Source organism: Streptomyces sp. NPDC052042, from assembly GCF_044548345.1.
GTDB lineage: Bacteria > Actinomycetota > Actinomycetes > Streptomycetales > Streptomycetaceae > Streptomyces.
Genome location: NZ_JBIUBU010000015.1, coordinates 114,414 through 195,819, shown reverse-complemented (window position 1 = coordinate 195,819; position 81,406 = coordinate 114,414). Strand labels below are relative to the sequence as shown.

Below are 81,406 nucleotides of genomic sequence, written 5' to 3'. Positions count from 1 at the left end.
CGTCAAGTCATCCGAGAAACGCCGGTCACCCGTCGCATCCGGCACATACTTCACACAGACAACGATCCTCAAGCTCACGCCGGCTCTCCTACCTGGGTGTGCGGTTCGTGGAAACGACGATATGGCACTCAGTACCCTCTGTAAAGGAACGCGGTGCCAAAATGGGGTTTTCGGTGCTACGTTCCCCGCATGACTGACGCACGCAGACCGGCGAAGAAGGCCCCGATGCGGGAGGTGCTCGCGGAGGCGGCCTTCCAGCTCTTCCTTGAGCGGGGCTTCGAGCAGACCACGGTGGACGACATCGTGGCCCGGGCCGGGGTCGGGCGCCGGTCGTTCTTCCGGTACTTCCCCTCCAAGGAGGACGCGGTCTTCCCGGACCACGAGCGGTGCCTCGCCGACATGACCGCGTTCCTCGCGGCGGTGGGCGACGCGGACCCGGTCGACGCGGTGTGCGACGCGGCCCGGCTCGTGCTGCGCATGTACGCCGCCAACCCCGAGTTCTCCGTCCAGCGCTACCGGCTCACCCGAGAGGTGCCGGGGCTGCGGACCTATGAGCTGTCCGTGGTGCGCCGGTACGAGCAGACGCTCGCCGGCTATCTGCGCGGCCGCTACGGCGGCGCGCCGGACGGTGCGCTCCGCGCCGAGGTGATCGCGGCCTCCGTGGTCGCGGCACACAACAACGGGCTGCGCACCTGGCTGCGTTCGGGCGGCGAGGGGGACGCGGAGTCCGCGGTGGACCACGCCCTCGGGCTTGTGCGGAGGGTCTGGGGGAGCGCGGAGGCCGCAGGCGGGTCGGCGCCCTCGGCCGACGGGGACGTGGTGGTGATGGTCGCCGCGCGGAACGCGCCGATGTGGCGTGTGGTCCAGCAGATCGAGTCCGTCATCGGCCAGGAATGACGCCGGAAGTCGCCGTTTTGGCACTGAGTGCCTTTACGATTCGGCACTGAGTGCCCTATGGTGCGGACGCGCCGACCAGCGGCACGTACGGCGCATCGGAGCCGAGCACAGGGGGTCGACCGTGTCCCAGTCGTTGCATGACACCGTGCAGGCGGAGCGTGAAGAAGCCGGCCTGCCCTACCACCGCTGCAGTTGGTGCGGCACGGCCTCGTTCCGGAGGCTGCTGTGCCCGGTGTGCGCGTCGAGCGATCTGAAGCGCGAACACAGCGCCGGCGTGGGCGTCGTGGTGAGGTCCGACGTCGTGCATCGCTACACGGAGGCGGCACGCAACGAGTCGCTCGTGCGGCTTCCCGAGGGTTTCGTGTTCCGTTGCCGTGTCGTGGGAGCGGCGCCGCACCTGGTGGCGGTCGGTGCGCAGGTGCGCCCGCTGGCCGGGGGCGATCCGGACGCCGGTGAAGTGGTCTTCGAGCTCTGCGAGCCGCCGAGGAACGACGACTGGCTCTGAGCGCCCGGCTCCGAGTGCCGGCGTTGTGCGTTCGGTGCCGTGTGCCGTGTGCCGTGTGCCGTGTGCCGTGTGCCGTGTGCCGGGCGCTGTGCGTCCAGTGCTGTGTGTCCGGTTCTGTGTGTCCGACGTCACGTGGGTGGGGTTCTCCGGACACCGAGCAGCCACCTTCCCGCCATGATCGGTTCATCGACTTCCCCGGGGGCCGTGATTGGGTGGGGGCATGACTGATGAACTTCTCGTCGGAATCACCAAAACCGCGGGAATCTCCGAAACCTCCGGAATTGCCGGGCGCGCCGACGGCACCGGACCCGCCGTCCGGCCGGCCGACGTCGAGGAGGCGGTGCGCGCGGCTGCCGCCGCCGAGATCATGCCCCGCCACCGGCAGCTCGCCGCGCACGAGATCGTCGAGAAGAACGGCCCGCACGACCTGGTCACCGTCGCCGACCGCCTGGCCGAGGAACATCTCACCGCCTCGCTGTCCCAGCTCCTGCCCGGCTCGGTGGTGGTCGGGGAAGAGGCGGTCCATGCCGATCCGGCGGTGTACGACGCGCTGAGCGACGACGCGCCGGTGTGGATCGTCGACCCGGTCGACGGCACCCGCCAGTTCGTACGCGGCGAACCGGGATTCTGCACCCTGGTCGCGCTCGCCCACCGTGGGAAGCTCCTCGCCTCCTGGACCTACGCCCCGGCCCTCGACGAGATGGCCGTCGCCGTCCGCGGCCGGGGCGCCACGTTGAACGGCGAGCCGATGCGCTCCGCCGCGACCGTGCCCGGCCCCCTTCTCCAGGTGGCCACCTCGCATCCCGACTACACCACCGACGCGCAGAAGCGGTCCCTGCTGGGCCTGCGCACGGACGGCATCGACGCCCGCCCCTGCGGCTCGGCCGGCCTCGAATACCTCGCCGTCGCACGCGGCGCGCTCGACGCGGTCGCTTTCACCTGGGAGTACGCCTGGGACCACGCGGCCGGTCTGCTGCTCGTCGCCGAGGCGGGCGGTGCCCAGGCCACGCTCTCCGGGGCTCCGTTCCGTATCGCGGGAGGCAACGACCTGCCCTTCACCGCGGGCCGTGACGGAGCGACCGTCGACCGTGTCCTGCGCGCGCTGCGCGAAGGAGCCTGACCGCCCGCCGTGCCGTGCGTCGCGGCCGGGCGGCGGTTTCGTGCGACCGGGCCCACCGTCGGCCCAGGTCCCCGGCCACCGGCCTGAGACCTGCGCGGGTGCGCCGCGGCGGCAGGCGCCCGGATGCCCGGCGAAGTCCGGGCGAGACGTACCACGGGCCCGGCTGCCGTCCGGGGAGATCGCCCGGACCGGGCGGTGGGACGAGTCGGGCGGTGGGACGAGTCGGGCGGCCATGGCCGCGATCCGGGCACGAGATGGGGGCCGCCCGTGCCGCCGGCCCCCGCTGAGCAGGAGAGTTCGGCGTCTCCATCGCGCGGACCCCACCCCCGCCCGCTCCGGCGGAGCCACGCAATATCCTGGGTGTTGCTGGCCGTCGGCTGACGAAGGAGTCCGAAGGTGCCGTCGATGCTCGATGCCGTCGTCGTGGGGGCGGGACCCAATGGACTGACTGCCGCGGCCGAACTGGCCCGGCGCGGTTTCGCCGTGGAGGTCTTCGAAGCGGCCGAGACGGTCGGCGGCGGTGCCCGCACGGAAGAACTCACCTTGCCGGGCTTCCGCCACGACCCCTGTTCCGCCGTTCATCCGCTGGGCATCGGTTCCCCCGCGTTCGCCGACATGCCGCTCGCCCGGCACGGTCTGGAGTGGCTCCAGCCGGAGCTGGCGCTGGCCCACCCGTTCCCGGACGGCTCGGCGGCGGTGCTCACCGGATCGGTGGGGGAGAGCGCCATGTCGCTCGGCGCCCAGGACGCGGGCGCGTACCGCAGACTCGTGGCCCCGTTCCTCGGGCACTGGGACACCCTCGCCGAGGACATGCTGCGCGCCCCGTGGGACGGGCTGCCGCGCGACCCGTACCGCTGGGTGCGCTTCGGACTCGACGCGCTCCAGCCGGCGACGCTGCTCTCCCGCCGCTTCCGGGGCGCGAAGGCGCGCGGGATGCTAGCCGGGCTCGCCGCCCATGCCATCGCGCCCGTCAGCGGCGTGGCCACCGGTGGAATCGCCCTGCTCTTCGCCGTGGCCGCACACGAGAAGGGCTGGCCGGTGCCGCGCGGCGGATCGCAGGCCATCTCCGACGCCCTCGCCTCATACGTCCGCGAACAGGGCGGCACGATCCGCACCGGTACGGAGGTCAGGCGACTCGACGAACTCCCGCCCGCCCGTGCGTACGTCTTCGACACCTCGCCCACCGCCCTTGCCCGCATCGCGGGGCTGGGCCGCGCCTACAGCGGCTATCGGTACGGCGCGTCCTGCTTCAAGATCGATTACGCCCTGTCGGGGCCGGTCCCGTGGACCGCGCCGGAGGCGCGCAGGGCCGGGACGGTCCATATCGGTCCCACCGCCGGTGAGATCGACGCCGCGTTGAGCGCCGCGGTGGCGGGCCTCGACCCCAGTGTGCCTTTCCTGATCACCGCGCAGCCCAGTCTGATCGACCCTTCCCGCGCGCCCGAGGGCCGGCACGTCTTCTGGGCGTACGGTCATGTCCCGGCCGGCTGGGAGGGCGACGCGACCGAGGTGATCGAGCGTCAACTGGAGCGCTTCGCGCCCGGTTTCCGTGATCTGGTGCTGGCCAGGGCGGTGGCCGGTCCGCCTCGGATCGCGGCGCGCAACGCCAACTACGTGGACGGCGACATCGCGTGCGGTGCGTTCGCCGGTCTCCAGACGGTGATCCGGCCCAAACTCGCACGGGTCCCGTACGCGACGGCGCATCCGGCGGTCTTCCTGTGCTCCTCGGCCACCCCGCCCGGCCCGGGTGTGCACGGCATGTCCGGCCACCACGCGGCGAAGGCGGTGTGGAGGCGGCTGCGCGCGATGTCCTGAGGGTTCGTCGACGGGCCGGCCGCTTCGCGCGGCTCGCCCGTTCGGCGCACCGCTCGCGACGTCGCCGCGCGGATGGAGACCGTGTCCCGTGCTCGCGTCGCCCGCCGGTGCCGGTGAAGACGCGGCATCATGGCCGTATGAGCACACCCGGACCCCAGGCCGTCACCGTCACTCTGGTGCGGGGTGACATCACTCGGCAGTCCGTCGACGTCATCGTCAACGCGGCGAATTCCTCGTTGCTCGGCGGAGGTGGGGTCGACGGAGCGATCCACCGGCGCGGCGGACCCGAAATCCTGGCCGCCTGCCGTGAGTTGCGGGCTTCGCGGTACGGGAAGGGGCTGCCCACCGGCCGGGCCGTGGCCACGACCGCGGGGAGGCTGGATGCCCGGTGGGTGGTGCACACCGTGGGACCGGTGTGGAGCGGGGCCGAGGACCGGTCGGAGCTCCTTGCCTCCTGCTATCGGGAATCACTCCGCGCGGCGGCGGAACTGGGGGCGCGGACGGTGGCGTTTCCCGCCATCTCGACGGGGGTCTACCGGTGGCCCATGGACGACGGAGCGCGCATCGCCGTCCGAACGGTCCTGGCGCAGGCCGTCGCGCCGGTCGAAGAGGTGCGGTTCGTGTTGTTCGACGCGCGCGCGTACGCCGCGTTCGAGGAGGCTCTGGCGGCGCACGGCTGACCGTGTGCGTCACGCCCATGCCGTGGTGCGGCAGCCACCGCGTGGCTTCGGCGGAACGGGGACGTGCCCGCCGGGCCACGCGGTGCGCGGTCATCTGTGGGGTAAGGACTGTCCCGTGCTCCCCGGCGGGTGCGCGACGCCGGCTGCGGCGCCTCGCCGCGTTGTCGGAACGTCCGCGGGCATGTCCGGCCGCGTACGCGACGGCGTTCAGGAAACGGGGTCGAGGAACGAGTCGAAGGGGGCGGGAAGCCGCTTCCACGCCTCGGGCCCCGCCGCGTACTCGGCGTCCGTGAGGAGGCAGGAGTCAAGTAGCCGGACCACTCCGTCGCGGTCCAGGGCCGGTGAGGTGAAGACGAGGTGCTGGCAGCGGTCGCCGTGCTCGGGGTGCCAGTCGAGCGCCGCCGCGGCCCTGCGCATCGGCGGCACCAGGTCCCAGGCGGCGTCCGGCAACGACGCCAGCCATGGGCCGGCGGACTCCACGCAGAGCGCTCCGCCCGCCGCGTCCCAGGCCAGAAGGGTGTCGGGCCGGTCGGCGAGCCAGAAGCGGCCCCGGCTGCGTGCCGCCGCGCAGCACAGGTCCTCCAGCGCCTCGTACAGCCGCTCGGGGTGGAACGGGCGGTGGCGGTGCCAGACCAGTGTGGCGACGCCGGCCTCGTCCGCCTCCTGCGGCAGCAGCGCGCAGGCGGGGTGCTGGGCGGCGCCGGCCGACTCCACGTCGAAGCCGTCGAGGACCAGACGCGCCAGTTCCACGGAGTCGGCCGGTACATGACGGGCCGTCGGGTTGAGTTGGGAGAGGAGCGCGCGGTCCGCGTCGTCGGCGGCCTCGTTGGCGACGAGGGCGAGCACGGGCGCGTACTCCACTTGACGTGCCCAGGTGTCGCCCACGGTCCGCCGGTCGCGTGCGGCCGCGGCGAGTCCCGCCTCGGCCAGATCGTCACCGCTCCCGAGATACGGCAGCACGAGCGCGGGGTCGACGGCGGTGATGACGTTGGTGAGTTCGAGCACGTCACCACCGTGCGCGGAGACGACCTCGGCCATCGTGCGGGGCTCGACGGAGTCCCACAGCTCGACGACGGCGGTCCCGGACGGATCGCCGTCCGCCAGCCGTAGCAGCTCGGGAACCAGGTCCTCGCGCAGCGCGCAGCAGGCGCAGTCGTCGACGAGCGGGGTCTTTGTGCGGGAGAGCACGCCGGAGGCGTCCCGCACGATGCGCAGCACCGACCCGTGAGCGGCCTCGGCCAGGTCGTGGTGCAGGGCGACACTGCCGGGGACGGTACGCAGCAGCCGTTCCACGACCTCCCCGCGGGCGTCGGCGTGGAGACCGCCGACGATGACGACGGACAGCCGCGCTCCTCGCCGCGTGGGTTCATTCCGCATCAGTTCACCTCGCGTCGGCCGTACCGGCGCTCGAACCGTTCGACGCGGCCGGCGGTGTCCAGCACGCGGGCGGTCCCTGTGTAGAAGGGGTGGCTCGCGGAGGAGATCTCGACGTCGACCACGGGGTAGGTGTTGCCGTCCTCCCACACGACCGTCCTGTCGCTGGTCGCGGTGGAACGGGTGAGGAAGGCCGAGCCTGCCGCCTTGTCGCGGAAGACGACAGGGCCGTACGGGGGGTGGATGCCTGGCTTCATGACGGGGTCCTTCGGGGCGGGAGGGGGGCGGTCAGCGTTCTTCGCGGAAGTCGACGTGCTTGCGGACGACCGGGTCGTACTTGCGCAGGACCAGGCGCTCGGGGTCGTTGCGGCGGTTCTTGCGGGTGACGTAGGTGTGGCCGGTCCCCGCGGTGGAGCGGAGCCGGACGAGGGGGCGCAGTTCGTTGCGAGCCATGCCGCTACTATATGGCAATGATTTCCATTTCCAACATGCGGTTCGCCGCAGGGACGAGGAGGGCCATGTCCGCCCATTGCCAACTGTCCGGAGCCCGGCCGGGCTTCGGCAACCACATCTCCCACTCGCACCGGCGCACCTCGCGGCGCTTCGATCCCAACATCCAGCGCAAGCGGTACTGGCTGCCGAGCGAGGGGCGGAACATCCGGCTGACGCTCAGCGCGAGGGCGATCAGGACCGTCGATGCCATCGGCATCGAAGCGGCCGTCGCCCGTATCCGGGCCAGGGGGGAGAAGGTCTGATGGCGAAGAAGAGCAAGATCGCGCGAAACGAGAAGCGCAAGGCGGTCGTCGAGCGGTACGCCACGCGCCGCGCCGAGCTGAAGGCGGTCCTGCGGCGGCCGACCAGCACCGACGCCGAACGCCGCGCGGCGGCGGACGAACTCCGGCGTCAGCCACGTGACGCGAGCGCCACCCGGGTGCGGAACCGTGACGCGGTGGACGGCCGGCCGCGTGGGCATCTGCGGAAGTTCGGGCTGTCCCGGGTGCGCGTGCGCGAGCAGGCCCATGCCGGACTGCTGCCGGGAGTCACCAAGTCCTCCTGGTGAGAGGGGGTCCCGGCACCAGCCGTGAGCACCGGGGTGCGAGGCCGGGCCTCGCGCCTTCGGAGCCGCACCGAACCGGGCCGGCGCGACCGGAACCACGCTGGGCGGCCCGGCGGGGAGCCTGCTCGGTGGCGCCGGGGTGCCGGGACCGGCACTCTCATCGTGAGCATCGCCCGCGCCCCGCGCCCCGCGCCCCGCGCCCCGTGCCCCGTGCCCCGTGCCCCGTGCCGCTGCGTGGGGCATGGGGCGGAACGGGCCGGGCGTCCGTCGTCGGTACGACCCGGCCCGATGGGCCGGCATGGGACGCGAACAGAGGGGAGCGGCGGGGCTGAGAGTGAGGGGCGGGGAGGGGAGAGGGGGAGACCGGGCGGTGGAGAGTTGCTGGCAGCGTGAGGTCGATGTCGGATTCTCGCCAGCCCGGGGGCAGCCGGTGGCCCATGCTGGAGGCATGCACACCGACACCGAGCGCTGCGTGCGGGCGGTCCAGTCGAAGGACGCCCGCTTCGACGGCTGGTTCTTCACGGCGGTCCTCACCACCCGGATCTACTGCCGCCCCAGCTGCCCCGTCGTGCCGCCCAAGGTCGAGAACATGACCTTCTACCCCAGCGCCGCCGCCTGCCAGCAGGCCGGATTCCGGGCCTGCAAGCGGTGTCGGCCGGACACCAGTCCCGGCTCACCGGAATGGAACGCCCGCGCCGACTCCGTCGCCCGTGCCATGCGCCTCATCCGGGACGGCGTCGTCGACCGCGAGGGCGTCCCCGGCCTCGCCGCCAGACTCGGCTACTCCGCACGGCAGATCGAGCGCCAGCTGCTCGCCGAGCTGGGCGCCGGACCGCTCGCCCTGGCCCGCGCCCAACGCGCCCAGACCGCGCGCCTGCTCATCGAGACCACCACGCTCCCCATGGCCGAGGTCGCGTTCGCCGCCGGGTTCTCCTCCATCCGCACCTTCAACGACACCGTGCGCGAGGTCTTCGCGCTCGCTCCGGGCGACCTGCGCAACCGAGCCGCCCGGTCCACGGCACCGACGCCCGCTCCAGGCGTGATCGCGCTGCGCCTGCCACACCGGACGCCGCTCAACCCCTCCAACCTCTTCGGCCACCTCGCCGCCACCGCGGTCCCCGGTGTCGAGGAATGGCGCGACGGCGCCTACCGCCGCACGCTCGCCCTTCCGTACGGGCATGGCAGCGTCACCCTCACTCCGCGCTCCCACCACGTCGACTGCCGGCTCTTCCTCACCGACCTCCGTGACCTCACCCTCGCCATCAGCCGCTGCCGCTGGCTGCTCGACCTGGACGCCGACCCGGTGGCCGTCGACGACCGGCTGCGCACCGACCCGCTGCTCGCCCCCCTGGTCGACGCGGGCCCGGGACGACGGGTGCCGCGCACCGTCGACGGCGCGGAGTTCGCCGTGCGGGCCGTGCTCGGCCAGCAGGTCTCGACCGCCGCCGCACGCACCCACGCCGCCCGCCTCGTCACCGCGCACGGTGTACCCGTCGACGACCCGGAGGGCGGCGGCCTCACCCATCTCTTCCCGGCCGCGGACGCGCTCGCCGGGCTCGACCCCGAACGGCTCGCCCTGCCCCGCAGCCGCCGCACCACACTCACCACACTGGTCGGCGCGCTCGCCGATGGGACGCTCCGGCTCGGTCCCGACAGCGACTGGGAGAAGGCACGGACCGAGCTGGCCGCCCTGCCCGGCTTCGGCCCCTGGACCGTCGAGGTGGTCGCGATGCGTGCGCTCGGCGACCCGGACGCCTTCCTCCCCACCGACCTCGGCATCCGCCGAGCCGCCGCGGAACTCGGCCTCCCGTCCACGCCCGCCGCCCTCACCGCTCGCGCTGCGGCCTGGCGGCCCTGGCGGGCGTACGCGGTCCAGTACCTCTGGACCGTCGACGACCACCCCATCAACCATCTGCCCGTATGAACCAGTTGGGACGATCCACCATGACGACCTCGACGTCCGCACCCGCGACTCCCCGGCGGCTCCGGACAACCGGCCACCGGCGGCACACCGTCGTCGACAGCCCCTACGGCCCGCTGACGCTCGTCGCCACCGACGGCGTCCTGTCGGGCCTCTACATGATCGGGCAACGCCACCGCCCGCCCGAGGAGACCTTCGGCGAGCCCGACCCGCGCCCCTTCACGGAGGCCGTCCGCCAGCTCGACGCCTACTTCGCCGGTGAACTGCGCGAGTTCGACCTGCCGTTGTGCCTGGACGGCACCCCGTTCCAGCGCAGCGTCTGGGCGCAGCTCCAGCTGATCCCGTACGGCGAGACGCGTTCGTACGGCGAACTGGCCACCAGCCTCGGAAAGCCGGGCGCCTCCCGCGCGGTGGGCCTGGCCAACGGCAAGAACCCGGTGGGCATCATCGTCCCCTGCCACCGTGTCGTCGGCGCCTCCGGCAGCCTCACCGGCTACGGCGGCGGACTCGACCGCAAGCAGCGGTTGCTCGCCTTCGAGAAGGGCGGACGGGGCGACACCCCGGACCTCTCCCTGTTCTGACGTGGCCCGGGTCTCCGACGCGGTCCGGGCCCTGACGCCGTGCCGGCGGACGGATCGACGGTGGGCGGATCGGCGGGGGCGGGGCGTCGGTGGGCGGGGCGGGCTCGGACCGGGCACGATCCGGTTGGCGCCGGGCCGGCCCGGCGCCTCGCCGGTGGGGGCCGGATCCATGCCGGGAACGGGCCCCGGGGCCGCGCCCCCCGGAACGATTCCGCTCGGGCCGCCCCGGGGGCGCTCCCGCCCCGCCCCCCGGGGGGGCGTACGGACCGGACACGGCGTGTGAGATCAACCGGTGAAGATCTCCACCACGGTCCAGATCGCCAGCCCCAACATGCAGAGTCCGCCGATCCGCTGAACCGTCCCGAGCGGCACCCGCTTCGCGATGAACTGCCCCGCGAGCAGCGCCAGCGCCGAGACCGACATCAGCGCGGCCGCCGAACCGATCGCCGTGGACCATGTGCCGTCGCTCGCGGCGAGGTTGGCCGTGGTGATCTGCGTCAGGTCGCCCCATTCGCTGATGAAGACCGCCATGAACGCCGTCGAGTAGACCGGCCAGAACCCGGTCACCGTCTTGGTACCGTCCTCGTCCTCGTCGTCGCCGCCTCCGGAGCGCAGCAGCATGAACGCGCCGAGCGCGAACAAGGACGCCGAGACGATCTTGACGATCCAGTCCGGCAGCAGCCCGATCAGGCTGCCCGCCCCGACGGCGATGGCGACGTGCACGATGAACGCGGTCGACGTGCCGAACCAGACGTACAGCGGGCGCATGCGGGTGCCCATGGCGAGGGACGCGAACATCGTCTTGTCGGGCAGCTCGGCGAGAAAGATCAGCCCGAAGGCGGTGATGATCGCCAGGGGGTCGAGGTGCATTCCGGGTGGCTTTCTGTGAGAGCCGGGCCCCGGGCCTTCGCGAAGCGCCACTGGGGCTGTCCGGAGGACCACTCGGCCCGGCACGACGTCGACACCCGCGGGGTGCGGGCGCGTCATACCTGACCGAAGGTCTCGCCCGCCCATGACACCTTCACGGGCCCGGCCACCGGGAACCCGAAGGTTCCAGTGTGTCGACGACCGGTTCGCGGGGCTACTCCCCTTCGCAACCGCCCACACTACCCCACCGCTCACCGAGGGAGCGCAGGTGTGCGATCCGGTGCGGGGCCGGTACAGTCCGCGGTGATCATCAGTCCTTTGCCGATCGTCCCGGCCGTCCTCGGGAGCGTCCCCGCATGAGCCGTCGCACGCCCAGGCCCGCCCCCGCCCGGGGCGCCTCCCGGCCCACCGTCAGCGTCTGCCGCGGCTGCTGCTGCGGAACGCCGAAGATCCCCGGTGTGGACCACGCCGGTCAGCTCGCCGAACTGCGCCGGACGCTCGCCGGTGTGGCCGTGGTCCGCGCCGTGGACTGCCTGGACGCCTGCGAGCAGGCCAACGTCGTCGTCGTGCAGCCCTCGGCGCAGGGCCGTGCGGTCGGCGGACGACCGGTCTGGCTCGGGCTCGTCAACGACCCGGACGCCGTGACGGACATAGCCGCCTGGGCCGAGGCGGGCGGGCCGGGGCTGGCGGACCTCCCCGGGATCCTCGATCTCTACACGTTCCGCCCCTCCCGCCGCGTCCGGCAGGAACAGGAGGAACGGGCGGAACGCGAGGACTGAGCGACGCGCTCCGGCCGGGTCACGTCCTCGCGGCCGGTCCGAGCACGGTCGCCGTCGTAGCAAGCGCAGGGGGCGCATCCGCGGTTTCGGCCAACATCGGGCGCATCACTCACATCGGCCACAGCGGCCGCTCAGCTCAGGGACCCCGTTTCCGCTCCCCGCCCTCGTCGCCGTCCGCGCTCGGGGCCGGGGCGGCCGTCAGCCGCCTCAGCAGCGTGGGAAGGGCCGTTCCGATCGGCTCGCGAATGGTCTGGTCGGCCAGTTCGTCGTACGGCGTGGGCTCGGCGTTCATCACGATCAGCCGAGCCCCGTGCTCCACCGCGATCCCTGCCAGCGAGGCGGCGGGCTGCACCTGGAGCGTCGTCCCGACCGCGATGAACACCTCGCACGCCTTGGCGATCGCCATCGCATCGCTCAGGACCACGGGGTCGAGCCGTTCGCCGAACATGATCGTGGCCGACTTCAGAATGCCGCCGCAGTTCCCGCACGGCGGATCGGCCTCGCCCGCCTCGACCCGCGTCAGGGCCTCGGCCATGGGGGAGCGGGCGTGGCAGCGGGTACAGGCCACCTCACGTGCCGTTCCGTGCAGTTCCAGAACCTTTCGAGCGGGGAGACCGGCCAACTGGTGCAGCCCATCGACGTTCTGCGTGATCACCCGCACCGGGACGCCGGAGCGCTCCAGCTCCGCCACCGCCCGGTGGGCCGCGTTGGGTCGCGCGTTCCAGGTCGCACTGGCGCGGCGCATCTGCCAGGAACGCCTGCGGATCTCCGGATCGTTCATGTAGCAGTCGTAGGTGACGAGCTTCTCGGCCTCCGGGTCCTTGCGCCAGAGCCCGTTGGGCCCGCGGTAGTCGGGAATGCCGGAATCCGTGGAAATACCGGCGCCGCTGAGGATCGCGACGAGAGTCATGGTCACGAGCGTACGTAGCGCCGGGCGACATGCGCGAGGGCGTTTCGCCCGGTGCGGAACGAGACGGGGCAGGGCCGGATGGGGCCGGACCGGGCGGACGGGGCCGCGCCTCGGACGGGGGGCTGCGCGGTGTCGGATCGCGCCGGACAAGGGGAGGAGGGGGGAGATGGACGGGCCGCCGGGGGACGGGGGGGTTGTGTCCGGCCCCCCCAACTCAGGCCCCCAACGGCCCGCGGGCGCCGTCGCGACGGCGCCCGCCCCGGCGGGTCAGGCCCCGGGGGTCACGGGACTGAACGGCGACGGGGTCCGGCCGGTCCAGGTGTTCAGCACCGCGCGGGCGGTCTGCTTGGTGACCCCGCCGTCCTGGACGGTGCCGCTCCGCACCACGTAGAACCGTCCGTCGTCGAGCGAGACCAGTCCGTACTGCCCGTACTGGTCCGGTGCCGGCCATCCGTACGTACCGGTCGCCGTGTCGTGGGCGCCCTCGCGCAGCAAGGGGAGGAGCAGCCCGCGTTCCGGGGTCCGCTGCCCCCGGACGAGCCCGCGCACCGGCTTCTTCGCACCGTCCAGCGCGAAGACCGAGTAGTTCGGGAAGCCGGGTTTGGTGCCCCGGTAGACGGCCATCAGCCAGTTGCCGCTGTGTCCGTCGTACTCCAGGTTCTGCACGCCGTACGTGGTGTTCCCGGTGTACGCGAAGAACTTGCCGTCGACGCGGGCGGGGCCGCTGGTGTGCGGGGCGGACTCGGTCAGGGGGCGCTCGTACTTCCGCCACCGAGTCACGTCGTACTGGAGGAGCACCTGGTGGTCGTTGTCCGTGCGGTCCCGGTTGGCGTACACGCCGTACGCGACCGTCAGCCTCCGCTCGCCGTGCTTGCCGCGCCCGTCACCGAACGCCGGGCCGAAGGCGACGCCGTCGATGCCGCTGCAGCCGTAGCGGTGGTCGGGGGTGTCGGCCGTGTCGCCGTCGAACACGCCGTCTCCGTTCATGTCGGCGGTGAAGTCCTTCACGACCTCCTTCAGATGGACGGTCGAGACGACACCCGTGGACTGGGCATCCATGTTCATGCGGGTGATGCGGTCCACGTCGAGGATCGCGATGTAGAAGGACTTCGCCTTCTTGTACTCCAGTGAGCCGTAGACCCGGCCGTCCTTCTCGTTGAAGTCCAGATCGCCGAGATGGCCGGTGAAACCGGTGACCGAGCCGACCGGATTGCCCTTGAGGTCGGTCTTGACCAGCAGATTGGTCATCGAGAAGTACATGAAACCCTTGCGGCGGTCGATGGCCGCGCCCTGGACATGGCCCGAGCGCCAGGCACCGCCGTCGACCGACGGCGGCGCCGCGCGATGGGGGGCCGGGGCGGGCACCGGCCGCGCGGCCGAGGTCGACGCCGTGGCGACGACCGCCGTACAGGCGAACACCGCGACGACTGCTGCCGTGAACCCACCGAACCGATCCGTGCGCTTGCGCATGACCCCTCCCCTGTCGTGGAGTTCGGATGATGCAGGCCGAGCGTGCACTGCGGACGACAAGCGCGTGAATTCACGCTTCCGAGAGCGGCGGACCGGCTTACCAGCTGACGGATGATCAGGAAAACGGCCGCCACGGCGGTCCCGGTTCATGTGCGGCGGACGGGTCATTCGCGGCGCAGTCGTGCCTTGGGGGACGTGCGCCCCGGTGGTTCCGCAGGCTCAGGTGGCACCGTGGCCCTCCCGCAGGCCCGGCTGATTCCGTGGGTCCTGGCCGTCCCACAGGCCCGGGGGATTCCGTAGGGCGCAGCAGCCCAGCAGCCCAGCAGCCCAGCAGTCCAGCAGTCCAGCAGTCCAGCAGTCCAGCAGGCCGGCAGGCCGGCAGGCCGGGGGAGCCCGGAGGCGTCGACGACTCCGGAGGACCGGTCGATCCCGCACCCCGTCGCCCCGGGTCCAGGCGTCCATCGGGCCGGACCGGCTCTGCCCGCCGGACCGGCCCTGCCGACCGCTCGGGTCAGCCGGTCACCGGACGGCCGTCCTCCAGTTCTGCCGTGCCGCTCCCCGAGTCGAGCACCTCCAGCGCCGCCCTCAGACGCAGCGCGAGGCCGCCCGGCAGATAACGGTCGAGCTCGCCGCGCTCGACGAGATCCCAGGACAGCAGCTCCTCCTCCTGGAGCCGGATCTCCTTCAGCTCCGCATCGCCGAGCACCCCGCCGTCGTAGAGGTACGCGGCGATGGGCGGACGCCCCGGACCGCGCGCCCAGTCGACCGCGAGCAGCCGTCCCGGCGGCAGATCGAGCCCGATCTCCTCGGCCGTCTCGCGCCGCGCGGCCTGCCGGGGACTCTCACCCTCGTCGGACTCGACGGTTCCGCCGGGCAGCGCCCAGCCGTCGCGGTAGTTCGGCTCGACGAGCATGATCCGGCCGCGGGCATCGCGGAACACCGTGGCCGCGGCGGCCAGCACCCGGGGCAGCCCCGCGATGTAGGTGGCGTAGTCAGTGGTGGTCACGCGGGGCAGCGTAATCGGACCCCACGGACGCGCGACGGCCCTGGGCAGCGGGGATGCGCTGCGGATAGGGTCGGGGCGGCGCGACTGCCTGTTCGAAAGCAAGGGGTTCAAGGTGGCGGACGGAGCAGTGATGGAGACCGCGGACGTGCTCGTCGCGGCGGACAAGTTCAAGGGATCGCTCACGGCCGCGCAGGTCGCTGAGCGGGTGACGGCCGGGCTGCGGCGCGTCGTCCCAGGGGTACGGGTTGAGGCACTTCCGGTGGCGGACGGCGGCGACGGCACGGTGGCGGCGGCGGTGGCCGCCGGGTTCGAGCGCCGCGAGGCGCGGGTGACCGGGCCGCTCGGGGAGCCGGTGACGGCGGCGTACGCGCTGCGCGGCACCACCGCCGTGGTGGAGATGGCCGAGGCGTCGGGCCTCCAGCACCTCCCCGAGGGAGTGTTCGCCCCGCTCACGGCCACCACGTACGGCTCGGGCGAACTGCTGGCGGCGGCGCTCGACGCGGGTGCCCGCACGATCGTGTTCGGCGTGGGCGGCAGTGCGACCACGGACGGCGGCGCGGGCATGCTGGCCGCGCTCGGCGCCCGCTTCCTGAAGGCGGACGGCGAGCCTGTCGGACCTGGTGGCGGCGGTCTCGCCGATCTCGCCGAGGCGGATCTGTCCGGCCTCGACCCGCGCATGGCCGATGTGGATCTGATCCTCGCCAGCGATGTGGACAATCCGCTGACCGGCCCCAAGGGCGCTCCCGAGGTCTACGGTCGGCAGAAGGGCGCCACCGACGAGGACATCGCGGTCCTCGATGCCGCGCTGGACCACTACGCGTCCGTCCTCGGCCCCGACCACGCCCTGCGGCCCGGGGCGGGCGCGGCGGGCGGCATCGGTTACGGGGCGCTGGTCGCCCTCGGCGCGCGGTTCCGGCCCGGTATCGAGGTCATGCTCGACGTCCTGGGCTTCGCCCCCGCGCTGGCACGGGCCACACTGGTTATCACCGGTGAGGGCTCGCTCGACGAGCAGACCCTGCACGGCAAGGCCCCGGCGGGCGTGGCCGCGGCGGCCCGCGCGGCGGGCGTCGAGGTCGTGGCGGTCTGTGGCCGGCTCGCCCTGACGCCCGAGGCGCTGACCGGCGCGGGAATCAGCCGTGCGTACGCGCTGGCGGACCTGGAACCGGACCCCGCCGTCTCCATGGCCCAGGCAGGGCCGCTGCTGGAACGGGCTGCCGAGGCGATCGCCCGCGACTTCCTGCGGTAACCCGGTTCCGTATCCGCGGCGCCGACGGCCCGTGCCCGTAGTCGTCCGTACCGAGGGTGGCCGCGCCGGTGGCCCGTGCCCGCGGCGGTCGGCCCGCACCCATGGCGCCTGTGCCACGCCGGGCCCCGGCCCCCCTCGGGTCAGCCGGGGGCCGGCGCTGTGTCCTGACCGTCCCCGATGTCCGTGCCGGACCGCTCGGCGCCCGCGTCCGCACCCGTCCCGACGGAGCCCCTGCCCGTCGGTGGACGGTCCGTGTCGCTCTGCGCGACGTCCGCGTCCGTCTGCCGGCCATCGCCGAGCAGATCCGCCAGGCACCGCAGCTCCACCGGAAGGTCGCGGCGCCACGCCATCGTGACGAACGGGGCGAGAATGATCATGCCGCCGTCCAGGTGGGGTCTGACCGACACCTGGACCATCGTGCCCCGCCGGTTCGGACTGAGCCGGAACTCCAGTTCCGGTGAGTGCCGGCCCAGCGGGGTCCACATCCGCGCGCCACGGAAGGCCAGATACTCCACGGGTGTGCTCGCGGTGCAGGTGAGGCGGTGCGCCCGCCGCCTGCCCGGGAACTTGCAGAGGTATTCGTCGCCGAGTTCCGTGGCGACGGGGCCGTCGAGCACCTGGTCTATGCTCGACGACCACACGGCCAGGTTCCGTGGATCCCGGAGGTACGAGAAGATCTCCTCCGCGGGGCGGGACACATGGACATGCGCAGACACACGGGGCATGGCTCCACCTCTTACGGCGCCCGGCCGCCCCACCTTCGGCCTCCGGGCGCCCTCGTCGCGGTGCCGTTCGCCCATCAGCCTGCTTCTCGTTCCGGGTACGCGCACGCCTCGCACGGCCGATGGAGTGATTCCTGGGCCTCGGACCGCCGCCGTGCCGAAGGGCTTCCCACGAAGTCGTCCGGTCCTCTGGTATGAGCGAGCGGCGTCTGCCGGGTGCGAGCAGTGCCCGGGGCGCGTACGCGGCGTCCGGGTGTTCCCGCGCGGGCGGCGCCGAGCCGCCCCGTACACACGGGTGCGCGGGGCGGCGTACCCGGCCCCTCCCGGTCCGCCGAGCGGGACCGGGAGGGGCCGGGCGGCGTCCCGAGGCCCGCGAGGTTGCCGCTCCCTTCCGGCCGCCGCACGCTGGACGTGTGGCTGTTCCAGCACCCTCCCCGGCCGAGCAGGGCGGCTGGGCCGTCCGGACCCCGGGCCCGATCGGCACCGGCCCGCTGGAGCGTGTGCGGCGTGCCGAACCCGTGCCCGGCCCGGGGGAGCTGCTGCTGGACGTGGAGGCGTGCGGGGTCTGCCGTACGGACCTCCACCTGGCCGAGGGCGACCTTCCACCGCACCGTCCGGGCACCGTCCCCGGGCACGAGATCGTCGGCCGGGTTTCGGCGGTCGGCGACGGCGTCCGCCGGTTCCGGGTCGGTGACCGGGTGGGCGGGGCATGGCTGCGCGGTACGTGCGGAAGCTGCCGGTACTGCCGGGCCGGGCGGGAGAACCTCTGCCCGCGATCCGTCTACACCGGCTGGGATGCGGACGGCGGCTTCGCCACGACCACGGTGGTGCCCGAGGACTTCGCCTACATACTTCCCGACGACCAGGACGCCGCCCATCTCGCCCCACTACTCTGCGCCGGCATCATCGGATACCGCTCCCTGCGGCGCAGCGCGCTCCCGGAGGGCGGTCGTCTCGGCATCTACGGCTTCGGCGCGTCGGCCCACCTCGCGGCCCAGGTGGCGCTCGCCGAGGGTGCCACCGTCCATGTGCTGACCCGCTCGGCGAGCGCCCGCGCACTCGCGCTGGAGCTGGGCGCGGCCTCGGCGGGCGGCGCGTACGACCGGCCGCCGGAACCGCTGGACTCGGCGATCCTGTTCGCACCCGTCGGGGACCTGGTGCCGGTGGCGCTGGAGGCCCTGGACAGATCGGGGACGCTCGCGGTCGCCGGTATCCATCTGTCGGACGTTCCCGTGCTGAACTACCAGCGCCATCTCTTCCAGGAACGCGACCTGCGCAGTGTCACCTCCAACACCCGTGAGGACGGGCGGGAGTTCCTCGCCCTGGCCCGGCGCATCGGCATCCGGGTCACCGTGAGCCCCTATCCGCTGAGCCGGGCCGACCAGGCCCTGGCCGACCTGGCCGCCGACCGGGTGCACGGGGCCGCCGTGCTCGTGCCCGGCTGACGCGCCCGTCGCGCCGTCCCCCGCCGTTCCGGTGGGTGCGGTCGGGGCGCGTACATCTCCCGAGCACACGAGAGGGCCCCGGATGCTTCCCTTGGATTCAAGGGGTCCTCGCAACTCCCACAGATCGCGGATGTTGCGAAGACCGTGAGAACCCAAGCCCGCATCCGGGGCCCTCTCGCGCGTCGGTGCCCTCCCGCTACGGCAGCTGGGCGGCCCGCGCCTCGCGCCGGTTGTCCCGGAAGGTGTTCACCCGCCGGGCCGTCGCGAAGAGCGGAATGACCGCACCCAGAACCACCTGGAGGGCACAGCCGGTCTGGAGGAGCAGCTGTCCGCCGGGGGCGTCGAGCGCCCACGCGGCCAGCAGACCCATTGCGGAGATGATCCAGCTGAGCATCGCCACCGCGAGAATGCCCCGCGGCTTCGGGTACTCGACCCGGCTGACCATCAGCCACGCCACCCCGACGATCGCGAGCAGCGTCGGCACGAAGGGCAGCTCCAGGAGCACGATCGAGACGACCGTGAGCGCTCCGAAGGGGCTCGGCATGCCCTGGAACATGCCGTCCTTCATGGTCACGCAGGAGAATCTGGCGAGTCTGAGCACCACCGCCAGCAGCACCACGATCGCCGCCAGCGCGGACACCCGCTGGTGTGCGTCGTCGGCGACCATGCCGTACACCAGGACGAAGTACGCCGGGGCGAGCCCGAAGCTGATCAGGTCCGAGAGATTGTCCAGCTCGGCCCCCATCGGCGAGGAACGCAGCTTGCGCGCCACGAGTCCGTCGCAGAGGTCGAACACCGCCGCCAGCAGCATCAGGATCACGGCCGTGGCCGCGGAGTGCCGCGCCATGCCGCTCTCGTCGCCGCCCGTGAGGTGCGGGATGAGGATCCCGGTGGTGGTGAAGTACACCGCCATGAAGCCGCAGGTGGCGTTGCCCAGGGTGAGAGTGTCCGCTATCGAAAGCCGCAGAGAGAGCGGCATGTCCTCGCCGACGTCCTCCTCGGACTCCGAGTCCTGCGCCCAGTCGGTCCGTGAGTCGGGATCAATCACGGTCAATTCGAGTCACCCCCGCGGTAGTGGCCTGGCCGACCTCGACCGCGACCTCGACACCCTCCGGAAGATACAGGTCGACCCGGGAGCCGAAACGGATCAGCCCGATGCGTTCGCCCTGCTCCACCTTCGTACCCTGCGGCACGTAGGGGACGATGCGACGCGCGACCGCGCCCGCGATCTGCACCATCTCGATGTCGCCGAGCTCGGTGTCGAAGTGCCAGACCACGCGCTCGTTGTTCTCGCTCTCCTTATTGAAAGCGGGAACGAACCCACCGGGGACATGCTCGACGGAGGTCACGGTGCCGGCCAGGGGCGCACGGTTCACGTGGACGTTCAGCGGGCTCATGAAGATCGCGACGCGGGTGCGCCCGTCCTTCCACGGCATGATGCTCTGCACCACGCCGTCGGCCGGGGAGATGACCCGACCCTGCGTGATCTCGCGCTCGGGGTCCCGGAAGAACCACAGCATGCCCGCCGCGAGCGCGGTGGTGGGCACGGCCACCGCGGCCCAGCGCCCGGACTTGCGGGCCCGGGTGAGGCTGAGCGCCGCGGTGGCGACGGTGGGAATGAGCCACGGCGAAGCTCCGCGTGCAAGGCGGACACCGCCGCGCGGTGCAGAGGTTTGGCTGTCGGGCATGGAAGACCTTCGTAGCGGATGATGCCGCGCTGGCAACGGGGGACGGCGGCTTTCCGGCGATGTTATCGGTTGCGAGCCGTAACTGGGCAAGCCAGCAGCCGAGTCGGACGGTGGGAAGGCACCGGTTGAGGATGACAGGGTGTGATCTTCTTCGCGGCCAAATCGCCTTGAAAGGGACAATTAACCCTGGAATCGGTACTCCTCAAGGAGCCGGCGCCCAATGATCATTTTCTGGATCTCGGCGGTACCTTCGCCGATCAGCAGCATCGGGGCCTCCCGGTAGAGGCGCTCGATCTCGTACTCCTTGGAGAAGCCGTAGCCGCCATGGATCCGGAAGGCGTCCTCGACGACTTCCTTGCAGTACTCGGAGGCGAGGTACTTCGCCATCCCTGCCTCCAGGTCGTTTCGCTCCCCGGAGTCCTTTTTGCGTGCCGCATTCACCATCATGGCATGGGCGGCTTCCACCTTGGTGGCCATTTCGGCCAGCTTGAACTGGATCGCCTGATGCTGGGCGATCGGTTTTCCGAAGGTCTGGCGCTGCTGGGCATACGAAACACCCAGCTCGAAAGCACGCTGTGCGACACCGCAGCCACGCGCGGCCACATTCACCCGGCCGACCTCGACTCCGTCCATCATTTGGTAAAAGCCCCGGCCGGTGGCGCCACCCAGAACCCGGTTGGCCGGAATTCGCAGCCCGTCCATGATGAGTTCGGTGGTGTCCACGCCCTTGTAGCCCATTTTGTCGATTTTGCCGGGAATGGTGAGTCCCGGGCGCACCTCCCCGAAGCCCGGCTCCTTCTCGACCAGGAACGTCGTCATCGACTTGTGCGGGGCGGTGCCCTCGGGGTGGCCCTCGTCACTCCGGCACAGCACGGCCACGAGCGAGGACGTGCCGCCGTTCGTCAGCCACATCTTCTGGCCGTCCAGAACGTACTCCTCCCCGTCCCTGACGGCCTTGGAAGCGATCGCCGAGACGTCCGAGCCGAGCCCCGGTTCGGACATCGAGAACGCGCCTCTGACCTCGCCCAGGGCCATCCGGGGGAGAAAGGTGTCCTTCTGTTCCTGGGTGCCGTGCTGCTTGAGCATGTACGCCACGATGAAATGGGTGTTGATGATGCCCGACACGCTCATCCAGCCGCGGGCGATCTCCTCCACGCACAGCGCATAGGTGAGCAGCGACTCGCCCAGCCCCCCGTACTCCTCGGGGATCATCAGCCCGAACAGGCCGAGTTCCTTGAGCCCCTCGACGATGTCGGTCGGATATTCGTCGCGGTGTTCCAGGGCGGTCGCGACCGGAATGATCTCCTTGTCGACGAAGTCCCGGACGGTGGAGACGATTTCCTGCTGGACCTCGGTGAGACCGGCGGTCTGGGCGAGTCGCGTCATGGCTACTTCTCCGCGTTCTTCTGCGAGGGATTCGGGGAGGACTTCTGCGGGGCCGGGAGCGGCTCGGGGCGGCCGGGCTGCTCTCCGCCGCGCTCCTTGATGTACGTCTCGGTGGGAACCATCACCTTGCGGCGGAACACGCAGACCAGCGTCCCGTCCTGCTTGTAGCCCCTGGTCTCCACGTACACGATTCCGCGGTCGCTGCGGGACTTCGACGGGGTCTTGTCGAGAACGGTCGTCTCGCCGTAGATCGTGTCGCCGTGGAAGGTCGGCGCGACATGCTTCAGCGACTCGATCTCCAGATTGGCGATCGCCTTTCCGGAGACGTCCGGAACGGACATCCCGAGCAGCAGCGAGTAGACGTAATTGCCGACGACGACGTTCTTCCCGAAATCCGTCGTCCGCTCCGCGTAATTGCTGTCCATGTGCAGCGGGTGATGATTCATGGTCAGCAGGCAGAAGAGGTGGTCGTCGTACTCGGTGACCGTCTTTCCGGGCCAGTGCTTGTAGACCGCGCCGACCTCGAACTCCTCGAAGGTGCGTCCGAACTGCATGTCAGGCCTCCGGAGCCTCGAACTCGGAGGTGCGCCGCAGACCGGCCGCGCGCCCCTTGCCGGCGATGACCAGGGCCATCTTGCGGCTCGCCTCGTCGATCATCTCGTCGCCGAGCATCGCCGAACCCTTCTTGCCGCCCTCCTCGGAGGTGCACCACTCGTATGCGTCGAGGATCAGCTCGGCGTGGTCATAGTCCTCCTGCGACGGCGAGAACACCTCGTTGGCCGCCTCGACCTGCCCCGGGTGGAGCACCCACTTGCCGTCGAAGCCCAGCGCCGCGGCCCGGCCCGCGACCTCGCGGTACGCGTCCACGTCCCGGATCTGAAGGAAGGGGCCGTCGATCGCCTGGAGGTCGTGCGCGCGGGCCGCCATCAGGATGCGCATCAGGATGTAGTGGTACGCGTCCGCGTCGTACCCGGGCGGCTGCTGGCCGACGACCAGGGTCTTCATGTTGATCGACGCCATGAAGTCGGCCGGGCCGAAGATCAGGGTCTCCAGGCGGGGCGAGGCGGCGGCGATCTCGTCGATGTTCACCAGGCCCCTGGCGTTCTCGATCTGCGCCTCGATGCCGATCCGCCCGACCTCGAGGCCCATCGTCTTCTCGATCTGGGTCAGCAGCAGGTCCAGGGCGACGACCTGCTGGGCGTCCTGGACCTTCGGCAGCATGACGCAGTCGAGGTTCTGGCCGGCGCCCTCGACGACCGTGACGACGTCGCGGTACGTCCAGTGGGTGGTCCAGTCGTTGACCCGTACGACACGGGTTTTGCCCGTCCAGTCGCCCTTGTTCAGCGCGTCGACGATGGTGTGCCGGGCGCCCTCCTTGGCGAGCGGCGCGCAGGCGTCCTCCAGGTCCAGGAAGACCTGGTCGGCCGGAAGGCCCTGGGCCTTCTCCAGGAATCGCGGGTTCGAGCCGGGCACGGCCAGGCACGAGCGGCGCGGACGCAGACGGTTGACGGCGGTCATGCGGGTACCTCCAGAGGGTCGAGCTTGTTCGCTTTCCGGATCTCGTCGACGATACGACCGATGATCTCCGTGATGCCGAAGTCCTTCGGGGTGAAGACGGCGGCGACTCCGGCCCCGAGCAGGGCCGAGGCGTCGGCGGGCGGGATGATTCCACCCGCGATGACCGGGATGTCCGAGGCGCCGGCCTCGCGCAGCCGGGTCAGCACGTCCGGGACGAGCTCCGCGTGCGAACCGGAGAGGATCGACAGGCCGACGCAGTGCACGTCCTCGGAGAGGGCCGCCGAGACGATCTGCTCGGGCGTCAGCCTGATCCCCTGGTAGACCACTTCGAATCCGGCGTCACGCGCCCGTACGGCGATCTGCTCGGCGCCGTTGGAGTGCCCGTCCAGACCCGGCTTGCCGACCAGCAGCCGTAGCCGCCCGGCCCCCAGGTCGGCCGCGGTGCGGGCGACCTTCTCCCGGACCAGGGCGAGCGGAGTCCCGGCCTCCGCGGTCACCGCGACGGGCGCCGACGAGACGCCCGTCGGTGCCCGGAACTCGCCGAAGACATCGCGCAGCGCCCAGGCCCACTCCCCGGTGGTGACGCCCGCGCGGGCGCACTCCAGGGTCGCCGCCATCAGGTTCTCGCTGCCCGCGGCGGCCTTCTTCAGCGCGGCCAGCGCGTCGGCGGCGCGCGCCCCGTCACGGTTCTCGCGCCACGCGTGCAGGGCGGCCACCACCCGCGCCTCGTTGGCCGGGTCGACCGTCATGATCGCGCCGTCGAGATCCGCGGTGAGCGGGTTGGGTTCCGTGGCCTCGTGGATGTTGACGCCGACGATCTTCTCCTCGCCGCTCTCGATCCTGGCCCGGCGGGCGGCGTGCGAGGTGACCAGCTCGGACTTCAGATAGCCGGACTCGACGGCCGCCATCGCGCCGCCCATCTTCTCGATCCGGTCCATCTCGGCCAGCGCCTCCGTGACCAGTTCGTCCACCTTGGCCTCGACGACGTGCGACCCGGCGAAGATGTCCTCGTACTCCAGCAGATCGCTCTCGTGCGCCAGTACCTGCTGGATGCGCAGCGACCACTGCTGGTCCCAGGGGCGGGGCAGCCCCAGCGCCTCGTTCCAGGCGGGAAGCTGGACGGCCCGGGCTCGGGCGTCCTTGGACAGGGTGACGGCCAGCATCTCCAGGACGATCCGCTGGACGTTGTTCTCCGGCTGCGCCTCGGTCAGCCCCAGCGAGTTGACCTGGACGCCGTAGCGGAATCGCCGCTGCTTGGCGTTCTCCACGCCGTACCGCTCGCGGGTGACGCGGTCCCAGATGCGGCCGAAGGCGCGCATCTTGCACATCTCCTCGATGAAGCGGACACCCGCGTTCACGAAGAAGGAGATCCGCGCGACCACATCGCCGAACTTCTCCTCGGGTACCTGGCCCGAGTCCCGTACGGCGTCCAGTACCGCGATCGCCGTCGACATGGCGTACGCGATCTCCTGGACCGGGGTGGCCCCCGCCTCCTGGAGGTGGTAACTGCAGATGTTGATCGGGTTCCACTTCGGGATGTGGTTGACCGCGTACGCGATCATGTCGGTGGTCAGCCGCAGCGAGGGAACGGGCGGGAAGACGTGTGTTCCGCGCGAGAGGTACTCCTTCACGATGTCGTTCTGCGTGGTGCCCTGGAGCCCGGTGACATCGGCGCCCTGTTCCTCCGCGACCACCTGGTAGAGCGCCAGCAGCCACATCGCGGTGGCGTTGATCGTCATCGAGGTGTTCATCCGCTCCAGGGGGATGTCCTGGAACAGCCGCCGCATGTCACCGAGGTGAGACACGGGAACACCGACCCGGCCGACCTCGCCGCGGGCGAGGACGTGGTCGGGGTCGTAGCCGGTCTGCGTCGGCAGGTCGAAGGCGACCGACAGGCCGGTCTGGCCCTTGGCGAGGTTGCGCCGGTAGAGCTCGTTGGACGCCTCGGCGGTGGAGTGGCCGGCGTACGTCCGCATGAGCCAGGGGCGGTCCTTCTGGCATTCGTTCATCGCGGGACCTCAGACATTCCGGCGGGGCTCGACGGTCCGTTCCGCCGAGGCGTCACGGCCGGGCCTGTCGGTCCGTTCCGCCGAGGCGTCACGGCCGGGCCGGTCGGTCCGTTCCGCCGAGGCGTCACGGAACAGGCCGATGGCGTCGATGTGCTTCTCGCGGAGCTCGTGGTCGCGCACGCCCAGGCCCTCGCGGGGGGCGAGCGCCAGCACGCCGACCTTGCCCTGGTGGCGGTTGCGGTGGACGTCGTAGGCGGCCTGCCCGGTCTGGTCCAGGGGGTAGACCTTGGAGAGCGTCGGGTGGATCTTGCCCTTGGCGACGAGGCGGTTGGCCTCCCACGCCTCGCGGTAGTTGGCGAAGTGGGAGCCAACGATCCGCTTCAGCGACATCCACAGGTAGCGGTTGTCGTACTCGTGCTGGTAACCGGAGGTGGAGGCGCAGGTGACGATCGTGCCGCCCTTGCGGGTCACGTAGACGGAGGCGCCGAAGGTCTCGCGGCCGGGGTGTTCGAACACGATGTCCACGTCCTCGCCGCCGGTGAGTTCGCGGATGCGCTTGCCGAAACGCTTCCACTCCTTCGGGTCCTGGGTGTGCTCGTCCTTCCAGAACCGGTAACCCTCGGCGTTGCGGTCGATGATCGCCTCGGCGCCCATCCTGCGGCAGATGTCGGCCTTCTGTTCGCTGGAGACGACGCAGATCGGATTGGCGCCGCCCGCCAGGGCGAACTGTGTGGCGTACGAGCCGAGTCCGCCGCTGGCGCCCCAGATGAGCACGTTGTCGCCCTGCTTCATGCCCGCGCCGTTGCGCGAGACGAGCTGCCGGTAGGCGGTGGAGTTGACCAGACCGGGGGCCGCAGCCTCCTCCCAGGTGAGGTGGGCCGGCTTGGGCATCAGCTGGTTGGACTTGACGAGCGCGATCTCGGCCAGGCCGCCGAAGTTGGTCTCGAAGCCCCAGATGCGCTGTTCCGGGTCGAGCATCGTGTCGTTGTGCCCGTCCGAGGATTCCAGTTCGACGGAGAGGCAGTGTGCGACGACCTCGTCGCCCGGCCGCCAGGCGTTGACGCCGGGGCCGGCGCGCAGGACGACGCCGGCGAGGTCGGAGCCGATGATGTGGTACGGCAGGTCGTGGCGCCGGGTGAGCTCGCTGAGCCGGCCGTAGCGCTCCAGGAAGCCGAACGTGGGCAGCGGTTCGAAGATCGAGGTCCAGACGGAGTTGTAGTTCACCGAGCTGGCCATGACGGCGACCAGGGCCTCGCCGGGCCCGAGTTCGGGCACCGGCACCTCGTCCAGGTGGAGCGAGTGGCGGGGGTCCTTGTCGCGGGTGGCGAGCCCGGCGAACATCTCCGTCTCGTCCTTGTGCACGGTCACCGCGCGGTACGACTCGGGGATGGGCAGGGCCGCGAATTCGGCGGCCCGGTCCGCGGCGGAACCGCCTGACGATTCCGTCCGCGCTTGGATCGCGTCCAGGATTTCCTTCACGGTGTGCCTCCGGCGGATGGGTCGCCCAGGGGACGCCGGAACGTCCCCTGAGCTGAGGGGGAGCTGAGGTGGAGGTGGTGCCGTCGGTTCGGCCGGTGGTGCTGGGCCTGCTCTGTGGAGCAGAAGGCTGTGCCTGTGACGCAGGCGTCCGGGCGCGCGGACGAGGAGCCCGCTGGGACAGTCGGCGTACGCGAGGTCCCGGTACGCCGACCGCCCGGACAACTTCAACGTATGGCACTCCGTGACAGGTCGCAAGGCACTCGGTGCCAAGAATTTCTCTCACTTGTCATCCGCCGGGCACGCATGAGCGCAATGGGGGGTGTTTCGTGCGGGTATGCCCGGCGGATGATCGATCAGCGAGTGCGATAGAGGCGCTGGCGAGCGCGGTACGCGGTGGAGGCCCTAACGAGCGCGGTACAGGTACGGAGTCGTGGTGCTCAGGGCCATGAATCCGAGGCGCTCGAGGATCGGGCGGCTCTGGGTGGAGGCGTCGACCTGGAGGAGGTCGTAGCCGCGTTCCGCCGCGATCCGGGCGCGGTGGGCGACCAGCGCCCGGTAGATGCCCCTGCCACGCCACTGAGGGGCCGTACCGCCGCCCCACAGCCCGGCGAAGCGGGTGTCCGGGTACATCTCCATCCGGGCCGCGCTCACCGGCTCGTCGCCCGCCATGGCGAGGACGGCGGCGAAACGGTCCGGGCCCTCGGCCAGCCCGGCCAGCACACGGTGCCGCAGCTGCGCGCCGTCCGAGCCGAACGCCCGCCCATGGGCGCGGACCATCAGCTCCACGTCGTCCGCGTCCCGCACCGGGCGCAGCCGGACCCCCTCCGGAAGCTCCACCGCCGTCGGAAGGTCCGCGACCGGGGCGACCATCAGGGTCTCCGGATCCTCCGCCTCGAAACCGGCCGCGAGCAACCGCTCCGCCAGGTCCGCCGGCCGGTCGTGCGCGTACAGCTTCCACTCGAACTCGTCGTAGCCGGACGCCGCGCAGTGCGCCACCTGCGCGGCGATCGCGGCGTCCGCCCGCCGGGCGTCGAGGTCCGGGGCCGACCAGACGACGCTGCCCCAGCCTTCGGCTGTGTCGCTCATCCGTACGACGTCACCGGTGCGCTCGACCCGGACGCCGGGGCCGTCGGGGCGGGCGTGCTCCCGCATCTCCCGGTCGAAAAGGGCAAGAATTGCATCACAATCATGATTCATCCGCACACCACACCACCGGACCGAGGGAGCGGCAACCGAAATTCGGCGGGGCGGAGGGCGGGCCCCGGCCGGACAGGCACCGCCCCGGGGCCCCACCGGTCCGGCGGGCCTTCTCAGTGGTCCTGGAGCGCCTGCTGGATCGTGCGCATCACCTCGTCGAGCGGCGCGTCCGTCCGCGCCACCGCGACCAGCACCTCGCTCTCGGAGGACACGGTGGCGGCGGGCTGCTTCGCCGGTTCGCCGCCGGAGACCCGGCCCGCCCCGATGCCGGTGCCGAACGTCCTGCGGACGATCGCGAAGGCGTGGTCGAGCTGGGCCTCCACGTCGCCTTCGCCGCCCGCTCGCAGCCAGCGCCGCAGCACATGGTTGTGCGCGGTGACGACCGCGGACGCCGCGACCTCGGCGAGCAGCGGGTCGTCGTTGCCGGCCTCGTGGTCGCGCTCGTCGAAGTGGCCCAGCAGATAACGCGTGAACAGCCGCTCGTAGCGGGCCACCGAGGCGATCTCGGCCTCGCGCAGGGTGGGAACCTCACGGGTCAGCTTGTAACGGGCCACGGAGACCGCGGGCTTGGCCGCGTACATCTTCATGACCTCTTTGATGCCGCGGCAGACGGTGTCGAGCGGATGCTCGTGCGCGGGGGCGGCGTTGAGGACGGCCTCGGCCCTGACGAGCGTGTCGTCGTGGTCCGGGAAGATGGCCTCTTCCTTGGAGCGGAAATGGCGGAAGAAGGTGCGCCGGGCGACTCCCGCGGCGCCCGCGATCTCGTCGACCGTCGTGGCCTCGTACCCCTTCGTCGCGAAGAGTTCCATCGCCGCGGCGGCCAGTTCTCGGCGCATTTTGAGCCGTTGGGCAGCGGCGCGACCGCCGGTTGGGCTTTCCTGCGGGTCGGACACGGCGGAGGCACGGGGGGACCTGGCGGGCTGGGACATGGTGTGAACGTACTGCATCGACGCGGGGGAGGGCGTCCGCGGGGGCGGGCCGCCCGGCGGATCGCGCGGGGGCGGGCCGCCCCGAGGGTCGAGCAGCCCGCCCCACCCGGCCCCCGCCACCGGGGGCGGCTCAGCGCCGGGCATATTCGCGGAAGCCGCGCCCCGTCTTGCGGCCGAGGCAGCCCGCGGCCACCAGGTGTTCGAGCAGCGGTGCCGGGGCCAGTCCCGGCTCGCGGAACTCTTCGTGCAGCACCTTTTCGATGGCGAGCGACACGTCGAGGCCGACGACGTCCAGAAGCTCGAACGGGCCCATCGGGTAGCCGCCGCCCAGTTTCATCGCGGCGTCGATGTCGTCGAGGGTCGCGTAGTGCTCCCCGACCATCTTGATCGCGTTGTTCAGGTACGGGAACAGCAGCGCGTTGACGATGAACCCGGCCCGGTCCCCGCAGTCCACCGCGTGCTTGCCGATCATGCCGCACACCTCGTGGACGGTGGCGCGGACGTCGTCCGCGGTGAGCACCGTGCGGACGACCTCGATCAGCTTCATGGCCGGCGCCGGGTTGAAGAAGTGCATGCCGACGACGTCCTGCGGACGCGAGGTGGCCCGCGCGATCGCCACGACCGGCAGCGAGGAGGTGGTGGTGGCGAGCACCGCTCCCGGCCTGCACACCTTGTCCAGTGTGCGGAAGAGCTGCTGCTTGACCATCAGGTCCTCGGCCACGGCCTCGACCGCGAGATCGACCTCGGCGAGGGCGTCGGGCGAGCCCGCCGGGGTGATCCGGGCCAGTGCCTCGTCCCGGGCCTCGGCGGTCAGCCGCCCCTTGGCCACGGAACGCTCCAGCGACTTGGCGATCCGGGTCTTGGCCGCGTCCGCCTTCTCCTGCCCGCGGGCGACGAGCACCACGTCGTGTCCGGCCTTCGCGAAGACCTCGGCGATCCCCGAGGCCATCGTGCCCGAGCCCGCGACGCCCACCGAACGCACCGGCCTTCCCTCGACCCGTGATGCGTCCTTGCGCGGGGTCAGGGCGTCCGGCACCACGGTCCGCCCGCCGGGCTCCGCGTACGTGTAGAAGCCACGACCCGCCTTGCGACCGGTCAGCCCCGCCTCGCTGAGCTGCCGGAGGATCGGTGCCGGGGCGTGCAACCGGTCGTGCGACGAGGCGTACATGGCCTCCAGGACCGTGCGTGCGGTGTCGATCCCGATCAGGTCGAGCAGGGCGAGCGGCCCCATCGGCAGTCCGCAGCCCAGCCTCATCGCCGCGTCGATGTCCTCGCGGGAGGCGTAGTTCGCCTCGTACATGGCCGCGGCCTGGTTGAGGTAGCCGAACAGCAGCCCGTCCGCGACGAAGCCCGGCCGGTCGCCGACCGCGACCGGCTCCTTGCCCAGGCTGCGGGCGAGCGCGGTGACCGCCTCGACGGCCGGGGGCGCTGTCAGCACCGAGGAGACCACCTCGACCAGCTTCATCGCCGGGGCCGGGTTGAAGAAGTGCAGCCCCAGCACCCGCTCGGGGTGCAGCGACTCGGCGGCCAGCCGCGTCACGGACAGGGCGTTGGTCCCGGTGGCCAGGATCGCGGTCGGGGAGACGATCGCGTCGAGATCCCGGAACACCTGCTGCTTGATCTCGTACGACTCCGGAACGACCTCGATCACCAGCTCCGCGTCCGCGGCGGCGCGCAGGTCGTCGTGGGTGCGGAACCGGGCGAGGACCCGGCTCCGTTCGCGCTCCGTGATCCGGCCGTGCCGCACGGCGCGCTCGGTCGCGGCCTCCAGTGAGGCGACGGCCCGACGGGCCGCCCTCTCGTCGATGTCGATACCGATGACCTCGTGACCGGCGCGGGCGAGGACCTCGGCGATGCCGGTCCCCATGGTGCCGAGGCCGACGACGGCGATGGTGGTGAGCGAGGTGTCCATCAGGGGACTCCAGAGGGTGAGTGACGACTGTGAGTACGCGCGAAGCGCACGGGAGAAGCCGGCGCGGAGCATGCGCGCGGAGGAGAACCGGCGCGAGGCGCACCGAACTTGTGCGCCGTGGTACACGGTTCGGGGGCGACGGGCGCGCCCGGACCGGAAGGGCGACGGACTCTGTCCCGGAGTCGCGTCTCACGAAGCTGCCGAACCGACGAGCACTCCGGACGGCTGCGTCACCAGGCCGCCGGAGCAGGCGGGATCGTGTCCCGCTCATATGAGATTAACTCGCCGGTAACGAGCGCGCTAGACCTGGGTCGTCGTGCATCACGTCACATGTTTCGGGCCCCTCGATACCCAGAGTGCCCGCCGATACGCTGAACGTCATGGACGAGGAGTACCGGTCGCTGACGGACCGGCTGGCCGACGAGGCGCGAGCGGCGGGGGAGACACCGGCGTTTCAGCACCTGCTCGCCGCCGAGGACGAGGGGGAACTGGCCCGCGTCCTCGTGCAGCGTGAACGCCCCCTCTGGGCGCGGGAGATGGCCGCGTTCCGGCTCGGCTGCGCCGGGGACCGGCGGGCGTTCGAAACGCTGGTCCTGCTGCTCAACCACCGCGATCCGGAGCGTTGCGTCTGCGCGGCCCACGCCCTGGCGCGGCTCGGCGATCCCCGCACCCCCCGGGCGGCGGCGGCCCTCGCGACCAACGCCCTGCGCACCGCGTACGCCCTCCACCCGGTACGGCTGCTCACCGCGCTCCGTGCTCCGGAGTCCGTGCCCGCGCTGATGGCCACGCTGGAGCGCCTGCTGGCCCCCGGCGATCCGCACTGGCGGGTGGCGTTGGCCTGTGTGGAGGGGCTGGGGCGGCTGGGGGACGAACGGGCCCGCCCGCTCCTGGAGGCGGCCCTGCCGCACCCTCGGCTCGCCGGCGCCGCGCGCGAGGCGCTGGGCCGGCTGCGGGCGGACTGAGCGCCGGGGGGCCGGATGCGCGGGCGGGCCCGGGGCGAGCGGGGGTGCGGGGCGCGGGCGCGCACGCAGCTCGGCGGGGCCGTGGGGCGTGCGGGCGGTCCCGGCGCGTCGGGTCGGGACCGCCCGCACACCCGGTGCAGGGCGGCCCCGCCCGCACGTCCGGCGTATGGCCGCCCCCGGGCCGGGGCGGCGCCGGCCCGGGGTCTCGCCGATCAGCCGCGGAAGCCGAGGAGCCGGTGCAGGACGCCGCCCCTGGCCTCGGTGCCGGGGAGCCGGGTCGCCTTCGCCGCCCGGCTGGCCGACGGCGTCGGATCGGGGGACTTGGCGCAGACCGCGTCCGCCTCCGATCCGCCGGTCCTGCCGCGCGGGACGGTGCCCTTGGCCAGGTAGTCGGCCAGGTAGGTGTCCAGGCAGTCGTTGTCGCTCAAGGTGATGCCGTGGTTGCCGCCGCCCTGCTCGACGACCAGGCTGGAACCGTGCAGCCTGCGACGCATGGCCGCACCGCCCTGGTAAGGCGTCGCCGCGTCGTCCGTCGCCTGGAAGATCAGCACCGGCGGAAGGCTCCCGTTGGACACCTCCACCGGCCGCAGCGGCTCCACCGGCCAGTCGGCGCACGGCGCATTGTACCAGGTGTTGTTCCAGGTGAAGAAGGGGGCCTTCGCCTGGACGCGCCAGCCGTCGTCGCGCCAGGTTTTCCAGTCGCGGGGCCACGGGGTGTCGCGGCACTGCACGGCCGAGTAGACCGCGTACCCGTTGTCGCCCTCCGCGTCGAGCGCACCGAACCTCTGGTACGCCGTCACGAGAGCGTTCTCGTTGCGGTCGTGCGTGTAGGCGGCGAACGCCTCGGCCAGGCGCGGCCAGTAGCCGTTGTAGTAGCCGCCCGGCAGGAACGTGTCCTCCAGCTCGCTCGTCCCGACCTTCCCGCCCGCGGGGTGCTTCGCGACCGCGCGGCGCATCGCGTACCAGGCGCGTTCCACCCGCGCCGGATCAACGCCCAGGCCGTACGCGCTGTCGTGCTTCGCCACCCAGGCGGCGAACGCCTTGTGGCGGGCGTCGAACGCGTAGTTCTGGGCGATGTTGGCCTCGTACCAGACGCCCTCGGGGTCGACGTTCGAGTCCAGCACCATGCGCCGCACCCGCTCCGGGAACAGCTTGGCGTACACGGCGCCGAGGTAGGTCCCGTACGAGTAGCCGAAGTAGTTGAGGCTGCGGGCGCCGGTCGCCCTGCGGATCACGTCGAGGTCCTTGGCGGTGCTGACCGTGTCCATGTGGGGCAGCAGGTCCGGGTACTTCTCGCCGCACGCCTTCGCGAAGGAGGCGGTGCGGTTCCGGTTGGCCTGCTCGACCCCGGGCGCCTGCGGCACCGAGTCGGGTCGCGGCGGGCCGAAGAACCCGGGCACGCAGTTCAGCGCCGGTCTGCTCCTCCCGACGCCACGCGGATCGAAGCCGATCACGTCGTACTGAGCGGCCACCGACTTCGGCAGCGACGAGGCGACGAAACCGGCCATCGACAGGCCGCTGCCCCCGGGGCCGCCCGGATTGACGAGCAGGGGGCCCTGGAAGGTCTTCGCGGTGTGCGGGATCCGGGACAGGGCCAGCGTGATGTGCCGGCCCGACGGGTCGTCATGGTTCAGCGGCGTGCGGACCGTGGCGCACTGCAGCCGCGGGTACGCGTCGGTTCCGCAGTCGGTCCAGCGGAGCGGGGCGGTGGCGGGACGGGGCTCGGCGTCGGCGGCCGCCGGGGACGGGGTCGCGGTCACCAGGCCGGCGACCGTCGCTCCCACGGCGACGAGGATTCCTGAACGTTTCGTCATATGGCCTCCCGGGGTGGGGAACACGGGGACGCGGCTGTGCGTGGCACGGTCCTCGCCGCATGCTCCCCGCATTCGCGCCCGGAAGGACACGTTATGGAAAGAGTTGACCCGTTTGCCCTGTGAGGGGGTCTCTGGTAGGGGCGTTGTGAAGCCGCTCGCTCAGAGCAGCGTCAACTGGGTCGGCCCGGCGGCTTCGGGCCGCGCCGTGTCCCTCCGGCGCACGGGAAGCCGGCGGGCCGTCCCGCGGTGCGACGGCCCGATGCCGAAGTCGGCGGCCAGCTCGTGGACGTGGCGCGTGATGCGCCGCTGGTACCACTTGGGCGCGTACGGGCCCTCCGCGTACAGCCGTTCGTACCGTCGTACCAGATGCGGGTGGTGCTCGCCGAGCCAGCGCATGTACCACTCCCGCGCGCCGGGCCGCAGATGGAGCACGAGCGGGGTCACGGACGTCGCCCCGGCGGCGGCGATCGCCCGGACCGTGGCGCGCAGTTGGTCCGGATGGTCGCCGAGGAAGGGGATGACGGGCGCCATCAGCACCCCGCAATCGATGCCGATCCCGCTCAGGGCGCGCACGACGTCCAGGCGGCGCGCGGGGGAGGGGGTGCCGGGCTCCACGGTGCGCCACAGCCCCTCGTCGACGAAGCCGACCGACACGGAGATGCCGACGTCGGTGACCTCGGCCGCCTGCCGCAGCAGATCGAGGTCGCGCAGGATCAGCGTTCCCTTGGTCAGGATCGAGAACGGGTTCGCGTGGTCGCGCAGGGTCGAGATGATGCCCGGCATCAGCCGGTACCGGCCCTCCGCCCGCTGGTAGCAGTCGACATTGGTCCCCATCGCGATGTGCGCTCCGTGCCAGCGGCCGGACGCCAGGTGCGTGCGCAGCAGTTCCGGGGCGTTGGTCTTGACGACGATCTGGGAGTCGAAGCCGATGCCCGTGTCCAGATCCAGGTAGCCGTGGGTCTTGCGGGCGAAGCAGTACACGCAGGCGTGGGTGCAGCCGCGGTACGGGTTGACCGTCCATTCGAACGGCATGCGCGATGCGCCGGGCACTCGGTTCACGATCGAGCGGGCCCGGATCTCGTGGAAGGTGATCCCCCGGAACTCCGGGGTGTCGAACGTGCGCGTGGTCACCGCGTCCGCGGCGAAGAGCGCGCTGTTCCCGGTCGCGGCGGGGTTCTCGACCAGATGGTTCCAGCGCATGGGCGCCTCCTCGGTAGCACTGGTCGAGAGAATAGAACATTTGTTCCCTTGATCGTTTTCTCCCCTTCGTCCGAGAGTGCGTGCGCCCCGGAAACGATCGGGAACCGGGCGGGTCACGGCCGGACTCCGAACAGCGACCACCCGGGAGGCGGCCCCGATTTTGAGCGGCGCGTCGAAGGTGGTTGGCTCGGCACACCCCGAAATCCGAGTGCTGGAGGAACAGCCATGGCGCAGGTCGAGGCCACCACGGAACGAGTCATCGCGGCGGACGCGGACACGGTGTTCGACGCGCTGGCCGACTACGAGCAGACCCGGGGCAGGGTGCTGCCCGGACAGTTCAGCGAGTACGAGGTGCGTGAGGGCGGTGACGGCGAGGGCACCCTCGTGCACTGGAAGCTCCAGGCCACGAGCAAGCGGGTGCGTGACTGCCTGATGGAGGTCACCGAGCCCAGCGACGGCCGGCTCGTGGAGAAGGACCGCAACTCCTCGATGGTCACCACCTGGACGGTCACCCCGGCCGGCGAGGGCCGTTCGAAGGCCGTCGTGACGACGGTCTGGAAGGGGGCCGGAGGCATCGGCGGATTCTTCGAGCGGACCTTCGCCCCCAAGGGCCTCGCGCGGATCTACGACGAACTGCTGCGCAATCTCGCCACCGAAGTCGAGAAGTAGCCCCTCGGCCCGTTCGGCCCACCTCACCGGTTCGAGTGGTTCTCCGGTCCCGGCGGTGGTGCGCCGCAGCGCCTCCCACCGGGGATGAAGCCCCCGGTGCGCCGTCAGCGCCCCCTCGCCGCCGGTTGCCCTCCCTCGTCGCGCGATGCGAGAAAGGTCGGCGCAGACGCGACGAGGGGAGCGGCACGTGGTGGGCGGGAGCACTCTGCTGGGGGACGAACAGGGCGGTACGGGGGTGACCGTACCGGCGGCCGCCGCGACCGCCGATACGCCTTCCCCGCCTCCGCCCCAGGCCACGCCGGAGCCGGATCCCGAGGCGGCGGAGCGGGCCGCCGTCCCGGCCGGCTTACCGGAGATCGGTCCCCGTCGCATCCGGCTGATCTTCCTCGGGCTGATGCTGACGCTGCTGCTCGCGGCGCTCGACCAGATGATCGTCGCCACCGCGCTGCCGAAGATCGTCGGAGAGCTGCACGGCCTGGAGAAGATGTCCTGGGCCGTCACCGCGTACCTTCTCGCCTCCACCATCGGACTGCCGCTCTACGGGAAGCTCGGCGACCTCTTCGGCCGCAAGAGCGTCTTCCAGTTCGCGATCGTCGTCTTCGTCATCGGCTCCGCGCTGGCCGGCTGGTCCCGCACCATGGACGAGCTCATCGCCTTCCGCGCCGTCCAGGGCATCGGCGGCGGAGGACTCATGATCGGGGTCCAGGCCATCATCGCGGACGTCGTGCCGCCCCGGGAACGCGGCAGGTTCATGGGGCTCATCGGGGCCGCCTTCGGACTCGCCTCCGTAGCCGGACCGCTGCTCGGCGGCTTCTTCACCGACCACGCCTCCTGGCGCTGGTGCTTCTACATCAACGTGCCGTTCGGCCTGATCACCCTGGCCGTCATCACCATCGTGCTGAAACTGCCCCGGCCTGCCGTCCGCCCGCGCCTCGACGTCCTCGGCGCGCTGCTGCTGGCCGCCGCGTCGACCTGTCTGGTGCTGCTGACCACCTGGGGCGGCACGGAGTATGCCTGGGGGTCGGCGGCCATCCTCGGGCTCGGCGCCGGTGCCGTCGCGGCGACGCTGCTCTTCCTCGTCGTCGAGCGGCGGGCGGCCGAACCGATCATTCCGCTGCGGCTGTTCCGCGATTCGATCTTCAACGTCACCGCGCTCGTCGGCGCCGTCGTCGGCGTCGCGCTGTTCGGTGCCGCCAGCTACCTGCCGACCTTCCTGCAAATGGTCGACGGCGCCACGGCCACCGAGTCCGGACTGCTCATGCTCCCGATGATGGGCGGTGTCGTCGTGGCGTCCGTCGTCTCCGGCCAGATGATCTCCCGTACCGGCCGCTACCGCGCCCACCCCATCGTCGGAGCCGCCGTCTCCGCCGTGGGGATGTGGCTGCTCTCCCGGCTCGACACCGACACCCCGCTGCTCGAACACGGCATCGCGCAGGCCGTGCTCGGCGCCGGGATCGGCCTGCTCATGCCGGTGCTGGTGCTCGCCGTGCAGAACTCCGTACGGCCCGCCGACCTCGGCGCCGCCACCAGCGCCAACAACTACTTCCGGCAGATCGGCGGCAGCGTCGGCGCGGCCGTCTTCGGCACGCTCTTCGCAGGCCGCCTCTCCGACGCGCTGGCCGTCCGCCTGCCGCCCGACGCGGATCTGCCCGACCCCGAATCGATCACGCCGCAGCTGGTCCACGCCATGGAACCCGCGTTGCGCGACGCCTACATCCAGGCATACGCCGACGCGATGCCGCGGATTTTCCTCTACCTCGTGCCGGTGCTCGTGCTCGGCCTGATCCTCGCCTTATTCCTCAAGGAGAAACCGCTGGTGTCCCACAACAGTCCCGAAACCGCAACCCCGCCGACCGCCGAGACCGCCGCGGTCCCCGCCGCCCGCACCCCCGTCCCCGCCGCGTCCCCGGCCGTGTACCTGTCTGGCGTACCGGTGTGCGGCAGCGTCCAGCACCCGGACGGTACGAAGGTCCCGCGCGCCGCGCTCACCCTCATCGACGTCCAGGGCCGGCAGGTCGGACGGGGCGCGAGCGGTGACGACGGGCGCTATGCGCTGAGCGTGCCCGGCGCGGGCAGCTATGTCCTGATCGCCGCGGCCGGAGGCCACCAGCCGCAGGCCGTCAGCGTCACCGTGGGTGAACGGCCCGTCGATCTCGATGTGGTGCTCGGCGGTGCGGGACGGCTCGCCGGGACCGTCGTCACCGCCGACGGCCTTCCGGTGCGCGATGCGGCCGTCACCCTCACCGATGTGCGCGGCGAGGTGGTCGCCTCCACCCGCAGCGGACGCGAGGGCGGCTTTGTGATCAAGGAGCTGGTGGCCGGCGAGTACACCCTGGCCGCCAGCGCCCCCGCTTTCCGGCCCGCCGCGCTGCCGGTGAGCGTGCAGGCCGCCAGGGAGACGCGGCAGGACATCGAACTCGCCGGAGGAGCGGTGCTGCGCGGGGTCGTACGGGCGAGCGGCGGCAGGCTCGTCGAGGATGCCCGGGTCACCCTGCTGGACGCGGCGGGCAACGTCGTCGACACGCTCACCACCGGGCCGGACGGGTCGTTCCGGTTCGTGGACCTGTCCACGGGTGAGTACACGGTGATCGCGGCCGGGTATCCGCCGGTGGCCACGGTCCTCCAGGTCGCGGGTGGCGGGCGCACCGAACGCGATCTCCAACTGGGGCACGAGGACTGAGCGTTGGCCGGGTGACGGGCCGGAGACCGACGCGACGGCCGCCGTACGGGCCGACGGCCGGCAACGGCGGCCGTCGGCGGCTGACTTCGCGGGCGGGGCAGGCGATCCGGTACGCCGGTGCCGCATGCCGACGGCGGCCCGGGGCGTTCTGGGCCCGTTCCCGTGGCCTCGCCCCGGCCGCCCCGCCCTCCGGCCGCTCGCCTCGGCGTCTTCCTCGGCCGTCTTCCTCGGCCGTCAACCGTCCGTCTCGGACGGGAACACCGCGGCGTATGCCGCCTGGAAGAGGGCGGTGACCTCCGCGCCGCTGAGTCCCTGGGACCGCGCTTCGTCCATCCACGCGGCCAGCGGCGCCCGCAGCGGGGAGCCGGGGATCTCCTGTGCCGGGCCCAGGGACCGGGTGATGAAGGTGCCCGCCCCCTGCCTCACCTCGGCGAGCCCCGCGCGCTCCAGCTCGCGGTACGCCTTGAGGGTCGTGTTCGGGTTGACCTTGGTGTCCGCCGCGACCTGCGCGGCCGTCGGCAACCGGTCACCCGCTTCCAGAGCGCCCATCCGCAGTGCCTGTTCGACCTGCCGCACGATCTGGAGGTACGTGGCCACTCCGCTGCGTCGGTCGATGCGGAACACGACCACCGTCTTCACCTCCTCTGGACTGCCGAAACCATACGCACCCGTGACGGCACGTCACCGCAGGGGGCTCCGCGACACCCGCCACACCGTGAGCACGGTGAGTGCCGCGGTGGCGGCGAGCAGGATGCCCGCCCCGGTCCACTGCATCGCCGGCATCTGGCCGAAGTCGAGGTACTTGATGACATCGTTGACGATCCCGTGCTTCTCCATGCAGGCGTCCGTCGCCGCGTCCGTCGGCGCGGCACACGTCCCCCAGCCGTAGAGGCGGCCGTCGGCGGAACCGATCCAGCGGTCCAGTTCGTACGGATCGTCCAGCTGCCCGTCTGTGCCGCCGCCGTACGGGTAGCTGAGCATCCTCGACGGCGCGAGGTGGGCGCGCAGCTCTCCCCAGACGATCTGGAAGGCCACGGAGAAGCCGAATGTGACCGCCATCGCCGGGATGATCCGGCGCACCAGCATGCCGATGGTGATCCCGGCGGCGGTGAGGAAGAGGCACATGGCGGGAAGCACCGGGCCGGTGTGGTCGAAGATGTTCCCCTCGTACCACCGGTCCGAGAACATCGCGCGGTACGGCTTCCACCACCAGGTGAAGAACACCGAGAGCACCGCACCGGCCAGCAGCGCCGTCGTGTAGCACCAGGCGAGCTTGGCCGTGAGCCACCGGCGGCGGGAAACGGACTGGGTGGTGACCAGTTGCAGGGTGCCGCGCTCCTGGTCGCCCGCGATCAGCGGGGCGCCGAGGAAGACGCCGAGGAGGAACGGCAGCATGCCCAGGGCGGTGATGGTGAGGTTGATGCTCTCCGAACCGGGTACCGGCATCGGCGGTTCCTTGTCCGGCCAGCCGAGCGTTTCGAGGACTCCGGCCAGGCGATTGCGCTGGTAGACGATCCAGGCCGAGCCGAGCACGACCGCGGCGGCCACGGTGAGCAGCGCTGCCCGGTGCTGGCGCACGACGAGCCAGTTCAGCCCACCCAGCAGTCGGCGTCCGGGCTCCCGGGCGGCCGTCCGGGACGTGTCGGTCAGGGTGGTGTTCATGAGGTGGGGGTTCCTTCGGCCTCGTGACGGGCGCCGGGTGTGTACAGGGGAGGCACGTCCGGCGAGCGCAGATGTGCCAGCAGCACTTCCTCCAGGCTGGGCCCGGTGACGGCCCATTCGGGGTGCAACGGGCCGTTCGGCCGTATCAGCGCCTGGAACTGCCGCCCCTGGGAACGGAGTTCGACGACGGTGTGCGGGGCCAGCGAGGCGAGCGGGTCCCCGTCGGTGACGAGTCCCGTCACCAGTGCGTGGGCCGGGATGAGCTCGTCGGCGTCACCCGCCAGCCGGACCCGGCCCCCGGCGAGAACCAGCAGGTAGTCGCACATGTCCTCCAGTTCGGACAGCAGATGCGAGGACATCACGACGGTGATGCCGCGCTCGACGGCCTCCGCCATCAGCAGGGAGCTCAGGTCGTGGCGGGCCAGCGGGTCCAGATCGGCCATCGGCTCGTCCAGCATCAGCAGATCGGGCCGCTTGCCGAAGGCGAGCGCGAACGCGACGCGGGTGTGCTGGCCGCCTGAGAGCGTGCCGATCCGGGCGTCCATCGGTACCCGGCCCGACTGGACGATCCGCTCGGCCGAGGCCGTGTCCCAGTTGGGGTTGAGCTCGGCGCCCATACGCAGCGTCTCCGCCACGGTGAACCCCTTGAAGAGCGGTTTGTCCTGACCGAGGAACGCGGTCCTCGGCCTCATCGCTTCATCGCCCGCGGGGGAGCCGAAGAGGCGCAGCTCGCCCTCCGTCGGCTCTATCTGCTGGGTGGCGAGTCCCAGCAGCGTGCTCTTCCCCGCCCCGTTGGGGCCGACGAGCCCGCAGATGCGGCCGGCCGGCAGCCGGAACGAGCAGTCGCGCAGCGCCCAGCCGCGGCGATAGCGCTTCCCCAGGCCGCGGGCTTCCATGGCCCCGGCGCCGGGCGAGCCGCCCGGGGCGAATGCGTCCGTCATGCACATCCCCTTAATTCCACTAGTCAATTAATGGAATCATGGTCTTGGTGAAGGGGGGTGTCAAGGCGGGCCTGGAAGCCCCCCGACGTGCACGGGGTGCCCGGATGCGCGGAGCGGCGCGTGGGCGTAGGCGGGAGCCGGTGGGAGCGCGGACGAGTCCGCCGGCCCATGGGGCCGCGGGGACTCTTCGGAGGACTGGACCACTGAACGTTGATGTGCCTCTGGTCCGGCGCTTCCTCGGCGCGTAGCGTGAGCCCGCATGAAGATCTTGATCAGCGCGGACATGGAGGGCGCCACCGGTGTGACCTGGCCTGCCGATGTGCTGCCCGGAACGCCCCAGTGGGAGCGGTGCCGCGCCATGTTCACCTCCGACGTGAACGCGGCGGTGCTCGGCTTCTACGACGGCGGTGCCGACGAGGTGCTCGTCAACGAGGCCCACTGGTCGATGCGCAACCTCCTGCTGGAGCGGCTCGACGACCGGGTGCAGATGCTCACCGGCAGGCACAAGTCCCTCTCCATGGTGGAGGGCGTCCAGCACGGGGACGTCGACGGCATCGCCTTCGTCGGCTACCACACCGGTGCCGGGGCTGAGGGCGTCCTGGCCCACACCTACCTGGCGAACTCGGTCACCGGAGTGTGGCTCAACGGCGCCAGGGCGAGCGAGGGGCTGCTCAACGCCCATGTCGTGGCCGAGTACGGCGTTCCCGTCGTCCTGGTCACCGGGGACGATCTGACCTGCGTGGACGCGCAGGGCTACGCGCCCGCAGCACGCAAGGTCGCGGTGAAGGACTACGTGTCGCGGTACGCGGCCGTGTGCCGTACACCGGCCCGTACCGCCGCCGACATCCGTGCCGCCGCCCAGGAGGCGACCGCGCTGGCCGTGCGCCACACCCCGGTGGAGGGTGGCCCCTTCACCGTCGAGCTGGAATTCGACGCCGAGCACCTGGCGGGCGCGGCCACCGTCGTCCCCGGCGTGGCGGCGAGCGGCGAGCGACGTGTCGCCTACACCAGCGCGACGATGTACGAAGGCATTCGCACGTTCAAGGCGGTGACCACGATCGTGTCGTCCGCCGTGGAGGAACAGTATGGCTGAGCAGTCCCGCCCCCAGGAGACCGTCGACGAGCGGGCGCTCGACGAGGTGGTGGCGTTCACTTCCGAACTGATCCGGATCGACACCACCAACCGCGGCGGCGGAGACTGCCGCGAACGTCCGGCCGCCGAGTACGTCGCGCAGCGGCTGGCGGAGGCCGGCCCGGAACCCGTCCTGCTGGAACGCACCCCGGGGCGCACCAACGTGGTCGCCCGGATCGAGGGCACCGACCCCTCCGCCGACGCCCTCCTCGTCCACGGCCATCTCGACGTGGTCCCCGCCGAGGCCGCCGACTGGACCGTGCACCCCTTCTCCGGCGAGATCCGCGACGGCGTGGTCTGGGGGCGCGGAGCCATCGACATGAAGAACATGGACGCGATGGTCCTGGCCGTCGTCCGGGCCTGGGCGCGGACCGGGGTGCGGCCCCGCCGCGACATCGTGATCGCGTACACCGCCGACGAGGAGGCCAGCGCCGAGGACGGCTCGGGCTTCCTCGCCGACCGCCACGCCGGACTCTTCGAAGGGTGCACGGAGGGCATCAGCGAATCGGGGGCCTTCACCTTCCACGCCACCCCGGACCTGGCGCTCTATCCGATCGCCGCCGGTGAGCGAGGTACCGCCTGGCTGAAGCTCACCGCGCACGGCCGGGCCGGGCACGGCTCCAAGGTCAACAGGTCCAACGCGGTCACCGCGCTGTCCGCGGCCGTCGCCCGCATCGGCGCGCACCAATGGCCCGTCCGGCTCACCCCCACCGTGCGCGCCGCGCTCACCGAGATCGCCGCGCTGCACGGCATCCGTCCCGACCTCGACGCCCCCGGCTTCGACGTGGACGAACTGCTCGGCAGGCTCGGACCGGCCGCCGCCCTCGTCGAACCGACCGTCCGCAACAGCTCCAACCCGACGATGCTGGAGGCCGGTTACAAGGTCAATGTGATCCCCGGCCAGGCCGTCGCCTACATCGACGGGCGGATGCTCCCCGGCGGCGAGGACGAGTTCCACGCCACGATGGACCGGCTGACCGGGCCCGACGTCGACTGGGAGTTCCACCACCGAGAGGTGCCGCTCCAGGCCCCGGCCGACTCCTCGACCTTCGCGAAGCTTCGCGCCGCCGTCGAGCGCTTCGACCCGGACGGGCATGTCGTTCCGTACTGCATGTCGGGCGGCACCGACGCCAAGCAGTTCTCCCGGCTCGGCATCACCGGCTACGGATTTTCGCCGCTGAAGCTGCCCGTCGGCTTCGACTACCAGGCGCTCTTCCACGGCGTCGACGAACGCGTCCCGATCGAGGCGCTGCACTTCGGCGTCCGGGTCCTCGACCACTACCTGCGTACCGCCTGACCCGCCACCACCGCCCGACCCATTACCAGGGGGATGTGAACATGCTGCCCACCGCGGCCCACGGAACATGGCCGTCACCGATCGACGCCGCCCTCGTCGCCTCCCGCGACGGACGCCCGGACCACGTCGGCACCGTCGGCGACGAGGTGTGGTGGACGGAGCCGCGCCCCGCCGAGGAGGGCCGCCGCGCCCTGGTCCGCCGCCGCGCGGACGGGACGACCGGCAGCGTGCTGCCCGCCCCGTGGAACGTACGGAGCCGGGTCGTCGAGTACGGCGGACAGCCCTGGGCCGGGGCCGTCCGCGCCGAGGGCGGACCGCTGGTCGTCTTCGTCGACTTCGCCGACCAGCGGCTGTACGCGTACGCCCCCGACGAACCCGGCGGGCCCCGGCCGCTCACCCCGGTCTCCGCCGTGGGCGGCGGGCTGCGCTGGGTCGACCCGGCCGTCCACCTCGACCGGGGCGAGGTGTGGTGCGTGCTGGAGGAGTTCACCGGCGAGGCGCCCACCGACCTGCGCCGGGTCGTCGCCGCCGTCCCGCTGGACGGATCGGCGGCCGAGGATCGCACGGCGATCCGTGAACTCACCGACGACCGCCACCGGTTCGTCACCGGGGCGAAGCTCTCGCCCGACGGGCGGCGGGCGGCCTGGATCGCCTGGGACCACCCGCGCATGCCGTGGGACGGCACGGAGGTGATGCTCGCCGACGTCACCGAGGACGGCAGGTTCCGAGACGTCCGGAGCTTCGCGGGCGGCCCCGAGGAGTCGATCCCGCAGATCGAGTGGGACGCCGACGGAGCACTGCTGTTCGCCGGTGACCGCAGCGGCTGGTGGAACCTGTACCGCGCCGACCCGGACGGGGGCGTCGAACCGCTGTGCGCCCGGGAGGAGGAATTCGCCGGCCCGCTCTGGACGATCGGCTGCCGCTGGTTCCGGCCGCTGGACAACGGCCTCGTCGCCACCGTGCACGGCAGGGGCACCATGACCCTCGGCATCCTCGACCCCCGGACCGGCGAACTCACCGACGTCGCCGGGTCCTGGACCGCGTGGGCCGGCCGGCTCGCCACGCACGGCAGCCGGGTCATCGGCATCGCCGCGAGCCCGTCCAGCACCTGCGAGGTCGTGGAGCTGGACACGGCGACTGGCCGTGCCCGCGTCATCGGCAGCCCCCATGAGGACGCCGTCGATCCCGCCTACTACCCCCGGCCCGAGAACCGCACCTTCACCGGCCCCGACGGCCGGGAGATCCACGCCCACATCCACCCGCCGCGCAGTCCCGGGCACACCGGCCCGGACGGCGAACTGCCGCCGTACGTCATCTGGGCGCACGGCGGCCCGACCGGGCACGCCGCACTCGTGCTCGACCTGGAGATCGCGTACTTCACCTCCCGCGGCATCGGGGTCGCCGAGGTCAACTACGGCGGCTCCACCGGCTACGGCAGGGAGTACCGCAACCGGCTGCGCGAACAGTGGGGCGTCGTCGACGTCGAGGACTGCGCGGCCGTCGCCGAAGCCCTGGCCGACGAGGGCACGGCCGATCCCCGCCGCCTCGCCATCCGCGGCGGCAGCGCGGGCGGCTGGACCACCGCCGCCTCCCTCACCGGCACCGACGTCTACGCCTGCGGCACGATCATCTACCCCGTCCTCGACCTGACCGGCTGGGGCACGGGCGAGACCCATGACTTCGAGTCGCAGTACCTGGAGTCCCTGGTCGGCCCGATCGCCGAGGTCCCCGAACGCTACCGGGAACGGTCCCCGCTCAGCCGCACCGAACGGCTGAACACGCCCTTCCTCCTGCTCCAGGGACTCGCCGACCCGATCTGCCCGCCCGTCCAGTGCGAACGGTTCCTGGCCGCGGTCGAAGGACGCGGCGTTCCGCACGCCTACCTCGCCTTCGAGGGGGAGGGCCACGGATTCCGCCGCGCCGACACCATGATCCGTGCCCTGGAGGCCGAACTCTCCCTGTACGCACAGACGTTCGGCTTTGATTGCCCGGATGTGCCGGCTCTTGGGCTGAAGCGGTGACCCGCGCAGGACCGGTCCCCGTGCCGCGGATGCCCGCCCCGCTGATCCGCCCCGCCCGACTGCGCCCCGGTGCCGGGATCGCCGTCGTGTCACCGAGCGGGCCCGTCCCCGGCGACCGCCTGGACGCCGGGCTCGACATCCTGCGCCGCTGGGGCCTCGAACCCGTCGAGGCACCCCATGCGCGCGCCGTCCACCCGGAGTTGGAGTACCTGGCGGGAACGGACGAGGCGCGGGCGCGAGACCTTCAGGAGGCGTGGTGCGATCCCGCCGTCGACGCGGTGATCTGCGCCCGCGGCGGGTACGGCGCGCACCGCGTGGTCGACCTGGTCGACTGGGCCGCGATGCGCGCCGCCGGGCCCAAGGTGTTCATCGGCTACAGCGACATCACCGTGCTCCACGAGGCGTTCGCCCGGCACCTGGGGCTCGCCACCCTGCACGGTCCGATGGTGGGCACTGAGACCTTCCTCAAGGACCCGGACACCCAGGAATCCCTGCGGGCCACCCTGTTCGAGCCCGAGTCGGTGCGGACTCTCGGGCTGCCCGGCGCGCGGGCACTGGTGCCCGGCCGGGCGCGCGGCGTGACCTTCGGCGGCTGCGTCAGCCTGCTCGCCGCCGGCATCGGCACCCCGCACGCCCGGATCTCCGCCCGGGGCGGGCTGCTGGTGATCGAGGACACCACCGAGGACCCGTACAGCATCGACCGCGTCCTCACCCAACTGCTGCGCGCCGGAGCACTCGACGGCATCACCGGGGTGGCCTGCGGTTCGTGGGCCGAGTGCGGACCCTACGAGCGGGTGCGGGCCGTGCTCGCGGACCGGCTCGGCCCCCTGGGCGTGCCCGTCGTCGAGGAACTGGGCTTCGGACACGGGCCGACGGCGCTGACGATTCCGCTCGGTGTGCCGGCCGTGCTGGACGCGCCCGCCGACGGTGGCCCGGCGACGCTCACCACCGAGGTACCCGCCCTGGCCTGAGCTCCATGCCCCCGGTGCCGTGCGCCCTTGCGGCCACAGCGTCGGCCAAGGAGCGCGCCGGACCGCTGTTTCGACGCGGTCCGGCGCGCCCTTCGAGGAGGCGGTGAGGGCGGTCGCCGCGTGCCGGACCGACGGGCACCCCCTAACCTGGCCGGATGCCTGAGACCCAAGCGGAGGCCGACTGTCTGGCCGAGGGACGCCGGGTGGCGATCCGCCCCTACCGGCACGCGGACGCCGAAGAGTTCATCGCCCGTGCGGGGGAGAGCCGGGACCTGCATCGTCCCTGGCTCTTCCCGCCCCTCGACGCCGACGCGTACGCCGTGTACGCCGGTCGGCTGATCGAGGACCCCACGAAGGCGGGTTTCCTGGTCTGCCGACGCGCACGCGGGCAGGGAAGCGGTTGCGGCGCGATCGCCGGATTCATCAACATCAACAACATCGTGCGCGGTGGCTTTCGCTGCGGCGCGCTCGGGTACGGCGCCTTCGCCCACGCCGCGGGCCGCGGTCTGATGGGCGAGGGGCTGGAACTGGTCCTGGACCACGCCTTCGGGCCGCTCGGGCTGCACCGCCTGGAAGCCAACATCCAGCCCGGCAACGAGGCGTCGCTGGCCCTCGTCCGACGGGCCGGTTTCCGTCTCGAAGGGTTCTCGCCCGACTTCCTCCTGATCGACGGGGCCTGGCGCGACCACGAGCGGTGGGCGCTCACGGCCGAGATGCCGAGGCGCGCGACGGGCTGACCGGACGCCCGCCCCGCACCGGTCTTTGCCGGCCCTGCCCCCTGCTGTCGGCCCGCCCCTTCCCGGTCTCTCCCGCCGACCGGTCCCACTCCACCGGCCGCATCCGGGTTGGGGAAGTCTTTGCCCATGGCCGGATCGGAGCGCCGCCCCCGCCCGCGAAGCCGTATTCCACGGCCGCGCGGCGCGGAGCTTCGTACAGGAAAGGGAAAGCGTCGGCCGAAAGTGGCAGGGAGCGCGCCCGCCGACGCGGCGTTCGTGTTGACCGCGGGCGATCGCAGGCGGAGCCTCGTCGTATAGCTGCCTCATGCAACTGGTTCACGACCGGTTCTGCCGGGCCCTCGCCCCCGGCACGCCGCCGCACCGGGGCGAACCGTGGGTACGACCGCTTCCGGCCGGGACCGAATCGGAAGGACGCGTATGTGTGGCATAGCCGGCTGGGTCTCCTTCGACCGCGACCTGCGGGGAACCGAGGACACCGCGGTGCTCGACGCGATGACGGAGACCATGGCCTGCCGGGGCCCGGACGACCGGGGGACCTGGACCGCCGAGCACGCGGGGCTCGGGCACCGCAGGCTGGCGATCATCGACCTGCCGGGCGGACGCCAGCCCATGTCCGTCCCCACACCCGACGGGGACGTCGCCCTCGTCTACTCCGGCGAGGCGTACAACTTCACCGAACTCCGCGGCGAACTGACCACACGCGGTCACCGCTTCACCACCGACTCGGACACCGAGGTCGTGCTGCACGGCTACCTGGAGTGGGGCGAGGCCGTCGCCGAACGGCTCAACGGCATGTACGCCTTCGCCGTCTGGGACGGCCGCCACGACAAGCTCGTCATGATCCGCGACCGGATGGGCGTCAAGCCGTTCTACTACTGGCCGACGTCCGACGGAGTGCTCTTCGGCTCGGAGCCCAAGGCCGTACTCGCCAACCCGCTGGCCCGGCCCCGGGTGACCGCCGACGGGCTCCGTGAGCTGTTCAGCCTCGTCAAGACCCCCGGTCACGCCGTGTGGGACGGCATGTACGAGGTCGAGCCCGGCACGACCGTCACCGTGGACCGCGACGGTCCGCGCCGGCACGTCTACTGGCGGCTGGAGACCCGCCCGCACCCCGACGACCGGGACACCACGATCGTCACCGTGCGCTCGCTGCTCGACGACATCGTGAGCCGCCAGCTGGTCTCCGACGTACCCCGCTGCGTCCTGCTCTCCGGGGGGCTCGACTCGTCCGCCGTCACCGCGCTCGCCGCGCGGCGGCTCGCCGAGAGCGGGGAGAAGGTCCGCACCTTCGCGGTCGACTTCGTCGGACGGACCGAGAACTTCGTCGCCGACGAACTGCGCACCACACCCGACACCCCGTTCGTGCACGACGTGGCCCGGCGGTCGGGCACCCTCCACCGCGACATCGTGCTCGACCCGGACACCCTCGCGGACCCCGAGGCACGCGCCCGGGTGATCCGGGCCCGGGACCTCCCCATGGGGCTCGGGGACATGGACACCTCGCTCTCCCTGCTCTTCCGGGCCATCCGCGAGCACTCGACCGTCGCGCTGTCCGGCGAGTCCGCCGACGAGGTCTTCGGCGGCTACCTCCAGTTCTTCGACGAGGAGGCACGCCGGGCCGACACCTTCCCCTGGCTGGTCCGCTACTCCGAGCAGTTCGGTGAGGACGCGGACATGCTCCGGGACGACGTGCACCAGGCCCTCGACCTGCGGTCGTACATCCGCGAAAGCTATGAATCCGCCGTCGCGGGCATCGAACGACTCGTCGGCGAGAGCGACTTCGAGTACCGCATGCGCCGGATCTGCCACCTCCACCTGACCCGGTTCGTCCGCGTCCTGCTCGACCGGAAGGACCGGGCCAGCATGGCGGTCGGCCTGGAGGTCCGAGTGCCGTTCTGCGACCACCGGCTCGTCGAGTACGTCTACAACACGCCCTGGGCGCTGAAATCCTTCGACGGCCGGGAGAAGAGCCTGCTGCGCGAGGCCGTCGCGGACGTGCTGCCCCGATCGGTGTACGAGCGGACCAAGAGCCCCTATCCGTCGACGCAGGACCCGAAATACGCCCGCGCCCTCCAGGAGCACGCCCGCGACCTGCTCGCCCGCCCGGACCACCGGGTCTTCGGGCTCATCGACCGCGACCGGCTGCGGAAGGCGGCCGACGAACACTCCGATCCGCAGGTCACCGGTGCGTCCCGGCGAGGGCTGGAACGCACCCTGGACCTCGCGATGTGGCTGGACATGTACCGGCCCGAGGTGGAGCTCGGCTGAGCCCTCAGACGGCGGCGGGCCGCGCGGCGGTCGCCGCGCTCGTCCGCCGGCCCTTGTGGTTGATCTTCATGGTGTCCATGTCCGTGGCGGTGGAACGGAGTTCGCCGTGGCCGCACCCCAGCTCTCCGAGCAGGGTCTCGGCCCGGTCCTCGGCGATCGCGGATGCCATCTCCTCGCCGTCAGCGGCGTTGGACACCACGACGAAGCGGAAGCTGAAGTGCTTGAGCCCCCGGTCGTAGGAGAGCGAGCCCTCCTCGGTGAACCGCATCGCGCTGATCCCGTGCTCGTCGACCTCCGACAGGAGTCGGGTGCGTGCCTCTTCCGTCAGGCCCTGCCAGGTGCCGCGCACGATCACTCGGTAGGTGTGCTGGGTGCTCATCGTGACTCCCACTCCGCGTTCCGTAGCTGAGGGCTTCCGCTTGCGAGGAGCTTCCACGCCCAGGCCGTGCCCGTCCGCGGACCGCTTCCGCCCGTGAACGGCCAGCGTACGGAGACCGGGGCACGGTACGCACGCAATTACGCGGGCCGACTCCGGGAAGCACGCCGCCGTCGACCGCGACCGCGCCGGACCGTCACGCGACACCAACGAGGACCGGGCCCCGTACGCGTGCGGCGGTCCGGTGAGCGGGCTTTGGCCCGATGACCGCGCAGACCCCGCGGGGCCGCGTACGGGCCCGGTCGGCGGGCCGCCTCCGGCGTCCACGGACCGGGGCGGCGCCGCTCAGGGGGACAGCTGCCGGTCGACGTACTCGAAGACGGAGCCGTCCGGATGCACGGCGATCAGATTGCGGCCCACCGGGGTGGCCACCGGACCCGCGAGGACGCGGGCGCCGACCCGGGTGAGCGCGGTATGGGCCGCGTCGACGTCCTTGACCGCGATCGTCGCCGTGACCTTGCGCAGGATCTCCAACTCCGCCTCCGGCCCGCTCATCAGGAGAAAGCAGCCGATCGCGGCGACCGAGACCCCACCACGCTCGAAGCGCAGCGCGGAACTGTCCGTGAGCTCCTCGTAGAAGGCCACCGCGGCCTCCAGGTCGTCGACGCAGATGCGGAGTGTGGTTCCCAGAATGTCCATGCGGGACAGGGTAGTTGCCGGATTTCAGGCCCGGCAGAGGATCTCGCCGTGCGGGACCATGAACCAGGCGTCGTCCCGCGCTCCCCACGCACGCCAGGCTGCGGCGATCGCGGCCAGTTCCCCGGCATCGGCATGACCGCCCGTCACGGCCGACCTCGCGTAGTCCGAATCGACCGTGCGGTCCGCCCACAGCCCGCTCCACCAGGCGCGGCTCTCCGGGGTGGCGAAGCACCAGGCGGCGGCGGTCGGGGCGATGTCGGTGAAACCGGCCCGCCGGGCCCACGAGAGCAGACGGCGGCCCGCGTCCGGCTCGCCGCCGTTGGCCCGGGCGACCCGGCCGTACACATCCAGCCAGCTGTCCAGGCCCGGGACCTCTGGGTACCAGGTCATCGCCGCGTAGTCGCTGTCGCGGGCCGCGACGATGCCGCCGGGCCGGCAGACCCGGCGCATCTCGCTCAGGGCGCGCACCGGGTCGGCCACGTGCTGGAGCACCTGATGGGCGTGGACGACATCGAAGGAGTCGTCGGGAAAGTCCAGGGCCTCCACATCACCGGTCGCGAACTCGATGCCATCCAGGCCGCGTTCGGACGCCACCTCGGCCGCCCGGGCCAGGACCTCCCGGCTGGTGTCGACGGCGGTCACCCGGCCGGGGGCGACCAGCGCGGCGAGGTCCGCGGTGATGGTGCCGGGCCCGCAGCCGACGTCCAGGACGGACATGCCGGGACGGAGTTCGCCGATGAGGTACGCCGCGGAATTCGCGGCCGTACGCCACCGGTGCGAGCGCAGGACGGACTCGTGGTGGCCGTGCGTGTAGACGGCGGGCCTCTCCGGCGTGGCCATGCGTGGCTCCTTGCTCGGGGCGCGGGGCGGGGCGCGCCGGGTGTCGGGTGCCGGGCCCGGACAAGGGCCGCACCGGCCGGTAGCAACCGGCCGGAGGCGGCACCCCGATGACGACACCGTACGCGCCTGCGTCGCATTCTGAGACGTCTGTCTTGCCATATGGGCAGCTGTCGCATCGGTCGGCGTCGACCGGCCGGGGCGACGCGGCGACGGGCGGCGGCCGTCCGGACCGCGCTTCCCCCGATCGGCCGCCCACCACCGAGCCCCCGCGCCGGACCGCCGGGCCGTCCCCGACGGGCTCCGCCGTCCGTTCGCGGGGCTTCGCGTGTGTGCCGTTCGGGCGTCCGCCGACAATGTCGCGTGCGGGACGCGTGCGGCCCCGCTTACGCTGTGGTCCAGATTCCGGCCCGTGGCCGGACTCTCCGTAACGAACCCACGATCCGTCAGGCCGGACGCGCGGGGCCGGCGGACCTCGGGCCCGCGGCGCCGCGGGCCTCCGGCGCGGATCGGACTCCACAAGGGGCAGACATGAGTTCCGCGCGCCTGGACGTGGCCGTATCCGAACAAGCCGAACTGGGCGAGGGCCCGACCTGGGACCCGGTCACCGGCCGGCTGATCTGGGTCGACATCCTCGCTGCCCGTGTGCACACCTTCGACCCGGTGAGCGGCCGCCGTACGGTGCGGACCACCGAGCAGCACGTCGGCGCGGCCAAACCGCGGGTGGGTGGGGGGCTCGTGGTCAACCTGCGCGACGGCGTCGGTCTGTACGACCCGGACGGCGCCTTCCGCTGGCTGGTTCACGATCCCGAGCCCGGACGCCGGGGCAACGACGCGGCGGTCGCACCCGATGGAGCGCTGTGGGCGGGCACCATGCGCTACGAGGAGAGCGAGATCGGCGGCAGCCTCGCCCGCGTCGCCCCCGACGGCGGGGTCACCTCGGTGCTGCCCGTGGTGGCGTGCAGCAACGGCATCGGCTGGAGCCCGGACGAGCGGCTGATGTACTACGTCGACACCCCCACGCGCCGCGTCGACGTCTTCGACTTCGACGGTGAACACGCCGTGAACCGGCGGCCGTTCGCCGTGATCGAGGAAGGCGCCGGATTCCCCGACGGGCTGACCGTCGACGCCGACGGAGCCGTCTGGGTCGCGCTGTGGGACGGCGCGGCGGTGCGCCGCTACACCCCCGACGGTTACCTGGACCGGGTCGTCGAGCTGCCGGTCCAGCGTCCGACGGCCTGTACCTTCGGCGGTACGGACCTGCGCGACCTCTACATCTCCACGGCCCGCGTCGGGCTGGACTCCCCGCATCCGCTGTCCGGCTCGCTGCTGGTGCTGCCGGGCGCGGGGCACGGTATGCCGGGGACGCCCTTCGCCGGCTGACACCGGACCCGGCCCGGGGCCCCGGCGTCTCCGGCTCCCGGCCGACGGGCTCCATCGGGCGGGGACCGTCGAACCCTCGTATAAAGGCCCTGAGCGTGACAGACGCCGGGGCAACGGCGACGGCGCGGCGAAGGAGACCCGGATGGCGCGGGAGCGGACCGAGCACACTCAGGACGCGGGGCACCACGCGCGGGGCACGGGGCCCCAAGGGCGGGCCGGCCGGATGGGGCCCGCGGGGCGCGGCGGCGGACACTCCGTGCGGGAGGGCCACGGCCCCGTCCGGTACGGGCCGCCCGCCCCCGACCCCGGCCTTCCCGTCCTGCCCGAACTGGCCGGGGTGCTCGCCGCCGCGGCCGGGTGCGGTGCCCCCGAGCCGACCGGTGGCGGGAGCGCCCTTCGCCGGGCCGCCACCTCCTACTGGTCCCGGCACGGCCTGCACGGCGGACCGGAGCACGTCGCCGCCGCGCCGGGTGCCTCGTCGCTGCTGCTCGCGCTCATCGCCGCGCACGGCGGCGACGTCCTGATCCCGCGTCCGTGCCCCGCCACCTGGATCCCGCAGGCCCGGTTGCTGGACAGCCCCGCCTACCAGGTGCCGACGCCCGCCGAGTGCGGCGGCGTTCCCGACCCGTACGCGCTGCTGGAGACCATTCGCAGAGTGCGCGCCGAGGGCGGCAGGCCCCGGTTGCTGCTGCTCTCCGTCGCCGACGACCCGACCGCCACCGTGGCCCCGCCGGAACTCGTGCGCGAGGCATGCGAGGCGGCGGTCGCCGAAGGGCTGCACATCGTCAGCGACGAGACCTGGCGCGACACCCTGCACCGGCCGCAGGACACGGTCCTGCTCAGCCCGGCCGAGATGTGCCCGGACGACGTCACGGTCGTCTGCGATCTGGCCGGGGCGCTGACCCCGTCGGCCTGGCCGGTCGCGATCGCCCGGTTCCCGGACACCGTGCGCGGGGCGGCCTGCCACGCCCGTGCGCTCGACGTCCTCACCGCGCTCGGCGCGCTCGTCGCGGTCCCCGTGGCCGTGGCCGCCGCCCATGCGCTGCGCGGGCCGGACCCGGTCCTGGACCGGGTCCGGCGGTCCGCCGCGCTCCACGCGTGGGTCTCGGCGGCGGCCTACCACGCGGTCCTCGCGGCGGGCGCGCTCGCCAGGCCCCCACAGGCGGGACGCCATCTCTACGCCGACCTGGGGCCCCTGAGATCCCGGCTGGCCGACCGGGGCGTCACCGACTCGCTGGAGCTGGAGGAGTATCTGACGGAACGTCTGGGGACGTCCGCGCCCGGTGGTCACCGGTTCGGCGACGATCTGGGGGCCCTGCGGGTACGGCTGGGGACCGAGGCGCTGATCGGGACGACCCCGGAACAGCGGCTGGAGTCGCTCGCCGCCGAACGGCCACTGGACCTGCCGCATGTGCGCGGCGCCCTGAACCGGTTCCAAGCGGCCCTCGCGGACCTCCGCTGACGGAATCCCGCGGAAGGCGCTGCGAAAACTCCGCGGAGCCCGCCCACCGACCGCACCCGGCGGACCCGACGCCGACGCAGCCCGCTCGGACCCGGGCCGGCCGCGCCCGCTCGGACCGGCGCCGACCGGACCGGCCCGGTTGCGTGCCGAGTGGACCCGCTCCGACCCGGATGCGTGCGGAAGCTCGCCGACGGGCCCTTCCCGAGGCCCATCGACGGACCCGGACGGCGACTCGGCCCGCTCAGTGGCCGAATCGGGCCCGCATCCTGCGCCACACCGCCGGACCACCGCTGACCAGCAGCGTCAGTCCCACCGCCACCACCAATCCTTGCCACGGCTCGGGGAACAGCGAGCCGCCGAGCACGCCGATCAGCTGGTACGCCGCGGCCCAGGCCAGGCAGGCCGGCACGTCGCCGCGGGCGAACCGGTGCAACGGCATCCGGCTCAGCAGGCAGGCCAGCATCACGGGAATCCGCCCCGCGGGAATCAGCCGGGACAGCACGAGGACCATCGCCCCGTTCTCGTCCAGCTTGCGCCGCGCCTGCTCCAGCCGTTCCGGGGCGGCCTGGTCCTTGATGGTCCGGAGCCACCTCGAGCCGTTCCTCGACCGCACTCCGCGCCGGCCGAGCCAGTACAGGCAGACATCGCCGACGAACGCGGCCGTCGAGGCCACCGCGAAGACCACCAGGAGCGCGAACGGCGACGACTGGTGCAGCGCCACCACCGTTGCTGAACTGACCAGCGCACCCGTCGGTACCACCGGCACCAGCGATCCCAGCGTCACCAAGAGAAACAGGGAGGGGTAGCCCACCGCCTGCTGCGTCGACTCCGGGGGAAGCTGCCGCACGACCTCCTGTATCACCTGGCGGCCTCCGGCCGCACGCGCTCGCCGTGCGACAGCCGGTGCGTCGCCACCTCCGGCGCCAGCAGCGCCGCCTTGCGGACGAACTCGTCACCCGGGGAGTGGAACTCGTGCGGCCGGACGCCGTCCAGCCCGATCGGCCAGTACGTGCCGTAGTGCACGGGCACGGCGGCCCGGGGAGCCAGCCGGGTCAGGGCCTGCGCCGCCCGCGCCGCGTCCAGATGGCCCTGGCCCAGGTAGGGGCCCCAGCCGCCCACCGGCAGCAGCGCCACGTCCACCGGTCCGACGATCCGGGCCATGTCGTCGAAGAGCCCCGTGTCGCCCGCGAAGTACGTCCGGGCCTCGCCCTCGATCACGTAACCCAGTGCGGGGCAGCGGTGCCGTCCCATGGGCAGGCGCCTGCCGTCGTGCAGCGAGGGGACCGCGCGGACGCGTATCCCGTCCGTCCCGCCGAACCGGACCTCGTCACCCGGGGCCACCTCGGTGATCCGCAGTCGGCGTGCCGAGCAGACCCGCCGGAGCCCCGGCACGGTGCGCGTCGTACCCACCGGCACCACCAGGTGGCCGCCCGCCGCGAGCCGGGCCAGCGACGGCAGGTGCAGGTGGTCGGAGTGGAGATGCGAGACGAGCACGACATCGGCGACCGCTGCCTCCGGACCGGGCAGCTCGCCGCGGCGCCGGCGCAGATGGGCCAGGCGCTGCACGAACAGCGGATCGGTGAGCACACGTACCCCGGAGTCCTCGATCGTGCAGGTGGCATGGCCCCACCAGGTGACTTCCACCGGCACGCGGCACCTCCTCGTTCCCCGGACTTCCTCTTCGGCTCCGGCATCCGAGCCTACGGGCTGTCCCGCAACACCGTCGCCGGACCGGGTGGGCCGGGCTCCCGTCGGTGGACGCGACCTCCCCGCACCGGCCGAGGTGTCCTCCGCGCACCTGGGCCGACGCGTTCTTCGTACGGCCTCGCCGTACGGAGGAGCGCACCGCGTCCTCGGGCTTATGCCACGGCGTACCCCGGTGCCACCTTCATGCTCTCTCCTCGCTCCGTGCGCCCTCGTCGCCACTTTGCTCCGGCGCGCGCGGGCGCACCGCCGTGTCGCGCGGTGTCGCGCGCTCTTCCCGTCCCGACATGCGCCTTTTTGTGTGGGGACAGGAGCGGTAGGGTCGCGCGTACGTCCGGTCCACGCCCGGCGCATGCCGCCGTTCGCCCGTGCGAGGCGGGGCGCGCGATGTGTGTGGTGCCTCGACGTCGCGGGGCGGCGGGACACGCTCGTACGGGATGTGCGCGGACGACCGCGACGACGCGGCGCGTGCCGGGCGTCGCGCGGATCAGGATTTGTCGGACACGGCCCAGCACGGGGGGACGGCCTTGGGGGACGCAGTGGACGTACGGGTGGCGGTCATCGCCAGTCTCACACCGCTCGAAGAACTCGACAGCGACCCGTTCCTGGTGGACACCCGCGGCCAGCACGACATGTGCGCCCGCTGGGCCGCCGACAAGGGATACGTCGTCACCCGCCAGCTCCGCTTCTACCGGTTGCGCCCCGACCACCACGCCCTGTGGACCGATGTCGAGAGCGGCGACGTCGAGGGGTTCGTCGCCGCCAACGACCGGGTGCTGGAACGCGCCCTCACGTCGGTTCCGGAGTTCGCCGCGGAGTGCGCGCGGCGGGGTGTGCGCCTGGAGATCGCCGGGCTGGACGAGCCGCCGTACAACGCCAGGACGAAGGCGAGCGTGCACCGCAGGCTCTCCATGCCCACCGCCGGCTACGACGGCCGCTGAAGCCTCTCTCCGCCGCCGGCCCCGTTCGGCGCGTGGACCCGCCCCCGACGGTTGGGCCGCCGCGCTGTGAAAGGCTGAGGGACAGGGCCCGGAACGGCGGGGTCCGGATGTGAGGTGGGTAGGGCGTGGGTGACGGGCGATGGCGAGCGGCCGGCAGTGCCCTGATGCGCGTGGTCGTGGTGTGGACGGTCTCGACGCTCACGATGCTGGTGCTCGCCGGGATACTGCCGGACTTCCGGCTCCAGTCGCCCGACGGCGACAGCATCACCAAGACCGCGTTCACCGCGGCCTGGGGCGCCGGGGCGTTCGGACTGCTTTCCGCACTCGTCTGGCCGGTCCTGGTACGGGCACTGCTGGTCGTGCCCGCGCTCGTCCTCGGACTGCTCGTCTTCTTCCTGAACGGCTCGCTGCTGCTGCTCGCCCTGCGGCTCATACCGGACGGCCGCGGCGCGGCCGACCCACAGACGGCGGTCGTCGTCGCGGCCGTGATGTCCGCGGTCGCCTCGGCCACGTCCACGGCGCTCGCCGTCCGCGACGACGACGCCTACCGGAGGCGCCTGTCCCGGCTCGCCGACCGCCGACGCCGCCGCAGCGGGGCCGACCACGGCCGCTGCGGCCCGCCGGGCATGGTCTTCATCCAACTCGACGGCGTCGGCCACGACCTGCTCGCCAGGGCGGCGGACGCCGATCTGATGCCGACCGTCGCGCGGTGGCTGGCGGACGACGGGGGCCACCGGCTCGCCCCCTGGCGCACCGACTGGTCCAGCCAGACGGGTGCCAGCCAGCTCGGCATCCTGCACGGCACCAACCACGACGTCCCCGCCTTCCGCTGGTACGAGAAGGAGACCGGTGACGTCATGGTCTCCAGCCGGCCCGCGAGCGCCCTCGAACTCCAGCGCAGGGCCATCGCCCGCACCCGGGACGGAGGGCTGCTCGCGGTCGACGGCGCCAGCTGCGGCAACCTCTTCAGCGGCGGCGCCGACCAGCTGGCACTCGTCCTGTCCATGGCGGCCCGGCGCGGCAGGGGGCGCCGTTCCCGGGCGGGGTACTTCGCCTACTTCTCCGATCCGGCCAACGCCGTGCGCACGGCGTTGTCGTTCGTCGCGGAGGTCTGCCGCGAGATCGGCCAGTCGACCCGGGCCCGCATCCGGAAGGAGACGCCGCGGATCAGGCGCGGCGGGCTCTACCCCTTCATCCGGGCCTTCGCGACCGTCGTCGAACGCGATGTGGTGGTCGCCGCCGTCATCGGGGACATGTTCGCCGGACGCACCGCCGTCTACGCCGACCTCGTCGCGTACGACGAGGTGGCGCACCACTCCGGGCCGCACAGCCGTGACGCGGAGAAGCTGCTCGCGCGGCTGGACCGGTCGCTCGCGCTGATCGCCAAGGTCGCCGAACACACCCCGCGCCGGTACCGGATCGTGCTGCTCTCCGACCACGGCCAGAGCCCCGGGGAGACCTTCGCGGGGGCGTACGGGCTGACCCTCAAGGACCTGGTGCGGGCGGGCTGCGGTCTGCCCGTGTCCCGGCGGGCGCAGCGCACCCGCAGCGGCTCGGAGGCGCGTGACGCGGTACGGATCGCCCTGCACCGGCGCCCGGCCGAGGAGGGGGAGGCGGAGCACCGCGCCGAGCCGTCCGACCCGGTCGTCCTCGCGTCCGGCAACCTCGGTCTGGTCTCCTTCCCCGACATCGAGGGACGCGCCTCGCGCGAACAACTCGACCGGAGCCGCCCGGCGCTGCTGGGCACCCTCGCCAACCACCCCGGCATCGGTTTCCTGCTGGTCCGCAGCGAGCGCCACGGATCGGTCGTGCTGGGCGGCGCGGGCGCCGAGATCCCGGTGTCGGAACTGCGCGACGGGGAGGGGCCGCTGGCCCCGTTCGGCCCCGGCGCGGCGGCCGCGATCCGTCGCACCGACACCTTCCCCCACGTCGCCGACATCATGGTGAACTCGACGCACGACGCGTCCACCGGCACCGTGCACGCCTTCGAGGAGCAGATCGGCTCGCACGGCGGGCTCGGCGGCGCCCAGTCCCGGCCGTTCCTGCTGTGGCCGACGGACCTGTCCGCCCCGGTGGCGGACGGCTGCGAGCTGGTGGGAGCCGAACAGGTGCACAAGGTGCTGCGGCGCTGGCTGCGGGAGTGCGCGGAGCCAACGGCACCGCCGGCGCCGAGCCGGTGGACGCAGGCGTCCTCGACGGCCGCCCGGAGCGCGGCGGACCGGTCTGCCCGGACGGGGGCGCTCCGTGCCGCGGGCGGTGCCGACGGGGCGGGCGCGCGTGACGCGGTCCAGGATGCCGACGGGGCGGGAGCGGGCGGCGTGGCGGGACGGACCGACGGGGCGGGGGCCGAGAACACGGCGGGGGACGCCGACGGGGCGGGCGGGGCCGTTCCCGCGGTCGGCTGAGGTGGTGTTCTCCCTGATCGGAGGGGTTGTCAGTGGTGGGCGGCAGGATGGGGGCCATGACGAACTCAGCTGTTGTGCTCGCCGATGCCGCCGCCTACGCCGCCGCGGTCGAAGAAGCGTCGCGGGCCGCGGCGGCCTACTACGCCACGGGCGAGAGCGTGCTCGACGACGACGGGTACGACCGGCTGGCCCGGGGGATCGCCGCATACGAGCGGGAGCACCCGCAGGAGGTGCTGGACGCGTCCCCGACCGGCAAGGTGGCGGGCGGCGCCGCCACCGGTGACGTGCCGCACACGGCGCCGATGCTCTCCCTGGACAACGTCTTCTCCGCCGAGCAGTTCGCCGCGTGGACGGCGTCGCTGGAGCGCCGCATCGGCAGGCCCGTCACCGCGTGGAGTGTGGAGCCGAAGCTCGACGGGCTGGCCGTCGCCGCCCGCTACCGGGCGGGCCGCCTGGAGCAGCTGATCACCCGGGGCGACGGCACCGCCGGGGAGGACGTGTCGCATGCGATCGGCACCGTGGCCGGTCTTCCCGGAGAGCTCACCGAGTCCGTCACGATCGAGCTGCGCGGCGAGATCCTCATGACGAACGAGCAGTTCGAACGGGCCAACGAGGTGCGCACCGAGCACGGCGCCACCCCCTTCGCCAATCCGAGGAACGGCGCGGCGGGCACCCTGCGCGCCAAGGACCGGGCGTACACGGTGGAGATGACGTTCTTCGCCTACGGCGCCCTGCCGTCGGCCGATTCCGGGGCGCTGTCCGACACCCTCGCCGACCTGCCGCACAGCGGGGTCCTCGCGTACGTCGCCGCGCTCGGCGTTCACACCGCGGCGGCCACGGACGCGGCGCCGCGCACCGCCACCACCGTCGAGGAGGCGCAGGCCGGAGTCGAGGAGATCGCGGGGCTGCGCGCCTCGCTGCCGTTCGGCATCGACGGCGTCGTGGTGAAGGCCGATCTCGCGGCCGACCAGCGCGAGGCCGGTTCCGGCACCCGGGCGCCACGCTGGGCCATCGCCTACAAGCTCCCGGCCGTCGAGAAGGTCACCCGGCTCCTCGGCGTCGAATGGAACGTGGGCAGGACCGGCATCATCGCGCCGCGCGCCGTGCTGGAACCCGTGGAGATCGACGGGTCGACGGTCAGCTACGCCACCCTGCACAACCCGGCCGACATCACCCGCCGCGATCTGCGCCTGGGCGACCGGGTCATGGTCTACAAGGCGGGCGACATCATCCCCCGCATCGAGGCCGCCGTCGCCCATCTGCGCACCGGGGAGGAGCAGCCCGTCGTCTTCCCCGAGGCGTGCCCGCAGTGCGGATCCGAGATCGACACCAGCGAACAGCGCTGGCGGTGCGTCAGGGGCCGTGACTGCCGCCTCGTCGCCTCCATCTCCTACGCGGCGGGTCGCGACCAGCTCGACATCGAGGGACTCGGCGCGACCCGGGTCGTCCAGCTCGTCGACGCGGGTCTGGTCGCCGACTTCGCCGACCTCTTCACACTCGGACGGGAACAGCTGCTCGGCCTGGAGCGGATGGGCGAGACCAGCACGGACAACCTCCTCGCCGCCATCGACACGGCACGGACACAACCGCTGTCCCGCGTGTTCTGCGCGTTGGGCGTGCGCGGCACCGGACGCTCCATGTCACGGCGGATCGCGCGGTACTTCGCGGAGATGGACCGGATCAGGGCGGCCGACGCCGAGGAGCTCCAGCGGGTCGACGGCATCGGCACGGAGAAGGCCGCGGCCGTCGTCGCCGAGCTGGCGGAGCTGGCCCCGCTGATCGAGAAGCTGGTGGCCGCCGGGGTCAACATGACGGAGCCGGGGGCGACGCCGCCGCCCGCGCCCGGAGAGGAACCCGCAAAGGCCGCGTCCGAGGCCGGGAAGGCGGACGGGGCCGCCGCACTGCCGCTCGACGGCATGACCGTGGTGGTCACCGGTGCGATGACCGGTGTGCTGGAGAAGCTCTCCCGCAACCAGATGAACGAACTGATCGAGCGAGCGGGCGGGAAGGCGTCGTCCAGCGTCTCCAAGCGCACCACGCTGCTGGTCGCCGGTGAGAAGGCGGGGTCCAAGCGCGCCAAGGCCGAGGACCTCGGCGTCCGGATCGCCGCGCCGGAGGAATTCGCCGAACTGATAGCGGATTTCCTGCCGGTGGAGGCCTGATCCGTGGCGACGGCATTCGGCCACCACCCGGTGACGCCGGGGCCTTCGAATTTGCCTGAGAGTGGCTTTCTTTGCCTCCCTATTGCATAGTGAGGTCTCGGCCATGCCTTGCTGTCAGCGGGTGCATTGGGAAGTGCTTACAGCGGCTCCGGCGGATCCGGGGGAGGGACGATGCGTTCGCTGCACGACGGACCGCGAATCGACCGGTCCTTCCACCGGGAACTCCGGGGCGTCACCCGCGGTCTCGCCCTCGATCTCGGCAGTTCCGGAACCCGCGCCTGGGTGCCCGGACGCGGCGTCGTGGCCGACACCGCCGCCTGTGCCGGAGTCGGCGACGTGACGGGGCACGGGCGCCCCGTCCGCCGGGGGCGCATCGTCGACCCCGCGTCCTGCGGGCGGATGCTCGCCCGCCTCGCCGATACGGCCCTGGGCCCGGAACGCAGCGACACCGTGATCCTGCTCAGCCATCCCGTTCTCGCCGGTGCGGAGCACCGAGCGGCCGCGAGGCAGGCGGTCGCCTCCCTCGGCCCGACGCGCGTCATCGTCCTGGACAGTGCCAGGGCCGCCGCCGCGTGCGCCGGACCACGGGGCGGCGGGCCACTGCTCGTCGTCGACATCGGCGCGGAACTGACCGAGGTGACGCTCCTGGTCGGCGGACGGATCCGCGACGCCCGCCAGGCCGAGACGGGACTCAGCGACCTCGGCCCGGGCGAACCGCCCACCGACGTCGTCCGCACCGTCCTGGACCTGGCCTCGGCGATGTGGAAGCAGGACCGGCACGGCGCCGTCCTGGGCGCGCTGCGCAAGGGGCCGCTGCTCGCCGGCGGCGGTGCCGCGCGCCCGGACGTCACCAACCGGATAGCGGCCCGTCTCGGCGTCCCGGTACGTCGCGTCGACGACCCGGCGACCACGGTCGTGCGCGGCGCGGGGCTGATCCTCAGCTCGGTGCTCCGCCGGGCGGGTGCGGAACCTGCTCTGTCGGGCCGACAGAGGTGACCCCCCTCCCGGGGCCGCCCCCGGGGAACGTGCCCCCAGGGGCCCGGCCGGACGGTCCGGCACGCCACGCACGCGCGCGGGCGGGCCGTCGGCTCCTCGCCCGTCTGCTGCTCGCCGTGCTCACCGTCGTCGGCGGCGCGCCCACGGCGGCCGGAGCCCTGTACGCGGCGGGGCCGTTCGCCGGTGCTCCGCCCCCCGCCGCACAGTCGCCCGACGCCCGTCAGCCGATCTCGCACGCCGACCGGACCGTCCGCACGGGCTCCGCCCACGACTCCCGCCGCACCCGCACGGCCACGCCGGCCGACGGCCATCGGCTCGCCCCCATGACCGGTACCGGGTTCCAGCCCAGGGCCGGTGCCGAGTACGCCCGCGTCGTGCAGTTGCTTCCGCCGTCCGGGCCCGAGTCCCTGGTGCCCGGCGCACCGGGTCTTCGCCCCCCGCGTCTCCTGCCACGACCGGTGCCCGCCGCACTCTCGCGCACCGTCGACCGCTTCCGCGTCCTGCTCCCCGGCGTGCGCGGGCCTCCGAGGACGGCCGGCCACCGGCCACCGGCCACCGTTCCGGTACGGGTCCTGATCCCCGTCCGGCCGCCGGTCCCGTCCCACTGAACCGCCGTCCCGTCCTCGCCCAGCCGAGGGCACACGGCGCTCTCTCGGAGGATTCCCCATGACTCGCGCCACCACGGTGCGAGCGGTTCTGGCTGTTGCCGTGCTGCTCGTTTCCGTGCTCATCACGCTGAACATGTCACCCAGGCTCGGCCTCGACCTTCAGGGCGGCACCAGAATGGTGCTCCAGACCAAGGACTCGGACACCGCGAAGGCGGACCGGGAGAGCACCGACCGCACTCTTGAGGTGCTCCGCCAGCGCATCGACTCGCTCGGCGTCGCCGAACCCACGCTGACCCGTTCCGGTGAGGACCGGATCATCGTCGAGCTGCCGGACGTCCAGGACCCGCGCAAGGCGGCGGAGGTCGTCGGCAAGACCGCCCAGCTCAGCTTCCACGCGATCCTGGGCCCCGGTACCCCGGCTGAGGAGAAGGACGGCGGGACCGGCGGCGAGAAGGCCGGTGACAAGAAGGCCGACGACCCGAAGGCCGAGGACAAGGCCGGTGCCGGGGACAAGCCCGAGGACAAGGCCGAGAAGGGTGACAAGGCGGGCAAGGCAGAAGGCCAGAAGGCCGATGACCCGAAGGCCGAGGAGAAGCAGGGCGAGAGCGGGAAGGGGAAGCGCAAGGCCGACGGCGGACTGACGCTCCCCGACGAGCAGGGACGCCTCCTCGACCTCGGCCCGGCCCGGTTGTCCGGAGCGGGCGTCAAGCAGGCCACCGCCTCGTTCGACGCCCAGCAGGGCGCCGGCTGGAGCGTCTCGCTCGACTTCCAGAAGAAGGCGGGAAAGGAATGGTCCCGGCTGACCGGTGAAGCAGCCTGCAACCCTGTCCAGGACGACCGTCGCCGCGTCGCCATCGTCCTCGACGAGCGGATCATCTCCTCGCCGCAGGTGTCCCCCTCGGTCGCCTGCGGGGTCGGCCTGCCGTCCGGCTCCACCCAGATCACCGGTTCGTTCAGCGCCGAGGAGGCCCGCGAACTGGCGCTGCTGATCGAGGGCGGCGCCCTGCCGCTTCCGGTCGAGATCGTGGAGCAGCGGACCGTCGGCCCGACGCTCGGTGCCGCCGCCATCGACGCCAGCGCGCGCGCCGCCCTCATCGGCGCCGCTGCCACCGCGCTCTTCATCACCATCGTCTACCGGCTCTTCGGCGCGCTCGCCGCCGTCGCGCTCGCCGCGTACGGGCTGATCTCCTACTCAGCCCTGGTCGCCCTCGGCGTCACGCTCACCCTGCCCGGCCTGGCCGGGTTCGTGCTGGCCATCGGCATGGCGGTCGACGCCAACGTGCTCGTCTTCGAACGGGCCAGAGAAGAACACGAACAGCATCCGAACCGTGGCCTGCGCGCCTCGCTGACCGGCGGGTTCCGCGGTGCGTGGAGCGCCGTCGCGGACTCCAACGTCACGACGCTGATCGCGGCGGGACTGCTCTTCTTCCTCGGCTCCGGGCCGGTGAAGGGCTTCGGTGTCACCCTTGCCGTCGGTGTGATCGCCTCGATGTTCTCCGCGCTCGTCATCGCCCGCGCGCTCACCGAGATCGCTTCGGGGTCGCGCCTGGTGAGCGGCCGCGCCGGCGTCAACGGCATCGCCAGCCCCGGCCGGGTGCGCACCTGGCTGAACCGCCGCAACCCCCAGGTGATGCGTTTCCCGCGCCGCTGGCTGATGGTTTCCGCCTCGCTCGTCGTCATCGCGGTCCTCGGCATCGTCGTACGCGGCGTCAACCTGGGCGTCGAGTTCACCGGCGGCCGGCTCATGGAGTACTCGACGAGCCGTCCGGTCGACGTGGAGCGCGCCCGGTCCCTCCTGAGCGACGCGGGATTCCCCGACGCCGAGGTCACCACGGCGGGCTCCGGCGACCTCTCCGTACGCACCGGGAAGCTCGACGACGAAGGCGCGGAAACCGTCCGCACGGCCCTCGCGAAGGAGGGCGGCGAGACCACCAAGGTCCGCGACGAACTCATCGGCCCGAGCCTCGGGGACGAACTCCGGCGCAATGCCCTGATCGCGCTCGCCATCGCCATTCTCGTGCAGTTGGCCTATCTGGTGGTGCGGTTCCGCTGGACGTTCGCCGTGGCGTCCGTCGGGGCGCTGGTCCACGACGTCATCGTCTTGGTCGGTGCCTTCGCCTGGCTCGGGCGCACCGTCGACGGCATCTTCCTCGCCTCGCTCCTCACCGTCATCGGCTACTCCGTCAACGACTCCGTGGTGGTCTTCGACCGGGTCCGGGAACTGTGGGCGAAGGCCCGGCGCACGCCCATCGCGGAGGTCGCCAACCGGGCGGTGCTCCAGACCGTGCCGAGAACCATCAACACGGGCATGGGCGCCCTCTTCATCCTGACCGCCCTCGCCGTGCTCGGTGGCGACTCCCTCGCGGACTTCGCGCTCTCCCTGCTGATCGGCATCTGCGTCGGAACGTACTCCTCGGTGATGGCCGCCGTGCCGGCCGCGCTGCTGCTGGAACAGAGCAGCAAGGCTCCGCCGCCCGCGCGGAAGCGGTCCGCCGGGCGGAGCTCCGGAAAGCCGGTGGCACAACGGGATCCGCTCGACAACGGAGCACGCGTGTAGCGGCTCCGACCGTCACGACGCCCCTTGCCCGCCCCCGCCCGCGGCCGGAACCCCGGCCGCGGGCGGGGGCGGGGTGTGTCGGCCGCAGCCAGTCCGGCGGGTGACGGCGCCCCCCGGCCCCGTCCGGCCGTCAGTGAGCGAGAGACCGCAGATGGTCGGCGGTCGCCCGATCGGCGGGCAGGAACGTCTCGATGGCCAGCTCGGCCACCGTCACGTCCATCGGCGTGTTGAATGTCGCGATGGACGAGACGAACGAGAGCACCCGCCCACCGTGCTCGATGCGCAGCGGCAGCGCGAAGGCCGGCGCGGCACCGGTCCCGCCGTCCGCTCGCTTTGCGCTCCTGGCCGGCGCGGAGCCCTCCGCACCCTCGATGCGCTGCGGCAGCGGATAGCCGGCGACCTCCTCGTACAGCTCGCGCAGTCCCGACGACCGGGCCAGGGCCATCTGACGCCGCATCTGGTCGAGCAGATCGGCGCGCCACTCCGGGAGGTTGCGGATGCGCGGGGCCAGACCCTCCGGGTGGAGCGTGAGCCGCATCGCGTTCAACGGCGGCACCAGCAGATGCCCGGCCACCCCCTCCAGCAGCATCTCTATTCCCCGGTTTGCCGCCACCACGTCGTACATGCCGTCGACGACCAGCGCCGGATACGGGTCGTATCCCCGGAGCAGCCGCTCCATCCCCTCCCGTACCGGACCCAGCACCGGATCGTCGAAGGAGGTCTGCGGGTAGCGGGGCGCGTAACCGGCCATCACCAGCAGGGCATTGCGTTCCCTGACCGGGACGTCGAGGTGGTCCGCCAGACGTAGGACCATCTCCTCACTGGGACGGGAGCGGCCCGTCTCGATGAAGGAGATGTGCCGGGCGGAGGAGTCGGCGCGGAGCGCCAGCTCCAGCTGACTGATCCGCCGCTGCTCCCGCCAACGGCGTAGCTGCGGGCCCACTCCCGTGTCAGGCGCGACAGTTGTCATACCCAGACCGTAACGTCACCGGCACCGCGGACCGGAACCGACCGCTTGTGAGGGAGCCGAAGCATGCCCGCCGAACCACTGTCGCGACAGGAGATCGAGGAGCGTCTGGCCGACCTGCCCGGCTGGTCGCTGAAGGGAGACCGGATCACCTGCACCTACCGCCTGCACACGCACTTCGCCGCCGTCGGGCTGACCGTGCACGTGGCGCAGATCCAGGACGAACTGAACCACCACTCCGACCTGACCCTCGGATACAACACCGTCACTCTGTCCGTGAACACCCATGACGCGGGCGGCGTGGTCACGGGGTACGACCTGAACCTCGCCGCGCGGGTGGCGGCGATCGCGGGCGGGCACGGCGTGCGCTAGTGCCGCATCAGGCACGTTCGCCCCGTCGCGACGTCCGGCACGCCCTCTCGCCGCACCGGCCGAAAACCCGAGTACGTCCAGTACGAGGGTTTCCGGCCGGCACACCGAGAGCATGCACCGTACGCGCTCCTTGACGGGCAAACGTTGCCTGCCGCGGCGCCTGGTGCCCTCCCGGCGGCGTTTGCCCCGCCGCGCCGCCCGGAACGTACGCTCGCCGCGTTGTCGCATCACCCGCGTACAGGCCGGTACGCGGCCGATCCTCCGCCGTGCGATGCACCACACCGGACGCCCCGCGCCGCCCGGCGATCCTTCCCGGCCGGAGCACCGGCCGACCGCGGGAGGGCCGAGGGGCTCCCGGTACGGACGCGGGTGGTGGCGGGGTACGGGGCGCGGGGGGATCAGGGTGCCCGGGCATCGGGACGCCCGGGCACCCGGCGGGTCACGTCGCGGGGCCGAACCCCGGATGCGTGGCGAGCCAACCGGCATAGCTCTCGCTGCGCTCCACCGCGGCCGTGTACGCCGTCAGCGTGTGCCCGCTCACCCCGCCGGCCGCCGACGCGGCCGCCGCGGAACGCGGGTGCCAGCCCAGCAGATGGCGCCAGGTCAGCGGCGTACCCGCGATCGGGAGGGTCACCAGCCCCGGCGTCGGTGGGAACGTCGCCCGGCACAGGCCGATCGCTCGCCCCACCTGGACCAGGTGGACGACGGACACCGTGTCCGTCTCGTACACCGAGACCGGGCTGAATCCGGCCCGTGCGCAGGCGCTGACGAAGCAGTCCGCGAAGCAGCCGTCGCCCGGCACGTCCGCCCAGCACTCGTCCGCCAGGGCGGCGAGGTCGAGTTCCTGTCGGGAGGCGAGCGGGTGTGTCTCCGGCAGCATGACGAACACCGGGTCGATCCCGATCAACTGCCAGGTCAAGCGGTCGTTCGCGGGCGGCGGACTCTCCCCGCAGACCCCGATCAGTCCGAAGTCGAGCCGGCCGTCGACGAGTTGAGAGGCGATCTCCGCCTCAGACCATGTGGTGTACGTCGACACGGGCGCCTTCGGATGCGCGGTGACCAGGCGGTCGACCAGTCCGCCCAGCAACGGGCCGTGCGTGCCGCCGAGCCGGAAGCGCTCCATCGGACCGCAGGCGTTGGCGAACCGCACCGCCTCCTGCTGGAGCTCGCTGACCGCGGGCAGCACCACCCTGGCCCGTTCCAGGACCAGCTCCCCGAGCGGTGTGGGCCGGGCACCGGTGTGGTCGCGCTCGAAGAGCGGGCCGCCGAGCGCCTTCTCGATCCGCCGCAACTGCGCGCTCAGCGCGGGTTGGGCAAGCCCGAGGGTCGCGGCCGCCTTCGTCAGGCTTCCGGTGTCGGCAATGGCACGTACGGTACGCAGATGGCGCAACTCCAGCTCCATAAACGCAAGTTATGGCCCAGATGGCGTACCGGCAATATGTTGTTGTCCAATCGGTGCCGATCCGTCCGGAGCCGCCCGATCACATACCGGAACCGGGCCGCCGCGTGCGAGGTGCCGACCCGTCGCGTACGAGGGGCGGTCCGGAAGCACCGGGCGACACCGGCTTGCCGGATCGGCAACAAACCTTGCCGACGTGTCCGGGGGCGGTGAGGCTGTCCCCATGAGCGAGCACAACGGACACATGCCTCAGCACGACGCCGCGGACGGCCGACGGCAGCACCCCGGACAGGAGCCCGCCGAGAGCGGACCCCACCACGACACCGCCCGCCCCGCGCACGTCCATGGGCACGGCCACGGACACGGCGCGGCCTCCGGGCATCGCCACGGTGACACCGACATGGACTGGGACGCCATGGCCCCGGTGCTGGAGCGGGAGGGGGAGCTGTGCCGTCCGCAGTACGAGGCGGCGGCCAACTGGATCGCCGGGCTGCCCGAAGCCCCGGAGGTGCGCCGGATCCTCGACATCGGCAGCGGTCCCGGCGTCATCACCTGCCTGCTGGCCGAGGTGTTCCCCGAGGCCGAGGTCGTCGCCGTCGACGGCGCCGGGGCCCTGCTGGAGCGCACCCTGGCCCGCGCCGAACGGCTCGGCCTCGGCGAACGCGTGCGCACGCAGCGCGCCGACCTTCCCGGCGAACTCGAACTGCTGGGGGAGGCGGACCTGATCTGGATGGGCAACGCTCTGCACCACATGGGAGACCAGGGTGCGGTCCTCGCCGGATTCTCCGGGCTGCTGCGCCCCGGCGGCGTCGTCGCCCTGGCCGAGGGCGGACTGGCGGCCCGTCACCTGCCGCGCGACCCGGGCATGGGGCGGCCGGGGCTGGAGGCCAGGATCGAGGCGGCCACGGCGGACTGGTTCGAGACGATGCGGGCGTCCCTGCCCGGCAGCCGACGCGAGACCGAGGACTGGAGCGCCCTGCTCACCACGGCGGGGCTGCGTCCGCAGGGCGCCCGCAGCTTCCTGCTCGACCTTCCGGCACCGCTGTCCGAGCAGGCGCGAGACCATGTCCTCGACGGGTTCACCCGGCGCCGCGAGATGCTCGAAGGCGTTCTCGAGGCCGAGGACATCGAGGTGCTGGACCGGTTGCTCGACCCCGAGGACCCGGCCGGCCTGCGCCGCCGCCCCGATGTCTTCCTGCTCATGGCGCGCACGGTGCACCTGGGCCGACGGGCCGCTTCCGGCCGGTGAAAGGCCGAGCCGGAGGGGGAACGTCCGGCTGGAGAAGACCGGGCGGCGATGGCTTTCGACAGGGCCGCGGAACACGTTCCGTGCGGAAATGGAGGGGGCTGGGCCTTGAATGACCCGCACTATTCGGGCCGTGTCAAGACAAGACACGCTGCCGCCGGGGTGAGCGGGCATCAGAAAGTCCCCTGGACAGGTTAACTGCACATCAATTCCCCCACATTGCCAGGAGATTGGAGAATTATCGGATTATCTGGAAATAGCATCTGGCGTACGGCGTGTACCTCGATCGGAGGGTCGGTGTCGACGTTCAACGTGTCCGGTATGACAGGTATGAAAAGTCGTAAGTACTTTCATTCCGGGTCGACTGCTCAGCCGACCTCTCTGAGACAGGAGAAGCGACATGGTTACTCGCTCCACGATGGTCACCGCAGCAGTCGCGGCTGCCGCGGCCATGGCCGCCACCGGGATCACGTACGCCTCGGCCGCGGCCGCGCAGGTCGCGGCAGCCCCGGTCGTTCAGCAGGCCGCTCCCGTTTCGGCTCCCGAGGGCGGCGACGCCGGCAAGGGCAACGAGGGCAAGGGCAAGGGGGGCGGGGGCTACGGGGGTGGCCACGAGAAGCGCCGCCACCACCGGCACCACCATGAGGGTCGCATCCACATCAACGAGCGGACGTACTCCGACCACCCGGGCGGCTGCGTGACCGTGGTCAGCGGTCTCGGCTCCACCAGTCTCAACATCCGCAACGAGAGCCACCGGAGCATCGAGGTGTTCCGTGGCGTCACCTGCGACAACGGTGCCCCCATCGCCACCGTCGGGCCGTGGAGCTCCAGCGACGGTGTCCGTCCGGGCCGGGTCAAGGACAGTGTGTGCGTGGAGAACGGTGTGGTCGGCAGCTTCCGCGTGATCGAGCACCGCCACCACCGCGGCGGTCATGACGGCTACGACGACTACGACGACTACGGGTACGGCGAGGAATGGTGACGGCCCGGTCCCGACGTAGAACCCCGGCCCGCCGGAATCGGGCCGGGGTTCCAGTCAGGGCATCCAGAGCCGTGACCCCGGTCCCGGATACCCACACCTGATAACGCCTGACGGTTACATCCACCTGCCTCGCCATACTAAAGCCGGACGGTGAGGCACTGCCAGCCGACCGCAGCGGCCACGCCGCGTGCGACTCCCGGCTCCTGGTACTCGGTCGCGGCCCCGGGTGGGGACCGCGATCGGGGCCGAACGTGGTGCCGGCGTGGCAGACGCCGCCCACGTCCCGGCCGTCAGGACCCGGCCGGTCGCGCGCGGCCGGGCCCTGCGGATGCCGACCCCCCTCCCGGCGTGTTCGCCGCGGAGGGGTGAAGCCCGGGCGGCGTGGTCACCTGCCCGCTCTCCCGACCCGCCGTACCGGTACGCGGACGCCCCTGCGGCGCCGCGTGTCTCAAGGGGCGGGCCGTCGCCCGACCGGGCGACGGCCCGTGTGACCGTCAGGGGCGCGTTCCCGGCGCCCCGCCAGGTCGGTGGCGTGGCGCGGCTCAGGCGCCGAGGTTGAATTCGGCCGGGTTCGGGCCCAGACGCTTGCCCTCGTCCAGTGCGGCGATCGCGGCGAGGTCGTCGGCATCCAGTTCGAAATCGAACACGGCGATGTTCTCGACGATCCGCGACGGCGTCACGGACTTCGGGATCACCACGTTGCCGGTCTGGACGTGCCAGCGAAGCACCACCTGAGCGGGCGTGCGGCCGTGCTTCCGCGCGATCGCGACGATGGTGGGCACCTCAAGGAGGCCCTTGCCCTGCCCCAGCGGGGACCACGCCTCGGTCGCGATGCCGTGCGCGGCGTGGAAGGTGCGCGACTCGGCCTGCTGGAGCTGCGGGTGGAGCTCGATCTGGTTGACGGCCGGTACCACGGACGTCTCGCCGAGCAGGCGCTCCAGGTGCTCCGGGAGGAAGTTCGAGACCCCGATGGCCTTCGCGCGGCCCTCGGAGTAGATCTTCTCGATCGCCTTGTACGTGTCGACGTAGGCGTCCTTCGCCGGAACCGGCCAGTGGATCAGGTACAGGTCGACGTAGTCCGTGCCCAGCTTGTCGAGCGAGGCGTCGAAGGCGCGCAGGGTGGAGTCGTACCCCTGCTCGGTGTTCCAGAGCTTCGTCGTGATGAAGAGTTCCTCACGGGCGACACCGGAGGCCGCCACGGCCCGGCCGGTGCCCTTCTCGTTCTCGTAGATCGCGGCGGTGTCGATGCTCCGGTACCCGGACTCGATGGCCGTCGCGACCGCCTTCGCGGCCTCGTCGTCCGGCACCTGCCAGACACCGAAACCGAGCTGCGGCATCTCGACACCGTTGTTGAGCGTGATGGAGGGGACCTTGCTCACGAGCGGTCGATCCTTACGTCGTAGGTTGCGTTCCCATGGTCAACGATCACGGTGCGCCATGCATTCCCCGGCCGCCCGGCGTCCGCGACGGTGACCTGTCCGGTCCGCGCCGCCCGGGCCCGGGGCCCGGTCGGCGAGGCGGCCGACGGTCCGGCCGGCGGGGGGCCTCAGTGGTTCCGCCTGCCGCCGCCCGATTCCGCCCCGGCTGCCGCGATCTCTGCCCGAGGTGTCCGGAATCCTGCCAACTCGCGTACGGGAACTGATTTTCGATCCTGCGAGAAGCATTGACAGATCGCTCTTCAGGGAATCCCATGCAGTGATGGTTAGGAACCTTTCCTAACCCGGATCTGGAAGGGAGCATCCGTGCGCGCTGCCCGACCCCCGCGCCGTACGGCTGCCGTGCTCGCCGGCCTGAGCTGTCTGCTTCTGCCTCTGCTGGGGCAGGTCCCGAAGGCGTCCATTGCCACGGAGGCCGACGGCCCGGCCGGGGCCGTGACGTGCGGGACCGCGGGGACGGCCCCGGCCGGACCGGGCGCCCGTCGCGAGGACGCGTGCGGCAGGGTGCTCCGGATCCCGTTCACCGACATCGCCGTCGTACACCAGGGCTGAGGAGGTCCCATGCACATCACCAGGAAGAAACTCACCGTCGGCGGGGCGGCGCTCACCGCCGGACTGCTGCTTCCCCTGCTTCCCCCGTCGTCCTCGACCGCGGCCCAGGCCGCAGCCGCCGCGGGCCCCGCGGTGCCCTTCGGCAGCCACACCTTCCCGTACGCCGCGGGAACGCTGAAGCCGTCCGGCTCCCGGTCCGCGCTCGACCAGGCCGTGGTCAAGACGTACAACGCCTGGAAGGCCGCGTTCGTCAAGAAGAACTGCGGCAACGGCTGGTACGAGGTCATCTCGCCGGACGCCGACCACCCCTATGTCGCCGAGGCCCAGGGTTACGGCATGGTCGTCACGGCGACGATGGCGGGTGCGGACCCGGACGCGAAGACCATCTTCGACGGCCTGGTGAAGTACGTGCTCGCGCACCCGTCGGTCAACAACTCCAACCTCCTCGCCGCCGAGCAGAACTCCTCCTGCAAGAGCGTCAACGGATCCGACTCCGCGACCGACGGCGACCTCGACGTCGCCTTCGGGCTGCTCCTCGCCGACAAGCAGTGGGGCTCGTCCGGCACTTACAACTACAAGGACCTCGCGGTCAAGCGCATCAACGCCATCAAGAAGAGCGAGATCAACCCCACCACCCACCTCACCCTGCTCGGTGACTGGTCGGGCTCCGGGGAATCCCACTACTGGATGACCCGTTCCTCGGACTGGATGCTCGACCACTTCCGCGCCTTCAAGAAGGCCACCGGCGACGGCACCTGGGACACCGTGCGCACCGCTCATCAGAAGCTGATCACCGAGCAGCAGTCCAAGTACGCGGCGAGCACGGGGCTGTTGGCGGACTTCGTCGTCAACACCAATGGAACGGCCAAGCCCGCACCGGGCGAGGTCCTGGAGGGGCCCAACGACGGCGACTACGCCTGGAACGCCTGCCGTGACCCGTGGCGCATCGGTGCCGACGCCGTCACCAGTGGGGACTCGGCGTCGCTCGCCTCGGCACGCAAGATGAACTCCTGGATCAAGTCGAAGACCGGTGGCGATCCCAACAAGATCGTCAGCGGGTACCGCCTCAACGGCAGCGCGTTCGACAGCGGCCGCGACATGGCCTTCACCGCCCCGTTCGCCGTGGCCGCGCTGACCGACCCCGGTTCCCAGGCATGGCTCGACGCCCTGTGGAAGAAGATGGCGGGCACCGCGATCGACCCGGGTTCCTACTACGGCGGAAGCATCCAGCTCCAGTCCATGATCGTCGCGTCCGGCAACTACTGGGTGCCCTGACGGGAGTTCGGCTCCGGGCCGCACGCGTGCCGCGGCCCGGAGCGGGACGGGGGCGCCGGTAGGAGGCCGGGGCGTTGTGACGCCGCCTCAGCGGTACAACGCCTCGACCTCCGCCGCGTACGCCGTCTCGATCGCCTTGCGCTTCAGCTTGAGCGACGGGGTGAGCAGACCGTGCTCCTCGCTGAACGGGCGCGCCAGGATCCGGAACGTACGGATCGACTCGGCCTGGGACACCGCCGTGTTGGCGGCCACCACCGCGCGTCGGATCTCCTTCTCCAGGCCCGGGTCGCGCACCAGCTCCTCCGGCCGCAGCGGCCTTCGGCCCTGCAGGGTGAGCCAGTGCTCCACCGCTTCCTGGTCGATGGTGACCAGGGCCGCGACGAACGGCCGGTCGTTGCCGACCACGAGGCACTGCGCGACCAGCGGATGCGCGCGCACCCGCTCCTCCAGAGCGGCCGGGGACACGCTCTTGCCGCCCGACGTCACCAGGATCTCCTTCTTCCGCCCGGTGATCGTCAGATAGCCGTCCGCGTCGAGCGATCCCAGGTCTCCGGTGGCCAGCCAGCCGTCGCGCAGCACCGCCGCGGTGGCCTGCGGATCGCCCAGGTAGCCCGCGAAGACGTGGGCGCCGTGCACCCACACCTCGCCGTCCTCCGCGATGTGCACCGTGGTACCCGGTACCGGCTGCCCGACGGTGCCGTACCGTGTGCGCTCGGGCGGGTTGGCGGTGGCCGCCGCGGTCGACTCGGTCAGGCCGTACCCCTCGTACACGGTGACCCCCGCGCCCTCGAAGAACAGCCCGAGCCGCCGGTGCATCCCGGACCCGCCGGACATGGCGTGCCGGATCCGGCCGCCCAACGCCTCGCGCATCTTCCGGTACACGACCTTGTCGAAGAACTGGTGCTGCACGCGCAGCCCGGCCGACGGTCCCGGACCCGTGCCGAACGCCCTCGCCTCCATCGCCTCGGCGTACGCGACGGCGACCTCCACCGCCTTGTCGAACGCGCCGACCCGGCCCTCGCTCTCGGCCTGGCGCCGGGCGGCGTCGAAGATCTTCTCGAAGACGTACGGCACGGCGAGGACGAACGTCGGCCGGAACGAGACGAGGTCCGGCATCAGGGCCTTCGCCGACAGTTCCCGCTGGTGGCCCAGCTTCACCTTGCCGCGCACCGCCGCGACCTCGACCATGCGGCCGAAGACGTGCGCCAGCGGCAGGAAGAGCAGGGTCACCGCCTCATCGCCCGGCCGGGAGTGGAAGACCGACTTCCAGCGGGAGGCCATGGTGTCCGTCTCGAACATGAAGTTGGCGTGCGTGAGCACGCAGCCCTTCGGCCGCCCCGTGGTCCCGGAGGTGTAGATGACGGTCGCCACCGATTCGGGCGTCACCGCACGTCGGTGGCGGTGCACGACCGCGTCCTCGACCCGTGCGCCCGCTTCGGACAGTTCGGTCACCACGTCGGCGTCGAGCTGCCAGAGGCGCTTGAGGCCGGGCAGCCGGTCGATCACCGACGCCACCGTCATCGCGTGGTCCTCGTGCTCGACCATGACGGCGGACACCGCGGCGTCGTGCAGGATCCAGTGCACCTGCTCCGCCGAGGACGTCGGATACACCGGCACGGACTGGGCGCCGACCGTCCACAGGGCGAAGTCGAAGAGCGTCCACTCGTAGCAGGTGCGCGATATCAGGGCCACCCGGTCACCGAACCGGACGCCGTGCGCGATCAGCCCCCTGGCCAGCGCGAGCACCTCGTCGCGGAACGTCGCCGCGGTGACATCCCGCCAGTTCCCGTCCGCGTCCTTGCGGCCGAGCGCGATGCGGTCGGGCTCCTCCTCGGCGTAGTCGAACACCACGTCGGCCAACCCGCCCACGAGGGGAGCGGCCGGCATGGGTGGGATCGTGAAATCGCGCAATGACCTGCTCCTCGTGGCGCTTCGCACAGCGCCGTGACGCTACCCCAACGGGCGGCGCGACGGGAGGGCCCCGGACCGGCGGACGCCGGCGCACACCGAGGGCCGACCACCGATATCCGGCCAGATGGGCAAGGCTCGGACGTGGCTGAGACCACCGGGTAAGGGGCCGGATCCGGAATCTCCACCGAATGTGTACGCGGCTATCACTCGTGTTCGGGACGGATGCGGTGGATACCGGGGGATTGGTACCGGCCCGGCCACCCCGGTCCGGGCTCGGCCGCGCGGGTCGGCGGGACGGTCAGGACCCGTCCCGGCCGTCGGCCGCCCGGATCACCCCGTCCCCGACCGGGCCGACGGAACCGACGTTGCGGATCAGCCGGTCGGCGCCCGCCAGGATCGCCGCCACCAGAGCGTCCGCGGCCTCCTGCGTACCGTCGGCCTTCGGCGATCCGTCCCGGCGGCGGCCGTGCAGCAGGACGAAGTCCACCCCGCCCAGATCGGGCAGACCGGATCTGGCGGGAAGTGGCACCAGGCCCGGCGGTACCAGGCCGCGGCTGTGGGCCATCACACCGAGCCCGGCGCGGGCCGCCGCGATCAGTCCGTTGAGGCTGGCACTGGTACAGGCGATCCGCCAGGACCTGCCGTGCTCCTCCAGGGCCTCCAGGGCGCGGGCCCGGGTGATGCCCGGCGGTGGGTAGAGCACCAACGGAACCGGACGGTCCGGGTCGATCCGCAGCCGTGGTGCGCCGATCCAGGTCAGCGCGTCCCGCCAGACCAGTTTCCCGTGCGTGTCGCCGACCCGCCGCTTGGCGAGCACCAGATCGAGCCGGCCCGCCGCCAGTCGCTGGTGCAGGATGCCGGAGAGCTCCACCGTCAGCTCCAGTTCGACCTCCGGATGGTCGCGGCGGAAGGACTCCAGGATCTCCGGCAGCCGGGTCAGCACGAAGTCCTCGCCGGCCCCGAACCGCAGCCGCCCGCGCGGCCGGGTACCCGCGAAGAAGGCCGCGGCCCGCTCGTGGGCCTCCAGTATCGTCCGGGCGAAACCGAGCATCGCCTCGCCGTCCGGGGTGAGCTCGACCCGGTGGGTGTCGCGGGAGAACAGCTGCCGCCCCGTCGCCTCCTCCAGCCGCCGCACATGCTGGCTCACCGTGGACTGCCGCACCCCCAGCCGGCGTGCGGCCTGGGTGAAACTCAACGTCTGGGCGACGGCGAGAAACGTCCTGAGCTGTGCGGGGTCGTACATGACAGACCAGGTTATCGCGCATCGTGATGACAGTGAGAGCGGTATGCGGGATTCCCGATCACCCTGGGCGGTCGGCAGGATGGGCAGGGTAGGAACAGATCCCGAGAGAACGCGTGGAGCACATGAGCCGCCGCACCCCGAGGATGCCGCCGTGGCTGCCGGTCGATCCGTACATCCTGGCGCTGATCGCCACGATCGCGGTCGCGGCGGTACTGCCGGCCTCGGGTGCTGCCGCGGAGGCCGCGGGCGGTGCCTCGACCGGAGCGATCGCCCTTCTCTTCTTCCTCTACGGCGCCCGGCTCTCCACCGCCGAGGTCATCGACGGACTGAGGCACTGGCGGCTCCACCTCACCGTTCTGGCCTGCACCTTCGTGGTGTTCCCGCTGCTCGGCCTGGCGGCCCGGGGGCTGGTGCCGTACGTCCTGACGCCGCAGCTCCACAGCGGCTTCCTCTTCCTCTGCCTCGTCCCCTCGACGGTCCAGTCGTCGATCGCCTTCACCTCGATCGCCCGCGGCAACGTGCCCGCGGCGATCTGCGCGGGGTCCTTCTCGTCGATCGCGGGCATCTTCCTCACCCCGCTGCTCGCCGCGGCGCTGCTCGGCAGCAGTGGGGGCGGGTTCTCGGCGGACGCGCTGCTGAGGACAGGGGTCCAGCTGTTGCTGCCGTTCGTGGCCGGGCAGCTGCTGCGCCGCTGGATCGGCGGCTTCCTCGTCCGCCACAAGAAGATCCTCGGTCACGTCGACCGCGGTTCGATCCTGCTCGTCGTGTACACGGCGTTCAGCGAGGGCGTGGTCATGGGCATCTGGCACCAGGTCACCCCGGCCCGGCTCGCGGGACTGCTCGCCGCCGAGGCTCTGCTGCTCGCGCTGATGCTCATGCTGACCTGGTACGGGGCGAAACGGATCGGGTTCGACCGGGAGGACCGGATCGCCATCCAGTTCGCCGGATCGAAGAAGAGCCTCGCCTCCGGACTGCCGATGGCGAGCGTGCTCTTCGGCGCGCAGGCGTCCCTCGCCGTGCTGCCGCTGATGCTCTTCCACCAGATGCAGCTGATGGTGTGCGCGGTGCTCGCCAAGCGCCGCTCGCGCGACGAGCCGGAGGCAGGCCCGGAGCGCTCGGGGACCTCTGCGGCGCCGGGTGACGGTGGGGAGCCGGAAGCCGCCGTCGGGTCTCGGGCCGGCGGGAAGCCGCGGGCAGACGGGGAGGCGGATGCCCCCGAGGGGCGGGTACGGAGGCCGGGCGACGCGACGGCCGAGGAGACCGGGAAGCGCGGTCCGGTGGCCGAGGGAGCCGGGACGCAGCGCTGAACCCGCCGGGACGGGAGGCGGAGGTCGGGTGCCCGAGGCCCGGCCGTACGTGCGGCCTCCGGATCGGGAGGCCGCCCGCGGCCGAGGGCCGAGGCCGATCCGGCCGGGCCTGCTGCGGCGCGTGCCTGGGTGGGGGTGCCGACCGGCCCGCTGGGCGCGTGCGACCGGGCCGCGGCGCGTCACTCCCGGTCCGCCGCCTCCAGGGCGATGCGGTGCTCGCCCGCGTACACGTTCATGGACGGGCCCCGCAGGAAGCCCACCAGGGTCAGTCCGGTCTCGGCCGCCAGGTCCACGGCGAGGGACGACGGCGCCGAGACCGCCGCGAGCATCGGGATCCCGGCCATCACGGCCTTCTGAGCCAGCTCGAACGAGGCCCGCCCCGACACCAGCAGGATCGTCCGGGACAGCGGCAGGCGGCCGTCGGTGAGGGCCCGGCCGACCAGTTTGTCCACCGCGTTGTGCCGGCCGACGTCCTCCCGGACGTCGAGGAGTTCGCCCGTCTCGGAGAACAGTGCCGCGGCGTGCAGGCCCCCCGTGCGGTCGAAGACCCGCTGCGCGGCACGCAGCCGGTCGGGGAGGGCGGCGAGCAGGGCGGGCTCGACCAGGAGCGGGGGAGTGTCGGCGATCGGATGCCGGGTGGTGGTGCGGACCGCGTCCAGGCTCGCCTTGCCGCACAGGCCGCAGGACGACGTGGTGTACACGTGGCGCTCAAGAGTGATGCCGGGATCCGGGACGCCGGGCGCGAGCTTCACGTCCACCACGTTGTAGGTGTTCACGCCGTCCGTCGTCGCCCCGGCGCAGTAGACGATCGACTGCACGTCGGAGCCGTCGCCGACGACGCCCTCGCTCACCAGGAAGCCTGCCGCCAGCGCGAAGTCGTCGCCGGGGGTGCGCATCGTGACGGCGAGCGGCTTGCCGTTCAGCCGGATCTCCAGGGGCTCCTCGGCCACGAGCGTGTCCGGGCGCGCGGAGACGGCCCCGTCCCGGATGCGGATGGTGCGGCGGCGCTCGGTGACCCGTCCCATAGCCATGAACCCGATTTCGTCGTGCGGTGAGGCGGTCTCGGCCGTCTCGCCGTCCTGTCGTCGTCCTGTACAGGGAGTCTGCCATCGCGGTCGGCAGGGCATGCGCGCGGAGGGCGGCGGTCGGCGTCCCCGCAGCCTCGTGACGGCGCCGGACCGGCGGCCCGCGGCTCCACAGGTCCGGGCTCCGGAGCGGTGGTCGCACGGCTCTGACCTCGGTGGATCGGAGCGGGACGAACGGCGGGGCTGTGACCGACCTCCAACAGCGGCGCGTCATTCCTGTGGGAACACGTGTCCCCGTACCGGTCGGTAGGGGCCAAGACTGGATGATTCCTGCCGTATGTAGCGAGGGGACCTGTACATGACCGGCTCACGTGTCGTGGCGCTCGGCCACTATCAGCCCGCCAGGGTGCTCACCAACGAGGACCTGGCGGCCATGGTCGATACCAGCGACGAGTGGATCACCAGCCGCGTCGGTATCAGGACCCGCCGCGTGGGAGGCCCTGACGAGCCGGTCGACGAACTGGCCGCGAACGCGGCTGCCAAGGCGCTCTCCTCGGCGGGGCTGCGGCCCGACGAGATCGACATGGTCCTAGTCGCCACGTCCACCGCGATCGACCGCTCGCCGAGCATGTCGGCCCGGGTCGCCGCCCGGCTCGGCATGGGCTCGCCCGCGGTGATGGACATCAACGTGGTGTGTTCCGGCTTCACCCACGCCCTCGCCACCGCCGATCACACCATCCGGGCCGGTGCGGCCGAGCGCGTCCTCGTGATCGGCGCCGACAAGATGGGGGACGTCGCGGACTGGACCGACCGCAGCACCTGTGTGCTCGTCGGCGACGGAGCCGGTGCCGCGGTCGTCGTCGCGGACCGGGACCGTCCGGGGGCGGACGGTCGGGACCGGCCCGGGATCGGCCCCGTGCTGTGGGGATCGGTGCCGCAGATGGGGAACGCGGTACGGATCGAGGGGACGCCCCCACGTTTCGCGCAGGAGGGCCAGTCCGTGTACCGCTGGGCCACCACGCAACTGCCGCCCATCGCCCGCAAGGTGTGCGAAAAGGCCGGTGTCGCGCCGGAGGACCTGGCCGCGGTGGTGCTGCACCAGGCGAACCTCAGGATCATCGAGCCCGTCGCCAGGAGGATCGGCGCGGTCAACGCGATCGTCGCCCGGGACGTCGTGGAATCCGGCAACACGTCGGCCGCCTCCGTCCCGATGGCCCTCTCCAAGCTGGTGGAGCGCGGAGAGGTGCACACCGGCGTCCCGGTGCTGCTGTTCGCCTTCGGCGGGAACCTCTCGTACGCGGGCCAGGTGATTCGTTGCCCCTGAGGGCCCGGGTGCCCTCGCGACGTGGGACGGGGGGGCGCGTGCGCGGGGTAGCGCCGCACTGGCATCACTCCGCGTAGGTGTACGAGGACGGTGTGTGTGAACGGTGCCGCGCCGCCCCTCCCTATCCGCTGCGGCCCGCCGCACCGCACTGACCACCGGAAACGTGAGTGAGAGGCACCCCAAACCCCTGGTATTGTTTTCCATGTCGCCGCGGGAGACCGGGGCCGACCACCTGGTCCGGGTGGCGGAATGGCAGACGCGCTAGCTTGAGGTGCTAGTGCCCTTTATCGGGCGTGGGGGTTCAAGTCCCCCCTCGGACACTAGCTGAGACCCCTGTTCACCAGGGGTTTTCTGCTTTTCTGGACAGAGAAGTGACCAACCAGGTGGCCAACGGCCCAGGATTCCCCAGGCCAGACCAGGGACGAAAGGTCGATACGGCTGGCACGGGAAGCCGTGTCTGGCCACAACCCGGGCCAGTAGTCCTGTGCAAAAACGTCACAGCCGGCACCGCGCCCCGGGCCCTTGCAGGCCAACTCGCCCCGAGTCAGACGCTACGAACACCGACTGTCAGTCGCGCAACCTACTGTGCGCTCATGAACGACAGCCCACAGAAGCCGACTCCGGGTCAGCGCTCAGCCCGCTCCGAGCCCATCCAAGGGGTGGCCCCACCCGAGGGATCGGGAGCCGATGCAAAAACGAAGGGCATCGCGCTGTATCACGACATGCGGGTCGAAGAGGACTTCACCAAGTGCGCCACCCGCCTCTTCTCGATTCTCAAGCAAGCTGCGGCTGCAAGCCCCGGCGCCCCGCGCTACCTCTACCTCGACATTCAAGGGCACCGCAACGCCGTCGGCGGCTACGACGCCGAGGCCTTGGAGATCATCTACGAGTTCGTGCTGGGCTGCCTCAGCCCCTACCTCTCGGAGATCAGCACACCCCTCTACCAGGCAAGGAACCCAGAGCCGCAGCGTGAGGACGTCCCTGGCGTCCTGAACATACGAGACCCAGACCGTGAGCACGCTTACGACCACCGCGAACTGCGTGTGCGCAACCGGGACAGCCACCCGGACCGACGCCGATCCAGGCCTCCGGTCCGGGCTATCGCCGACTACCTCGGTCTCGATGAGCCGATCTGTCTCATCTGCTGGCAGACGCCGGTGGAGAGGGCTCACGTTGTCCCGGAGTCGCTCGGCGGTTCCAACGATGTGCGCAACTTCGCCCTTCTCTGCCCACACCACCACCGTGAGGCCCCCGATGTCGCTGACGCCGAGGCGTTCTGGTCCTGGGTCGACTACGCCTGTGAACGCGATGGCCATATGAAGTGGGAAGGTGTGGAGCCAGAGATGCTGGCCAAGGCGGAACAGGTCGGC

Annotated in this window: 71 protein-coding genes and 1 tRNA gene (1 of these 72 running past the window's edge); 38 read left to right on the top strand and 34 right to left on the bottom strand. The window is 72.0% G+C overall.

All coding sequences use genetic code 11. From position 1 onward, the window contains the following. Nucleotides 1-225: 225 nt before the first annotated feature. The 5 genes from ACIHCL_RS24015 (at nucleotide 226) to ACIHCL_RS23995 (ending at nucleotide 5,017) form a co-directional block, all read left to right on the top strand. On the top strand, nucleotides 226-897 hold the full coding sequence (locus ACIHCL_RS24015) for a TetR family transcriptional regulator (protein WP_399864621.1): 672 nt from the start codon (nucleotides 226-228) through the stop codon (nucleotides 895-897). A 121-nt stretch (nucleotides 898-1,018) separates the two neighbouring features. Then, complete coding sequence (locus ACIHCL_RS24010) at nucleotides 1,019-1,402, top strand: hypothetical protein (protein WP_399864620.1); 384 nt, start codon at nucleotides 1,019-1,021, stop codon at nucleotides 1,400-1,402. A 220-nt stretch (nucleotides 1,403-1,622) separates the two neighbouring features. Continuing rightward, complete coding sequence (locus ACIHCL_RS24005) at nucleotides 1,623-2,522, top strand: inositol monophosphatase family protein (protein WP_399864619.1); 900 nt, start codon at nucleotides 1,623-1,625, stop codon at nucleotides 2,520-2,522. Nucleotides 2,523-2,918: 396 nt separating this feature from the next. Beyond that, entirely contained in the window at nucleotides 2,919-4,337 is a 1,419-nt protein-coding gene (locus ACIHCL_RS24000; RefSeq protein ID WP_399864618.1) for a phytoene desaturase family protein, read from the top strand. Nucleotides 4,338-4,474: 137 nt separating this feature from the next. Further along, nucleotides 4,475-5,017 (top strand): O-acetyl-ADP-ribose deacetylase, encoded by a 543-nt coding sequence (locus ACIHCL_RS23995; protein WP_399864616.1) that lies wholly within the window; start codon nucleotides 4,475-4,477, stop codon nucleotides 5,015-5,017. A 207-nt stretch (nucleotides 5,018-5,224) separates the two neighbouring features. On the opposite strand, the gene ACIHCL_RS23990 is transcribed toward ACIHCL_RS23995, so the two are convergent. From ACIHCL_RS23990 to rpmG, 3 genes are read right to left on the bottom strand one after another with little or no spacing between them, the layout of a single operon-like run. Continuing rightward, a complete protein-coding gene (locus tag ACIHCL_RS23990; RefSeq protein ID WP_399864615.1) occupies nucleotides 5,225-6,394 on the bottom strand; it encodes a CobW family GTP-binding protein in 1,170 nt (389 codons plus the stop codon). Beyond that, the gene (locus ACIHCL_RS23985; protein WP_399864614.1) at nucleotides 6,394-6,648 is read right to left on the bottom strand and encodes a type B 50S ribosomal protein L31; all 255 of its coding nucleotides are present in this window, start codon (nucleotides 6,646-6,648) and stop codon (nucleotides 6,394-6,396) included. The genes ACIHCL_RS23990 and ACIHCL_RS23985 overlap by 1 nt, the downstream gene beginning before the upstream one ends. Nucleotides 6,649-6,679: 31 nt before the next feature. Continuing rightward, nucleotides 6,680-6,844, bottom strand: a complete 165-nt coding sequence (gene rpmG / locus ACIHCL_RS23980; protein WP_399864613.1) for a 50S ribosomal protein L33 — start codon at nucleotides 6,842-6,844, stop codon at nucleotides 6,680-6,682. A gap of 65 nt (nucleotides 6,845-6,909) precedes the next feature. Here rpmG and rpmB point away from each other — a divergent pair, with 65 nt between their 5' ends. The 4 genes from rpmB to ACIHCL_RS23960 all read left to right on the top strand — a co-directional run bounded on the left by rpmB (nucleotide 6,910) and on the right by ACIHCL_RS23960 (nucleotide 9,950). Beyond that, complete coding sequence (gene rpmB / locus ACIHCL_RS23975; RefSeq protein ID WP_399864612.1) at nucleotides 6,910-7,146, top strand: 50S ribosomal protein L28; 237 nt, start codon at nucleotides 6,910-6,912, stop codon at nucleotides 7,144-7,146. After that, a complete protein-coding gene (gene rpsN / locus ACIHCL_RS23970; protein WP_399864610.1) occupies nucleotides 7,146-7,451 on the top strand; it encodes a 30S ribosomal protein S14 in 306 nt (101 codons plus the stop codon). Before rpmB ends, rpsN begins: the two co-directional genes overlap by 1 nt. 445 nt (nucleotides 7,452-7,896) lie before the next feature. After that, nucleotides 7,897-9,372, top strand: coding sequence for an AlkA N-terminal domain-containing protein (locus tag ACIHCL_RS23965; protein ID WP_399864609.1), 1,476 nt, complete (start codon nucleotides 7,897-7,899; stop codon nucleotides 9,370-9,372). Between the two features lie 20 nt (nucleotides 9,373-9,392). Continuing rightward, nucleotides 9,393-9,950 carry a methylated-DNA--[protein]-cysteine S-methyltransferase gene (locus ACIHCL_RS23960; RefSeq protein WP_399864607.1) on the top strand — a complete coding sequence of 186 codons (558 nt, stop codon included), beginning with the start codon at nucleotides 9,393-9,395 and terminating at the stop codon, nucleotides 9,948-9,950. Nucleotides 9,951-10,235: 285 nt separating this feature from the next. Here ACIHCL_RS23960 and ACIHCL_RS23955 read toward each other — a convergent pair whose 3' ends face one another. Then, a complete protein-coding gene (locus ACIHCL_RS23955; RefSeq protein ID WP_399864605.1) occupies nucleotides 10,236-10,820 on the bottom strand; it encodes a TMEM165/GDT1 family protein in 585 nt (194 codons plus the stop codon). A gap of 353 nt (nucleotides 10,821-11,173) precedes the next feature. Here ACIHCL_RS23955 and ACIHCL_RS23950 point away from each other — a divergent pair, with 353 nt between their 5' ends. Beyond that, a complete protein-coding gene (locus ACIHCL_RS23950) occupies nucleotides 11,174-11,596 on the top strand; it encodes a (2Fe-2S) ferredoxin domain-containing protein (protein WP_399864603.1) in 423 nt (140 codons plus the stop codon). Between the two features lie 136 nt (nucleotides 11,597-11,732). On the opposite strand, the gene ACIHCL_RS23945 is transcribed toward ACIHCL_RS23950, so the two are convergent. From ACIHCL_RS23945 to ACIHCL_RS23935, 3 genes are all read right to left on the bottom strand, one after another. Continuing rightward, the gene (locus ACIHCL_RS23945) at nucleotides 11,733-12,506 is read right to left on the bottom strand and encodes an SIR2 family NAD-dependent protein deacylase (RefSeq protein ID WP_399864602.1); all 774 of its coding nucleotides are present in this window, start codon (nucleotides 12,504-12,506) and stop codon (nucleotides 11,733-11,735) included. 267 nt (nucleotides 12,507-12,773) lie between these two features. Beyond that, the gene (locus ACIHCL_RS23940) at nucleotides 12,774-13,976 is read right to left on the bottom strand and encodes a hypothetical protein (protein ID WP_399864601.1); all 1,203 of its coding nucleotides are present in this window, start codon (nucleotides 13,974-13,976) and stop codon (nucleotides 12,774-12,776) included. A gap of 511 nt (nucleotides 13,977-14,487) precedes the next feature. Further along, entirely contained in the window at nucleotides 14,488-14,982 is a 495-nt protein-coding gene (locus ACIHCL_RS23935; RefSeq protein WP_399864600.1) for an NUDIX domain-containing protein, read from the bottom strand. A gap of 130 nt (nucleotides 14,983-15,112) precedes the next feature. On the opposite strand from ACIHCL_RS23935, the gene ACIHCL_RS23930 reads away from it, so the two are divergent. Next, on the top strand, nucleotides 15,113-16,228 hold the full coding sequence (locus ACIHCL_RS23930) for a glycerate kinase (RefSeq protein WP_399864599.1): 1,116 nt from the start codon (nucleotides 15,113-15,115) through the stop codon (nucleotides 16,226-16,228). 140 nt (nucleotides 16,229-16,368) lie between these two features. Here ACIHCL_RS23930 and ACIHCL_RS23925 read toward each other — a convergent pair whose 3' ends face one another. Continuing rightward, nucleotides 16,369-16,953, bottom strand: coding sequence for an SRPBCC family protein (locus ACIHCL_RS23925; RefSeq protein ID WP_399864598.1), 585 nt, complete (start codon nucleotides 16,951-16,953; stop codon nucleotides 16,369-16,371). A gap of 410 nt (nucleotides 16,954-17,363) precedes the next feature. Here ACIHCL_RS23925 and ACIHCL_RS23920 point away from each other — a divergent pair, with 410 nt between their 5' ends. Then, a complete protein-coding gene (locus tag ACIHCL_RS23920; RefSeq protein WP_399864596.1) occupies nucleotides 17,364-18,395 on the top strand; it encodes a zinc-binding alcohol dehydrogenase family protein in 1,032 nt (343 codons plus the stop codon). A gap of 196 nt (nucleotides 18,396-18,591) precedes the next feature. Here the strand turns inward: ACIHCL_RS23920 and pssA are convergent, their stop codons facing one another. From pssA to ACIHCL_RS23870, 10 genes are all read right to left on the bottom strand, one after another. Beyond that, a complete protein-coding gene (gene pssA / locus ACIHCL_RS23915) occupies nucleotides 18,592-19,374 on the bottom strand; it encodes a CDP-diacylglycerol--serine O-phosphatidyltransferase (protein WP_399864636.1) in 783 nt (260 codons plus the stop codon). 61 nt (nucleotides 19,375-19,435) lie between these two features. Continuing rightward, a complete protein-coding gene (locus tag ACIHCL_RS23910; protein ID WP_399864594.1) occupies nucleotides 19,436-20,083 on the bottom strand; it encodes a phosphatidylserine decarboxylase in 648 nt (215 codons plus the stop codon). 180 nt (nucleotides 20,084-20,263) lie between these two features. Further along, complete coding sequence (locus ACIHCL_RS23905; RefSeq protein ID WP_399864592.1) at nucleotides 20,264-21,469, bottom strand: acyl-CoA dehydrogenase family protein; 1,206 nt, start codon at nucleotides 21,467-21,469, stop codon at nucleotides 20,264-20,266. A 2-nt stretch (nucleotides 21,470-21,471) separates the two neighbouring features. After that, on the bottom strand, nucleotides 21,472-22,023 hold the full coding sequence (locus ACIHCL_RS23900) for a MaoC family dehydratase (RefSeq protein ID WP_399864591.1): 552 nt from the start codon (nucleotides 22,021-22,023) through the stop codon (nucleotides 21,472-21,474). A 1-nt stretch (nucleotide 22,024) separates the two neighbouring features. Continuing rightward, on the bottom strand, nucleotides 22,025-22,987 hold the full coding sequence (locus ACIHCL_RS23895) for an HpcH/HpaI aldolase/citrate lyase family protein (RefSeq protein WP_399864590.1): 963 nt from the start codon (nucleotides 22,985-22,987) through the stop codon (nucleotides 22,025-22,027). Next, nucleotides 22,984-24,996, bottom strand: a complete 2,013-nt coding sequence (locus ACIHCL_RS23890) for a protein meaA (RefSeq protein ID WP_399864589.1) — start codon at nucleotides 24,994-24,996, stop codon at nucleotides 22,984-22,986. The genes ACIHCL_RS23895 and ACIHCL_RS23890 overlap by 4 nt, the downstream gene beginning before the upstream one ends. 9 nt (nucleotides 24,997-25,005) lie before the next feature. Further along, nucleotides 25,006-26,475, bottom strand: coding sequence for a crotonyl-CoA carboxylase/reductase (ccrA, locus tag ACIHCL_RS23885; RefSeq protein WP_399864587.1), 1,470 nt, complete (start codon nucleotides 26,473-26,475; stop codon nucleotides 25,006-25,008). A 402-nt stretch (nucleotides 26,476-26,877) separates the two neighbouring features. Then, on the bottom strand, nucleotides 26,878-27,672 hold the full coding sequence (locus ACIHCL_RS23880; RefSeq protein WP_399864585.1) for a GNAT family N-acetyltransferase: 795 nt from the start codon (nucleotides 27,670-27,672) through the stop codon (nucleotides 26,878-26,880). A gap of 113 nt (nucleotides 27,673-27,785) precedes the next feature. Continuing rightward, the gene (locus tag ACIHCL_RS23875; RefSeq protein ID WP_399864584.1) at nucleotides 27,786-28,601 is read right to left on the bottom strand and encodes a TetR family transcriptional regulator; all 816 of its coding nucleotides are present in this window, start codon (nucleotides 28,599-28,601) and stop codon (nucleotides 27,786-27,788) included. Between the two features lie 130 nt (nucleotides 28,602-28,731). After that, the gene (locus ACIHCL_RS23870) at nucleotides 28,732-30,513 is read right to left on the bottom strand and encodes a 3-hydroxyacyl-CoA dehydrogenase family protein (RefSeq protein WP_399864583.1); all 1,782 of its coding nucleotides are present in this window, start codon (nucleotides 30,511-30,513) and stop codon (nucleotides 28,732-28,734) included. A gap of 380 nt (nucleotides 30,514-30,893) precedes the next feature. Here ACIHCL_RS23870 and ACIHCL_RS23865 point away from each other — a divergent pair, with 380 nt between their 5' ends. Then, the gene (locus ACIHCL_RS23865; protein ID WP_399864581.1) at nucleotides 30,894-31,475 is read left to right on the top strand and encodes a HEAT repeat domain-containing protein; all 582 of its coding nucleotides are present in this window, start codon (nucleotides 30,894-30,896) and stop codon (nucleotides 31,473-31,475) included. Between the two features lie 212 nt (nucleotides 31,476-31,687). Here ACIHCL_RS23865 and ACIHCL_RS23860 read toward each other — a convergent pair whose 3' ends face one another. Both ACIHCL_RS23860 and ACIHCL_RS23855 read right to left on the bottom strand, forming a co-directional pair. Then, the gene (locus ACIHCL_RS23860) at nucleotides 31,688-33,289 is read right to left on the bottom strand and encodes an alpha/beta hydrolase (RefSeq protein WP_399864579.1); all 1,602 of its coding nucleotides are present in this window, start codon (nucleotides 33,287-33,289) and stop codon (nucleotides 31,688-31,690) included. A 159-nt stretch (nucleotides 33,290-33,448) separates the two neighbouring features. Beyond that, complete coding sequence (locus ACIHCL_RS23855) at nucleotides 33,449-34,489, bottom strand: Rv2578c family radical SAM protein (protein WP_399864577.1); 1,041 nt, start codon at nucleotides 34,487-34,489, stop codon at nucleotides 33,449-33,451. A 225-nt stretch (nucleotides 34,490-34,714) separates the two neighbouring features. Here ACIHCL_RS23855 and ACIHCL_RS23850 point away from each other — a divergent pair, with 225 nt between their 5' ends. Then, nucleotides 34,715-35,158, top strand: a complete 444-nt coding sequence (locus tag ACIHCL_RS23850; protein WP_399864576.1) for an SRPBCC family protein — start codon at nucleotides 34,715-34,717, stop codon at nucleotides 35,156-35,158. Nucleotides 35,159-35,345: 187 nt separating this feature from the next. Further along, on the top strand, nucleotides 35,346-37,838 hold the full coding sequence (locus tag ACIHCL_RS23845; protein WP_399864574.1) for an MFS transporter: 2,493 nt from the start codon (nucleotides 35,346-35,348) through the stop codon (nucleotides 37,836-37,838). Nucleotides 37,839-38,072: 234 nt separating this feature from the next. On the opposite strand, the gene ACIHCL_RS23840 is transcribed toward ACIHCL_RS23845, so the two are convergent. The 3 genes from ACIHCL_RS23840 to ACIHCL_RS23830 are packed head-to-tail and all read right to left on the bottom strand — an operon-like array spanning nucleotide 38,073 to nucleotide 40,441. Further along, entirely contained in the window at nucleotides 38,073-38,477 is a 405-nt protein-coding gene (locus ACIHCL_RS23840; protein WP_399864573.1) for a GntR family transcriptional regulator, read from the bottom strand. A gap of 42 nt (nucleotides 38,478-38,519) precedes the next feature. Continuing rightward, the gene (locus ACIHCL_RS23835) at nucleotides 38,520-39,500 is read right to left on the bottom strand and encodes an ABC transporter permease (protein WP_399864571.1); all 981 of its coding nucleotides are present in this window, start codon (nucleotides 39,498-39,500) and stop codon (nucleotides 38,520-38,522) included. Further along, nucleotides 39,497-40,441, bottom strand: a complete 945-nt coding sequence (locus ACIHCL_RS23830; protein WP_399864570.1) for an ABC transporter ATP-binding protein — start codon at nucleotides 40,439-40,441, stop codon at nucleotides 39,497-39,499. Before ACIHCL_RS23830 ends, ACIHCL_RS23835 begins: the two co-directional genes overlap by 4 nt. A 259-nt stretch (nucleotides 40,442-40,700) precedes the next feature. Here ACIHCL_RS23830 and ACIHCL_RS23825 point away from each other — a divergent pair, with 259 nt between their 5' ends. The 6 genes from ACIHCL_RS23825 to asnB all read left to right on the top strand — a co-directional run bounded on the left by ACIHCL_RS23825 (nucleotide 40,701) and on the right by asnB (nucleotide 48,867). After that, nucleotides 40,701-41,534: a M55 family metallopeptidase gene (locus ACIHCL_RS23825; RefSeq protein ID WP_399864569.1), complete on the top strand. Its 834-nt coding sequence runs from the start codon at nucleotides 40,701-40,703 to the stop codon at nucleotides 41,532-41,534. Continuing rightward, a complete protein-coding gene (locus ACIHCL_RS23820) occupies nucleotides 41,527-42,870 on the top strand; it encodes a M20/M25/M40 family metallo-hydrolase (RefSeq protein ID WP_399864567.1) in 1,344 nt (447 codons plus the stop codon). The genes ACIHCL_RS23825 and ACIHCL_RS23820 overlap by 8 nt, the downstream gene beginning before the upstream one ends. 41 nt (nucleotides 42,871-42,911) lie before the next feature. Beyond that, complete coding sequence (locus tag ACIHCL_RS23815) at nucleotides 42,912-44,891, top strand: prolyl oligopeptidase family serine peptidase (RefSeq protein WP_399864565.1); 1,980 nt, start codon at nucleotides 42,912-42,914, stop codon at nucleotides 44,889-44,891. 29 nt (nucleotides 44,892-44,920) lie between these two features. Further along, complete coding sequence (locus ACIHCL_RS23810; RefSeq protein WP_399864634.1) at nucleotides 44,921-45,862, top strand: LD-carboxypeptidase; 942 nt, start codon at nucleotides 44,921-44,923, stop codon at nucleotides 45,860-45,862. A 155-nt stretch (nucleotides 45,863-46,017) separates the two neighbouring features. Next, nucleotides 46,018-46,599, top strand: coding sequence for a GNAT family N-acetyltransferase (locus tag ACIHCL_RS23805; RefSeq protein ID WP_399864564.1), 582 nt, complete (start codon nucleotides 46,018-46,020; stop codon nucleotides 46,597-46,599). A 417-nt stretch (nucleotides 46,600-47,016) separates the two neighbouring features. Continuing rightward, nucleotides 47,017-48,867: an asparagine synthase (glutamine-hydrolyzing) gene (asnB, locus tag ACIHCL_RS23800; protein WP_399864563.1), complete on the top strand. Its 1,851-nt coding sequence runs from the start codon at nucleotides 47,017-47,019 to the stop codon at nucleotides 48,865-48,867. Between the two features lie 4 nt (nucleotides 48,868-48,871). On the opposite strand, the gene ACIHCL_RS23795 is transcribed toward asnB, so the two are convergent. The 3 genes from ACIHCL_RS23795 to ACIHCL_RS23785 all read right to left on the bottom strand — a co-directional run bounded on the left by ACIHCL_RS23795 (nucleotide 48,872) and on the right by ACIHCL_RS23785 (nucleotide 50,782). After that, nucleotides 48,872-49,246, bottom strand: coding sequence for a DUF6204 family protein (locus ACIHCL_RS23795; RefSeq protein WP_399864562.1), 375 nt, complete (start codon nucleotides 49,244-49,246; stop codon nucleotides 48,872-48,874). 342 nt (nucleotides 49,247-49,588) lie between these two features. Beyond that, nucleotides 49,589-49,942, bottom strand: coding sequence for a VOC family protein (locus ACIHCL_RS23790; protein ID WP_399864561.1), 354 nt, complete (start codon nucleotides 49,940-49,942; stop codon nucleotides 49,589-49,591). Nucleotides 49,943-49,966: 24 nt separating this feature from the next. Further along, the gene (locus tag ACIHCL_RS23785) at nucleotides 49,967-50,782 is read right to left on the bottom strand and encodes a methyltransferase domain-containing protein (protein ID WP_399864560.1); all 816 of its coding nucleotides are present in this window, start codon (nucleotides 50,780-50,782) and stop codon (nucleotides 49,967-49,969) included. Between the two features lie 528 nt (nucleotides 50,783-51,310). Here ACIHCL_RS23785 and ACIHCL_RS23780 point away from each other — a divergent pair. Together ACIHCL_RS23780 and ACIHCL_RS23775 are read left to right on the top strand one after the other, a co-directional pair. Then, nucleotides 51,311-52,162: an SMP-30/gluconolactonase/LRE family protein gene (locus tag ACIHCL_RS23780; protein WP_399864558.1), complete on the top strand. Its 852-nt coding sequence runs from the start codon at nucleotides 51,311-51,313 to the stop codon at nucleotides 52,160-52,162. Nucleotides 52,163-52,385: 223 nt separating this feature from the next. Next, nucleotides 52,386-53,624, top strand: coding sequence for an aminotransferase class I/II-fold pyridoxal phosphate-dependent enzyme (locus tag ACIHCL_RS23775; protein ID WP_399864633.1), 1,239 nt, complete (start codon nucleotides 52,386-52,388; stop codon nucleotides 53,622-53,624). Nucleotides 53,625-53,865: 241 nt separating this feature from the next. On the opposite strand, the gene ACIHCL_RS23770 is transcribed toward ACIHCL_RS23775, so the two are convergent. Next, a complete protein-coding gene (locus tag ACIHCL_RS23770) occupies nucleotides 53,866-54,486 on the bottom strand; it encodes a DedA family protein (RefSeq protein ID WP_399864556.1) in 621 nt (206 codons plus the stop codon). Beyond that, nucleotides 54,483-55,274, bottom strand: a complete 792-nt coding sequence (locus ACIHCL_RS23765; protein WP_399864555.1) for an MBL fold metallo-hydrolase — start codon at nucleotides 55,272-55,274, stop codon at nucleotides 54,483-54,485. Before ACIHCL_RS23765 ends, ACIHCL_RS23770 begins: the two co-directional genes overlap by 4 nt. A gap of 581 nt (nucleotides 55,275-55,855) precedes the next feature. Here ACIHCL_RS23765 and ACIHCL_RS23760 point away from each other — a divergent pair. The 6 genes from ACIHCL_RS23760 (at nucleotide 55,856) to secD (ending at nucleotide 64,997) form a co-directional block, all read left to right on the top strand. Continuing rightward, nucleotides 55,856-56,269: a hypothetical protein gene (locus tag ACIHCL_RS23760; protein WP_399864554.1), complete on the top strand. Its 414-nt coding sequence runs from the start codon at nucleotides 55,856-55,858 to the stop codon at nucleotides 56,267-56,269. Between the two features lie 164 nt (nucleotides 56,270-56,433). Beyond that, nucleotides 56,434-58,674, top strand: coding sequence for a phage holin family protein (locus ACIHCL_RS23755; protein ID WP_399864631.1), 2,241 nt, complete (start codon nucleotides 56,434-56,436; stop codon nucleotides 58,672-58,674). A 47-nt stretch (nucleotides 58,675-58,721) separates the two neighbouring features. Next, on the top strand, nucleotides 58,722-60,836 hold the full coding sequence (ligA, locus tag ACIHCL_RS23750; RefSeq protein WP_399864553.1) for an NAD-dependent DNA ligase LigA: 2,115 nt from the start codon (nucleotides 58,722-58,724) through the stop codon (nucleotides 60,834-60,836). 171 nt (nucleotides 60,837-61,007) lie between these two features. Then, nucleotides 61,008-61,832, top strand: a complete 825-nt coding sequence (locus ACIHCL_RS23745; RefSeq protein ID WP_399864552.1) for a rod shape-determining protein — start codon at nucleotides 61,008-61,010, stop codon at nucleotides 61,830-61,832. Nucleotides 61,833-61,861: 29 nt separating this feature from the next. Continuing rightward, nucleotides 61,862-62,440 carry a hypothetical protein gene (locus tag ACIHCL_RS23740; protein WP_399864551.1) on the top strand — a complete coding sequence of 193 codons (579 nt, stop codon included), beginning with the start codon at nucleotides 61,862-61,864 and terminating at the stop codon, nucleotides 62,438-62,440. A gap of 58 nt (nucleotides 62,441-62,498) precedes the next feature. Beyond that, entirely contained in the window at nucleotides 62,499-64,997 is a 2,499-nt protein-coding gene (gene secD / locus ACIHCL_RS23735; RefSeq protein WP_399864550.1) for a protein translocase subunit SecD, read from the top strand. A gap of 130 nt (nucleotides 64,998-65,127) precedes the next feature. On the opposite strand, the gene ACIHCL_RS23730 is transcribed toward secD, so the two are convergent. After that, complete coding sequence (locus ACIHCL_RS23730) at nucleotides 65,128-65,967, bottom strand: helix-turn-helix domain-containing protein (RefSeq protein ID WP_399864549.1); 840 nt, start codon at nucleotides 65,965-65,967, stop codon at nucleotides 65,128-65,130. Nucleotides 65,968-66,030: 63 nt separating this feature from the next. On the opposite strand from ACIHCL_RS23730, the gene ACIHCL_RS23725 reads away from it, so the two are divergent. Further along, nucleotides 66,031-66,336, top strand: coding sequence for a 4a-hydroxytetrahydrobiopterin dehydratase (locus ACIHCL_RS23725; protein WP_399864548.1), 306 nt, complete (start codon nucleotides 66,031-66,033; stop codon nucleotides 66,334-66,336). A gap of 439 nt (nucleotides 66,337-66,775) precedes the next feature. On the opposite strand, the gene ACIHCL_RS23720 is transcribed toward ACIHCL_RS23725, so the two are convergent. Then, nucleotides 66,776-67,738 carry a LysR family transcriptional regulator gene (locus ACIHCL_RS23720; RefSeq protein ID WP_399864547.1) on the bottom strand — a complete coding sequence of 321 codons (963 nt, stop codon included), beginning with the start codon at nucleotides 67,736-67,738 and terminating at the stop codon, nucleotides 66,776-66,778. 220 nt (nucleotides 67,739-67,958) lie between these two features. Here ACIHCL_RS23720 and ACIHCL_RS23715 point away from each other — a divergent pair, with 220 nt between their 5' ends. Further along, nucleotides 67,959-68,984, top strand: coding sequence for a class I SAM-dependent methyltransferase (locus tag ACIHCL_RS23715; RefSeq protein WP_399864546.1), 1,026 nt, complete (start codon nucleotides 67,959-67,961; stop codon nucleotides 68,982-68,984). Between the two features lie 397 nt (nucleotides 68,985-69,381). Continuing rightward, nucleotides 69,382-69,963 (top strand): hypothetical protein, encoded by a 582-nt coding sequence (locus ACIHCL_RS23710; protein WP_399864545.1) that lies wholly within the window; start codon nucleotides 69,382-69,384, stop codon nucleotides 69,961-69,963. A gap of 542 nt (nucleotides 69,964-70,505) precedes the next feature. On the opposite strand, the gene ACIHCL_RS23705 is transcribed toward ACIHCL_RS23710, so the two are convergent. Further along, a complete protein-coding gene (locus ACIHCL_RS23705; RefSeq protein WP_399864544.1) occupies nucleotides 70,506-71,342 on the bottom strand; it encodes an aldo/keto reductase in 837 nt (278 codons plus the stop codon). 363 nt (nucleotides 71,343-71,705) lie between these two features. On the opposite strand from ACIHCL_RS23705, the gene ACIHCL_RS23700 reads away from it, so the two are divergent. Beyond that, nucleotides 71,706-71,951, top strand: coding sequence for a hypothetical protein (locus ACIHCL_RS23700; RefSeq protein WP_399864543.1), 246 nt, complete (start codon nucleotides 71,706-71,708; stop codon nucleotides 71,949-71,951). A 9-nt stretch (nucleotides 71,952-71,960) separates the two neighbouring features. Next, complete coding sequence (locus ACIHCL_RS23695) at nucleotides 71,961-73,226, top strand: glycosyl hydrolase family 8 (protein ID WP_399864541.1); 1,266 nt, start codon at nucleotides 71,961-71,963, stop codon at nucleotides 73,224-73,226. A gap of 87 nt (nucleotides 73,227-73,313) precedes the next feature. On the opposite strand, the gene ACIHCL_RS23690 is transcribed toward ACIHCL_RS23695, so the two are convergent. Both ACIHCL_RS23690 and ACIHCL_RS23685 read right to left on the bottom strand, forming a co-directional pair. Beyond that, nucleotides 73,314-75,113, bottom strand: coding sequence for an AMP-dependent synthetase/ligase (locus tag ACIHCL_RS23690; RefSeq protein ID WP_399864540.1), 1,800 nt, complete (start codon nucleotides 75,111-75,113; stop codon nucleotides 73,314-73,316). A 322-nt stretch (nucleotides 75,114-75,435) separates the two neighbouring features. Further along, the gene (locus tag ACIHCL_RS23685) at nucleotides 75,436-76,380 is read right to left on the bottom strand and encodes a LysR family transcriptional regulator (protein ID WP_399864538.1); all 945 of its coding nucleotides are present in this window, start codon (nucleotides 76,378-76,380) and stop codon (nucleotides 75,436-75,438) included. 122 nt (nucleotides 76,381-76,502) lie between these two features. Here ACIHCL_RS23685 and ACIHCL_RS23680 point away from each other — a divergent pair, with 122 nt between their 5' ends. Beyond that, nucleotides 76,503-77,687, top strand: coding sequence for a bile acid:sodium symporter family protein (locus tag ACIHCL_RS23680; protein WP_399864537.1), 1,185 nt, complete (start codon nucleotides 76,503-76,505; stop codon nucleotides 77,685-77,687). A gap of 179 nt (nucleotides 77,688-77,866) precedes the next feature. Here the strand turns inward: ACIHCL_RS23680 and fdhD are convergent, their stop codons facing one another. Continuing rightward, nucleotides 77,867-78,712, bottom strand: a complete 846-nt coding sequence (gene fdhD, locus ACIHCL_RS23675; protein WP_399864629.1) for a formate dehydrogenase accessory sulfurtransferase FdhD — start codon at nucleotides 78,710-78,712, stop codon at nucleotides 77,867-77,869. A 358-nt stretch (nucleotides 78,713-79,070) separates the two neighbouring features. Here fdhD and ACIHCL_RS23670 point away from each other — a divergent pair, with 358 nt between their 5' ends. The 3 genes from ACIHCL_RS23670 to ACIHCL_RS23660 all read left to right on the top strand — a co-directional run. Further along, complete coding sequence (locus ACIHCL_RS23670; RefSeq protein ID WP_399864536.1) at nucleotides 79,071-80,036, top strand: beta-ketoacyl-ACP synthase III; 966 nt, start codon at nucleotides 79,071-79,073, stop codon at nucleotides 80,034-80,036. A gap of 235 nt (nucleotides 80,037-80,271) precedes the next feature. Next, a tRNA-Leu gene (locus tag ACIHCL_RS23665) sits at nucleotides 80,272-80,356 on the top strand. 273 nt (nucleotides 80,357-80,629) lie between these two features. After that, on the top strand, nucleotides 80,630-81,406 hold the 5' portion of the coding sequence (locus ACIHCL_RS23660; protein WP_399864534.1) for an HNH endonuclease. Its footprint extends 708 nt past the window's final position; the window shows 777 of its 1,485 coding nt (coding positions 1-777); it begins with the start codon at nucleotides 80,630-80,632; its stop codon lies beyond the right edge, outside the window.

Bases quoted from the DNA above. Each gene is read 5' to 3' on its own strand.
- ACIHCL_RS24015 (WP_399864621.1), top strand. From the start codon at position 226: ATGCGGGAGGTGCTCGCGGAGGCGGCCTTCCAGCTCTTCCTTGAGCGG.
- ACIHCL_RS24005 (WP_399864619.1), top strand. From the start codon at position 1,623: ATGACTGATGAACTTCTCGTCGGAATCACCAAAACCGCGGGAATCTCC.
- ACIHCL_RS23995 (WP_399864616.1), top strand. From the start codon at position 4,475: ATGAGCACACCCGGACCCCAGGCCGTCACCGTCACTCTGGTGCGGGGT.
- ACIHCL_RS23990 (WP_399864615.1), bottom strand. From the start codon at position 6,394: ATGCGGAATGAACCCACGCGGCGAGGAGCGCGGCTGTCCGTCGTCATC.
- ACIHCL_RS23985 (WP_399864614.1), bottom strand. From the start codon at position 6,648: ATGAAGCCAGGCATCCACCCCCCGTACGGCCCTGTCGTCTTCCGCGAC.
- rpmG (WP_399864613.1), bottom strand. From the start codon at position 6,844: ATGGCTCGCAACGAACTGCGCCCCCTCGTCCGGCTCCGCTCCACCGCG.
- rpmB (WP_399864612.1), top strand. From the start codon at position 6,910: ATGTCCGCCCATTGCCAACTGTCCGGAGCCCGGCCGGGCTTCGGCAAC.
- rpsN (WP_399864610.1), top strand. From the start codon at position 7,146: ATGGCGAAGAAGAGCAAGATCGCGCGAAACGAGAAGCGCAAGGCGGTC.
- ACIHCL_RS23965 (WP_399864609.1), top strand. From the start codon at position 7,897: ATGCACACCGACACCGAGCGCTGCGTGCGGGCGGTCCAGTCGAAGGAC.
- ACIHCL_RS23960 (WP_399864607.1), top strand. From the start codon at position 9,393: ATGACGACCTCGACGTCCGCACCCGCGACTCCCCGGCGGCTCCGGACA.
- ACIHCL_RS23955 (WP_399864605.1), bottom strand. From the start codon at position 10,820: ATGCACCTCGACCCCCTGGCGATCATCACCGCCTTCGGGCTGATCTTT.
- ACIHCL_RS23950 (WP_399864603.1), top strand. From the start codon at position 11,174: ATGAGCCGTCGCACGCCCAGGCCCGCCCCCGCCCGGGGCGCCTCCCGG.
- ACIHCL_RS23945 (WP_399864602.1), bottom strand. From the start codon at position 12,506: ATGACTCTCGTCGCGATCCTCAGCGGCGCCGGTATTTCCACGGATTCC.
- ACIHCL_RS23940 (WP_399864601.1), bottom strand. From the start codon at position 13,976: ATGCGCAAGCGCACGGATCGGTTCGGTGGGTTCACGGCAGCAGTCGTC.
- ACIHCL_RS23930 (WP_399864599.1), top strand. From the start codon at position 15,113: ATGGAGACCGCGGACGTGCTCGTCGCGGCGGACAAGTTCAAGGGATCG.
- ACIHCL_RS23925 (WP_399864598.1), bottom strand. From the start codon at position 16,953: ATGCCCCGTGTGTCTGCGCATGTCCATGTGTCCCGCCCCGCGGAGGAG.
- pssA (WP_399864636.1), bottom strand. From the start codon at position 19,374: ATGCCGCTCTCTCTGCGGCTTTCGATAGCGGACACTCTCACCCTGGGC.
- ACIHCL_RS23910 (WP_399864594.1), bottom strand. From the start codon at position 20,083: ATGCCCGACAGCCAAACCTCTGCACCGCGCGGCGGTGTCCGCCTTGCA.
- ACIHCL_RS23905 (WP_399864592.1), bottom strand. From the start codon at position 21,469: ATGACGCGACTCGCCCAGACCGCCGGTCTCACCGAGGTCCAGCAGGAA.
- ACIHCL_RS23900 (WP_399864591.1), bottom strand. From the start codon at position 22,023: ATGCAGTTCGGACGCACCTTCGAGGAGTTCGAGGTCGGCGCGGTCTAC.
- ACIHCL_RS23895 (WP_399864590.1), bottom strand. From the start codon at position 22,987: ATGACCGCCGTCAACCGTCTGCGTCCGCGCCGCTCGTGCCTGGCCGTG.
- ACIHCL_RS23890 (WP_399864589.1), bottom strand. From the start codon at position 24,996: ATGAACGAATGCCAGAAGGACCGCCCCTGGCTCATGCGGACGTACGCC.
- ACIHCL_RS23880 (WP_399864585.1), bottom strand. From the start codon at position 27,672: ATGAATCATGATTGTGATGCAATTCTTGCCCTTTTCGACCGGGAGATG.
- ACIHCL_RS23875 (WP_399864584.1), bottom strand. From the start codon at position 28,601: ATGTCCCAGCCCGCCAGGTCCCCCCGTGCCTCCGCCGTGTCCGACCCG.
- ACIHCL_RS23870 (WP_399864583.1), bottom strand. From the start codon at position 30,513: ATGGACACCTCGCTCACCACCATCGCCGTCGTCGGCCTCGGCACCATG.
- ACIHCL_RS23865 (WP_399864581.1), top strand. From the start codon at position 30,894: ATGGACGAGGAGTACCGGTCGCTGACGGACCGGCTGGCCGACGAGGCG.
- ACIHCL_RS23860 (WP_399864579.1), bottom strand. From the start codon at position 33,289: ATGACGAAACGTTCAGGAATCCTCGTCGCCGTGGGAGCGACGGTCGCC.
- ACIHCL_RS23855 (WP_399864577.1), bottom strand. From the start codon at position 34,489: ATGCGCTGGAACCATCTGGTCGAGAACCCCGCCGCGACCGGGAACAGC.
- ACIHCL_RS23850 (WP_399864576.1), top strand. From the start codon at position 34,715: ATGGCGCAGGTCGAGGCCACCACGGAACGAGTCATCGCGGCGGACGCG.
- ACIHCL_RS23835 (WP_399864571.1), bottom strand. From the start codon at position 39,500: ATGAACACCACCCTGACCGACACGTCCCGGACGGCCGCCCGGGAGCCC.
- ACIHCL_RS23830 (WP_399864570.1), bottom strand. From the start codon at position 40,441: ATGACGGACGCATTCGCCCCGGGCGGCTCGCCCGGCGCCGGGGCCATG.
- ACIHCL_RS23825 (WP_399864569.1), top strand. From the start codon at position 40,701: ATGAAGATCTTGATCAGCGCGGACATGGAGGGCGCCACCGGTGTGACC.
- ACIHCL_RS23820 (WP_399864567.1), top strand. From the start codon at position 41,527: ATGGCTGAGCAGTCCCGCCCCCAGGAGACCGTCGACGAGCGGGCGCTC.
- ACIHCL_RS23815 (WP_399864565.1), top strand. From the start codon at position 42,912: ATGCTGCCCACCGCGGCCCACGGAACATGGCCGTCACCGATCGACGCC.
- ACIHCL_RS23810 (WP_399864634.1), top strand. From the start codon at position 44,921: ATGCCCGCCCCGCTGATCCGCCCCGCCCGACTGCGCCCCGGTGCCGGG.
- ACIHCL_RS23805 (WP_399864564.1), top strand. From the start codon at position 46,018: ATGCCTGAGACCCAAGCGGAGGCCGACTGTCTGGCCGAGGGACGCCGG.
- asnB (WP_399864563.1), top strand. From the start codon at position 47,017: ATGTGTGGCATAGCCGGCTGGGTCTCCTTCGACCGCGACCTGCGGGGA.
- ACIHCL_RS23795 (WP_399864562.1), bottom strand. From the start codon at position 49,246: ATGAGCACCCAGCACACCTACCGAGTGATCGTGCGCGGCACCTGGCAG.
- ACIHCL_RS23790 (WP_399864561.1), bottom strand. From the start codon at position 49,942: ATGGACATTCTGGGAACCACACTCCGCATCTGCGTCGACGACCTGGAG.
- ACIHCL_RS23785 (WP_399864560.1), bottom strand. From the start codon at position 50,782: ATGGCCACGCCGGAGAGGCCCGCCGTCTACACGCACGGCCACCACGAG.
- ACIHCL_RS23780 (WP_399864558.1), top strand. From the start codon at position 51,311: ATGAGTTCCGCGCGCCTGGACGTGGCCGTATCCGAACAAGCCGAACTG.
- ACIHCL_RS23775 (WP_399864633.1), top strand. From the start codon at position 52,386: ATGGGGCCCGCGGGGCGCGGCGGCGGACACTCCGTGCGGGAGGGCCAC.
- ACIHCL_RS23755 (WP_399864631.1), top strand. From the start codon at position 56,434: ATGCGCGTGGTCGTGGTGTGGACGGTCTCGACGCTCACGATGCTGGTG.
- ligA (WP_399864553.1), top strand. From the start codon at position 58,722: ATGGGGGCCATGACGAACTCAGCTGTTGTGCTCGCCGATGCCGCCGCC.
- ACIHCL_RS23745 (WP_399864552.1), top strand. From the start codon at position 61,008: ATGCGTTCGCTGCACGACGGACCGCGAATCGACCGGTCCTTCCACCGG.
- secD (WP_399864550.1), top strand. From the start codon at position 62,499: ATGACTCGCGCCACCACGGTGCGAGCGGTTCTGGCTGTTGCCGTGCTG.
- ACIHCL_RS23730 (WP_399864549.1), bottom strand. From the start codon at position 65,967: ATGACAACTGTCGCGCCTGACACGGGAGTGGGCCCGCAGCTACGCCGT.
- ACIHCL_RS23725 (WP_399864548.1), top strand. From the start codon at position 66,031: ATGCCCGCCGAACCACTGTCGCGACAGGAGATCGAGGAGCGTCTGGCC.
- ACIHCL_RS23720 (WP_399864547.1), bottom strand. From the start codon at position 67,738: ATGGAGCTGGAGTTGCGCCATCTGCGTACCGTACGTGCCATTGCCGAC.
- ACIHCL_RS23715 (WP_399864546.1), top strand. From the start codon at position 67,959: ATGAGCGAGCACAACGGACACATGCCTCAGCACGACGCCGCGGACGGC.
- ACIHCL_RS23710 (WP_399864545.1), top strand. From the start codon at position 69,382: ATGGTTACTCGCTCCACGATGGTCACCGCAGCAGTCGCGGCTGCCGCG.
- ACIHCL_RS23695 (WP_399864541.1), top strand. From the start codon at position 71,961: ATGCACATCACCAGGAAGAAACTCACCGTCGGCGGGGCGGCGCTCACC.
- ACIHCL_RS23690 (WP_399864540.1), bottom strand. From the start codon at position 75,113: ATGCCGGCCGCTCCCCTCGTGGGCGGGTTGGCCGACGTGGTGTTCGAC.
- ACIHCL_RS23685 (WP_399864538.1), bottom strand. From the start codon at position 76,380: ATGTACGACCCCGCACAGCTCAGGACGTTTCTCGCCGTCGCCCAGACG.
- ACIHCL_RS23680 (WP_399864537.1), top strand. From the start codon at position 76,503: ATGAGCCGCCGCACCCCGAGGATGCCGCCGTGGCTGCCGGTCGATCCG.
- fdhD (WP_399864629.1), bottom strand. From the start codon at position 78,712: ATGGGACGGGTCACCGAGCGCCGCCGCACCATCCGCATCCGGGACGGG.
- ACIHCL_RS23670 (WP_399864536.1), top strand. From the start codon at position 79,071: ATGACCGGCTCACGTGTCGTGGCGCTCGGCCACTATCAGCCCGCCAGG.